This is a genomic window from Arthrobacter sp. zg-Y769 (genome assembly GCF_020907405.1).
Taxonomy (GTDB): domain Bacteria; phylum Actinomycetota; class Actinomycetes; order Actinomycetales; family Micrococcaceae; genus Arthrobacter_B.
Genome location: NZ_JAJJOE010000012.1, coordinates 57,433 through 151,687 on the forward strand (window position 1 = coordinate 57,433; position 94,255 = coordinate 151,687).

86 protein-coding genes and 1 tRNA gene (1 of these 87 cut by a window edge) are annotated in these 94,255 nt (G+C 65.7%); 38 read left to right on the forward strand and 49 right to left on the reverse strand.

Annotation, left to right across the window (positions count from 1 at the left end):
* From LOC60_RS12670 to LOC60_RS12680, 3 genes are all read right to left on the reverse strand, one after another.
* On the reverse strand, positions 1-1,144 hold the 5' portion of the coding sequence (locus tag LOC60_RS12670) for an FAD-dependent oxidoreductase (RefSeq protein ID WP_230025713.1). 551 nt of this gene lie to the left of the window's left edge; 1,144 of the gene's 1,695 nt are visible here — the first part of the coding sequence; its start codon is at positions 1,142-1,144; its stop codon lies beyond the left edge, outside the window.
* Positions 1,145-1,270: 126 nt separating this feature from the next.
* Entirely contained in the window at positions 1,271-2,746 is a 1,476-nt protein-coding gene (locus LOC60_RS12675) for an amino acid permease (RefSeq protein ID WP_230025715.1), read from the reverse strand.
* A gap of 295 nt (positions 2,747-3,041) precedes the next feature.
* Positions 3,042-4,115, reverse strand: a complete 1,074-nt coding sequence (locus tag LOC60_RS12680; RefSeq protein WP_442860416.1) for a DNA polymerase IV — start codon at positions 4,113-4,115, stop codon at positions 3,042-3,044.
* A gap of 137 nt (positions 4,116-4,252) precedes the next feature.
* On the opposite strand from LOC60_RS12680, the gene LOC60_RS12685 reads away from it, so the two are divergent.
* The 3 genes from LOC60_RS12685 (at position 4,253) to LOC60_RS12695 (ending at position 8,180) form a co-directional block, all read left to right on the forward strand.
* Positions 4,253-5,344 carry a helix-turn-helix domain-containing protein gene (locus LOC60_RS12685; protein ID WP_230025717.1) on the forward strand — a complete coding sequence of 364 codons (1,092 nt, stop codon included), beginning with the start codon at positions 4,253-4,255 and terminating at the stop codon, positions 5,342-5,344.
* A gap of 123 nt (positions 5,345-5,467) precedes the next feature.
* Positions 5,468-7,144 carry a flavin-containing monooxygenase gene (locus LOC60_RS12690; protein ID WP_230025719.1) on the forward strand — a complete coding sequence of 559 codons (1,677 nt, stop codon included), beginning with the start codon at positions 5,468-5,470 and terminating at the stop codon, positions 7,142-7,144.
* 52 nt (positions 7,145-7,196) lie between these two features.
* On the forward strand, positions 7,197-8,180 hold the full coding sequence (locus LOC60_RS12695) for an alpha/beta hydrolase (protein ID WP_230025721.1): 984 nt from the start codon (positions 7,197-7,199) through the stop codon (positions 8,178-8,180).
* A gap of 160 nt (positions 8,181-8,340) precedes the next feature.
* Here LOC60_RS12695 and LOC60_RS12700 read toward each other — a convergent pair whose 3' ends face one another.
* The 3 genes from LOC60_RS12700 to LOC60_RS16220 form a co-directional block, all read right to left on the reverse strand.
* The gene (locus LOC60_RS12700; RefSeq protein ID WP_230025723.1) at positions 8,341-9,885 is read right to left on the reverse strand and encodes a sulfatase-like hydrolase/transferase; all 1,545 of its coding nucleotides are present in this window, start codon (positions 9,883-9,885) and stop codon (positions 8,341-8,343) included.
* Between the two features lie 155 nt (positions 9,886-10,040).
* Positions 10,041-11,063, reverse strand: a complete 1,023-nt coding sequence (locus tag LOC60_RS12705) for an NADPH:quinone reductase (protein ID WP_230025725.1) — start codon at positions 11,061-11,063, stop codon at positions 10,041-10,043.
* Positions 11,064-11,258: 195 nt separating this feature from the next.
* Positions 11,259-11,384 carry a hypothetical protein gene (locus tag LOC60_RS16220; protein ID WP_255767342.1) on the reverse strand — a complete coding sequence of 42 codons (126 nt, stop codon included), beginning with the start codon at positions 11,382-11,384 and terminating at the stop codon, positions 11,259-11,261.
* 226 nt (positions 11,385-11,610) lie between these two features.
* On the opposite strand from LOC60_RS16220, the gene LOC60_RS12710 reads away from it, so the two are divergent.
* Complete coding sequence (locus tag LOC60_RS12710; RefSeq protein WP_230025727.1) at positions 11,611-12,174, forward strand: hypothetical protein; 564 nt, start codon at positions 11,611-11,613, stop codon at positions 12,172-12,174.
* A 39-nt stretch (positions 12,175-12,213) separates the two neighbouring features.
* A complete protein-coding gene (locus tag LOC60_RS12715; protein ID WP_230025729.1) occupies positions 12,214-12,819 on the forward strand; it encodes a class I SAM-dependent methyltransferase in 606 nt (201 codons plus the stop codon).
* Positions 12,820-12,832: 13 nt separating this feature from the next.
* Here LOC60_RS12715 and LOC60_RS12720 read toward each other — a convergent pair whose 3' ends face one another.
* Together LOC60_RS12720 and LOC60_RS12725 are read right to left on the reverse strand one after the other, a co-directional pair.
* On the reverse strand, positions 12,833-13,414 hold the full coding sequence (locus LOC60_RS12720; RefSeq protein ID WP_230025731.1) for a Clp protease N-terminal domain-containing protein: 582 nt from the start codon (positions 13,412-13,414) through the stop codon (positions 12,833-12,835).
* 4 nt (positions 13,415-13,418) lie between these two features.
* Positions 13,419-13,634 (reverse strand): helix-turn-helix domain-containing protein, encoded by a 216-nt coding sequence (locus LOC60_RS12725; protein WP_230025733.1) that lies wholly within the window; start codon positions 13,632-13,634, stop codon positions 13,419-13,421.
* Positions 13,635-13,853: 219 nt separating this feature from the next.
* Here LOC60_RS12725 and LOC60_RS12730 point away from each other — a divergent pair, with 219 nt between their 5' ends.
* Complete coding sequence (locus LOC60_RS12730) at positions 13,854-14,681, forward strand: alpha/beta hydrolase (RefSeq protein WP_230025735.1); 828 nt, start codon at positions 13,854-13,856, stop codon at positions 14,679-14,681.
* A gap of 142 nt (positions 14,682-14,823) precedes the next feature.
* On the opposite strand, the gene hxlA is transcribed toward LOC60_RS12730, so the two are convergent.
* The 4 genes from hxlA to LOC60_RS12750 form a co-directional block, all read right to left on the reverse strand.
* A complete protein-coding gene (hxlA, locus tag LOC60_RS12735) occupies positions 14,824-15,447 on the reverse strand; it encodes a 3-hexulose-6-phosphate synthase (protein WP_230025737.1) in 624 nt (207 codons plus the stop codon).
* Between the two features lie 45 nt (positions 15,448-15,492).
* On the reverse strand, positions 15,493-16,068 hold the full coding sequence (hxlB, locus tag LOC60_RS12740; RefSeq protein ID WP_442860417.1) for a 6-phospho-3-hexuloisomerase: 576 nt from the start codon (positions 16,066-16,068) through the stop codon (positions 15,493-15,495).
* A 3-nt stretch (positions 16,069-16,071) separates the two neighbouring features.
* Positions 16,072-16,737 (reverse strand): SDR family NAD(P)-dependent oxidoreductase, encoded by a 666-nt coding sequence (locus LOC60_RS12745; RefSeq protein ID WP_230025739.1) that lies wholly within the window; start codon positions 16,735-16,737, stop codon positions 16,072-16,074.
* Positions 16,738-16,857: 120 nt separating this feature from the next.
* Positions 16,858-18,345: an MFS transporter gene (locus LOC60_RS12750; RefSeq protein WP_230025741.1), complete on the reverse strand. Its 1,488-nt coding sequence runs from the start codon at positions 18,343-18,345 to the stop codon at positions 16,858-16,860.
* A gap of 55 nt (positions 18,346-18,400) precedes the next feature.
* On the opposite strand from LOC60_RS12750, the gene LOC60_RS12755 reads away from it, so the two are divergent.
* Positions 18,401-18,991, forward strand: a complete 591-nt coding sequence (locus LOC60_RS12755; protein ID WP_230025743.1) for a TetR/AcrR family transcriptional regulator — start codon at positions 18,401-18,403, stop codon at positions 18,989-18,991.
* Here the strand turns inward: LOC60_RS12755 and LOC60_RS12760 are convergent.
* The 3 genes from LOC60_RS12760 to LOC60_RS12770 all read right to left on the reverse strand — a co-directional run bounded on the left by LOC60_RS12760 (position 18,988) and on the right by LOC60_RS12770 (position 22,754).
* Positions 18,988-21,099 carry an FAD-dependent oxidoreductase gene (locus tag LOC60_RS12760; RefSeq protein WP_230025745.1) on the reverse strand — a complete coding sequence of 704 codons (2,112 nt, stop codon included), beginning with the start codon at positions 21,097-21,099 and terminating at the stop codon, positions 18,988-18,990. The genes LOC60_RS12755 and LOC60_RS12760 overlap by 4 nt on opposite strands.
* 72 nt (positions 21,100-21,171) lie before the next feature.
* Positions 21,172-22,428 carry a formamidase gene (fmdA, locus tag LOC60_RS12765; RefSeq protein WP_230025747.1) on the reverse strand — a complete coding sequence of 419 codons (1,257 nt, stop codon included), beginning with the start codon at positions 22,426-22,428 and terminating at the stop codon, positions 21,172-21,174.
* 32 nt (positions 22,429-22,460) lie between these two features.
* Entirely contained in the window at positions 22,461-22,754 is a 294-nt protein-coding gene (locus tag LOC60_RS12770) for an FmdB family zinc ribbon protein (RefSeq protein WP_230025748.1), read from the reverse strand.
* Positions 22,755-23,154: 400 nt separating this feature from the next.
* Between LOC60_RS12770 and LOC60_RS12775 the strand changes: the two genes are divergently transcribed.
* The gene (locus tag LOC60_RS12775) at positions 23,155-25,089 is read left to right on the forward strand and encodes a BCCT family transporter (protein ID WP_442860418.1); all 1,935 of its coding nucleotides are present in this window, start codon (positions 23,155-23,157) and stop codon (positions 25,087-25,089) included.
* A gap of 201 nt (positions 25,090-25,290) precedes the next feature.
* Here LOC60_RS12775 and LOC60_RS12780 read toward each other — a convergent pair whose 3' ends face one another.
* Positions 25,291-26,319 carry an isopenicillin N synthase family dioxygenase gene (locus tag LOC60_RS12780; protein WP_230025750.1) on the reverse strand — a complete coding sequence of 343 codons (1,029 nt, stop codon included), beginning with the start codon at positions 26,317-26,319 and terminating at the stop codon, positions 25,291-25,293.
* Between the two features lie 160 nt (positions 26,320-26,479).
* On the opposite strand from LOC60_RS12780, the gene LOC60_RS12785 reads away from it, so the two are divergent.
* Positions 26,480-27,004, forward strand: a complete 525-nt coding sequence (locus LOC60_RS12785; protein WP_331460816.1) for a glutathione peroxidase — start codon at positions 26,480-26,482, stop codon at positions 27,002-27,004.
* A gap of 23 nt (positions 27,005-27,027) precedes the next feature.
* Here the strand turns inward: LOC60_RS12785 and LOC60_RS12790 are convergent, their stop codons facing one another.
* Positions 27,028-27,963, reverse strand: a complete 936-nt coding sequence (locus LOC60_RS12790) for a hypothetical protein (protein ID WP_230025752.1) — start codon at positions 27,961-27,963, stop codon at positions 27,028-27,030.
* Positions 27,964-28,067: 104 nt separating this feature from the next.
* Between LOC60_RS12790 and LOC60_RS12795 the strand changes: the two genes are divergently transcribed.
* The 3 genes from LOC60_RS12795 to LOC60_RS16225 are packed head-to-tail and all read left to right on the forward strand — an operon-like array spanning position 28,068 to position 29,771.
* Complete coding sequence (locus LOC60_RS12795; RefSeq protein ID WP_230025753.1) at positions 28,068-28,367, forward strand: type II toxin-antitoxin system VapB family antitoxin; 300 nt, start codon at positions 28,068-28,070, stop codon at positions 28,365-28,367.
* Complete coding sequence (locus LOC60_RS12800) at positions 28,360-29,037, forward strand: LytR C-terminal domain-containing protein (protein ID WP_230025754.1); 678 nt, start codon at positions 28,360-28,362, stop codon at positions 29,035-29,037. The genes LOC60_RS12795 and LOC60_RS12800 overlap by 8 nt, the downstream gene beginning before the upstream one ends.
* A 5-nt stretch (positions 29,038-29,042) precedes the next feature.
* On the forward strand, positions 29,043-29,771 hold the full coding sequence (locus LOC60_RS16225; RefSeq protein ID WP_331460817.1) for a 4'-phosphopantetheinyl transferase family protein: 729 nt from the start codon (positions 29,043-29,045) through the stop codon (positions 29,769-29,771).
* 7 nt (positions 29,772-29,778) lie between these two features.
* Here LOC60_RS16225 and LOC60_RS12810 read toward each other — a convergent pair whose 3' ends face one another.
* A complete protein-coding gene (locus LOC60_RS12810; RefSeq protein WP_230025755.1) occupies positions 29,779-30,963 on the reverse strand; it encodes a heparan-alpha-glucosaminide N-acetyltransferase domain-containing protein in 1,185 nt (394 codons plus the stop codon).
* A 421-nt stretch (positions 30,964-31,384) separates the two neighbouring features.
* On the opposite strand from LOC60_RS12810, the gene LOC60_RS12815 reads away from it, so the two are divergent.
* The 6 genes from LOC60_RS12815 (at position 31,385) to LOC60_RS12840 (ending at position 40,418) form a co-directional block, all read left to right on the forward strand.
* Positions 31,385-35,353, forward strand: coding sequence for a Pls/PosA family non-ribosomal peptide synthetase (locus LOC60_RS12815; RefSeq protein WP_230025861.1), 3,969 nt, complete (start codon positions 31,385-31,387; stop codon positions 35,351-35,353).
* Positions 35,350-36,321: a 4-hydroxy-tetrahydrodipicolinate synthase gene (dapA, locus tag LOC60_RS12820; protein WP_230025756.1), complete on the forward strand. Its 972-nt coding sequence runs from the start codon at positions 35,350-35,352 to the stop codon at positions 36,319-36,321. The genes LOC60_RS12815 and dapA overlap by 4 nt, the downstream gene beginning before the upstream one ends.
* 16 nt (positions 36,322-36,337) lie before the next feature.
* Positions 36,338-37,687 carry a heparan-alpha-glucosaminide N-acetyltransferase domain-containing protein gene (locus LOC60_RS12825; protein ID WP_230025757.1) on the forward strand — a complete coding sequence of 450 codons (1,350 nt, stop codon included), beginning with the start codon at positions 36,338-36,340 and terminating at the stop codon, positions 37,685-37,687.
* 164 nt (positions 37,688-37,851) lie between these two features.
* Positions 37,852-38,778: a hypothetical protein gene (locus tag LOC60_RS12830; protein WP_230025759.1), complete on the forward strand. Its 927-nt coding sequence runs from the start codon at positions 37,852-37,854 to the stop codon at positions 38,776-38,778.
* Between the two features lie 30 nt (positions 38,779-38,808).
* Positions 38,809-39,006, forward strand: a complete 198-nt coding sequence (locus LOC60_RS12835; protein ID WP_230025760.1) for a hypothetical protein — start codon at positions 38,809-38,811, stop codon at positions 39,004-39,006.
* A 56-nt stretch (positions 39,007-39,062) separates the two neighbouring features.
* Positions 39,063-40,418 (forward strand): M1 family metallopeptidase, encoded by a 1,356-nt coding sequence (locus LOC60_RS12840; RefSeq protein WP_230025761.1) that lies wholly within the window; start codon positions 39,063-39,065, stop codon positions 40,416-40,418.
* Here the strand turns inward: LOC60_RS12840 and LOC60_RS12845 are convergent.
* The 3 genes from LOC60_RS12845 to aceA all read right to left on the reverse strand — a co-directional run bounded on the left by LOC60_RS12845 (position 40,415) and on the right by aceA (position 44,258).
* On the reverse strand, positions 40,415-41,122 hold the full coding sequence (locus LOC60_RS12845) for a DsbA family oxidoreductase (protein ID WP_230025762.1): 708 nt from the start codon (positions 41,120-41,122) through the stop codon (positions 40,415-40,417). The genes LOC60_RS12840 and LOC60_RS12845 overlap by 4 nt on opposite strands.
* 115 nt (positions 41,123-41,237) lie before the next feature.
* Positions 41,238-42,869, reverse strand: a complete 1,632-nt coding sequence (gene aceB, locus LOC60_RS12850; RefSeq protein ID WP_230025763.1) for a malate synthase A — start codon at positions 42,867-42,869, stop codon at positions 41,238-41,240.
* Positions 42,870-42,959: 90 nt separating this feature from the next.
* Complete coding sequence (gene aceA / locus LOC60_RS12855; protein WP_230025764.1) at positions 42,960-44,258, reverse strand: isocitrate lyase; 1,299 nt, start codon at positions 44,256-44,258, stop codon at positions 42,960-42,962.
* A 146-nt stretch (positions 44,259-44,404) separates the two neighbouring features.
* Here aceA and LOC60_RS12860 point away from each other — a divergent pair, with 146 nt between their 5' ends.
* Together LOC60_RS12860 and LOC60_RS12865 are read left to right on the forward strand one after the other, a co-directional pair.
* A complete protein-coding gene (locus LOC60_RS12860) occupies positions 44,405-45,904 on the forward strand; it encodes a helix-turn-helix domain-containing protein (protein WP_331460819.1) in 1,500 nt (499 codons plus the stop codon).
* Between the two features lie 32 nt (positions 45,905-45,936).
* Positions 45,937-46,824, forward strand: a complete 888-nt coding sequence (locus tag LOC60_RS12865; RefSeq protein ID WP_230025768.1) for a DNA-formamidopyrimidine glycosylase family protein — start codon at positions 45,937-45,939, stop codon at positions 46,822-46,824.
* 90 nt (positions 46,825-46,914) lie between these two features.
* On the opposite strand, the gene LOC60_RS12870 is transcribed toward LOC60_RS12865, so the two are convergent.
* From LOC60_RS12870 to LOC60_RS12880, 3 genes are all read right to left on the reverse strand, one after another.
* The gene (locus tag LOC60_RS12870; RefSeq protein WP_230025770.1) at positions 46,915-50,766 is read right to left on the reverse strand and encodes a S8 family peptidase; all 3,852 of its coding nucleotides are present in this window, start codon (positions 50,764-50,766) and stop codon (positions 46,915-46,917) included.
* A 355-nt stretch (positions 50,767-51,121) separates the two neighbouring features.
* Positions 51,122-51,967, reverse strand: a complete 846-nt coding sequence (thiD, locus tag LOC60_RS12875) for a bifunctional hydroxymethylpyrimidine kinase/phosphomethylpyrimidine kinase (protein ID WP_230025772.1) — start codon at positions 51,965-51,967, stop codon at positions 51,122-51,124.
* 105 nt (positions 51,968-52,072) lie between these two features.
* Entirely contained in the window at positions 52,073-52,726 is a 654-nt protein-coding gene (locus LOC60_RS12880; protein ID WP_230025774.1) for a TetR/AcrR family transcriptional regulator, read from the reverse strand.
* Positions 52,727-52,919: 193 nt separating this feature from the next.
* Between LOC60_RS12880 and LOC60_RS12885 the strand changes: the two genes are divergently transcribed.
* On the forward strand, positions 52,920-53,654 hold the full coding sequence (locus tag LOC60_RS12885; protein ID WP_230025776.1) for a queuosine precursor transporter: 735 nt from the start codon (positions 52,920-52,922) through the stop codon (positions 53,652-53,654).
* 117 nt (positions 53,655-53,771) lie between these two features.
* On the forward strand, positions 53,772-53,978 hold the full coding sequence (locus LOC60_RS12890; RefSeq protein WP_230025778.1) for a hypothetical protein: 207 nt from the start codon (positions 53,772-53,774) through the stop codon (positions 53,976-53,978).
* A gap of 76 nt (positions 53,979-54,054) precedes the next feature.
* On the opposite strand, the gene tgt is transcribed toward LOC60_RS12890, so the two are convergent.
* Complete coding sequence (tgt, locus tag LOC60_RS12895; protein ID WP_231713447.1) at positions 54,055-55,395, reverse strand: tRNA guanosine(34) transglycosylase Tgt; 1,341 nt, start codon at positions 55,393-55,395, stop codon at positions 54,055-54,057.
* 122 nt (positions 55,396-55,517) lie between these two features.
* Here tgt and LOC60_RS12900 point away from each other — a divergent pair, with 122 nt between their 5' ends.
* Entirely contained in the window at positions 55,518-56,534 is a 1,017-nt protein-coding gene (locus LOC60_RS12900; protein WP_230025782.1) for an FUSC family protein, read from the forward strand.
* Between the two features lie 22 nt (positions 56,535-56,556).
* On the opposite strand, the gene LOC60_RS12905 is transcribed toward LOC60_RS12900, so the two are convergent.
* Both LOC60_RS12905 and LOC60_RS12910 read right to left on the reverse strand, forming a co-directional pair.
* Positions 56,557-57,423 carry a DUF6707 family protein gene (locus LOC60_RS12905; RefSeq protein WP_230025784.1) on the reverse strand — a complete coding sequence of 289 codons (867 nt, stop codon included), beginning with the start codon at positions 57,421-57,423 and terminating at the stop codon, positions 56,557-56,559.
* Between the two features lie 71 nt (positions 57,424-57,494).
* Positions 57,495-58,034, reverse strand: a complete 540-nt coding sequence (locus LOC60_RS12910; protein WP_227924051.1) for an NUDIX hydrolase family protein — start codon at positions 58,032-58,034, stop codon at positions 57,495-57,497.
* 136 nt (positions 58,035-58,170) lie between these two features.
* Here LOC60_RS12910 and LOC60_RS12915 point away from each other — a divergent pair, with 136 nt between their 5' ends.
* Positions 58,171-58,812, forward strand: a complete 642-nt coding sequence (locus LOC60_RS12915) for a YdeI/OmpD-associated family protein (protein ID WP_230025786.1) — start codon at positions 58,171-58,173, stop codon at positions 58,810-58,812.
* 45 nt (positions 58,813-58,857) lie between these two features.
* Complete coding sequence (locus LOC60_RS12920) at positions 58,858-59,733, forward strand: class II glutamine amidotransferase (protein WP_230025789.1); 876 nt, start codon at positions 58,858-58,860, stop codon at positions 59,731-59,733.
* A 13-nt stretch (positions 59,734-59,746) separates the two neighbouring features.
* On the opposite strand, the gene LOC60_RS12925 is transcribed toward LOC60_RS12920, so the two are convergent.
* Positions 59,747-60,871: a glycoside hydrolase family 76 protein gene (locus LOC60_RS12925; RefSeq protein WP_230025791.1), complete on the reverse strand. Its 1,125-nt coding sequence runs from the start codon at positions 60,869-60,871 to the stop codon at positions 59,747-59,749.
* Positions 60,872-60,987: 116 nt separating this feature from the next.
* Here LOC60_RS12925 and LOC60_RS12930 point away from each other — a divergent pair, with 116 nt between their 5' ends.
* The 4 genes from LOC60_RS12930 (at position 60,988) to LOC60_RS12945 (ending at position 64,837) form a co-directional block, all read left to right on the forward strand.
* Positions 60,988-61,761, forward strand: a complete 774-nt coding sequence (locus LOC60_RS12930; protein ID WP_230025793.1) for an SDR family NAD(P)-dependent oxidoreductase — start codon at positions 60,988-60,990, stop codon at positions 61,759-61,761.
* A 2-nt stretch (positions 61,762-61,763) separates the two neighbouring features.
* On the forward strand, positions 61,764-63,038 hold the full coding sequence (locus LOC60_RS12935) for an acyl-CoA dehydrogenase family protein (RefSeq protein ID WP_230025795.1): 1,275 nt from the start codon (positions 61,764-61,766) through the stop codon (positions 63,036-63,038).
* Positions 63,039-63,890: 852 nt separating this feature from the next.
* Complete coding sequence (locus tag LOC60_RS12940; protein ID WP_230025797.1) at positions 63,891-64,340, forward strand: hypothetical protein; 450 nt, start codon at positions 63,891-63,893, stop codon at positions 64,338-64,340.
* 191 nt (positions 64,341-64,531) lie between these two features.
* Complete coding sequence (locus LOC60_RS12945; RefSeq protein WP_230025799.1) at positions 64,532-64,837, forward strand: hypothetical protein; 306 nt, start codon at positions 64,532-64,534, stop codon at positions 64,835-64,837.
* Positions 64,838-64,884: 47 nt separating this feature from the next.
* Here LOC60_RS12945 and LOC60_RS12950 read toward each other — a convergent pair whose 3' ends face one another.
* Entirely contained in the window at positions 64,885-65,787 is a 903-nt protein-coding gene (locus tag LOC60_RS12950) for an RluA family pseudouridine synthase (protein ID WP_230025863.1), read from the reverse strand.
* A 209-nt stretch (positions 65,788-65,996) separates the two neighbouring features.
* Between LOC60_RS12950 and LOC60_RS12955 the strand changes: the two genes are divergently transcribed.
* Entirely contained in the window at positions 65,997-67,478 is a 1,482-nt protein-coding gene (locus tag LOC60_RS12955) for a SulP family inorganic anion transporter (protein ID WP_230025865.1), read from the forward strand.
* A 16-nt stretch (positions 67,479-67,494) separates the two neighbouring features.
* On the opposite strand, the gene LOC60_RS12960 is transcribed toward LOC60_RS12955, so the two are convergent.
* Both LOC60_RS12960 and LOC60_RS12965 read right to left on the reverse strand, forming a co-directional pair.
* On the reverse strand, positions 67,495-68,379 hold the full coding sequence (locus LOC60_RS12960) for a serine/threonine-protein kinase (protein WP_230025801.1): 885 nt from the start codon (positions 68,377-68,379) through the stop codon (positions 67,495-67,497).
* 95 nt (positions 68,380-68,474) lie between these two features.
* Positions 68,475-68,996 carry a MarR family winged helix-turn-helix transcriptional regulator gene (locus LOC60_RS12965; RefSeq protein WP_230025803.1) on the reverse strand — a complete coding sequence of 174 codons (522 nt, stop codon included), beginning with the start codon at positions 68,994-68,996 and terminating at the stop codon, positions 68,475-68,477.
* Positions 68,997-69,162: 166 nt separating this feature from the next.
* On the opposite strand from LOC60_RS12965, the gene LOC60_RS12970 reads away from it, so the two are divergent.
* The 4 genes from LOC60_RS12970 to LOC60_RS12985 are packed head-to-tail and all read left to right on the forward strand — an operon-like array spanning position 69,163 to position 73,616.
* Positions 69,163-70,308 (forward strand): ABC transporter substrate-binding protein, encoded by a 1,146-nt coding sequence (locus LOC60_RS12970; protein ID WP_230025805.1) that lies wholly within the window; start codon positions 69,163-69,165, stop codon positions 70,306-70,308.
* Positions 70,283-71,401 (forward strand): FecCD family ABC transporter permease, encoded by a 1,119-nt coding sequence (locus tag LOC60_RS12975; protein ID WP_230025807.1) that lies wholly within the window; start codon positions 70,283-70,285, stop codon positions 71,399-71,401. The genes LOC60_RS12970 and LOC60_RS12975 overlap by 26 nt, the downstream gene beginning before the upstream one ends.
* Positions 71,398-72,222 carry an ABC transporter ATP-binding protein gene (locus tag LOC60_RS12980; RefSeq protein WP_230025809.1) on the forward strand — a complete coding sequence of 275 codons (825 nt, stop codon included), beginning with the start codon at positions 71,398-71,400 and terminating at the stop codon, positions 72,220-72,222. The genes LOC60_RS12975 and LOC60_RS12980 overlap by 4 nt, the downstream gene beginning before the upstream one ends.
* The gene (locus LOC60_RS12985; RefSeq protein ID WP_230025811.1) at positions 72,219-73,616 is read left to right on the forward strand and encodes a hypothetical protein; all 1,398 of its coding nucleotides are present in this window, start codon (positions 72,219-72,221) and stop codon (positions 73,614-73,616) included. Before LOC60_RS12980 ends, LOC60_RS12985 begins: the two co-directional genes overlap by 4 nt.
* Before the next feature lie 164 nt (positions 73,617-73,780).
* Here the strand turns inward: LOC60_RS12985 and LOC60_RS12990 are convergent, their stop codons facing one another.
* Complete coding sequence (locus LOC60_RS12990) at positions 73,781-74,377, reverse strand: LysE/ArgO family amino acid transporter (protein WP_230025813.1); 597 nt, start codon at positions 74,375-74,377, stop codon at positions 73,781-73,783.
* 69 nt (positions 74,378-74,446) lie between these two features.
* Between LOC60_RS12990 and LOC60_RS12995 the strand changes: the two genes are divergently transcribed.
* Positions 74,447-75,313 (forward strand): LysR family transcriptional regulator ArgP, encoded by an 867-nt coding sequence (locus LOC60_RS12995; protein ID WP_230025815.1) that lies wholly within the window; start codon positions 74,447-74,449, stop codon positions 75,311-75,313.
* A 19-nt stretch (positions 75,314-75,332) separates the two neighbouring features.
* On the opposite strand, the gene LOC60_RS13000 is transcribed toward LOC60_RS12995, so the two are convergent.
* From LOC60_RS13000 to LOC60_RS13025, 6 genes are all read right to left on the reverse strand, one after another.
* On the reverse strand, positions 75,333-76,148 hold the full coding sequence (locus LOC60_RS13000; protein WP_230025817.1) for an Fpg/Nei family DNA glycosylase: 816 nt from the start codon (positions 76,146-76,148) through the stop codon (positions 75,333-75,335).
* 38 nt (positions 76,149-76,186) lie between these two features.
* Complete coding sequence (locus LOC60_RS13005) at positions 76,187-81,073, reverse strand: ATP-dependent helicase (RefSeq protein ID WP_230025819.1); 4,887 nt, start codon at positions 81,071-81,073, stop codon at positions 76,187-76,189.
* Between the two features lie 69 nt (positions 81,074-81,142).
* On the reverse strand, positions 81,143-81,844 hold the full coding sequence (locus LOC60_RS13010) for a DUF4232 domain-containing protein (RefSeq protein ID WP_230025821.1): 702 nt from the start codon (positions 81,842-81,844) through the stop codon (positions 81,143-81,145).
* A gap of 117 nt (positions 81,845-81,961) precedes the next feature.
* Positions 81,962-82,696 carry a YcnI family copper-binding membrane protein gene (locus LOC60_RS13015; RefSeq protein WP_230025823.1) on the reverse strand — a complete coding sequence of 245 codons (735 nt, stop codon included), beginning with the start codon at positions 82,694-82,696 and terminating at the stop codon, positions 81,962-81,964.
* Between the two features lie 73 nt (positions 82,697-82,769).
* Positions 82,770-83,402 (reverse strand): hypothetical protein, encoded by a 633-nt coding sequence (locus tag LOC60_RS13020; RefSeq protein ID WP_230025825.1) that lies wholly within the window; start codon positions 83,400-83,402, stop codon positions 82,770-82,772.
* A 129-nt stretch (positions 83,403-83,531) separates the two neighbouring features.
* Positions 83,532-83,987, reverse strand: coding sequence for a 23S rRNA (pseudouridine(1915)-N(3))-methyltransferase RlmH (locus LOC60_RS13025; protein WP_230025827.1), 456 nt, complete (start codon positions 83,985-83,987; stop codon positions 83,532-83,534).
* 111 nt (positions 83,988-84,098) lie between these two features.
* Between LOC60_RS13025 and LOC60_RS13030 the strand changes: the two genes are divergently transcribed.
* On the forward strand, positions 84,099-84,965 hold the full coding sequence (locus LOC60_RS13030) for a patatin-like phospholipase family protein (protein WP_230025829.1): 867 nt from the start codon (positions 84,099-84,101) through the stop codon (positions 84,963-84,965).
* A gap of 18 nt (positions 84,966-84,983) precedes the next feature.
* Here LOC60_RS13030 and LOC60_RS13035 read toward each other — a convergent pair whose 3' ends face one another.
* The 5 genes from LOC60_RS13035 to LOC60_RS13055 form a co-directional block, all read right to left on the reverse strand.
* Positions 84,984-85,313: a hypothetical protein gene (locus tag LOC60_RS13035; protein WP_230025831.1), complete on the reverse strand. Its 330-nt coding sequence runs from the start codon at positions 85,311-85,313 to the stop codon at positions 84,984-84,986.
* 62 nt (positions 85,314-85,375) lie between these two features.
* Positions 85,376-85,639, reverse strand: coding sequence for a hypothetical protein (locus tag LOC60_RS13040; RefSeq protein ID WP_230025832.1), 264 nt, complete (start codon positions 85,637-85,639; stop codon positions 85,376-85,378).
* Between the two features lie 96 nt (positions 85,640-85,735).
* Positions 85,736-86,458, reverse strand: coding sequence for a GAF and ANTAR domain-containing protein (locus tag LOC60_RS13045; protein ID WP_230025834.1), 723 nt, complete (start codon positions 86,456-86,458; stop codon positions 85,736-85,738).
* Positions 86,459-86,468: 10 nt separating this feature from the next.
* On the reverse strand, positions 86,469-86,741 hold the full coding sequence (locus tag LOC60_RS13050; protein ID WP_230025836.1) for a hypothetical protein: 273 nt from the start codon (positions 86,739-86,741) through the stop codon (positions 86,469-86,471).
* Entirely contained in the window at positions 86,738-86,947 is a 210-nt protein-coding gene (locus tag LOC60_RS13055; protein ID WP_230025838.1) for a hypothetical protein, read from the reverse strand. Before LOC60_RS13055 ends, LOC60_RS13050 begins: the two co-directional genes overlap by 4 nt.
* 333 nt (positions 86,948-87,280) lie before the next feature.
* Between LOC60_RS13055 and LOC60_RS13060 the strand changes: the two genes are divergently transcribed.
* The gene (locus LOC60_RS13060) at positions 87,281-88,162 is read left to right on the forward strand and encodes a manganese catalase family protein (protein ID WP_230025840.1); all 882 of its coding nucleotides are present in this window, start codon (positions 87,281-87,283) and stop codon (positions 88,160-88,162) included.
* 276 nt (positions 88,163-88,438) lie between these two features.
* Here the strand turns inward: LOC60_RS13060 and LOC60_RS13065 are convergent, their stop codons facing one another.
* The 6 genes from LOC60_RS13065 to tadA all read right to left on the reverse strand — a co-directional run bounded on the left by LOC60_RS13065 (position 88,439) and on the right by tadA (position 93,443).
* Positions 88,439-89,155 (reverse strand): EcsC family protein, encoded by a 717-nt coding sequence (locus LOC60_RS13065; protein ID WP_230025842.1) that lies wholly within the window; start codon positions 89,153-89,155, stop codon positions 88,439-88,441.
* Positions 89,156-89,544: 389 nt separating this feature from the next.
* Positions 89,545-90,546: a hypothetical protein gene (locus LOC60_RS13070; RefSeq protein WP_230025844.1), complete on the reverse strand. Its 1,002-nt coding sequence runs from the start codon at positions 90,544-90,546 to the stop codon at positions 89,545-89,547.
* A gap of 172 nt (positions 90,547-90,718) precedes the next feature.
* Positions 90,719-91,870 (reverse strand): hypothetical protein, encoded by a 1,152-nt coding sequence (locus LOC60_RS13075; protein ID WP_230025846.1) that lies wholly within the window; start codon positions 91,868-91,870, stop codon positions 90,719-90,721.
* A gap of 380 nt (positions 91,871-92,250) precedes the next feature.
* A tRNA-Ser gene (locus tag LOC60_RS13080) sits at positions 92,251-92,340 on the reverse strand.
* 76 nt (positions 92,341-92,416) lie between these two features.
* Positions 92,417-92,902 carry a pyridoxamine 5'-phosphate oxidase family protein gene (locus tag LOC60_RS13085; RefSeq protein WP_230025848.1) on the reverse strand — a complete coding sequence of 162 codons (486 nt, stop codon included), beginning with the start codon at positions 92,900-92,902 and terminating at the stop codon, positions 92,417-92,419.
* Positions 92,903-92,972: 70 nt separating this feature from the next.
* A complete protein-coding gene (gene tadA, locus LOC60_RS13090; RefSeq protein ID WP_230025850.1) occupies positions 92,973-93,443 on the reverse strand; it encodes a tRNA adenosine(34) deaminase TadA in 471 nt (156 codons plus the stop codon).
* A 75-nt stretch (positions 93,444-93,518) separates the two neighbouring features.
* Between tadA and upp the strand changes: the two genes are divergently transcribed.
* On the forward strand, positions 93,519-94,151 hold the full coding sequence (gene upp, locus LOC60_RS13095) for a uracil phosphoribosyltransferase (protein WP_230025852.1): 633 nt from the start codon (positions 93,519-93,521) through the stop codon (positions 94,149-94,151).
* The last annotated feature ends 104 nt before the right edge of the window (positions 94,152-94,255 follow it).

A 94,255-nucleotide genomic window follows, 5' to 3' on the forward strand; every position in this document is an offset into this window, starting at 1 on the left:
TCGCCCCGCCGACGACAACCACGGGGTGCCCTGCGACCTGGCGCGCCTCCAAGCTGGTAGCGGCGTAATAGATTCCGCGTCCCTCGAAGTCCTCCCATCCCTGAACTCCGAGGCTTCGGTAGGCGGCCCCGGACGTAATCAATGCGGTGCGGGTATGGAGGGTAGCGCCGTCACCCAGCGTGAGTTTGAGGCCATCATTCATCGTCTCGAGGGACACCGCATCGCAGGGCGCCCAGATCCTTACCCCGAACTTAATCGCCTGCAGCGTCGCCTGGCGGATGAGGTCTCCGCCGGCAACTCCAAAGGGAAAACCAAGAAAGTTTTCGATACGGGACGTCGACGCCGCCTGGCCTCCCGGCGCGACGGCGTCGAGCACCACCGTGCTCAGCCCTTCGGAGGCTGCGTAGATGGCTGCGGCGAGCCCGGCGGGTCCGCCGCCAACAACGAGCAGGTCCGTCGCGCCCTCCTGGTGGGGCTGGTAACTCAACCCGAGGCGCTCGGCGATAGTCCCCGGCGTCGCACGCCTTATCAGCTTGCCCTGGATCAGCGCTGCCGGCAGATCATTGGCTGCGATGCCGTGGCCGTCGAGGGCGCCCATGCCGTCCGGCGGAACGACGAAGACGGTATGGATCAAATCCAGACGTTCAGCGAAGCGCCGTAGAGCCAGCAATTCACTCGACGCTTCCGTCCCGATGAACTTGAGCGTCATGGCTGCCGGCCCCCGCCGAAGCGCTTCGCGGCGCTCCCACAGAGTATGGAGAACAATCCCGCCGAGATCGTCGTCTTGGTTCATAACCAGCCGCAGGTCCTCGCGGGCCAAGCGTCGGATACGCCCGGACTCCTTCATCCGCGCCGACAGGAGTGCGGACTGTCCGTTGAGCAACCCGAGCTCACCGGCGAACGAGCGTGGCCCCAGAGTGCTGAGAACGGTTTCTTCATCCCACCACAACGGGTCGCGCACCATTTCAAGGGCCCCTGATTCCACCAGGATCATGGGATAGTTCAGGTCCCCTGCCCGGAAGACATAGTCGCCGGCGTTGACGTCGGTTGGCGCGGCCAGAGCGAGGAGTCTCTCCCACTGGGAATCGGAAAGGCTCGGCACATCGCTGGTTCGATTGGCGGGGTGCTCACTGACATCCGTCATATTGATCCTTCCGCAGGGATGATGCTCATCCGGAGAAACGCGGAGCTGGGAGGTGGATTGAGGATGCAGCGAGATTACACGATTACACCTGGGAATGGACGGCCCGCCGGAACATCGGGCGGGACGCTACCGGCCGGCGTCGCCGTCGCGGGCTGCCGCGAGTTCCAGGACGCGGTCGCGGCAGAGCCGCCAGCCGAGCATCAGCGCGGGAATGATGACCACCAGCGAGGCGACGGTCCAGGTGCCCACCGGCGAGTCGAAGGCCATCAGGACCAGCACCGCGAGCAGGAACGCGAGCGTGATCCAGCCGCTCACGGGGGCGCCGGGCATCCGGAAGGACGGACGCGCCAGGTCGCCGCGCTTGGCCCGCCGCGTCAGCTCCATCTGGCACAGCACGATTATGCCCCAGGTGCTGATGATGCCCAGCGACGCGACGTTCAGGACGATCTCGAAGGCCTGCGCGGGCACGACGGCGTTGAGGACGACGCCGAGCAGGGCAACAAAGGCGGTCAGGGCGATCCCGCCGTAGGGGACGCCCGCCTTGTTCATCCGCCCGGCGAACTTCGGTGCGGAGCCTGCCAGCGACATGGAGCGCATGGTGCGGCCGGTGGAATACAGGCCGGCATTGAGCGAGGACAGCGCGGCGGTGAGGACCACCAGGTTCATGATTGCGTCCACGCCGTCCACCCCGATGGAGCCGAAGAACGTCACGAACGGGCTTTCGCCGGCCTTGTAGGAGCTGTAGGGCAGCAGCAGTGAGAGCAGGACGAGCGTGCCGACGTAGAACACCGCGATACGCACGATCACGGTATTGATCGCCCTGGGCATGATCTTTTCGGGGTGCTCGGTCTCGCCGGCGGCGGTGCCGATGAGCTCGATGGAGGCGTAGGCGAACACCACGCCCTGCATCACGACGACGGCGGGCAGCAGGCCGTTGGGGAACAGGCCGCCGTTGTCGGAGATGAGGCTGATGCCGACCTGCTGGCCGTCCACGGGGGTGCCGAAGATGACGAAGCAGATGCCCACAATCAGGAAGGCGACCAGGGCCACCACCTTGATCAGCGCGAACCAGAACTCGAGTTCCCCGAACACCTTGACGCTGATGAGGTTCAGCCCCAGCACCAGGAGGAGGGCGGCCAGGGCCCAGGTCCACTGCGGGACGTCCGCGATGGGCGGCCAGTACTTCCGGAAGAAGTTCATGTAAAGCGCGACGGCGGTGATGTCCACGATCGCGGTCATGGCCCAGTTCAGCCAGTACAGCCAGCCGGTGACGAAGGCGGCCTTCTCGCCGAAGAATTCGCGGGCGTAGGAGACGAACGATCCGGAGGAGGGGCGGTGCATAATCAGTTCGCCCAGGGCCCGGAGAATCATGAAGGCAAAGAAACCGCAGACGGCGTAGCTGAGAACCAGCGACGGCCCGGCCGTGGCCAGGCGGCCGCCGGCACCCATAAAGAGCCCGGTGCCGATGGCGCCGCCGATGGCGATCATCTGGACCTGGCGCGGCTTGAGACCTTTGTGGTAGCCCTCCTCCTCGTGGTGGAAGGTGGGTACTGAGGTGCGCCCCGGACTCGTGGAGTCAGCGATGGTCTGTTGTTGTGTCATGGGTGGTCCTTTACGTGCTCAGCCTGGCGGGGCGGCGCAGGCTGAGGAGTGCGGTGGGCAGCTCGCCGGTGAGCAGCCCGTGTCAGGGTCGGGTTCGGCGTGCCGGGATCAGGGCGCGGCGGCGTAGGGCAGGGGGTTCATGGATGTGTTCTGTCGGGTGCCTACTCAGCCTCTAAGTCGCCGCGGAGCGCTCGCGGGAGCTAACTCATGCTGTCCGATTATTCGGCTCCCTGACAAGTTCACCCGTCGACTATGGCAGCAGCCACACGTGAGCGTCAAAACCGAGGAGACCGGTTCACCACCCGCCACGCGTAGGCGTATGTCCCTTCCGGGCGTCGTCGGGCATGGCCATTTCGGCGCGAAGGCCGAGCAGCCGGATCGGGCGGCCGGGTTCGATTGCGCCGGCGAGATCCAGGGCCCTGACGAGGACGTCCTCCCGGTCGAAGGTCTCGGGGATCTTCCTCGCATGCGTTTTGGTGGTGAACGGCGCGTACCGGACCTTGAGGGTCAGCCCGATCACCGGCCGCCCCTCGGCCGCCACGTCTTTCAGGACCTGCGCGGTCAGCCCGCGCACGGCGTCGTGTACCTGGTCCGGCTCGGTGAGGTCCTGCTGGAAGGTGGTTTCACGGCTGTGTCCGCGGGCCACCCACGGGGTGTCGTCCACAACGCTGGTGCCGTCGCCGCGTCCCAGTTCGTTGTACCAGGGGCCCATCTTCGGTCCGAACTCCGGAACCAGGGTCTGCGGGTCGGCCGCGGCGAGCTCGGCAACAGTATTAATCCCCAGCTTCGCGAGCCGGCCCGAGATCTTGCTGCCGACGCCCCACAGCTCCTTGGTGGGCCGGTCGCCCATGAAGTCGAGCCAGTTCGCGGTAGTGAGGCGGAAGACGCCGGCGGGCTTGCCGAAATCCGTGGCGTTCTTGGCGCGGATCAGGGTGTCGCCGATGCCCACGCTGCAGTGCAGCTGCGTGCGCTCCAGAACGTCGGCCTGGAGCTGCCGGGCGTAAGCTTCCGGATCTTCGGCCTCTACACCGACGAAGGCTTCATCCCAACCGAGGACCTGCACGACGGCGCCGGGCTGGGCGCGCAGGGTGGCCATCACCGCGTCCGAGGCCTCGAGGTAGGCCTCGGCGTCGACCGGCAGGATGACGGCGTCGGGCACCTTCCGGGCCGCAATCCGCAGCGGCATGCCCGAGCCCACGCCGAACACCCGGGCTTCGTAGGACGCGGTGGAGACCACGGCCCGCTCCGTGGGGTCGCCGCGGCCGCCGACAATGATCGGCTTTCCGGCAAGTTCCGGGCGCCGGAGGACTTCGACGGCGGCGATGAACTGGTCGAGATCGACATGCAGCACCCAGGGGATAGAGCTCACGCGACCAGTGTGCCGTATGCGTGACCCGAAGGCACCGGTCCCAGGCTCTCTGGGACATGGCTTCGGGGATTCTACAAGTATTCCGGCCTGGTGGAAACCCGTCGCGGAAACACTCCTGAGGGGCTAGCCTGACGCGTATGTTGACCGGTTCGGACAGCCCGCGCGAGGAAGCGCCACCGCATCAAGGTGCCGGAGCGCCTGAACCGGATGAAATCTGGAATCTCTTTGACGACCTGATGGAACGGGATGCTGATCCATCGACGGTCCTGGAGAGTGTTGCCAAGGTGCTTGGCCGCGGCGTCGGTTTGTGTACGCCGGACGGGGTGAGGCTAGCCGTCCATCCGGGTGGGGTGGTCCGATGGGAATCGGTGACCGTCCCTGCCGGCGCTCGCTGCCTCTGGGACGGACTGCGGGTCTGGCTGGAAGGGCAGCCCGGTCCGGAGGAGGACCTGCTTCTGAGGCGACTGGGGGTGACCCTGAAGGTAGCGCTGCGTCAGCCTGCCGGCGCCGTCCTGTCAGCCATCGAGACGGTTTTCGATCAGGGCCGGCGCCCGGATGCCCGGCTCAATGCCGCCAGACAACTGGGGCTGTCCGGGGCCACCCTGCTCACCGTTGCTGCTGTCAAAGGTCCGGACGGCGGGGTGAAGGAACTGGTTTCGCGGATTGGGACAGTCACCTCAGTGCTGGGTACATACGACGACGGGAAGGCACTGATCCTCGTCACAGTGGGACTGCCGGACGTCTTGTCCGGCCTTGCCGTGCCGCTGGGTGTTCGAATGGCATTCGCGAGCGGTGTCCATGCCGTGGACCTGCCGGCAGCGCACCGGCGGGTACTTCTCGGGCTGCGCTATGCGCTTCCTGCCACCCATGACAGTGCCCCGTATTCGAAGAGTGAAGCGGTACTCGTTGATACAGCCTCCTTGGGCGGGTACGCCTTACTACCGGCTTACCTGACGCGGGAACAGATCGACACGGTTGAAGACGTTCATGTCCTGGATAGGTTGTGCGTGGCGCACGGCGCGGACATGTTGCGAATCCTCGAGGCGGTCGCGGCGACGGAATCGGTACGGCAGGCAGCCCGTTTGGTCTATCTGCACCACAATTCAGTGTCCTACCGGGTCGAACGCGCCGAGCAGGCATTGGGGTTCACCATTACCGAACCCTACGGCCGTACCCGACTGTTCATCGCCCTGTGCCTGCGGCGCGTACGCGACTCTGCCGACGGGTAACTCGCCAGATGGCACACATTGTTGCGCCACTTGGCCCATGACGCCTAACCGGGCACGGTACAGACTGAGGTGCACCAGAAAACCTGGGCCGGCAACGACGCCGGAAAAGGACGGAGTGTCTCGATGAATGTATCGGGCGGGCAGGCAACCGATTTTGACGCCATGATCGTCGGCGCAGGGTTCGCCGGCATGTATATGTTGAAGCGACTACGTGACGACCTAGGGTTGAGGGTTCGCGTAGTTGAACGGGGGGACGGAGTCGGCGGAACCTGGTACTGGAACCGCTACCCGGGGGCCCGCTGTGACGTTGAGTCCCTGTTTTATTCCTATTCGTTTTCGCCGGAACTGGAGCAGGAATGGGAGTGGACTGAGCGTTATCCCACCCAGCCGGAGATCCTGCGGTACGCAAACCACGTAGCCGACCGGTTCGACCTCCGAGCTGATATCGCCTTCTCCACCTCAGTCGATAGCGCACGGTATGACGAGGCCCAGGAGTGCTGGGTCGTGAGCACCGACGACGGCGCCGTCAGTACCGCGCGGTACCTGATCACCGCCGTTGGCTGCCTTTCAGCCTCACGGGTACCGGACTTTGAGGGCATGGATACCTTCCGCGGGCCTACCTACCACACCGGTCAGTGGCCGCACGAAGGGGTCGACTTCACCGGTCGCAGGGTGGGAGTCATCGGCACCGGGTCCTCCGGAATCCAGTCCATCCCGCAGATTGCAGCCCAGGCAGCCCATCTCACGGTGTTCCAGCGGACGCCCAATTTTTCGGTGCCGGCGGTGAACCATCCGCTGAGTGCGGCCGAGATTGAACAGACCAAGAGCGAGTATGACCAGCTTCGCCAGGCAGCACGGATGTCTCCCAGCGGAACGAACCCCGCAGACCCCATCGGCCAGGTGCTCGAGTTGCCGGAAGAGGTCCGCACCCGCGAGATGAACCAGCGGTGGGAGTACGGCGGGGCGGGATTCATGTCCGCGTTCCTCGATACGGCGGTGAACCCCGAAGCCAATGAGGTCGTGGCGGAATACGTGCGCGACCGGATCCGCGAAATCGTTGTACGCCCCGAAGTCGCCGAACTGTTGATCCCCCGGGACCATCCGATCGGGACGAAACGGATCTGCGTGGATACCGACTACTACGCGACCTACAACCGGGACAACGTCACCCTCATCAGTGTCCGGGAGACACCGATCGACCGGATCACCGAGCGCGGTGTTGTGGTGGCGGGGGAACTCTACGAGGTGGATGACATCGTCTTCGCCACCGGCTTCGACGCGATGACCGGTCCCCTCAACGCGATTGCCCTCGAAGGGGTGGACGGGGTGATGCTGCGGGACAAGTGGATAGCCGGTCCCCGCACCTATCTGGGGATCGCCAGTGCGGGGTTCCCCAACCTTTTTATGATCACCGCCCCCGGGAGTCCTTCGGTGCTGAGCAACATGATGGTCTCGATCGAACAGCACGTGGACTGGATTGCCGACCACATTGCCTATGCCCGTGAGCACGGCATTATCCGGACCGAGGCGGAGCCGTCCGCGGAGGAGGCCTGGGGGGACCACGTCAACGAGGTGGCCAACCTGACGCTGTATCCCAGGGCAGCCTCCTGGTACATGGGTGCCAACATCCCGGGCAAGCCCAGGGTCTTCATGCCCTATGTCGGAGGCGTCGGCGCCTACAGGGCGTTGTGTGACGAGATTGCGGGCGATGGCTACCGCGGCTTCATCCTCACAAGGCGGAATGACGTCAGTGCAGGTGCAGACATTGACGCCAAAACCCCTGTTTCGGCCGAATCCTGACATCCGCAACAGCACTAAAAACTTCCCGATAACCTCACGAATGAAGGACACCATGACCCTGAAACCCACTACCACCAGTTCCCGGCACCTGATCGACCCCGAGATCGTCGACCTGCTCGATGTCTTTCCAACCCTGAACCTCTCGGCGGAGACACTCCCGACTGTCCGCGCGATGATGGGAGCCCCGGTCGAGGGGGCGCCGGACCCCGTCGAACTCTTCCCCGACGTGACCACTACCGAGTACCGGGTCCCGGGAGCCGAAGGTGACCCCGATGTACGGGTCCTCTACTACGAACCGAAAAACAAGGTGACCACCCCGTCTGCGGCCCTGGTCTGGATCCACGGCGGGGGATACGTCATCGGGTCAGCAGACGCAGACGAGATTCTTTGCCGTCGGATTGTTACCGAGACCGGCGCCGCAGTGGCATCGGTCGACTACCGGCTCGCTCCGGAGACTACTGCGCCGGGCTTGGTGGAGGATTGCTACGCAGCACTCCGATGGATTCACGGCAAGGCTGACGAGTTCGGGATCGACGCAGCCCGCATCGCGGTGGGCGGTGCCAGTGCCGGCGGGGGCCTTGCCGCCTGTCTGGCGATCCTGGCCCGGGACCGCGGCGAATTTCCCATTGCCTACCAGTTGCTCATTTACCCCATGCTGGACGACCGGACTGCCAGCACCCGGGATCCGCACCCGTACGCCGGTGAGTTCCTCTGGACACCGGGAGATAACCGGTTCGGCTGGGCCTCGATTCTCGGGAACGAGCCCGGGGGTGAGGGTGTGTCACCGTATACGGCCGCCGCGCGGGTCGAGAGCGTCGAGGGGTTGCCGGCGACATTCATCAGCGTCGGTGCCCTGGATCTGTTCCTCGAGGAAGACCTTGACTACGCCCGGCGGCTGATCGCGGCCGGCGTGCCCACGGAGCTGCACGTATATCCGGGGGCCTACCACGCTTATGACATGAACCCCGAGGCTCAGGTCACCGGGTGCTACTTCCGGGACTTCCTGGGCGGACTCACCAGATCACTGAAGGGTTAGGCAAGCAGCCCGAACTGCGGCGGTCCGGTACGGCTGGACCGCCGCAGTTCCATGCCGGGCTCATCCGTGGAACAGCCGGATCAGGGAGGACAAGGTTGCGCGCGAGGTCAAACGGCTACCCGGATCAAGCTAGTGCCGCATGGTCTCCCGCCCGCCAGGCCTACCGACCGGCCCAGGCCTCCGCGTAGAACTGCGGGGAAAGCGATTCCAGCAGCTCGGTGTAGGCCTCGCGCTCCATGGCCTGCGCTGATTTGGCAGGGATCTCCGAGGTGAAAGTGGATACGCCCAGCCCGGCCTCTTGGTTCTTCAGGGTCAGGCCGGCAGCTTCGAGGATGGTCGGGTACATGTTCAGCTGGTCGGCACCGGGACGCAGCGTGGTGCCGGTGTCCCGGCCCGGAACCCAGATCCGGTTAAAAACGGTGCGGTTGTTGTGGTGGTCCAGCTGCTCGTGGAAAGCATCGCCGGCGCTCATGTGCTTGAGGTGGTCGCCCATGATCACCACGGCGGTGTCTTCCAGGTAGCCCTTTTCCTTCATGTAGTCCACGAATCCGGCCACCTGGGTCATGGAGCAGGAGAACACGGAGGTGACGGTGTTCTCCGTATCCACGTCGCAGTAGTCGTAGACGTGCACCGGTTCGTGGGTGTCCAGCGTCAGCATGGAGAGGTTGAACGGCTGGCCGGTCTGTTCCGCCTCGGCGTGCAGCCTGTCGATCTCCTCCTTGGCGTGGGCCATGAGGCGTTCATCGCTCAGGCCCCAGTCCTTGCGGAAGCTCTCCTCCGGTTCGCCGGCAGCGCGCCAGTCGGAGAGGTCCTTGACCTCGGAGTAGCCGTGGGTGTTCAGGAAGGTGTCCTTCGCGGCGAACGCGGCATTGGCGCCGCCGAGGAAGACGTTGGTGTAACCGTGCTGGTCCAGGACGTCGCCCAGGCAGGTTGCCCCGGCAAGGTAGGTGTCGCCGTCGTCGTCAAGGTTGCTGGCGTCCTTGCTCTCCTCGGCAGAGCCCACGCCCTTCAGCGGAACGCCGCACTGCGTTGACACGAGGCCGGCCATGGTCCAGCCGCCGCCCTTGTACTGCTGGAAATCCTCCACGCTCTGCCAGCCGTCGGCGGGCTCGGTGGCCTCTTTGAGGGGAACGAAGGCGTCCTTTTCGAAGAGCTGGTCATCGGCCAGGGTGGCTTCGCCCGACTCGAGGTAGATCAGCACCAGGTTGCGCTTCTGCTCATCATTGGTGACGGTCGGCTCCACGTAGTAGTCGCCGATGTTGTATTTGGAGTTCGCGGCCTTGATGTAATCGGCCATGCCCACTGTGCTGGCGAAGGCCGTGGTGCCGCCGATGACCACTGCGCCTACAAGGACGGTGGAGACGGCGCGCATGATCCACGGCGAGCGGTTGGAGCGTAACTCGTCGCCGTTGAGGCGGCGCTTGCGGCGCCTGAAGTACTGCCACAGGGCGATTCCGCCGGTGATGAGCAGGGGCAGGACGCCGACCCCCAGGATGCCGAGCCAGACAATGCCGCCGCCGCCGCCGTCGGTCTCCACCGAGACGAGGTTCAGGAGCATCTGGCCCACGGAGATTTCGCCCCAGAAGAACCGGATGCCCGCGGCGGCGATGAGTAGCGCGAGCCCAAGCCAGATCAGGACGTAGACCAGGACACGCCCCACGACGACGCCGACCCGTCGGGTCACGTCAAGAATCTGGCCAGACATGGAAATACCTCGCGTTCCAGATGCCCGCGGTTTCGCCGAACACCCTTGACATCCAACCCGCTCACGGGGCCAAAGAAGAATAGTACCGTCATGCTACCTGTTCAACCTTGGTTCATCCCGGAGAAACGAGGTGTATACCGCAGGTCAATTGGAGCTTAGGCGGTCTCGTCAGCAACGCGGATGAGGATCTTGCCGGTGGTTCCGTTCTCGACGGCGTCATGCGCGGCAGCGGTCTGCTCGAGGGGGAACCAGGTGAGGGGGAGCCCGGCGGACTCGCCGACAGGCAGCGCCCCGTCCCGCAGTGCGGCAGTGATGTCCTCCGCGGCGGCGTGCTGGGCCTCGGTCCCGACCGTGTAAATCAGCACGCCCTGCCAGCGGACGTTCTTTGCGAAGCTCGCAACGATCGGCGCCGTGAATTCCTCGCCGTTGTTGTTGGCGTAGTAGGCGATGCTGCCGTGGTTGGCGATGACGTCCACATCGAGCGCCGCGTTCTGCGCGGGGGACACCTCGACGATCTGGTCGACGCCGTCGGGGGCAAGCTCGCGGATGCGGTCGGCAAGTGCGTCGTCGGGGTAGCGGACAACGTGGTGCGCACCGGCGGACCGGGCGAGCTCCTCCTTCGCGTCGCTGCTGACCGTCGCGATGACGGTGGCGCCGGCCCAGACCGCGAACTGGATGGCCGCGTGGCCCACGGCTCCGGCGCCGCCCTGGACGAGGACCATACGCCCCGCGAGGGAGCCCGGGGTGAGCCGGGACGGGCCGTGCTCGTGGACGGTCAGGGCACGGTGCGCGGTCATTGCGGGGACGCCGAGGCTGGCGGCGACATCAAAACCAATGCCTTCCGGGAGCCGTACGGCCCGGTCGGCGGGGAGGATGGTGAATTCCTGGGCGGTACCGGTCGGACGGCCGTGGGCGGCGAGGTAGATCCATACCCGATCGCCCACCTGAACATCGTTCACACCCTCGCCGACGGCGTCGACGATCCCGGCGCCGTCCTGGTTCGGCACCACCTCGGGGAAGGCGAGGCTGCTGCCGGCGCGGGCCTTCCAATCGGTGGGGTTCACGCCGGACGCGATGATGCGGACCCGTACTTCGCCCGCCCCCGGAGCGGCGATCTCACGGTCGACGAGGGAGAGGACGGACGAGGGGCCTGTGGCCGAGTACACGATTGCTTTCATGGGCGGTACAAGAAACCCGGGCGGTGTTCTATTCCCCGATGCGGACGATCAGGGTCAGGTGCTCGCCTGCGGCAGCTGCTCAGCGACATTTCTTCCCCCGTTTCCCTGACCCCGGGTATTGACCCGGTTCTGCAAAAAGTTCCGCAAAGAGCCGGACCGTCCCCGCAGGGACGGTCCGGCTCTGTCTGACGGTTACTACTTCTTGTCGTCCTTGTTTCCGTCGACGGCGTCCTTCGCCTTGTCTTTAGCCTGGTCAACCTTCTCCGGGTTGTCCTTGGCTGCGTCCTTCGCCTTGTCTGCCATGCCGCCTAGATCTGCCATTGGGTAATGCCTTCCCTCTGTGCGGTCCGGGACCAGTACGTCCCGGCTGGGTACACCCATCCTGCACCACCTCGGCAGTTTGGAACCCGGGTGTTGGTGTCTTTTTCCGCAAGGGGTGGAGGTGTTGCGCCGCTTGGTGCCGGTCGCACGGCGCTCCGGCGGTCGGATAGGCTACCTACCGCCGCGGCTAACCTGCCGCGGAATCAGCCAGGTTTATGGGGGAAGCATGTCCGAGCAAATGCCACAGCAGATCGACTACAACTATGCCGGGGGACAGCCGGCAACAGCGCCGGCACCGGCAGCAGCTCCGGCCCGGCCGAAAACAGTGGACCTGGCGTTTTGGCTGCTGATCGCTTCAGTCGCGTTCCTGATCATCCGTATTCCGGTGGGGCTCGCGATACTGAACTCCGCCGGATATGCGGCCGCCCTTGAGGCCAATCACGAGGGGACGTATTTCATCGTCGACGTGCCCGGCACCATCGAGATGCGGACTCCCTCCATGATCTATCCGCCGCTCCTCATGGCGGCCATCACGCTGCTGTCAGCAATCTTCATCCGCAAGGGCCATAACTGGGCCCGGATCCTGCTGGCTGTTTTCGCGGCGCTGTCGCTGCTCGTCGCCGTGGTCATGATGCTCGTCGAGGTCCCGGTCATGGCAGCGGTGCTGATGTCACTTGCAGCGGCCGTACTGACGCTGGCGGCGACGGTGCTGGTGTTCCTGACCCCGTCCGGTGCCTACTTCAGGTTGATGGGGCAGTACCGCAGGGGTAAGAATCTCGGACAGGCCTAGGCCGACGCGTCCCCGCCCGGCGCGACGTAGGCTGGAAGAATGCGAAACGAAACTCTCTGGGAAGCGAAAAAGCGGCAGAATCCGGGGCATTCCGCCTGGTACATCTCGCGGTTCGAAGCAATGCGGGAGCAGGGCCAGGATCTGGACGGCGAAGCCCGGTTGATCGATGCAATGCTGCCCCGGGGAGCCCGGATTCTCGACGCCGGCTGCGGTCCCGGCCGGGTGGGCGGAGAACTCGCGCGGCGCGGCCACGCGGTTGTCGGCGTCGACGTTGATCCCGAACTGATCGACGCCGCCCGGCGGGACTTCCCGGACCTGCAGTGGTTCGTGGGTGATCTCGCGGAACTGGACCTGCCCGCCGCAGGGGTTCCCGAACCGTTCGACCTGATTGTCTGCGCCGGCAACGTGATGACCTTCCTGGCGCCGGGCACCGCCGTCGACGTCCTGACCAGGATGCGCGAGCACCTGGCAGCCGACGGACGGGTGGTAATCGGGTTCGGCGGAAACCGCGGGTATGCCTTCGAGTCCTTCTTTGACGACGCCGCCGCGGCGGGCCTCGAGGTCCAGCAGCGGTTCTCCACGTGGGACCTGCGGCCGTTCACGCCGGAGTCGGACTTCCTCGTGGCCGTGCTGGGCCGAGCCTAATATCTAGGCATATCTAGGCCGCGGCGTCCATCGTGCCGAGGATCCGCGCCCGCAGTTCCTCCGGTCCGACATGCCGGCTGATCAGGGACAGGGCGGCAGGGTCGGCGCCGCGCAGGATCCCGAGCAGGAGATGTTCCGTGCCGATATAGCCGTCCTTCCGGGCGGTTGATTCGCGCAGGCTGTTCGTCAGGATGGCCTTCGCTCCGGTGCTGAAGGGCATGTGCCCGCCCTTGAGCGAGCCGAAGAGGCCGCGTCGCCGCGGGGCGGCACCGGCCGCCGCTTCCAATGCGCCCTCGCCGAACTGGGCGTCGACAGCGCGGCGCACCTCGTCCAGATCGATACCGATGGATTCCAAGGCGGCGGCGTCGTCGTATCCGGAGTCCGGCCCCATGGCGCGAAGGTGCGCGCGCAGGCGCGCTGAAGTCAGCCCGGAGCCGGCCAGCACGGAGGCCAGCCGGGAATCAGAGGATTCCGCCGCGGCTACCGCGCCGAGCAGTACATGCACCGGAAGGATCTGTGTCGCCTCCAAGGTGCGGGCTTCTTCCTGGGCGGAAATGACGCTTTGACGGGCTTGCTGAGTAAACCGTTCAAACATGGCGCTACTTCGCTTTCCGGTTGTATTTCTGGTGCACTGCCTGCTTGCTGATGCCGAGCTGCTCGGCGATCGCCTGCCAGGACCAGCCCTGCGCCCGGGCGTTGGCAACCTGCACGGCCTCGAGCTGGTCGCGCAGCCTGCCGAGGGCGACGACGGCGCGCAGCCCGGTGGCCGGATCGGGACTGGCCGCCGCGGCGGCCAAGGGGGAATGATCTTCCATGCCGTCAACTTAGATTGACGGGGAGCCTGCGTCAAGAGTTATTGACAAACTTTTTGTCCGCCAACGAACCCCGGCATCTCCTCGCCGGGTGCCGTCACAGAAGTATCCGGCCGTAGGCAACCAAAACCGGCTTCCAGGATTGTTCCGTCCCGCAGGACTACGTACCCTGCGGCGTACATTCATTTCCGCCTGATCCAGCGGAGCACCGAAGGGAACATCATGAATGGTTCCAACACCCCGGACACGATCGTGCTGGTCCACGGGCTCTGGGTGACACCCCGCAGCTGGGAAGGATGGAAAGCCCATTATGAGGCGAAGGGCTTTACCGTCCTGACGCCCGCGTACCCGGGCTTCGAAATAGAGGTCGAGGCGCTGCGTGACAACCCGGACGTGATCGCCGCGCTTACCGTCCCGGAGACCCTGGATCACCTCGCGGGCGTCATCGGGGACCTGCCCCGTCCGCCCATCATCATGGGCCACTCCTTCGGAGGACTCCTGACCCAGATGCTTCTCGCCCGCGGTCTGGGGGCTGCCGGAGCTGCCATCAATTCGGCACCGACCGAAGGGGTGAGGGTGGCCCCGCTGTCACAGGCCCGCGCACTGTTTCCCGCACTGAAGAACCCTGCCAACTTCCATAAAGCGGTCGGATTCACCCCGGAGGAATGGCACTATGCCTTCACCAATACGCTGAGCCGGGAGGACTCCGATGCTGCCTACGAACGGTATGCCATCGCCGCTCCCGGGAAGTGGGTGTGGGCCTACGGATTGCTCGCAAATTTCCAGCCGGGGCATCAGGAAACCTGGGTGGATTTCTCCACCGACAGGGCACCGCTGCTGTTTATCGGAGGCAGTGAAGACCACATCATGCCCCCGGCGGTGAATAAATCCAACGCCAGGCACTGGGCCAAATCGCCCGCACTCACGGAGTACCACGAGTTTGACGGCAGGGCGCATTGGACCTGCGCCGAACCGGGGTGGGAAGAGGTGGCCGATTATGCCCTGGACTGGAGCCTCGGCCACGCGCAACCGGAGCCGTCAGTTCTCTAACCCGACGCCTTCCCGGCGCCACTCCTTACGCACGCTTCGGGCGCCCCGGCCCGGCCTGTGAGTCACGAAAAGAGGCCCGGTTGCCCGGGCCTCTTTTCAAGGTGCTGCTGGAGTTAGCTGACAGGGTTAGCTAACAAGGGCGTTAGCTGATTGCCGCGCGCAGTTCCTTGGCAGCCAGAGCGGGGTCGTCGGCGCTGTAGATGCCGCCGCCGACGACGGCAACGTCCGCACCCGAGGCCTGTACGTCAGCGACGGTAGCCAGCTTCACGCCGCCGGCGACGGAGAAGGCGGCGCCGGACTCCTTGCCCGCGGTCAGCAGGGTGTTGAGGTCATAGCCGTCCTGGGCCTGCTCATCGAGTCCGGCATGGAATTCAACAAACTCGGCGCCGAGGTCGGTGACTTCCTTGGCGCGGGTTGCCTTGTCATCTACGCCGATGAGGTCCACTACAACGCCCTTGCCGTGGGCCTTGCCGGCCTTGATGGCTCCGGCGATGGTGGAATCATCTGCGACGCCGAGTACCGTCACGAGGTCGGCGCCGGCTTTGAAGGCAATGTCGGCTTCGAGTTCGCCGGCATCCATGGTCTTGAGGTCGGCGAAGACAATCTTGTCCGGGTGGGCTTCCTTGATGGCAGTGACGGCGGAAAGTCCGGCGTTCTTGACCAGCGGGGTGCCGAGTTCAATGATGTCGACGTATTCGGCGACCTTCCCGGAGAGCTCGAGGGCGTCTTCGAGGGTCAGTACGTCCATGGCGAGTTGCAGTTTCATGGTGTTTCCTTTGGTAGCTGGGAATGAAGTTTCAGGGGGCACGCGCTATTCGAGGTTCGCGTGACGGGGCCAGAGGGCCTCGGCGGGGGTGCCGTCGGCCTTCCAGAGAGTGTGGAAGACGGCGTCGAGCACCAGAAGCAGTGCCTGCTCGAAGAGGCTGCCGGAATACTGGCGCGATGCGGTGCCGCGGTGGTCGGTCTTTTGTGCCGCGGGGATGAGCACCACACGGTGGGCTATCCCGGCCAGCTTCGATTCGCCGTCCGTGGTCAGCGCCGCCACGCGGGCGTGTGCAGAGACGGCTGTCTCCGCAGCAGTGACTGCACCGGCTGTGGTTCCGGACCCCGATGCGACGATCAGCAGGTCACCGGCGCCGATGGCCGGCGTCGTTGTCTCGCCCACTACATGCACCGTCAGTCCGAGGTGCATAAGGCGCATGGCGTGCATGCGCAGCGCGAGCCCGCTGCGCCCTCCGCCGGTGACGAAGACGCGCCGGGCCTGCTGGATTTCGTTCGCCAGCCCGGCGAGCTGGTCTTCCTGCAGGCCGTCCGCCGCCGCGGCGAGCTCGTCCTGGATCAGGCGCAGGCTGGCCGGAACGGAGGGATGCTTCGATGGTTCACTCACGGATCAGTCCGTGCTGATCTGGCGGCGGAAAGTGTCCCGGCGGGTGTGGAGGTCCCAGAGGACGCCGGCGAGAACATCGGGATCCTTTTCCGGATCGCCCTCGATGATGCGTCCGCCGATGATGAGCTGGGACACGTGGATGCCCTCCTCGCCGAGGACCTCGTTGAGGAGCTGGGCGTAGGCGGCCTGGCCGGCGAACGCCACCGAGGTTCCGGTGACACCGCGTCCGGGCTTCACGGCCGATCCGCCGTTGACGAAGAGGATGGTGCCCCGGTTTTCACCAAGGAACCGCATTCCGGGCAGTACCTGATGGACTGCGGCGACCGGCCCGTAGATGGAGAACTCAACAGGACCCCTGAGGTCCGCGGCCGTCGTCTCAAGGACGGGCCGCATGAAGTCCTTCTGCGGTAGGGGGCTGTACTGCAGCACCTCGACGGGGCCGAGGGTTTCGGCCGCAGCCTCGAGGGCCGCGGCGATCGATTCCGGGTTGCGGACGTCCGCGGCGAAGCCCCGGGCCGGGATGCCGGCCTTGCCGAGGTCTTCGGCGAGGGCGTCCACCTTCGCCTGGCTTCGGGAGATCAGCGCAACGGAGAATCCCTCCGCGCCGAATCGTCGAGCGACGGCGGCACCGAGGCCGCGTCCTGCACCAATGATCGCGATTGTAGTCATGGGGGAGGTAACCGGTTAGGGTGCCGAATAATTCCGGAGTTTCCTATCTCGGCGATGTCTTCCGGCACACAAAAAGGAACCGGTCCCGCTTCCGCGGGAGCCGGTTCCTTTCCGTCCGATTTAGCCGACGGGTGCCACGGTGGGAACCTTCAGCAGGTCCTCCTTGGCCGGGCGGATCATGAAGTAGCCGATCGGGGCGGCAAGGAAGAGCGCGACGCCGGCCCAGATGAACGCGGTGGAGTAGCCGCTGACCAGCGCTTCGAGCTGCGCGGCAGGCTGCCCGCCGTTGCTGCTCATGTAGGAAGTGATGCCCGCCGTGTAGACGGCCGTGAACAGAGCGGTGCCGATGGACCCGCCGATCTGCTGGGTGGCCGATACCGCGGCGCTGGCCACGCCGGCGTCGTGCTCATCGATGCCTGCCAGCGCCACGTTCTGCAGCGGGACGAAGATCATGGCGAGGCCGAAGCCCAGCAGTGCCAGTCCGGGCAGGACTTCCAGGGCGTAATTCCCCTCCACCGTGATGAACGAGAGCCAGATCAGGCCGGCGGCGCCGACCACCGGCCCCACGGTCATGGGCAGGCGCACGCCGGTGCGGGGCAGGAACTGGGACAGGACGCCCGCGCCGACGGTGATGGCGATGGTCATGGGCAGCGACGCGAGGCCGGACTTCAGGGGCGAGTAGCCCAGGACAATCTGGAAGTAGAAGATCAGGAACAGGATGCCGCCCAGCAGTGCGGCGCCGGTCAGTGTGGAGGTCAGGAACGCGCCGCCGCGGACCCGGTTGGTCAGCACGCGCAGGGGCAGCAGCGGGTTGGAGACGCGGCTTTCCACGAACACGAACAGCGCCAGGATCAGCACGCCGGCGACGAGGAAGGCAATGGTCTCAAAGCGTGCCCAGCCGTTTTCGGCCTGCGAGAAGCCGTAAACGAGGGATGCGAGGCCGGCTACCACCAGGATGGCGCCGGGCAGGTCGTAACGGGTGTTGCCGTGGGCCTTGCTCTCGCGGATCAGCGGCAGGCCGGCAGCCATGGCGACGATCGCGATGGGGACGTTGACCAGCAGGCACCAGTTCCAGCTGGCGTACTGCGTGAGGATGCCGCCGAGCAGCAGGCCGATTGCGGCGCCGCCGCCGCCGATGGCGCCGTACACGGCGAAGGCCTTGATGCGGTCCTTGCCCGAGGGGAAGGTGATGGTCAGGATAGCCAGCGACGCCGGCGCCAGCAGTGCGGCGAAGGCACCCTGCAGGCCGCGGGCCGCCAGGAGCATTTCGGTGCTTTCCGCGAAACCGCCGATGGCGGAGGCCACGGCAAAGCCGGCCATGCCCACCATGAACGTGCGCTTGCGGCCCCAGTAATCGGCAATGCGCCCGCCGAGCAGCAGCAGGGAGCCGAAGGCCAGTGCGTAGATCGTCACCACCCAGGTGCGGTCGCCGTCGGACATACCCAGTTCGTGCTGCGCGTCCGGCAGGGCAATGTTCACGATGGTCCCGTCCAGGACCACCATCAGCTGGGCCAGTGCCAGGACGGCCAGCAGCAGCCAGCGGTGCGGATGTGCGGAGTGGTCGACGGCGGCGGCCTGCGGCAGGCCGGTGGGGGTGGTGCGGTCCATAAAGGGGAAATCCTAATCAAACGAACTGGTTGGTTGGCTTAGATAGACTACAGGTATGAGAACCGACGGCGAAGCCACGCGGGCCAGGATCCTGGCCGCAGCACGAGAAGAGTTTGCCCGATACGGACTGGCGGGTGCCCGCGTTGACCGGATTGCCGAAGAGGCACGGGCCAGCAAGGAACGCCTTTACGCGTACTTCGGCGGCAAGAGTGCGCTGTTCGCCGCAGTGCTGGCCATGAACCTGCAGGAGACCACGGACCAGGTTCCCCGGGATGCGCTGGATCTTCCCGGGTTTGTGGGCGCACTGTTTGACCATGCGGCGGAGCATCCCGAGCATCTGCGCATGCTGGACTGGGCCCGGCTCGAGGGTGCGCCGGAAGTGCTGGCCCCCTCCAGCCGCCCGGGGCCGGCGTCCGAGGACATTGCCGCCGCCCAGGCGAAAGGGATCATCGATGCTGCCTGGGACCCGGATGACCTGATGACCCTGCTCTTTTCGCTGGCCACCGCCTGGGCGCAGTCCCCGGAACTGCTCTACACCGGCAGGACCGAGGATTCAGACGCCGCCCGCGAACGACGCCGGCAGGCCGCTATTGCTGCGGCCTGCCGGCTTCTCGCACCCGAGAAGGGCGAAGCACTGCCTACCTAGAGATCGGTGCTCACCTTCCAGGATGAGTGGATGGCGCCGTGGATGTAGTTGACCTCGCCGGCGTCGCCGACGACGTCGCAGGTGATGTCCGCGGCGCGCAGCTCGTCCGCCAGCGGTGAGGCCGACGTCGTGCCGTCCGCGTAGACCACCATGTCCGCGGGGGCGGAGAAGCTTTCCCCGCCCACGGTCCATTCGACGCTCTTCTCGGTGATGCGCGTGATCGAGGCGTTGCGGTGGATCTTCACGCCGTGCTTTTCGGATTCCTTGACGGCGGTCCAACGGCGCGGCATGGCCAGCGGCAGGCCGAGCTGCTGCTTCTCATGCAGCAGCGTGACCCGGCGGCCGCGCTCGGCGAGGAACTCGGAGAGCTCCAGGCCCACGAGCGAGCCGCCGATCACCACTACGTCCTTGCCCATCGGCAGCCAGACCTTGGTGAACTGGCGGACAAACTCCGGGCTCTTGGTCACGCCGGAGAGGCGGCCGAGCTTGCCCAGGGTGCTGAGCACCGCGCCGGCTTCCTCAGCGGTGGCGGTGCCGAGCATCATGGCCCGCAGCGTGTCGCCGGTCTGCACAATCGGCAGGTCGCCGCCCGGGAAGTCCGGCTTGGGCCGGACCGCGCCGGTGGCCACGATGACGTGGTCCGGGTGCAGGGCGCGGATGGATTCCACCGTGGCCTTGGTGTTCAGCTTCACCGCGATGTTCAGGCGCTTGATTTCGGCCTTGAACCACTTCAGCAGCCGTTCGTTGTCCGGAGTCGTCATGGTGGAGAACCACATGGTGCCGCCGAGGCGGTCCGACTTGTCCACCACGGTGACCCGGTGGCCGCGTTCGGTGAGCACGCGGGCGCTCTCCAGGCCGGCGGGTCCGGCTCCGACAACCACTACGTGCTTGGTGGCTGAGGCCGGCTTCAGCGGCAGCAGCGCCTCGTTGCCCAGTGCAGGGTTGACGGCGCAGAAGGGGGTGTCGTCGAAGAAGTTCTCGGCAACGCAGAGGTAGCAGTTGATGCAGGGGCGGACCTGGTCGAACTTGCCATCGCGGAGCTTGTTCGGCAGTTCCGGATCGGCCAGCAGCTGGCGTCCCATGGCGGCGAAGTCGATCTGTCCGGCGGCCAGCGCCTTCTCGGACACCTCCGGCAGCATCCGGCCGACGGCGATCACCGGGACGGACACGTGCTTCTTGATCTCTGCGGCGTTCTGCAGGTAGGCGCCCACTTTGTTGGGCAGCGGGCCGTCGGTGAAGTTGTCGAACGGGTTGCGGCCCCAGCCGGTGACGTGGATGGCGTCTGCGCCAGCCTGCTCGAACAGCTTGGACGCTTCGATGGCTTCGTCGAGGGTGAGGCCGCCTTCCTGCCCGTATTCCTCGCCGGCCACGCGGACCAGGACGGCCAGGCGGTCACCCACCCGCTCCCGCACGGCGCTGATGACTTCGCAGGCGAGCCGGGCCCGGTTTTCCAGGGAGCCGCCGTATTCATCCGTACGCAGGTTGTCCCGCTGGTTGAGGAAGACGCCGAGGATGTAGCCGTGCGCCACGTGGATCTCGATGGCGTCGGCGTCGGCTTTGGCAACGCGTTCGGCCGCATCGGCCCAGGTGGAGACCAGCCAGGAAATATCCTCGGCCGTCATCTCGTGGTAGGCGGTCTGCTTGCCGGCGGTGGCGGCGCCCATCTTGCCGAGCTCTTCCGGGGTGCTGTCCGCCAGGGCGGACATGTTGTAGGCGTAGTCCGGCTGGTTGGGTGCAAGTACGGGCCGGTCATTGGCGACATCCACCCGGGCTACCTTGCCGTGATGCGTGGACTGGATGCAGAGCTTGCTGCCGGCGGCGTGGACCGCGTCGGCCAGCGCCTTGAGGCCGGGAATGTACTTGTCATCCGACAGCCCCGGTTCCTTCATGGACGCCGCTCCGTGCGGGAACGCGATGGCGCAGGCGCCGGTGATGATCAGGCCGGCGCCTCCGGCGGCACGGGCCACGTAGTGGTCGATTTCGGGCTGTTCAATCTCGCCGTGCTCGGAGACATTCATGTCCATTGCAGGCAGGACGATACGGTTGTGGGTTTCCATGGGGCCCATGCGTCCCGGGGCCATCAGGAGTGGGAAAGTGTTGTTATTCACTGCCATATTTTATCCCGCCCCGGGAGACAGGCTGACCCGGCCCCGCCTGGTCAGCGCCGGGTCAGCGTTCGGTCAGCGGCGGCTGGCCCGCGGCGCTCCAATGCCCCGATCAATGTGGAACGGTCCGGACGCCGACGGGCGGACATCGAAGTCGAAAATGGACGTCGGGATGTACACGGTGGAACACGAATTGGGGATGTCCACCACTCCGGACAGCCGGCCTTCGATCGGCGCGGCGCCAAGCAGCAGGTAAGCCTGTTCGGGGCTGTACCCGAACTTCGTCAGGTAGTCGATCGCGTGCAGGCAGGCCCGCTGGTAGGACAGGTGCGAGTCAAGGTAGCGCTGCTCGCCGTCGAGCGTCACCGAGGTGCCCGAGAACGCGATCCACTCGCTGAACTGCGGATCCACGGTGCCCGGCATAAAGACCGCGTTCTCGGAGACACCGTAGGTCTCCATGCCGCCCTTAATAAGGTCCACCTTCAGATCGATGAACCCGCCCATTTCAATGGCGCCGCAGAAAGTGATTTCGCCGTCGCCCTGGGAGAAGTGCAGGTCACCCACCGAAAGGTTCGCGCCGTCCACAAACACCGGATAGAAAATCCGGCTCCCCTTGGACAGGTTCTTGATGTCCTGGTTGCCACCGTTCTCCCGCGGCGGCGCGGTACGGGCGGCTTCCGCGCCCACCCGCTCCCACTGGTCCCGGGGCAGGCCCCCGAGGATGGCGTGCTCGGCCTCCGGCGGCAGCGCCAGCGGCGGTACCCGCTGCGGGTCGGTGGCGATCAGGTCACCTTCCCGCCGGTTCCACGTGGCGAGCAGGTCCGGCGACGGCGCGGTCCCCATCAGTCCGGGATGGATCAGGCCCGTAAAGGAGACGCCGGGAACGTGCCGGGAGGTGGCGGTCTGGCCGGTGAAATCCCAGACGGCCTTGTAGGCGTCGGGGAACTGTTCGGTGAGGAAGCCGCCCCCGTTCTCCCGGGCGAAAATCCCGGTGTAACCCCAGCCCTGTCCCGCCAGCGGGCCGGAGTCCTCCTGCGGTATGGGGCCGACGTCGAGGATGTCCACCACGAGCAGGTCGCCGGGACGTGCGCCTTCCACGGCAAACGGGCCGCTGAGTTTATGCACGGTCAGCAGCGGGGCGTTCAGGATGTCCTCGGCGGAATCGTCGTTGACTATGGCACCGTCAAACCACTCGCGGCAGTCCACCCGGAAGGCCTCACCGGGCTTGAGCACCGCAACCGGAGGTATTTCCGGATGCCACCGGTTGTGTCCCAGCTTTTCCTGGTCTTCGAACTTCCTGGCGGAATCAAGTGGAAAGACGGCCTTGGGCATGACTTCTCCTTGGGGGTGGGAACAGCCGGGGACTAGTCGGGGCGGGGCAGCTTTCGGTGGAGCGGATTGGTGCTGATGTTGCCGGCCGGACGGGTGCCCGGCTGCGGGCCGGGGGAGTGGACCACGGCGGGCTCCGAGGCCGAGCGCTGCGTGGACTCGATCAACCGGTACGCGCTGGAGGAAGCGCGCGAGAGGTTGGGTGCGGTGAAGCGTCGCCGGGCGGGCGCCCCGCAGGCGGGGCAGGGAAGGGAAGCGGGTGCGGAGCCCATGGCGAACTGGACCTCGAAGTCGAGGCAGTCCGCACAGCGGTAGGCGTAGAGCGGCATATCGAAAGCCTTTCGATCACCGCGGGAGCGTTATGGACTGGAAATAGCGGTGCCGCTCCGGCTTGCCCGACAGCCTAGGGACGGGGCCGGAGCGAGTCAACGGTAGGTGCGCGATAATGATATTCGGGCGGCTGCAATTGTTTCTGGCAACTATAAGAATAAAATTATAAAGGGATGTCAGTATCTGGACTTTCGCTATTTCCTCCGATTGCATCGGTGGATAAAGTGCCATACTTTCGCGGCGCGCAGGGCTACCGTGAAACCTGGTTCGAGCGTTTTCGTTCGATTGGTCCTGCCGCGGTATTGCTGCTATGTGGGCGCTTCTGCGATTGATCGAGAGGGCACCGTTGCAATCCACGATTTACTGGAATTGGCGCTTTATGCACTAAAGTTTAGCGTTATGAATTCCGAGTCTTCACCTCCAGAGCACGTCTCAGGCAGTACCGACGGTTCAAGCGTGTCCGGGTCTCCGGTGCGCAGGGCTGCCGACCGCCCTGTCGAGCGTGTCAAAAAAGCGCTGCGTACTGCTGCTTCCGCCCCAGCGCTTAGCCTCCACCCCGGGCTGGTCCCGGGCATCAGCGTTGAGGACACCGGGGTCAGCTATCCGACCCGGCGCAGTGTGTTCATTTTTGCCATGGCCATCTCTCTCGCCGTTTTGGCGTGGGCGATTTTTGCGCCCAGCAACCTCAGTTCCGTGGGCACCGGCATGCAGGGCTGGGTGGTTGTGCATTTCGGCTGGCTGTTTAACGCCACCATGGTTGCAGCCGCGATCTTCATGCTGGTGGTCGGCTTCGGGCCGACCGGCAAGATCCGGCTAGGGGCCGACGACAGCACGCCGGAGTACTCCACGACGTCCTGGATCTCCATGCTGTTCGCAGCTGGTCTGGGCATCGCGCTGATCTTCTACGGTCCGATGGAACCGCTCAGCCATTTCCTCTCCCCGCCGCCCTCGACTGACGCCGAGGCCGGCACCTCCGCCGCCATCCTGCCGGCCATGTCGACCACCTTCCTGCACCAGGCCAGTCTCGCCTGGATCATCTACGCCCTGGTGGGCGGCGCCCTGGCCTACGCCTCGTTCCGGCGCGGCCGGCTGCCGCTGATTTCGTCGCTGTTCGAACCGGTCTTCCCTGACGGCAACAACCGGGTGCTGGGAAAGATCATCGACGTGTCCGCGGTGCTGGTGACACTGTTCGGCACCGCGACCTCGCTGGGCATCGGAGCGCTCCAGATCCGCACCGGAGTCTCGATCATCACGGGCCGGGAGCTGGGCAACGGCTTCGTCGTCGTCGCCATCAGCCTCCTGACGGTTGTCTTCACCATCTCCGCGGTCGCCGGCATCAAGAAGGGCATCCGGCTGCTCTCCAACCTCAACATGACCCTGGTCATTCTGCTGACGCTCTTTGTCCTGCTGACCGGGCCGACGTTCTTCCTGCTCGATCTGCTGCCGGCCTCGCTCATCGCGTTTGTCGGCAACATGCCGGACATGCTGACCGTCTTCGCCGGCCAGGGCGCGGAGCAGGAAGCCTTCCTGACCGGCTGGACCACCCTGTACTGGGCCTGGTGGATCTCCTGGTCGCCGTTCGTGGGAATGTTCATCGCCAAAATCTCCAAGGGCCGCACCCTGCGCCAGTTCGTCACCGTCGTCGTCTTCGTTCCCCTGACCATCTCCGTCTGCTGGTACACGGTCTTCGGCGGAACCGCCATCTGGATGAACCAGAACGGGCTGGACCTGACCATGAAGGGCTCCGGAGAGAACGTCATGTTCGATCTGCTGGCCAACCTGCCGTTCAGCTCCGTGACACCTATCGTGTGCATGCTCGCGATTCTGGTCTTCTTCGTCACCGCCGCGGACTCGGCCGCCAACGTCATGGGCTCGATGTCCCAGTCGGGCCGGCCCGTGCCCTCGAAATCGGTGACCATCATCTGGTCGGCGGCACTCGGGCTGATCGCCATGTTCCTGCTGCTGGCCGGGGGCCAGAACGCCCTTTCGGGACTCCAGGCCATCATGGTGACCTGCGCCCTGCCGTTCACCATCATCCTCGTCGGCGTGATGGTGTCCTGGGCCAAGGACCTGCGCAACGACCCACTGATGATCCGGCGCCGGTATGCGCTGGAGGCCATCAGCGGCGGCGTGCGCCGCGGCATCGACGAGCACGGAGACGACTTCGTCTTCGGCACCGCGCACGTGCCGGAGGCTGAAGGCGCCGGTGCCGACTTTGAGAGCGACGACCCCGCCCTCACCGAGTGGTACACGGACAGCGTGCAGGACCCGGACGTCTTGGAAGGCCCGGAGGAGGAGCATTCGGGCAAGGTGAAAGCCGGCTCCGTCGACTAGCGCTCTTGCCGAACTGAAAGCGGAAGCGGGAACCACAGGGTTCCCGCTTCCGCAGCCGTCTACCCTGCAGGTTTCCTGCCTACCTGGACCAGAGCGATGAAGAGTGGTCGCGAACGGCGTTGATCCGTGACCCGCAGGGCGCGGAATTCACCGCCAGCCAGTTCACGCCGCCGTCGGGCTGAGCTGGCTTCGTTCGAGGCTTTATTTCCCCACAAGCTCCGGATGATGCAGCTTGGCCACCTGCGGGTGCGCCCGCAGCCAGCCCTTCAGGACGTTCGCGCCGTAGGAGGCCAGCATGGGGTTGTCCGGATCGTCGGAGATGCCGCGTGACTGCGCGGCCAGCTCGGCCGGAAGCTGCACCGGATCGATCACCGAATCGAGCCGCGGTGACCAGAAGAACGGAATGGCATAGCGGTCCACGCCCGGGGCCGGTGCCAGGACACGGTGGATGGTGGCGGAGAGGTAGCCCTGGGTGGCCACCTCAAGCATTTCGCCCAGGTTCACCACCAGTGCACCGGGGATGGGTTCCACCGGAAGCCAGGTGTCGGACTCGTGCGGCTTCACTTCCAGGCCGCCCACCGAATCCTGCAGCAGCAGGGTGATGAAGCCATAGTCGGCATGTGCCCCGACGCCCTGAGTGCCGGCTTCCTTGACGACGCCGCCCACATAGTGGATGAGCTTGGCCATCCAGGCCGGGGTGTCCTCGAAGGGTTCCGTGAAGTGGTCCTCGGGCAGTTCCAGGGACACCGCGATGGCGCTGAGCAGTTCCGCGCCGACCCAGCTCATGGCCTCGGCCCAGTCCATGGCGGTGGAACGCAGCTCGGGCAATACGTCGTCCGGGAACTGGTTGGGGCCCTGGACCAGCCAGTAGGGCTGGTCTGCCGGGTACTCTGCCACGGGCGCGCGTTCGGGGCCGAAGTCCACCTGTTCGCGGGCGTCGGGGCGGCCCTTGGTGATTTCGGTGCCGAGCCGGGTGTAGCCGCGGAAGTGCGGGGAATTCCGGTTATCCAGGGCCAGCCGGTCCTCGAGCGGCAGGTCGAAGAACCGCTTGGTGACGTCGAACAGTTCGTCCACCCGTGCCTGGGCGGCGCCGTAGCCAACCAGCTGGAAGAAGCCGATCCGGTGCGTGGCATCGCGCAGCTGATCGATGAAGCCGGAGTTGAAGGAGCCGTCGGCATTGCGTGCCGTGCTCAGGTCCAGGACGGGAATTGACGCGGGAATAGCACTCATATCGGCAAGCTATCACCGCGTCTGTCAAGTCGAAACCAAATGTTACGAAGTGCTATGAATCACGTCGCGGTGTTTCATTCGGGTAGGCGCAGAAGCCGGAATTGGGTGTTCAGCCATGGATGGGATGCAATGGAAACAGACCAAATCGAAAGGGAGCTCCGTGGAGAACGACGCTTTGCGCGACAATACGAACGAGAACTTGTACGACATTCCCCTGACCATGCTCGACGGCACCGAAACCACCTTCGGAGAGCTGTTCCGCGGCAAGGCCGTGCTGGTGGTGAACGTTGCCTCGCGCTGCGGTTTTACCTCCCAGTACGAGGGACTGCAGGCCCTCTACGAAACCTACGAGCGACGGAACTTCACCATCCTCGGCGTGCCCAGCAACTCCTTCGCCGGCCAGGAGCCGGGCACCAATGAAGAGATTGCCGAGTTCTGCTCCCGGAACTTCGGCGTCACCTTCCCGCTGACCGCCAAGACCGATGTCAACGGCCCGAACCGGCACCCGCTCTACGCCGCCCTGACCCGGTTCCATGACGGAGAGCTGGGCGATGACATCGGCTGGAACTTCGAGAAGTTCCTGATCACCGACAGTGGAGAAATTGTGGGCCGTTTCGCGTCCGCCGTCGCTCCCGGGGCGCCGGAAATCCAGGAATCCGTCGAAGCGGTACTGCGCCTGGAGTAGGTCCGGAGGCCGCCGGGGGAGGACTAGACGACGACGGCGTCGTCTTCCGCTTCCCCGGCAGCCATGGCCACCCAGCGCTCGAAGTAGGCAGCGCCGGCGTCGTCGTGGATCAGGGACCCGGCCGTCAGCACGGGATACGGCACGGACGGGACACCGTCGGCCGGCCGCACGTCCACATGCGCGACGTCGTACCCCAGCGCGTGCAGCTCGTCCGCCATGGCGTAATCGGTGCGGGAGTCGCCGACTGTCCGCCAGAGGTGCGGAACCGGCGTGCCGTCCGCTTCGAGCAGGGACAGTGCGCGGCGGGCGCCCAGGTCCTTGCCCACTCCCATGGCTTCAATGTCGGTGGAGATGATGGTGGGATCAATGCGGAAGGCGACGGCACCGCGGGCGTCCGGAATGGCGTGCTCCAAACGGCGGCCGCCCATTCCGGCCAGGGACATCTGCTCCAGCGCATCGGCGTCGAACCGGCGCTGGTCGGTGAGGTAGTCGGAGTTGTCCACCTGCACGTGCTGCTCCACGGAGACCATGGCCAGCTTGGTTTCGTCGAAGAACATGGTCTCGGAGTACTTGGCGGCCACCAGGTCGCGGATGGCCTCGGCATAGTCTCCGGGGACCTTCAATTCCGGGTCCACCTGGGACTGCTCCGGTCCGGTCCCGTCGAAGGAGAACCAGACGGCACCCTTTTCACACACGGCATGCAGCCGCACTCCTTCCGGCAGCCCGGCGGCCATCATCGGCTGCATGACCTGCTCGCGGATGAAGGCATCGGAGCGGCCCGTGTTGAAAATGACCGGCCAGCCAGCGGTTGCCAAGGCAACCAGGTCCCGGATGATGGAGGGGCGGACGCTCCGGGAGACGGGGCTGGCCACGGGGCCGTCGACGTCGAGCAGGAGGCCGATTCGGGGAGCAGAGGTATTCACCTCCCCAGTATCCCGTGTCTGTTGCCCGGACCGCATTTTCGGGGAATCGAAGCCGGTGGAGTGTCCAATCAGGTGTTTTGCGGGCGGCGCGCCCGAGCGTCGCTGTTTCTTTGGATGCGGATGTTCTCTACTCTGTACTAGTGATCTTCAAAGCTGTTGGCGATGTGCGCCCCTACCCCGACCATGGATATGTAACACCTAAGGACTGGGCAGCGGTACCTCCCCGGCAGGTTCGCCTGGATGATCTGGTGACCACGAAGGCCACGCTGGACCTCGGCGCGCTGCTGGCCGAGGATTCCACCTTTTTCGGAGACCTGTTCCCGCACGTCGTCCAATGGAAGGGCACCATGTACCTTGAAGACGGACTGCACCGGGCCGTAAGGACGGCACTGCACCAGCGGACCATACTGCACGCACGCGTGCTGGTCCTCGATGACTAAGGAGCCCCCCGAGGGGCGGCACCGCGGCAATCCCGCGAAGAACGATCCGAGGGAATGGCACGGGCACCGGATTATCACCGGCGGTGATCTCGGCGCGGTGTTCGCACCCACCGACGAGCCGGAGCTGGTCCGGCGCGCGAAACGGCGCCGGCGGCTGCATAATTCGGTGGTCGGGTTTCTGGCTCTGTTCCTGGTCCTGGCGGCGATCCTGGCGCAGGGACTGATTTCGGGGTGGGTGCGGTTGCCAAGCGCAGCACCCAGTACCTCTGCGGGTCCGGTGGACAAATGTCCGGCCGGGCCTTTTCCGTATCTGGACCCCGGTACCGTGACGGTGAATGTGTACAACGCGACGGCGTCGCCGGGCCTGGGTGCCACCGTCGGCAACGCCCTGAACGAGCGCGGCTTCCGGGTGGACCGGGTGGGCAACAGCAGCGTGAACCGCTCCGGCATGACGGCGCTGGTGCTTTCCGGGGCCTCCGGCTTCGCCGCTGCCTACACTTTGCAGCAGCACATTCCCGGCACGGACTACGTCCTGGATGAGCGGACGGACGCCTCCGTTGACGTGGTGATCGGCTCCGGATTCCAGGAACTGCTTCCAGCGGAGCAGGCAGTGGCCGCCGGCCCGGGTGCACTGAGCTGCCCGGGAACTTCGACGCCGGACGGACAATAACCGGGGTGGACCTGCCGCACATCGAAACGCGCGGGCCCCGGCAGACGCCCGGATCTGTCCGGCTGGCAGCGCGGCAGCTGGATTTAGTGGACCTCAGCGCAGCGGACAGCCTGGGAACGGCGGTCCTGGCACGGGCGCAGGGGCTCCACCGCGAGGAGGACCGTCGTCGTTTCCTGGCCGGCAGGCTGGCGGCCCGGTCCCTGGTGGCCGCACACCTGGAGGTGCCGGAGGTGGACGTTACCGCAGTTGCGCACTGTCCGGACTGCGCCCGCGGCAATGACGGAAGCCATGGTGAGCCGCGCTATTTCCTTGCCGGCCAGCTCATCCCGCTGCGGGTCAGTTTCAGCCGTTGCGGGAACTGGCTCGCGGCAGCGCTCGCCGAGACGCGTGTGGGCGTGGACCTGGAGGATGCCGCCGCGCAGGCTTTCTCCGACTCGGCTGTTGAGGACGTGATGGCCACGGGCCCGGAAAAGGCGGCCGTTGCCTCCGTCGCGGTTCCTGATCGCCCCCGGCTGAGGGCGCAGCTGTGGGTTCGCAAGGAAGCACTGCTGAAGGCTTCCGGGCGGGGGCTGCGGGTTGATCCCCGCAGCGTGGAAACGCATTACAGTAGCGAGCTGCCGGAAACGGATGCCGGGGTCACCGGGCTGTGCGCGTACGACGTCGGGCCGGAGCAGTTGGGATTGCCAGCCGCCTTTGTGCTCTCCTATGCCGTGGATGCACGCGAGGTTCAGTAACGCCGCTTCAGTCGCCCCGCTCGGCGGAGGTAGGATCCGAGTGCCGCCGCAGAACGGAGTTGCGGGCGGCCGCGGCACCGTTGGAGACGAAGTTCTCCAGCGGCCCCTGCTTCCCGGCCCGCTGCCACAGGACGGCGAAGACCACAAAGGCGGAGATTTGAAGCCAAAGGGAAACCTGCGGCAGGTCTGCCAGCATTCCGGTGCCGAGGAAAAGCAGATGCGCGCAGTACAGGGTCAGCGTCATCCGCCCCGGAGCGGACAGGACGAACAACGCCTTACCCGCGTAGCGGGCTACGAGCAGCATGGCTCCGAGCACAGCGGCGGCGACCCCGATGGTGTGGAGCAGATCGAACGGCGTGGTGCTGTGCGGAGCCATGATCGACAGCCACCACCAGGACGAGGTGGGAAGGTAGCCCTCTGTGCCCCAGACGAGGATGTCCTGCAGATCACGGGAACCCAGCTCCGGTTCGGAGACAAGCAACCGATCGAATCCGGGGCCGCTGAGCAGCAGCTGTGAGCCGAACCAGGCTGCCGCTGCCAGTGCTGCGCCTGCCCCCAGCAGTCCGAACTGGACACCGGGCCGGTCCAGTTTCATCCTTCCAACGGCCAGTCCTGCGCAGATGTAAGCCAACCAGGGAATGGCGGGATAGGTTCCCGTAAGCAGGAGCTGGCTGATGAAAACGCCGGGTTCCGTCAGCAACGTAGTGAACGTGGGATCGAAACCCGGTGCGGGCAGGGAATCCCGCAGCGCCTGCATCAACACCGGCCCCAGCAGCGCGAATCCTGCCGCGGCCAGGAGCAGGGTCCGGGTCGTTACCCCCAGCAGCGGGACGGCCAGCAGGAACATGGCGCCGTAATAGGCCAGGATGATGAAGACGTCCATTTCCACATAGGCAATGGCCAGGCCAAGGCCCGTAACCAGCCCGGCCCGTGCAGCCACGCTCCAGCGGGCCGCGGTGAGGAAATTTCCCCGCTCCGCCCGCGCCGTCCGGGTGGTGAAGGCCAGCGACACCCCTGCCAGCAGGGCAAAGAGTGCTGCAGCCTTCCCGGCGAACAGCAGCCACGTCAGCGTCGGCTCACTATCTTCGTTTGCCGCCGGCAGGAGATGGATCGCCATCATTCCGAAAAGCGCCAGGCCGCGCGCCGCATCCACTCCGGACAGCCGGGGCCGCGTTGTTGTTGCAGAGGACATGCTGTAGGTCCCGTCGGCAGAATATCTGTTATTCCCCTGTCGAGCGCGGGGTGCACCACACAACCAACGGCTTCTGTTCGTAACCTGTTGGAAACCTAGGTACAGGCTGTGAACCACGTGGGCGTAGTTCTACCTGTGCCCTGGATGCCTGCGGTGACGCGGTTCGCTACGCGTAGCGAACTCAGATCGGGTAGCCGCCCGAGTATCTGCAGGGGAGGGGGAAGTGGTTAAGGCCGTATCGAACGGCCTCCTGCGCGCCTGAGGTACTCGTGTGAATCTGCTGTCATTTTCCTATTGTTCCCTGCATTGATCAGGCCAACGCCTGTCTCAGGTTGTGGTCCCTCGACCACGTCATGCATCAGCAGGGGAGCTGCAGTATATGAACACGCCCGAAAACCCGCAGGATACGGCCGCTGGACCAATGACGCTCCGGCATCCGGCCGCTAGCGGCAGCACAACCGGACCGCCCCTCCCCGGAGAATTGGCGGTACTGAACGGCGGCCCCGCACCGGAGCAGCGGACCCTGGTGGATATCCTCGCCGAAACGGTCTCAGCCTATCCAGGGGCCCCCGCCATCGATGACGGAACCGTGTCCCTGAGCTATGCCGAACTCGAGCTCCAGGTACAAGCGCTCGCAAGGCGGCTGTGGGCGGGCGGCATTGGTGCCGGGGACCGGGTGGGAATCTATGTTCCCTCCGGATCGGTGGACCTGTATGTAGCAATTCTCGGCGTGCTGTACTCCGGAGCCGCTTATGTCCCGGTGGACACGGACGAACCGGCCGGCCGGGCCGAGACGGTGTGGGCCGAAGGCGGAGTCTGCGCGGTTATTGAAGCCGGACTGGAGATGAACCTGCTTCAAGGGGTCCCGAGCGGCGGACACAGCCCGCAGCCGCACCCCGAAGACGATGCATGGATCATCTTCACCTCCGGCTCCACCGGAAAGCCCAAGGGCGTGGCCGTAACCCACCGATCCGCCGCTGCCCTGGTGGATGCCGAATCCTCGCTCTACTGCGTCAGTGCCCCGCTTTCCCCGGGGGACCGGGTCCTGGCCGGGCTCTCCGTGAGCTTTGATGCCTCCTGCGAAGAGATGTGGCTGGCGTGGGCCCATGGTGCCTGTCTGGTCCCGGCACCCCGTTCCGTGGTACGGTCCGGCGCAGATCTGGGTCCCTGGCTGGTGGAACGGAGAATCACTGCCGTTTCCACTGTGCCCACCCTCGCCGCGCACTGGTCCACCGAAACCCTGGACCGTGTCCGGCTGCTGATTTTCGGCGGTGAAGCCTGTCCGGAGGACCTGGTCCGGCGGCTGGCGGCACCCGGGCGGGAGCTCTGGAATACGTATGGTCCAACCGAAACCACGGTTATTGCCTGCGGTGCCATCCTGGACGGAAGGTCTCCGGTTCGGATCGGCCTGCCGCTGAACGGGTGGAAGCTCGCCGTCCTCAACGAAGAAGGGAACCCCGTGCGCTGGGGGGAAGTAGGCGAGCTGGTCATTGGCGGCGTCGGGGTTTCGCGTTACCTGGATCCGACAAAGGACGCCGAGAAATTCACTCCACTGCCGGCTCTCGGATGGGAACGGGCCTACTACAGCGGAGACCACGTCCGCGCCGACCAGGAAGGCCTCGTTTTTGTGGGCCGGGTGGATGAACAGATCAAACTGGGCGGCCGCCGGGTTGAGCTCGGCGAGATTGATGACGCCTTGAGCCGGCTGCCGGGAGTGGCTGCCGCATCGGCCGCAGTCCATTCCACCCTGTCGGGGAACCAGGTGCTGGCGGGATATCTCGTCCCGACTGCCGGGACAACCCTGGACCTTGGCGCCGCGCGGGCACAGCTGGCACAGAACCTGCCGGCATCCATTGTCCCTTCGCTGGGGATAGTTGATGAACTGCCCATGAAGGCCTCGGGAAAGGTGGACCGCAAGGCGCTGCCCTGGCCGTTACCGGCAACGGAAACGCCAACTGACGTCCGGGTGGAACTCAATGCCGACCTGCGTTGGCTTGGTCAGCGGTGGACGGACCTGCTGGGCCCGCTGCCGCTGACGGAGGAGAGCGATTTCTTTGCCCTGGGTGGAGCCAGCCTGGCCGCCGCCCAACTGGTATCGGCACTGCGGGAACGCTACCCGAAGGTTTCGGTGGCCGATATCTATGAGCATCCGACGCTGGGCACGATGTCCGACCATCTCGCTTCCCTGCGCGATTCAACCCTGGATGTCCGTGAAACCCCCGAATCGCCCTGGTGGCTGGGACTGGTCCAGGCACCGCTGATTGCCGCCCTCTACGGAATCACTGGCCTGCGGTACGTTACGGGCATCGCCATCGTCTGCATGGTGATGTTCCATGTGGTGGGCAGCCCCTGGACGCCGGATCCACCGGTGGCCCCCACCCTTGCCGCCTGGTTTGCTTTGTACAGCCTGCCGGCACGGATGGTGGCGGCGGTGGCCTCGTGCAGGCTGCTGCTGCTGGGAATCGGCCCGGGTATCTACCGGCGCGGCGGCAGCACCCACCTGAGGCTGTGGGCAGCTGAACGGATCGTGACGTACTGCAAGCTCGAGCCCATCATGGGATCCCCCCTGGGCACGTGGTACGCCCGCAAGCTGGGCTGCCGGATCGGGGAAGGCGTCCACCTTGATGCCATGCCGCCCGTCACCGGTTTCGCCTCGATAGGGGATCGTTCCTCGATCGAATACGAAGCAGACCTGGCCGGTCACTGGATAGAAGGCGGCCAACTCCACATCGGCACCGTGCAGGTAGGCGAAGACGCACGGATCGGCGCCCGGTCCACCCTGATGGGAGGGGCGAAAGTCGGCCGCGGGGCGGAAACGGAACCGGGAACCCTGGTCTCCGGCGAGATCCCCGCAAACGAGCTCTGGGCAGGATCCCAGATGCGGAAGGTCGGTATTGCGGGGACCGGATGGCCGACGGAAGCGGCACCGGCGACGGAATCCCGCGGAGTACGGCTGCTCTACCCGGCATCCCTCGCCGGCATTGCGGTGCTGAACCTCCTTTCCATAGCGCCGGGATCCGCACTGATGCTGTGGTTGCTGAACGGGGTTACTTCCTTCACCGACGCACTGTGGATCCTGGCGATCTGGGCACCGGTGTTTGTCGTGATGTCCATGGCGACGTTCCTCGCGCTCACTGCAGCCGTAGTCCGCGCGGCTGCCCGCCGCATGCCGGCGGGTATGCACCCTGCGTCCGGCATGGCAGGCTGGGCGTCCTGGCTGAGCAACCTGATGCTCAGCCGGTCCCTGGTCACGATGTATCCGATCTACGCCAGCGTGTTGACGCCGGTATGGATGCGGCTCCTGGGTGCAAAGGTCGGCCGCCACGTGGAAATCTCCACCATGGAAACCGTTCCGCACCTGACGCGGCTGCAGGACCGGACCTTCCTTGCGGACCACTCCATGGTGTCGGCACGGCGCGTGCGCCAGGGGTGGTTGCACCTCGGCCCGTCGAGTGTCGCGGAACAGTCCTTCGTCGGGAACTCGGCGATAGTGGGTCCGGACATCCACGTACGGGAGAATTCCCTGATCGCAGTGCTTTCCTCGGCCCCCAGGGACATGCCGGCGGGTACGTCCTGGTTCGGACGCCCGGCGGTAGAGCTGCCGCGGCCGGTACAGGTGGGGGACACCGCCCGGACCTACGATCCTCCCCGGCGCCTACTCGTTGCCCGCAGCGCCGTCGAAGCCTGCCGGATACTGCCGGCGGTAATCACCGCATGGCTGGCCCTGCTGACGGTCTGGGCACTGGCCGCCCTGTACGACGCGTTCGGCTTCCTCACTGCCCTCCTGTGGTCCGGTCCCGTACTGCTGGTGAGCGGAATCGCGGCGGCGCTCATTGCCGTTGTGGCGAAATGGCTGCTGGTGGGCCGCTTTGAGGCGTCCGAGCATCCGCTGTGGAGTTCGTTTGTCTGGCGGAACGAGCTGGCGGACGTGTTTTCGGAATCCCTGGCCGTTCCCGGACTGGTGCGTATGAGTCTGGGGACCCCCATGCTCAATGCCTGGCTGCGCTGGATGGGTGCACGGATCGGCCGCGGCGTCTGGTGCGAGACCTGGTGGTTGCCGGAGTTCGACCTCATCCGGGTGGGCGACGGCGCGAGCATCAACCGCGGAACGGTCCTGCAGACCCACCTTTTCCATGACCGCATCATGCGGATGGACGAAGTGATGCTGGGCGACGGTTCAACGCTGGGACCCAACAGCATCGTGCTGCCCGGCAGTGCCATTGAAGCGGGCGGCACCGTCGGAGGCTGCTCATTGTTGATGCGCGGGGAGAGCGTCCCCGCCAATAGCGCCTGGTGCGGGAATCCACTGGCCCATTGGGGCCAGAGCCGTCCAACACAGCGGCGTGCACGGCACCGCAAGTCGATTGAGTATGTAGGAGCAGGGTTATGAGTACATCTGCGGGAAATACAAGGACAACCGACGTCTCCCGGCGGTTCGGCACAGTGCTTACCGCCATGGTCACGCCCATGGATGAGCGCGGCCAACTGGACCAGTCCGGCGCCGAAGAACTGGCCCGGTGGCTGCTTCGGACCGGCTGGAACGACTCAGTGGTGGTCAACGGCACCACCGGTGAGTCCTTCGCTACCTCGGATTGGGAAAAAGCGTCCATGATCCATTCGGTCAAGCGGGTCACCGCGGGGACCCAGCGGCGGGTCATCGCGGGGGTGGGCTCCACGGATACCCGGCACAGCATCGAGCTGGCCCGTGCTGCAGCTGAGCAGAAGGCAGACGGCCTGCTGGTGGTTGCCCCCTACTATTCACGCCCCACGCAGAAGGGCCTGCTGCGCCACTTCGAAGCCATTGCCGACAGCACCGACCTGCCGGTGATGCTGTACGACATCCCGGCCCGCACCGGCGTCGCAATCGCACCCGAAACCCTGGTGGCGGCCAGCCGTCATCCAAATATCGTTGCGGTAAAAGACGCCAAGGGCGATCTCGTATCTTCTTCCTGGGTTATGAAGCACAGCGAGCTGGTCTACTACTCGGGGGACGACGCCTTGAACCTACCGCTGCTGTCCATAGGCGCCGTCGGCGTCGTTTCCGTGGTCGGCCATGTTGCCGCAAACCAGCTGCGTGCCTTGACCCTCGCGTACCGGCAGGGCCGGGTCGACGATGCACTGCGGATTCACCGGGACCTGCTGCCGGTCTACACCGGGATGTTCAGGTGCCCAGGTGCAGCCTCGGCGAAGGCCGCGCTTCGGACGCTGGGGCTGCCCTCCGGCCCCGTCCGGGGACCGCTTACCGACCTGAGCGAAGAAGAGACCGCACTGCTCGTGGCTGACCTCATTGCAGCGGGATTGCAGACTACGCTTGCGCACCGGCCTCAAGTCCCTGAAGCTCTGGCACGGGCGTACTGAGCAAAAAGGGGAAATCATGAGCGGGTTGGGTCAGGCAGACCTGGGTAAACGGCGGGTCACGGGCATCGACGCTGCCCGGGGAGCGGCGCTGATTGCCATGATGGCAATTCACATCCTGCCCGCCTGGAACGAGGACTTCGAACCCACGCTCACGTGGCTATTGTTCGCCGGCAAGGGGGCAGCGCTATTTGCAGTGCTTGCCGGGATATCCCTGGCCTTTATGTCAGGGGGGATGTACCCGCCGCGGGGGCGGACGATGACTGCGGTCCGTTATGGACTTGCCGTGCGTGCCGGCCTCATCACCATCATCGGGTTGTTTCTCGGCTACCTTGCGATCAATGCCCAGGTGATCCTCGTCTATTACGGCGTGATGTTCCTGCTCGCGCTCCCACTGCTTCGGCTTCGTGTGCGGACCCTGTTGATTCTTGCGGCCGGTATCGCTGCCGCCGCGCCCGTCCTGATGCAGGCCACCAGGGACTCGCTGCCGGATATGAACGGGGTGGAACCCAACTTCTCCACCCTCCTTGAAACACCCGGCGCCGTCATTGGCCAGGTACTTCTCTCCGGTACGTATCCGGCACTGCCCTGGATGGCGTACGTCTGCGTGGGATTGGCTGTCGGCCGGCTGGATCTGGCCGAGCGAAAGGTGCAGATCCGGCTGCTGGTTACCGGCGTTGGCCTGGTCATTGCAACTGCAGTCCTTTCCGCCCTCCTCCTTGGCCCCTTCGGCGGGAGGCAACAGCTGGTGGACGCTACGTCGGTGTGGTCTTCCACCCCTGAGGTGACGGTTGAGGAAATCATCGTCTGGGGTCCGGACCCTGTCCTGCCTTCGGATTCATGGTGGTGGCTGGCGTCCTTGAGCCCCTACTCCAGTACGCCGCTGGTACTGGTCAACACCATCGGGACCTCGGTGGCGTTCCTGGCGATACTTCTGCTGATAGGCGGTGCCGGTGCTGGGCTCCTGCGGCCCTTTGCCCTGCTGGGAAAGATGACGCTGACGCTGTACTCGCTGCACCTGATCCTCCTGGCCGCCGGACTGCTGGCGGACCGTCCGCCGCTGGAAATGATTCTCCAATTGATCGTCATTGGGATCTTCGCTTCTGTCTGGCAGCGGTACAAGACGCAGGGGCCACTGGAAAAGGGAGTTGCGGAAGCCTCCAAATGGGTGCGCAGCAAATACCTCAAGAGCACCGGCGACATGCGTAACACCCCGCAGTCCCCAGCGACGGCTGACCCCCCTCCCCCTCCCGCGCCGCCGGATAGAGGGCATAGCGAGCGGCCCTCGGATACGCCGTCGCCCCGGCGCCAGGCAGCGCAGGCCGAAGGCCGGCACCGTGGCCGGCACCGTTCCCGTCAGCGCAGTTGATGTTGTTGACTCTTGCACGCCGCCTCGGTCTTGCGGCAACTACGGCGCTGCTCACCGCCCTTTTGCTGCCTCCGGTGTCCGCCGCCGGCGCGCAGCAGGAGCATGATCCATGTGCACGGCTCAACGCTGGGGAAGTCCGCTACTCCGTGCGCGAGGCTAAGCGCGTGACGTTCGCAACGGCCGAAAAATACGGGGCTGCGGAAACCCGACTCACCGGCTGCGTTTTTGAGGACGGCGCCTATGTGCAGGAATGGCAGTCCTGGGGATTCAGCGGGCGCAACGGGTTCGCACCCCCGGGCAGCATGTGGGAAAACACCTTGTATTCACCCACGGGATCCTTCAGCTTCACCGAGGCACTCGGACGCAGCAACCCGGGCACCCAGCTGGAATACCACGAGCTGAATCCCTCCTCCAGATGGGGCGGTGAGCATGGGGCGACCTACAACCAGTACTTCGAAGGGGAAGGCGCAGGAGCGGACGAGAACCTTTGGCGGTACATGGAGCAGGGACTCTATGAGCAGGCGGCAGTTATTAACTGGAACCGGCCGCCGGATATGCCAACCAGGCAGGGCGCTTCCTTCGCCATCTTTTTCCATGCCGGCTACGCACCCACCTGGGGTTGCATTTCCACCGATCTGGCCACGGTTACCCGGCTGCTGCGCAAGGCCGTGCCGGGCGACCGCATTGTTATGGGGACTGTGGAGGACGTCTTCACGGCGTCTGCCGCTGCTTCCGAGGCAACCGCCGCTGTGGCTCGGGCAGAGGAGAAAGCGGCGGCAGTCCAAAAGAGGCTGGACACGCTGACTACCGGGCTGTTGACCTTCGGGGTGCTGTCCGTCCTGGGGCTGCTGATCCGGCTGGCCTTTCGACGAGCAGGGAGCCCGGGAAAGCCGCGGGCCGCCCGGCGCCGCGCTGACTCGTCTCCTAAGCCGCCGGCTCCGGAACCGCAGGCTGCCGCGAGACCAAGAGCCCACACGGGCTGGTCCCCGGCGGAAATTACCTCGGCAGATCCTTCCCCTCCGTTCGAGAAGCAGCCGGACAGCGAACGGATAGGGACACCGCGGGAGGACGTTTCTTCACGCAACCGCTGATGCGTATGCGCTGTCGCATAGAATTTGAGCGTGAACCAAACACCTGCCGGCGACGGGACGGACCGGATGGCTCCCGACGCGACGGACGAGGGCAGGATGCTGTACGAGGAACGGCTGACCTTCCTGCCCGGGTTGTGGATGCCCCCGGCACCCGCCTGGGAGGATCTGTCTGAGGCGGACCGGAACCGGTGGCGGAAGTACGCCGGGAATCCCGAAAGCGGCGTCTAAGCCGGTTTCGGAAGCTACCCGTGGCGGAATCGCGCAGCCGTGTCAGGATGTCCGCCATGTGGCAGACCGGACATCAGCACCAACATCGGAACCAACCGCCCGACCCTTATACGCCCACCTCCGGTTCCCCGGACCTTAGCGTCAACGAGTATGACCTGACCCTGGATTACGACGTCGGGCCTAACCGGCTAAAGGGCCAGGCGAGCCTTACGGGCACTGTCCGAACCGGCGTCGAACAGCTCATCCTGGACCTGGACCGGCAGCTGCGGGTGGACGAAGTCCTGCTTTGGTCCGACGGAAGCCCTGCGGCCGTCCGCTCTTTCCGGCACCGCCGCGGCAAGCTGGAGGTGACACCAAACCGGGTGTTGGACGCCGGTGCCGCCTTTCGGCTGAGCATCCGGTACAGGGGCCGGCCGCGCGCCGGCAACGGTCTCTGGGGCGACATCGGCTGGGAAGAACTGACCGACGGGGTCCTCGTTGCCGGACAGCCCACCGGGGCGCCGTCGTGGTTTCCGTGTAATGACGTCCCGGCCGACAAGGCCAGTTACCGGCTCAGCGTGACGGTGGAATCCGGCTACCGGGTGACCTGCAACGGCCGGCTGGTCTCCCGGGAAGACCGCGGAGGCCGGGAGACCTGGGTATACGAACAGCCCGAGCCCATGTCCACGTACCTGGCGACGGTCCAGATCGGCCGCTACGAGTACCTCGACCTGCCCGGTGACACGGTACCGCAGTCCCTTGTTTCACCCCCGTCCCTGGTCAGCCGTGCCCAGTCTGCATTGACCAGGCAGGACGCCATGATGAACCTGTTTACCGACCGGTTCGGGCCCTATCCTTTCGGCCGGTACACCGTGGTGGTGGCCGATGACGGGCTGGAGATCCCTTTGGAGGCGCAGTCGCTGTCCGTTTTCGGACGCAACCACCTCGGGTCGGGAGCGGCATCGTTAGTAGCGCATGAACTCGCGCATCAGTGGTTCGGCAACTCGGTCACCGCGGCTAACTGGCGCGATATCTGGCTGCACGAGGGCTTCGCGACCTACGCGGAGTGGATTTGGGCCGAAGCGGCCGACGGTGCGGGCAGCGACGCGAGGGCGGAGGAGGACCTGGCGTGGCTTCAGCAGCAGCGGCAGGACCTGCAGCTGGCCGATCCCGGCCCGGAGTCCATGTTCGACGAGCGGGTCTACCGGCGCGGGGCGTTGGCGCTGCACGTCCTGCGGCGCAGCGCCGGAGACGGAGCCTTTTTCGGCCTGTTGCAGGAGTGGACGCAGAAGTACCGGCACAGTTGTGCCGGTACCCGCGACTTCCTGGACCTGGCCGACAAGGTCTATGCTGCCGCCGGCATCTCGGTCTCCGGGCTGTTGGAACCGTGGCTGTTTGAGTCCGCGGTTCCAGCCGTTCGTTTCAGTGCCTAGCAGCCATCGGGGCCGCAGGCGGGTCCGTCTGCTGACACCGGTGTCAGGTTCACCAGCGGATGGGACTCCTGCCAGGCCTGTTCCAGGGCCGAGGAGAACAGGTCGGCAGGCTGCGCGCCGGAAATGCCGTACTTGTCATCCAGCACAAAGAACGGAACTCCGCTGATCCCGAGCGACCGCGCCTGCGCAATGTCGGCGCGAACGGCGTCCGCGTATTCGTCAGTGGCCAGCATGTCCTTCACCCGGTCGGCATCCAGGCCGATCCGGGTACCGATCTCCACCAGATCATCCGCAGCACCGATATCCCTGCCCTTTTCGAAATGGGCCGAAAGCAGCGCTTCCTTGGCGGCGTCGGCACCTTGCAGCCCACCTTCGGCCTTGGCCAGGTGGATCAGGCGGTGGGCGGAGAAGCTGTTGGCCACCACCAGGGAATCGTAGTCGTAGGACAGTCCCTCGCCGGCGGCCTGGACGGTTACCTGGTCCAGCATGCCGGCGAGCTGTTCGGGGTCGATCCCCTTGCGCTCGCTCAGGTACTCAACCTCCGTGCCGTCAAAGTGTTCGGGCAGGGACGGGTCCAGCTGGAAGCTGTGCCAGTGGACCTCTACCTCGTCCCGGTGCGGAAAACGGGCCAGGGCGGTCTCGAAGCGGCGCTTTCCGATGTAGCACCACGGGCAGGCAATGTCGGACCAGATATCAATCTTCATACAGGGTGCAACGCAGAAAGGACCGGAAGCCATTCCCGCGGGGGATGCGGTAATGACTCCCGGTCCTTGCCCCGGCGGATACTGAAGCGGTATCCGCCCCGCCGCCCCCAAGCGGCTATGCCGTAGCCAGCTCCTGCGATTCATGCAGGAAGCGGGCGTAGGCAGGCACGGTGAGGAAGGTGGGGAAATGCTCCCCGCAGGCAACTTCCTCAAAGAGTTCACGGGCGTCGTGGAAGCGGTCGCCGTCGAAGCGCTGCAGGCGGGCGAACTCTTCGTCGAGCAGCTCCTCCACCCACTGGTGCGTCACAACGTCCCCCTCAATGGTCACGGCCGAGCAGTGGATCCACTGCCAGATCTGCGAGCGTGAGATTTCCGCCGTGGCGGCGTCTTCCATCAGGTTGTTGATGGCGGCCGCACCGTTGCCGCGCAGCCAGGACTCGATGTAGCGGATGCCCACCTCGATGTTGCTGCGGATTCCGGCCTCGGTGATGACCCCGGGTGTGGAGGCGATGTCCAGCAATGCCTTGTCACTGGGCACTACGTCCTCACGGGTCTTCTCCAGCTGGTTGGGACGGTCGCCGAGCACGCCGTCGAACACCTCCATGGCCACGGGCACCAGATCCGGGTGCGCCACCCAGGAACCGTCAAACCCGTCGGCGGCCTCGCGGGTCTTGTCGGCACGCACCTTCTCCATGGCGACGTCGTTGGCTGCGGCATCCTTGCGGTTCGGGATGAAGGCGGCCATGCCGCCGATGGCGTGGGCGCCGCGGCGGTGGCAGGCACGGACCAGCTGCTCGGTGTAGGCACGCATGAACGGCGCCGTCATGGTCACCAGGTTCCGGTCCGGCAGCACGAACCGAGGGCCGCGGGTGCGGAAGTTCTTGATGACCGAGAAGATGTAGTCCCAGCGGCCCGCGTTCAGGCCGGCGGCGTGGTCCCGCAGTTCGTAGAGGATTTCCTCCATCTCGAAGGCTGCGGTGATGGTTTCGATCAGGACCGTGGCGCGGATGGTTCCCTGCGGGATGCCGAGCAGGTCCTGGGCCAGGACAAAGATGTCGTTCCAGAGCCGGGCCTCGAGGTGGTTTTCAATCTTCGGCAGGTAGAAGTAGGGGCCGCGGCCCTGGGAGATCAGGCGCTGGGCGTTGTGGAAGAAGTACAGGCCGAAATCCACGAGTCCGCCGGCGATCGGGGTGTTGTCCACCAGCATGTGCTTTTCCGGCAGGTGCCAGCCGCGGGGACGGACCACGATGGTGGGCAGCTCGGTGAGCGAGGCACCCTGCACCCGGTACTCCTTGCCCTCCGGGGAGGTGAAGTCGATGCGGCGGTCCAGCGCGTCGCGCAGGTTCAGCTGACCGTTGATGACGTTGGCCCACGACGGCGTGGAGGAGTCCTCCATGTCTGCCAGCCAGACCTTGGCACCGGAGTTCAGCGCATTGATGGTCATCTTCCGGTCCACCGGGCCGGTGATTTCCACGCGCCGGTCTTCCAGCCCGGGAGCCGTGGGGGCCACCCGCCAGGAGTCGTCTTCGCGGATGTTCCGGGTTTCGGGCAGGAAGGCGGGGTCGGTGCCGTTGGAGATCTGCTGGCGGCGGGCCTGGCGTTGCTGAAGGAGTTCCTGCCGGCGGGAGGCCGTGGCCCGGTGCAGCGCCTTGACGAAGTCCAACGCCTGCGGGGTAAGGATTTCCTCCTGCCGCCGCACTGCGGGAGCGGTGAGGGAAATACCGTTCAGGGTGATCGGGTCATTCATGGCGTTCTCCTTGTGGTCTTTCAAAACTGTGGCGGTGTAGCCGCGGGGGCGCCGCTGCGGATGCAGCCGGCGCCCCCGCAGGACCGGGGTTTAGTGGAACTGTGAGGACTCCGTGGAGCCGGCCAGGGCCAGGGTGCTGCCTTCGGGGTTCAGTGCGGTGGCGATGGCGTCGAAGTATCCGGTGCCCACCTCGCGCTGGTGCTTGGTGGCGGTGTAGCCGCGGGACTCGGAGCCGAACTCCTTCTCCTGCAGTTCCACATAGGCGCTCATTCCGGAGCGGGCGTAGCCGTGGGCCAGATCGAACATGGAGTAGTTCAGGGCGTGGAAGCCGGCCAGGGTGATGAACTGGAACTTGAAGCCCATGGCACCGAGTTCACGCTGGAACTTGGCGATGGTCTCGTCATCCAGGTGCTTCTTCCAGTTGAAGGACGGCGAGCAGTTGTAGGCCAGCATCTGGTCGGGGAATTCGGACCGGACCGATTCGGCGAACTTGCGGGCCATTTCCAGGTCCGGCGTGCCGGTTTCCATCCAGATGAGGTCCGAGTACGGGGCGTAGGCCTTGGCCCGGGCAATGCAGGGCTCAATGCCGTTGCGGACCTTGTAGAAGCCTTCGGCGGTGCGCTCGCCCGTAATGAACTCCTGGTCCCGCTCGTCGACGTCGGAAGTGATCAGCGTGGCTGCCTCGGCATCGGTGCGGGCGATGACCACAGTGGGCGTGCCGGCGACGTCGGCCGCGAGGCGGGCGGCGTTCAGGGTGCGGATGTGCTGCCCGGTGGGGATGAGGACCTTGCCGCCGAGGTGGCCGCACTTCTTCTCCGAAGCGAGCTGGTCTTCCCAGTGAACGCCCGAGGCGCCGGAGGTGATCATGGCCTTCATGAGTTCGTAGGCGTTCAGCGGGCCGCCGAAGCCGGCCTCGGCGTCGGCCACGATCGGCACCAGGTAGTCCTCGACGCTCTGAATGCCTTCGGCGAACTCGATCTGGTCTGCGCGCAGCAGGGCGTTGTTGATGCGGCGGACCACTGTCGGAACCGAGTTGGCCGGGTACAGGGACTGGTCCGGGTAGGTGTGTCCGGAGTTGTTGGCGTCGGCGGCTACCTGCCAGCCGGAGAGGTAAATGGCCTTCAGGCCGGCCTTGACCTGCTGCACGGCCTGGTTGCCGGTGAGGGCGCCGAGGGCGTTGGTGTAGCCCTCATCGCCGGCGTTGCGCAGCTGGTCCCAGAGCTTTTCGGCACCACGACGGGCCAGCGTGTGCTCTTCCTGTACGCGGCCGCGCAACTTCACGACGTCGTCGGCGGTGTAGTCACGCTCGATGCCGTCCCAGCGCGGGTTGGTCTCCCAGTCGGACGTGAGCTGTTCTGCGGTGGGGGTGGTGTTCTGGTCCTGGCTCATTGCAAATCTCCTTGGAGTTCATCCGTGCGTTCCGGTCCGCTTCAAACCGGAATTTCGTGCTGTGAACTAAGCCTGCGCCAATAACAACCCCTCTTCTAGGGTTTATCTCTGGCAAGAAAGGCAGTTCTTCGCGTATCGTGAAAAATGTGACGCCTACTACATGGAATCGGCCCGCTCCGGACTCCCGCAAGGGCGGATCGGGGCCCGACGCCGACCGCACCTTGGACGTAATCAGCCTTGGCCGCCGGGTCCGGCATCTGCGCAAGGCCAAGGGCATGACGCTCGATGATCTGGGGGCCGCCGTCGGAACGGTGGCATCCCAGCTGTCCCTGATCGAGAACGGAAAGCGTGAACCGAAACTCGGCATGATGCAGGCACTGGCGGCTGCGCTGGATGTCAGCATTGACTCCCTGCTGGGCGCGGAGCCGCCGAGCCGGCGTGCGGCGCTGGAAATCGAACTCGAGCGGGCGCAGCGCGGACCCCTTTATGCCTCCCTTGGCCTGCCGAAGGTGCGGATCGGATCGCGGCTGCCGATCGACGTCCTCGAGTCCCTGGTGGGACTGCAGGCCGAACTGGAACGCCGGCTCAACGAGCAGGTAGCCACCCCGGAGGAAGCGCGCCGGGCCAACGGCGAGCTGCGGGCCATGATGCGGGAGCGCAACAACTATTTCCCCGAATACGAGGCCGAAGCACAGAAGGTGCTGGATTCGGTGGGGCACACGTCCGGTCCGTTGTCCCAGCATGTGATCGCCGATATTGCCGCACACCTGGGCTTCAGCCTGCATCATGTGAACGATCTTCCGCACTCCACCCGGTCCGTCACCGACCTGAAGAACCGGCGCATTTACCTGACCCAGTCACAGCGTTCGGACCACGATCCGCGTTCGGTGCTGCTGCAGGCGCTGGGCCACTTCGTGCTCCAGCACCAGACGCCGAGAAGCTACGGCGAGTTCCTGGGCCAGCGGGTGGCCACGAACTACTTTGCCGCTGCGCTGCTGCTGCCGGAAAAGGCCACCGTGGAGTTCCTGCAGGGGGCCAAGGCCGCCAAGGAGATTGCAGTAGAGGACATCCGCGACGCCTTTGCGGTCTCCTATGAAACGGCCGCGCACCGGTTCACCAACCTGGCCACTGAACATTTGGGCATTCCCACCCACTTCCAGAAGGTGCACGAGAGCGGCATTGTCTACAAGGCCTACGAGAACGACGGCGTGACGTTTCCTGCCGACCACACCGGCGCCATCGAGGGCCAGCCGATCTGCCGGTACTGGACGTCACGGGAAGTGTTTTCCGTGCCCGACCAGTTCAGTGCGTTCAACCAGTACACCGACACTCCGGCCGGCACCTACTGGTGCACGGCCCGGATTGAGCGCGGTTCGGCGGGCAAGTTCTCGCTCAGCATCGGCGTGCCGTACCAGCACGTGAAGTGGTTCCGGGGCCGGGACACCACCGAGCGGTCCAAATCCCGCTGCCCGGATCCGGACTGCTGCCGTACCCCTCCCGGCGAGCTGGCCTCCGAGTGGTCCGGGTATGCCTGGCCGAGTGCCCGGGCGCACTCGCACCTGCTGGCGGCCCTGCCGCCCGGTGCGTTCCCCGGGGTGGACGAGACCGAGGTGTACTCGTTCCTGCAGGCGCATTCGGGAACCTGACGCGAACCGGGTTCCGCAGCTAGGGTGAGGGCATGCCTGAGATGCCCGAAGTGCAGGGACTGGTTGATTACCTGCGGTTAAAGCTGCTCCCGCCCGATGCACCCGCCGCCGTCATAGCCGACGTCGAAGTGCTGTCTTTTCCCGTGCTGAAGACCGCGGCGGTGCCCTTGGAGGAGCTGTACGCGGGGCCGGTGTCCGACGTCGTACGCCGGGGGAAGTTCCTGGTGGTCACCGCCGGGGGAGTGCATTTGGTGATGCACTTGGCCAAGGCCGGCTGGCTGCGCTGGTCCGATGGACTGAAGCCGGGGCGGCTGCGTCCGGGCCGGGGACCGATGGCCCTGCGGGTGCGGCTTGCTGCCTCCGGTGACGCCGCGGCTGAGCCCGGCTTTGACCTCACCGAAGCCGGAACCCGGAAGTCGCTGGCGGTCTACGTTGTCCGGGACCTCGCCGACGTTCCGGGGGTTGCCCGGCTGGGTCCCGAAGCGCTCGACGTCGACGCGGCGGCTTTTGGCGAGCTGGTGGCCTCCCATCACGGCCAGATCAAGGGTTTGCTGCGGGACCAGTCGGTGATCGCGGGGATCGGCAATGCCTACAGCGACGAAATCCTGCATGCGGCACATCTGTCTCCGTTTGCCATCGGAGCCAGGCTCCGTCCGGATGAAGTGCAGCGGCTGTTCGACGCGATGGGCGCCGTCCTGGATTCGGCGATCGCCAATGCCTCCGGACGTCCGGCAGCGGAGCTGAAGGACTCCAAACGGCTGGCCATGCGGGTGCATGCGCGGAGCGGCGAGCCCTGCCCGGTGTGCGGGGACACGGTCCGCGAGGTGGCCTTCGCGGATTCCTCGCTGCAGTACTGCCCCACCTGCCAGACCGGCGGCAAGCTGCTGGCGGACCGGAGGATGTCCCGGCTGCTGAAGTAGGCACGGGAAGACTCCGAAACAAAGAGCAGCGGGCCCCGGATGGTCTCCGGAGCCCGCTGCTCTATTGGCTTGCTAGGTCAGCATGATTTCCTAGCCGCGACCATCGCCGTGACCGCCGCCGTGACCGCCGCCGTGGCCGCCGCCGTGGCCGCCGCCGTGGCCGTTGCCGCCCTTGCACTTCTGGGCTTCAAAGTGAGCCTTGTACGTGGCCTTTTCGACCTTGCCCTTACCCGTGGAGGTGGTGGTTACCGTGACGTCGCCTGCCTTGATGGAGGACTGGCGGGTCTTGATGACCACCGACTTGCTCTTGCCCGGATCCAGCTTGTTCACCGTAGCGGTTCCGTAGTTGGACTTCACCGCCACGTTGACCTGCTTGGTCCCGGTGTTCTTGACCGTTACCGCGATCTCCGCTCCCGAACCCGAGCACTTGCTGACCGCGCTGACCGGATTGACCGGCGTCGGCTTCACAGTGGGCCTGGGTGTCGCCGTCGGCTTCGGTGTTGCCGTCGGTTTGGGTGTGGCAGTGGGCTTCGGCGTCGCTGTCGGCTTGGGTGTTGCCGTGGGCGTCACCGTCGGCTTGGGCGTAGGTGTCGGAACCACCTTGGCCGGAACCTTGATCGGCAGCACTTCCGCCTTGCCGCCGTCACCGTTGGCGCCGCTCAGGTCGCCGGTGGCGTTGTGCAGGTGCAGGAACAGCGCCTTGGCGTCGGTGTTACCTGCGCTGCGGGTGACATCGATCTTGCCGCCGTTGACGTCCGCAAACAGGCTGGCAGGCGTGGCGCCCGCGAAGGTCAATGCGGGGTTGGCCGCATCGAACGGGATGTACTCGGTGGTGTCGACAGGAACGCTCTCGCCCTGCTCATCCACGCTGTACGGGTTCCAGGTGGTGACGCGGTACCGCAACGGTGCCGATGCCGCGTTGACATCCAGGCCCAGGGCCGCTGCCGAAACCGGCAGGGTAACCGCATTGGTATCGAACGTGTTGGTGTCAGTGCCGCCCTGGAGTCCGTTGGCACCGGTCTGGTCCACCATTACCGGAGTTGCGCCGGGGGTCAAACGGTAAGTCGCAGCCAGGACCAGGTCCACATCGGCCGCACGGGAGGTGAAGGTGACGAAGTCCGGGACCGAGTCACCATTGGTGTCGATCTCCACGTCAATCTCGAACGCGCCGCCCAGCATGGGCCAGTTGGCCCAGGTGCTGATGCCGAAGTTCACGACGGACGTCTGAAGATTGCCGCCGGCAGCCTTCAGTGTCGGAATCGTGGAAGATGCACCCACCGCCTGTACGTCCATGGCGTACATGGAATCCATTTTCACGGAGTCCAGCCGCGGGCTCTGCGCGCCGAGGACCAAAGGCGAAACCAGGGACAGGTAGCGCGAGGCACCCGTGCCTTGGTTGAGGTCACGGCCCTGCAGTGTGACGGTGCTCTTCAACGCCTCGGAGTCAGCGAAGGCGATTTCCTTGCCCGCACTCATGTCCGAGGTAGGTTTCGGTGCCGAATAAACGGGAACCCGCAGGGTGGGCGTGCCGTTGCCGGCAAACTGTACCCGGCCGGAAACGTCGGCCAGGAACTGCCGGGTAATGCCCAACTGCGCGGTCTCGGCAGCCGGATCAATGGTTTTGGCCAGTGCCGCCGGGTCGGAAATGCTCAGCGTTACGTCCACTGTGGCCTTGCCGTTGGCGGGAACACTCACCGAGGGGGTGGTGCTTATGACGACGCCGGGCATGGTGGACGCCTGCAGGTAGCTCACGTTGTAGGAGACAGGCCGGTCGGACTTGTTCTCCACAGTGACCTGGCGGGTCAGCACGAGGGCTTCCTTGCCGAGCTCCAGCACACCGAAGTTGACGCTGGTCAGAGCCGGGTCCTCCGTGGCGTACGCCAGGACCTTGTTATTCAGTGCGTCAAGGGCATCAACCCGGCCGGAACCGACCCGGTTGGGACCCTGCACGGCGCCGGACGCCGTGAGCAGGTCATGCGTGGCGGTGTTCATGATGGCCGTCTTGACCTCGTACGGGTTCAAATCCGTAGCCGCGTAGAGCAGGGCGGCAATGCCGGCCACATGCGGGGTGGCCATGGACGTGCCGCTGCTGACGGCGGCACCGGTGCCGGAGCCGACGGCGGCTGATCCGATAGCCGAACCCGGCGCCGCGACGTCGGGCTTCACGATGCCGTTGGAACCGTGCACCCCGCGGGAGGTGAACGGGCTGACGGTGTCACCGACGCCCGAGGGGGCGCTGGCGGTGGCCATGTAAGCCGGCGACAGGCGCAGGGTCAGGGTTCCCGCTGCTGCTGCCGGACGCAGCCGGTCCGAGGATTCGGCGTTGAGCTGGATGCCGGGGATGGTGGCGTTTCCGCCGATACCCGATTCAAAGACCGAACGCGGGGAATCGAGCACCACACCGGTGGCTCCGGCGGCCTGGGCGTTGTTGAACCGGACCCCCGAGCCACAGGGGAAGGCACCGTCTTCTTCCCACTGGATCCAGACCCATTTACCGGTCAGGGAACCGGCCGGGAAGGCGTTGCAGCCGAAGCGGTTGTCGGCCGGAGCCATCACCACACTGCCGGTGAGCCGTGCTTCGGTCACCGCCGGGTCCGAGTAATTGAAGCTGGAGGAGTACTGCCCGGCAACGGCTCCGGCCAGATCGGCCGGGGCGAGGACATCGGCGCGGTCGAGAGTGACCCGGGAACCGATGGTGCTGGCCACGGTCAGGGCCGACTTTGCGTTGCCCGGGGAACCGCCGATGTCATAGACGTCTCCGGCGTTGCCCGAAGCGACGACGGAAAGGATGCCCTGTTCGGTCAGCTTGTTGACGATATCGTTTTCGGGATCGTCAACCGGGCTGTAGTCGGAGCCGAGGGACATGTTCACTACCTGGGCGCGGTCCGAGAAGTCGCCGTCGCCGTTGGGGTCCAGAACGTAATCCAGCGCCTGGCCGACCACCTCGGAGGAGCCTGCGCAGCCAAAGACGCGGATGCTCACGAGCTGGGCCTCCGGGGCGGAGCCGGGGCCAATCCGCATGGAGTTGACCTGCTCCGCCGTGAGGGTGGAGTAGTCGCCGCGGAAGGTGGAGCCGTCGTTGTTGGTGCCGTACCCGGCGGCGGTGCCGGCCACGTGGCTGCCGTGTCCACCGCAGTCGAGCGGATTCAGGTCCGGCCGGGGGACCGGCTGGTAAGTGGCGGAGGTGGGATTGGCGTCGTAGTCATCGCCTACGAGGTCGTAGCCGCCAATGAACTTATTGGAATCAATCAGGCCGCTCTCGGCCGAGGGAATGGTGGCCGAAGCCTGTGCTGCCTGGTAGGCCTCGATGGTTCCGGGGCCGCCGAAGTCGCTGTGGGTGTAGTCGATGCCGGTATCCAGGACGGCGATGGTGATGCCTTCACCGGTCTGCTTGCGCTCCACCCACGTGTTCAGGGCCCGGGTGTCAATATCCGCGCCCTTGTTGTCCACGTGCTTCGGAACGATCTTGGTGATGCGGGCAACGTCCGAGCGGCCGGCCAGCTCGCGGATGGCCTCGGCGTCGCCCACGATGGCGGTGCCGGGCAGAGTGTTGGTGGTTGTGTAGAGAGTGCTCGCGGCAGCGTCCTGTGCCACTGACTCTGCCTGCGAAGTGATGTCGCTGCGGATCTCCTCGACCAGCGGCTTATTCACCACCGGCTCCGCTTTTCCGTCCTTGACCTCTTCCGGCTGTGTCTGTTCAAAGGCGCCTTCGCCCGTGAACTGCACATAAACCGAAACCTGGCCGGTGGCATCCCGCAGGCTGGGGGACACTTTCTGTTCGGCGAACCGCTGGAGGGAGATGCCCTCGGTGAGTTCATTGCCGTCGGCAGGTGCCTCGGTGGCCTGTGCCGGCAGGCTCAGGCCGAGGCCCGCCGTGAGTGCGATCCCGGCGACTGCGGCAGTGAAAACCGCGCCGGGTTTGTGATGGTTGGACGATCTCATTGGGCTCCTTGAACGTTCCGCCGAGCGCTACCGGCACGTCCAGGAGACAAATGCGCGGCTGCTGACACACTGCGGCAGGTTTTCCGTTGTGCCTCCAACCCCCGTCAGGAGTGTCAGCGTGCACGTAACGGCCCCCCAAACCAAGCAGCCGTAGGGTCACCATAGAGGAGCAATCGCCCGGTGCAAAGGTTGGCCTTCTTAATGGCGAATTACTTCTTTGGCCCTTGTTTTCCGGCAAATCAGGATGTAAATTTCCGCGCCCGCAGGTCAGATTAACGCCGGAAGGAGCCGTCCCGTTGCCGGGACGGCTCCTTCCGTGATTCTTGCGGCCTTGTTTTTGTGCGGGTTGACGCAGTTACAGGGCCGGGCCCTGTCCGGCGTTGCCCTGCCACAGGGCATCGAACGGTGCGTTGGAGGACACCCGGTTACGGATGCCTTCGGTCACGAACGCCTTCGCGGTCTTGGCCGCCTCCAGCGGGGTTGCCCCCTTGCCCAGTTCTGCGGTGATAGCCGCGGCGAGGGTGCAGCCGGCACCGCTGACGGCTACGTCGCCTACCTTGGGCGCCCGCAGGACCTCCATGGTTTCACCGTCGTAGAAGACGTCGACGGCGTCGTCGCCTTCCAGCCGGACTCCGCCCTTGGCCAGCACCACGGCTCCGCTGGCTTCATGGATGCGGCGTGCCGCTTCCTTCAGGTCTTCCACGGTTTCAATGGAGTCCATACCGGAGAGGGACATGGACTCGAAATGGTTGGGCGTAACGAAGGTGGCCAGGGGGAGGATCTGGGCCTTGAGCGCCTTGTCGGTGTCCAGCGCTGCACCGGGCTCCTGGCCCTTGCAGATGAGGACGGGGTCCAGCACGAGGTTCTTCCAGTCGTGATCCTGCAGGGCCTTGGCGACGACGTCGATGGTCGCCGGGGTGCCGAGCATACCGATCTTGACGGTGTCCAGGTCATAGGCCGTGAGGATGGCTTCGAGCTGGTCGGTGATGACCTGCGGGTCCACGGGGACGAAGCGGTGGTTCCACGAGTCCTTGGGGTCGAAGGACACGATGCAGGTCAGGGCGGTGATGCCGTAGACGCCCAGTTCCTGGAAGGTCTTCAGGTCGGCCTGGGCACCGGCGCCGCCGGTGGCTTCGGAACCGGCGATGGTCAGGGTGACGGCAGGTGCTGAAGCCGCAGAAGTGGTTGTGTTTGCAGACATGGCTCTATCTTCCACCCAAAACGGCAGAACCGGCCACCCTTGTAGACCTGCTGTTACGGCGGGTCCCGCCGTCGTGCCCGACCCGGTGAGGGAGGACCGGGCGGGCTAACCGTCCCGGCGGACGCCGCGGAGCAGGCGGACTACGTCTTCCAGGATGTTCCGGACCACCGGAAGCCGGGACAGGATCACGAGTTTGGCCACCAGCGGCGCCAGGTTGGCGGCCAGCTGATGGGATCGGCGTTGCCCTGGGGAACGGTCATACACCCAGAAGAAAGTGATCCCCATGTGCATCAGCCAGAGCAGTTCAGGCAGATCGCTGCGGATTGCCACGGGCGCCTGCGGCCGGGCGGTCGATACCGCCTGCCGGAACATCGCGATGGATTTTCCGCGGCCGACGGCGTCGTCGTCCCGGCGGTTCGGTGCCATTGCATCGCGCAGGAAATGAACGCCGAAGCCATGGTACGGGGCCAGTGTTGTCAGGCCGGTGGACAGGATGACAGCCAGGTTTTCGCCCAGGTTGTGGCCCTCGCGGATCTGCGGCAACGCGAGGGAACGGTGTTCGTCCTGGAGGGACCGGTAAAGCTCGTGGATCAGGTCATCCTTGGAGCGGAAATAGTAGTAGGCGTTGCCTACAGAGACATTTGCTGCCAAGGCGATGGCACGCATTGTGGTTTTTTCGTAGCCCTGTGCGGCGAAGAGGCGCAGCGCCGTCTCGATGAGGAGCCGGCGCGTCTGTTCGCTCTTGGCGGTGACGGCCAAATGATGCTCCCTTTGCAGTATTTCCAGCGTTCAGTAGACCACAGTTTTGAACGTGTTCAAAACGCTGTATGCGCCGCGTTCCGGCGGATCGTGGCAGAATGGATGCGGCCCTGCGGGGCTGCCCGGGGCAGCGGGCACAGTGCTAATACAGCCGGCGAAAGCCAGGCGAACCACTAACCGAACGGAAAATGCCATGGATGCACAGCCACGGGCAGCTGTGAAAACCGCTGCAGCTTATGCCTCCCGCGGGAGCTCCCAGTACGACCTGATCCTCACGCTGATGTGCGTGGTCATCGTCATTTCGAATATCGGCGCCACCAAAGGCGTGCAGATTTCCCTTCCCGGCGACTGGACCATAGTCACCGACGGGGGATTTTTCCTCTTTCCACTCGCGTACATCCTCGGTGACGTGGTCAGTGAGGTTTACGGCTTCAGGGCCGCCCGCCGGGCCATCTTTACCGGCTTTGCCATGGCGCTCCTCGCCGTCGTCAGTTTTGCCGTGATTATTGCGCTTCCGGGATTCAATGACTCCTACGGCGCCGAAAAGCAGGCTGCGCTGGAGATGGCCCTCGGGCCGGTCTGGCAGATTGTCGTTGCGAGCCTGCTGGGGTTCCTCGCCGGCCAGCTGCTCAATTCCATGGTGCTGACACGGATGAAGGACAGGTACCGGGAGAAAGCCCTGGCCGGACGGCTGATGGCCTCCACCGGTGCGGGGGAGTTCGCCGACACCCTGATTTTCTGCGCCATTGCGGCTCCGGTGATCGGGATTACCGACGCCGGCGGGTTCTTCAACTACGTCCTGTTCGGGTTCCTCTACAAGACGCTCATCGAGTACCTTTTCGTGCCGGTCACCGCCCTGGTCATCCGGGTCATCAAGAAGCGCGAACCGACGTATGCGGCGGCCGAGTGGGAGCCGGTGGCCGCGTAGGCCGGGCCCTCCCGGGATGGCCGCGGACTCTGGCTGGACGCGAAATCCCTACCCAGGTGTGCAAGGGTGGGGGAACGCACGAGCTTTTATTTCCCCAAGTACGGCAGGAGACAAATCATGAGCAATCAGGAACCAGTGTCGAACCCCGGTGCCAAGGCGGTAGACGAAAACCTGGCCGGAACCGCAGATGAATTCAACGACGCGGTCACACGGGCCATGGTCGAGGATGCGCAGGAGGACTCGAGCCCCGGAGACGACGAGCGGGACTCGCAGGCTGCCCTGGAAGTAGACGAAGAGGTCACGGCTAAGCCGGACAATTCCTAACCTGGACCGCTGCCGCGAACCTGGAACTAAGGCGTCAGCCTGGCAGCCGGCCTAAGGCGGCTGCCAGGCGATCCGGCTACTTGCCGCTGTAGTACTTGCCCAGGACCTCTGCTTTGAAGTCGAAGAACGTCCCGTCGTCGATGGACAGACGGGCATCGTCAACGAGCTTCACCGTAAAGCGTTCATTGTGGATGGAAATCAGCGTGTGGCTGACCATCTCGTTGGACTTGAACAGGTGCTGGATGTAGGCGCGGGTGTAGTTCGTGCAGGTGTAGCAGTCGCACCCGTCCACCAGCGGTCCGAAGTCCCGCTTGAACTTGGCATTGGAAAGGTTCTTCCGGCCGTACGGCGTGTAGAACGCCGAGTTGCGGGCCACCCGGGTGGGGGAAACGCAGTCGAAGGTATCCGCACCGTTTTCGATGGCCGTGAAAATGTCATCCGGCTCTGAAATCCCCAACAGGTGACGGGGCTTGTTTTCCGGAAGCTCCTCCGTGCACCACCGGACAATGGTGCCGAGGTTTTCCTTCTCGAAAGCTCCGCCCAGACCGAAACCGTCAAAGTCCATGGCACCCAGGTCCCGGGCTGCCTTGCGCCGCAGGTCCTCGTACTGGGCGCCCTGCAGCACGCCGAACAGTGCCTGGTAGGGCTTGTCAGCGCGTTCCCCGGTCAGCCGCTGGTGTTCCGCAAGGCACCGCAGGGCCCAAAGCCGGGTCCGTTCCAGGGACATTTCCTGATATCCGCGGGAATTCATGAGCGTGGTCAGCTCGTCGAAGGCAAACATGATGTCCGCACCGATTTTGTGCTGCACCTGCATCGAAATCTCCGGGCTGAAGCGGTGCTTGTCCCCGTTCAGGTGGGACTTGAACCACACGCCGTCGTCGTCAATGTGGGCCAGGCGTTCCTTGCCGGGTGCGACGTCGTCGTCCGCTCCCGTGGCATGGGTTGTCCCGTCGGCGTTCATGTTGATGACCTTCTTGAACCCCGCACCCAGGCTCATGACCTGGAAGCCGCCGGAATCAGTGAAGGTCGGACCGGACCAGTTCATGAACTTTCCCAGGCCCCCGGCTTCGTCGAGGATGTCGGGACCGGGCTGCAGGTACAGGTGGTAGGCGTTGGCCAGCACCGCCTGGGCGCCCAGCTCCGCGACGGACTCGGGCAGCACCGCCTTGACCGTGGCCTTGGTGCCTACCGCGATGAACGCCGGAGTGGCGATCTCGCCGTGAGGCGTGGAGATGGTGCCGGTACGGCCCTGAAAGCCGCCTCCGTTCGCCTCGACTCGCTGTTCGGCCGCTGCAGGGGCGGTTTCGCGCAGGCGCTTACCGAGGGTGAAGGAAAAGGCTGAGGAAGACACCCCTCCATTTTGCCTTACCCGGAGCCCGCCTTCCGCCGCGTCCGAATGCTGGGAGATGCACCACATTTCTTTCTGCTGGTGCTTTTCCGGGGATAGGTTGAATGGGCGGAATTGAAGCCGGCGGCGCAGCCGCACGAAACGACCCGCCCCCACCTATGCCTACGGCACGAAAGGCAGTGGCTGCCCCCTTGACGCACCTGCAAGAGATGTTCAGGATTGCTCCGGCACACAATGACCACCACGCGGCTATCCGCTGCGCGACCGGCCTGGGACTGCCGCTGCTCCTGCTGCTCTTCCTGGGGCGGATCGACCTGGCCATTTTCGCGACCTTCGGCGCGTTCACCGGAATCTACGGACGGAATGAACCGCACCGCCAGCGGCTGGGCCACCAGGGCCGCGCGGGTGCCCTGATGCTGGCCGTCATCCTGGCGGCCGCACTGTGCGCCCGGCTGGACCTGGACGACTGGGGAACCGTGGTCGGCACGACGGCGGTAGCCGGCCTGGGCACCATCGCCACGGGTTTCTGGCGGCTGCGTCCAGTGGGCTCCCTGTTCCACATTTTCGCCTTCGCAGCCATTTCTTCCGTTCCGAACCACCCGGCTCTCTGGCAGGGCATGCTCACCGCCGTCCTGACGGTGGCCTTTTCCATCCTGCTGGGCCTCTCCGGAATGCTCGTGCAGAGGTACCGCACCGAATGGAAAAGGCCCGAACGCCTGCGGTTCTCGGCAGCCCAGCGCCGCCTCATCTTCACCGACGGACTGCAGTACGCAGTGGCAGCTGCACTCGCCGGGTCCATTGCCACGCTGCTGGGACTCGGCCATAACTACTGGGCGATGGTCGCCGCAACTGTTCCGCTGATTGGCGCGACAGTACGCCACCGGCTCCACCGGGGCCTGCAGCGCATCCTGGGCACCTTCGGCGGCCTGCTGCTGACGGCGCTGATCCTGCTGCCGGGGCTGGAGCCCTGGCAGATGGTGCTGGTTATTGCCGCCTGCCAATTCGGTGCGGAGATGTTCATTGCCCGGCAGTATGCCCTGGCCCAGGTGGTGGTCACGCCGCTGGCGCTGGTCAGCACGGAACTGGCCCACCCGAGCAACCCGATGGAGCTGCTTCGGGACCGCGGCATCGAAACGCTGATCGGCGCCGTCGTCGGCATGGCCGTGGTGCTGGCCATGCATCTACGGCAGAAGCAGCTGCACCGGTAGACCGGAAGCAGAACCGGCAGGACTAGCCGCGCACGGCAATAAGCTCGGTGCGGATGCGCCGGTCCAGCTCGGCGTCGGACAGCGTCTGCGACCCGCCGTGGGAGCGCAGGTACAGCAGGGCGTTCAGGCGCAGGATCCGCCATTCCCGTTCGCTGGCGTCGTTTCCGGAGTCAGCGGCCCGGTGGATCTCGCGGTCGTACAGGTTGGGTTCGTTCAGCTGGCGCTGCAGCAGCTCGGCCGCCAGTTTCGCCTTCATCGGGTCCGTCTCGGAAGTGTCCGCAGCACGCACGGCGTGGCTGTAGGCAGCCGCGCTCTCGGCATCGCCGGCCTCGTGGGTAATGTGCGCAGCCAGGGCAAGGGTGCCCTGGATCCAGTTCCAGCGGCCGAAGTTCCCGTCAAAGGGCAGCCCGGTGATGACGTTGCAGACCTTCAAGGCATTCTCGGCGTCACCAAGATCGATAAAGAGAATGTGCGCCAAATCTCGGACATCCTGCAGGTGGCTGCCGGATTTCACGTTCAAACCGCGCTCCAGGCGCGCTGCAATCTCCTGCACGGCGGAGTTTTCCGGGTGGGCGGCAGCGGCGTCCGCAATGATTTCGGCCGCGTTGTCTTCCTCTGAAGGCACCTGCCGGACGGCGTCCGACGGCGCGCCCTCCGGGGCCGGGGCCGCCACCCGGACGGCCGAACCGTAGGCCAGCCGAAGCGAGGTTCCGTCATCCAGTTTGGCGATCACCAGCGCCGGAATGCCGAAGTCGTCGGCCTCAACGCTGGTTCCGGCTACCGGAGCCAGCGGTTCTGCGGCACCCTCACCCGGGACAAGCTTCTGTCCGGGGGCAAGCAGTTCCGCGTTGACCCGGAACGCGTACGTTTCCGGCTGGCTCTCAGACATGGGCATTCCTTCGTGGTTGGACCTCGGCTCCCCAGAACCTCCAGTATATAAAGCTTGGAGTCGCGCCTTTTTCAGCGTCCCCAGCCGGCCGAGGCAAGCGCCTGGCGCAGCAGGTCTCCGCGGCCACCGGAAAATTCGGCATAGATCGCAGGGCTGAGTGCTTCATCCGGGGTGAGCCAGGACAGTTCCAGCGCATCCTGGCGCGGATTGCATTCACCGGTCACGGGAATCAGATAGGCAAGTGCCACGGCATGCTGGCGTTCGTCTGTCAGCCCGCTCTGGGAGGGCGAGGGGAAGTACTCGGCGACGGCGAACGGCACCAGGGTGGGCGGCAGCTGCGGAAGCGCCATGGGCCCGAGGTCCTTTTCCAGGTTGCGCAGCAGGGCGCCGCGGATGGTCTCGCGGTACAGCACCCGGCCCGAAACGAAGGAACGCACCATCTGCCCTTCCGGAGTTGCCTGCAGCAGCAGCCCGACTTCGGTGACATAGCCCAGCGGGTCACACCGCACCGGCACCGCTTCGACGTAAACCATGGGTAGGCGCTGCCGGGCCTCGTAGAGATCTTCCTCGGAGAGCCAGCCTGGATACGGGTCAGGAGTACGAACGTTCATAGCAGTGTTCTACCGCATAGGTGCCGTGCCAGTCACACGGCACGCTGCGCTTCGGCCATTGGCTGAACCCGATGGAAACCCGGTCCGGCCGGTCCGGACCCTTTCAGCCCGGCAGCCGCCTCCCTAGACTGGGGCCATGACAAGAGAGCTCCCGGAGCTTCTCCTGCCGGATGCCGGGGCATGGCGGGAGTGGCTGGAGCACAATTACGGCTTGTCCTCCGGTGTTCGCCTGGTGCTGGGGAAGAAGGGCGGAAACGTCACCAAGTTGACGTACCGCCAGGCCCTCGATGAAGCGCTCTGCTTCGGCTGGATTGACGCGCAGGCGGATAAACGCGATGAAGAAAGCTACCTCCAGCGGTTCCAGCCGCGGGGCCCGCGCAGCATCTGGTCGCTGCGGAACGTTGGATATATCAGCCGGCTGGAAGCCGAAGGCAGGATGCATCCGGCGGGCCGGGACGCCGTACTAAGCGCCAAAGTGGACGGCCGCTGGGACGCTGCGTACGCCGGACAGGCGACGGCCGAAATCCCGGAGGACTTTCGGGCCGCCATCGCTGCCGTTCCCGCCGCACAGGAAATGTTCGATGTGCTGACTTCCCAGAACCGCTTCGCCATGTACTTCCGGCTTCAGGGCCTCAAAACCAAGGCGGTCCGCGAACGCTGGATCGCGGACTACGTGCAGATGCTGAGCGAACACCGCGCTCCCTATCCGCAGAAACGGAAGCCGGCGCCGGGGCCTGCCGCCGAAGATCCCCCGGGCCTAGAGCGGCGGGACGCCTAGCTCCGGCCGGTCTTTCAGCCATCCAGATCCATCCAGGAGGTCCACATGTGCCGGCTCTTTGGTATGCATGCCGGGAACACTCCGGTCCGGGCAACGTTCTGGCTTCTCACGGCCCCGGACAGCCTGGCCCGGCAGAGCCGAAAGGAAGCGGACGGTTTCGGGATCGGTACGTTTACCCCGGACGGCAGCCCGGTGGTGGATAAAGCGCCCATCGCTGCATATGAGGACATCGAGTACGCCAAAGAGGCCCGGGAGCTCGAGAGCACCACCTTTGTGGCGCACGTACGTTACGCCAGCACCGGCGGCGATACCGGCGTTAATACGCACCCCTTTGAGCAGGACAACCGCCTCCTGGCCCACAACGGGGTGGTGGAGGATCTGGACAAGCTCGACGACCGGCTGCGCCAGCTGGAGATGTACCACCTGGTCAAAGGCGAAACCGACAGCGAGCGGGTCTTCGCGCTCATCACCGGCGCAGCGAGGGTCAACGGCGGAGACGTCTCGGCTGCCATTGAGTCAACGCTGACCTGGATCGCGCAGAACCTGCGGCTGTACGCGTTGAACATCATCCTCACCACGGCCACCGACCTGTGGGCCGTACGCTATCCGGACACGCATCCGCTGTACGTCCTGCAGCAGGGGCCGCAGGGTCCGGTGGGGGAGAAGCGGAGCGATCGGATCAGCGTCCACAGTGACCAGATACGTCAGGAGAACCGGCCGGAAGTCCTGGTGGCCACCGAAAAAATGGACGCCAACCCCAATTGGCGTCTGCTGGACTCCGGCGAAATGCTGCATGTGGACAGCGACCTCAACGTGCAGCGCAGTTTCCCGCTTCCGCAGCACCCGCAGCACCTGATCACACTGGCGGATCTGGACCCGGTAGCCGCGGCGTCGCAGCACCCGATCAGGACCGGCGCCTAACGCGGAAACCTGCTCAGGCGGGGTCCGCCCCGGCCCGCCGCACTCGTGCCGAGGCTTCCAGGATCATCCATGCCTGCAGCTGGGTGGAAAGTTCGACGGCGGTGCCGCCCGGGTAGGACACAGCCGCCGGCTGCAGCGGCCGGGCGGAGAAGAGAACCCAGTCCGCTCGTTTACCGCGTCCCTCCCACAGGGCCTGCGCAGTGGATTCCACCAGGGCGGCAGCGGTCCGGCGGGACGGCTCCGGCAAGGCGGGGGAGACAGCGGCCTGGGCCAGGTACCGTGCCAGGATGCCGGTAAAAAGCCCGGCGTCGCCTGTGCCGTGGGTGCGCAGTACCCGGGAGGTGCCGCCGTCGTCGGTCAGGTGGGTGTTGACGGCGGTCACCAGTTCCGCCGCACGGGCGAGGTTTGCGCTTCCTCCGAGCTCGAGCAGGGTCCCCAGCGCCGGTCCCTGGTTGTAGGTGAAGACGGTGCTTTCCAGCTGCGGTCGTCCCCGGACCACTTTGACGCCGTCCAGATACAGCCCGGTTTCCGGATCCAGCACGGTGGCGTTCAGCCAGTCCACCAGCTCCTGCGCCCGGTCCCGCGACCCGGTGCGGACAAAATGCAGGGCAGCCGGCGCGGTGGCCGGAGTGTTCTTGAAGTTTCGGTCCTTGTTCCAGTAAATGCCGCCGCCCAGCTCGGGGGTGTGGGCGGATTCCAGTGCGGCGTTCAGGATGGAGAGGATTTTCCGGTAGGGCCGCTGCCGGTCCCGCGATCCCGACAGTGCGTTCAGCCGGCCGACGGCAAGGGCCAGCCACGCCATGTCGTCATAGAAGCGGTTGGTGTAGTGCATCCGGTTGCGCAGTCCGATGGTTCGGACGAGCGCCGGCGCCAGATCCATGGCCGAGGGATGCTCCGGCCCGCGGAACGGTGTGCCGGTGCGGCGTTCCCGCAGGCCGGCGTCGATCAAGGCATCCAGATAGTGCGCCTGCCACCAGTAATGCCAGGGCTGGCGCAGCTGCTGGAGCCGGGAAGCAGGACGGCTGGTGGCGGCCAGATGGGTTCCCGGCAATCCGGCCAGCTGGCGTCCATACGCGGCGCTCACCGTGCGGGCGGCAGTCTCGGCGCGGTCGTCGGCGTCGGAATCCTCGAAGAGCATGCGCTAACCCTATGACAGCCGTCGAAGATGCGGCACCGGCCGCGGCACAGTAGTCTCGGTTACTGCCGGTGTGACATAGACGACACTGCCGGCGGGTAACCAGCCAGGAGGAATGCATGGACATCGCAGGCGCATCGGCCATAGTCACAGGGGGAGCGTCCGGTCTCGGGCGGGCGACGGCACGGCGGTTGTACGACGCCGGTGCCTCCGTGGTCCTGGTCGACCTGCCGCAGTCCGAGGGTCTTGCCTATGCGGCGGAACTGGGCGGGAACGCCCGTTTCGTTCCGGGTGACGTGATGAACCCGGAGCAGATGCAGGCCGCAGTCGAAGCCGCGATGGCGGCGGGGCCGCTCCGGGTGGCGGTGAACTGCGCCGGTATTGCGACGCCGGGCAAGGTGCTGGGCCGCGACGGTGTCCTTCCGCTGGAAGACTTTGCCCGTGTGGTCAGCGTGAACCTCATCGGCACGTTCAACGTCACCCGCCTGGCCGCTGCCGCCATGGCCGAAACGGACCCGGTCACCGCGAACGGCACCGAGGAACGCGGCGTCGTCATCAATACCGCTTCGGTTGCCGCCTTCGACGGCCAGATCGGCCAGCCCGCCTACTCCGCGTCCAAGGGCGGCGTGGCTGCGATGACCCTGCCGCTGGCCCGCGAACTGGCCCGCCACCTGATCCGGGTGGTCACCATCGCACCGGGGATCTTCGAAACACCCATGATGGCCGGCCTGCCGCAGGCCGCCCAGGATTCCCTCGCCGCCCAGGTGCCGCACCCCTCGCGGCTGGGCCGGGCCACGGAATACGCCTCCCTGGCCGCCCACATCATTGAAAACCAGATGCTCAACGGGGAGACGATCCGCCTGGACGGCGCCATCCGGATGGGACCGCGCTGACCTTGACGAACTCCCCGGCACCACTGCACCAACTGCCCGACGCCGATTTTTACGGTTTCGAAGACCTGCTCAGCGACACCGAGAAAGACAAGCTTGCCGAACTGCGGCGCTTCCTCGCCGAGGAAGTGCTGCCGCACGCCGTGGACTGGTGGAACGAGGCACGGTTCCCCACCGACATCCTGCCGAAGCTGGCACAGCTGGAACTCTCCACCCCCGTCCAGCAGGGATACTCGCCGCTGTTCGCCGGCCTGGTGATCGCGGAAATGACCCGTGCGGATACCTCCCTTGCCACATTCTTTATGGTCCACCATGACCTGTTTGTCGAAGCCCTGCATGCCTTCGGGTCCCCGGAGCAGAAGGCCCGGCTGCTCGACGACGCCCGCGCGCTGCGGATTACCGGCGCCTTCGCCCTCACCGAGCCGGACCACGGATCCGACGTGGCCGGGGGTATGTCCACCACTGCGGTGCGCGACGGCGACACCTGGGTGCTGAACGGCGCCAAACGCTGGATCGGCAACGGCACCTTCTGCGATTACATGGTCCTGTGGGCGCGGGAGCCGGAGACCGGCCGCACCCGCGGTTTCCTGCTCGACGCGACCCTTCCCGGCGTCACCCGGACCAGGATCGAGAACAAGACGGCGCTGCGCACCGTGCAGAACGCGGATATTGTGCTGACCGATGTCCGGGTGCCGCAGGCGGACCTGCTCGCCGGGGTGGAAAGCTTCGACGACACCAAGCAGCTGCTGCGCGGCTCCCGGATCATGGTCGGCTGGCAGGCGGTGGGCGCACAGTTGGCCACGTTCGACGTCGCCCGCGCCTACGCCGTCGAGCGCACCCAGTTCGGCCAACCGCTGGCCGCGTTCCAGCTGGTCCAGCAGCAGCTGGTGCAGATCCTCGGGAACGCGGTAGCCAGTACGGGGATGCTGGCCCGGGTCACCGAACTCGAACACGGTGGCTATGCGGTGCCGTCCGGGGAAGATGCGGCAGGGGGAGATGCGGCGCCTGCCGGGGCCGCGTCCGGGGAAGATGCGGCGCCCGCAGGTGGCGCCCGCGGCGACATGGCACGGGCGGCGCTCGCGAAGTCCTACGCCAGCGCGAAAATGCGCGAAAGCGTGGCGATGGGCCGCAGCATCCTGGGCGGTAACGGGATTGTCACGGATTACCGCATGGCCAAGATCTTCGCCGATGCCGAGGCCATCTACACGTACGAAGGCACCTATGAGATCAACACCTTGATTGTGGGCCGGGACATCACCGGCGTCTCCGCGCTGCGCTAGGGGTGCAGGGCTGGTGGGCCCTGGCTCCCTGCGGGGCCTGGAACGGCGGGGTGGGCCCCTGGGTCCCTGCGGGGCCTGGAACGGCGGGGTGGGCCCCTGGCTCCCTGCGGGGCCTGGAACGGCGGCAACGAAATTTCCGCGCTCGCAGAGCTCGCGGGAAATATTAAAGCCGCCTTCCTCCAGGCCCCTCCGGGCGTCTTCCTGCGGTTTGTCCGGGTCCCTCCGGTTTGTCCGGGTCCCTCCGGTTTGTCGGGTTCCCTTCGGTTTGTCCGTGTCCCTCCGGGCGGTTCCGGGCGTTTTCCTGCGGTTTGTCCGGTTCCCTGCGGTTTGTGGCAATCCCTGCATGGGGCGGCGCAGGGATTGACACAAAGTGCAGGGTTTTCCCCAAACCGAGGGGATTGCCGACCCGACGTGGAACCACACGCCCTTTATCGCCCGGCGCGCCAGACCAGCCTCGGTTCCTCCGGGCCTGGGCGTTTGGCCCGAGAGGTCGCTCCGGGGTGAGCCGCTTTTGTTCCGGTACGGGAGAAATCGACCGGTTTGGGAAATTCCTGCCGCGGCAACGCGGAAGCGATTTCCCAAACCGGCAGCAAATTCACAAACCGGACCCTCAGCGCAGCGGTACAGCGGTGCAGCAGGCTCTCGGACCGGAACCGTTACAAAACTTGGTTTTCCGGCAGGCACAATGACGCGCAAGGAGGGGGCCTCCGGGACGCTGCATCCGCCGCCGACGGCTTCCAACAGTGGCTCCCCGGCGGTCACCGGGTGGCATGCCATCCCCAGGATCAGTAGGCTTACTAAATGGGCCGTAGAAACGGCGGCCCGGTTTACCGGACGTGAAAGGCATGGTTTATGACCGAGCAGAGCATTCCTGATCCCGAACTGGGCGACGATCCGGTTCTGGCCGACGACGTAGCCGCAGTTGCCACGCCGGACGAACTGACGGTGGTGTCCGAAGACGAGCTGCTGGAGCAGGATGAACTGGTGGACGCTGAAGACCTCACATACCCCGGCGCAGCAGAAGACAACCCGGACAACTGGCAGGAAGACCCGCTGATCCGCGAAGAAGCACCGCTGAACGAACCAGGTGAACTCTCGGATCAGACCCTCCGCGACGACACGGCCGAAGAGCGCTTCCTGAACGGTGACACGCAGATTCCGCCGGAAGCACCGACCATCGGCGAGGCAGCCAATGACGTCGACTTCGGCGATCCGATGGCAGGCGAAGAAGAAGACGCAAGCGACGATCCCGCGCACCGCGGCGGCGACCCGCTTGCCGGCTTCAACCCGGACGACGTCTAGTCCGGCAGCACATTTCGCACCCCGGGGTCCGGCAGTGCCGTCTACGGACGGCCGCCGGGCCCTTTGGCTTGTGGCCCAGCGGCTTGTGCCCGGTCGGCCGGCCCGGCCCGCTTGTGGCGTCGTAGGTTTGGACCCGGCGGGATCCTGGGCCCCGTCACCGGCACCGCATCCATCCGCACTAGGCTGGATCCATGCCTTCCTTCCGTGTCCAGCTGAACATCCTCGCGCTGTTGCCGGGCAACCCGCCCGAGGCGGTTATGGAAACGGCCGTCGCCGCGCTGGGGGCCGCCCACCACGTAGAGGCAAACCAACTCGATATCGTCTCCGGGGTTCCGCGGATCACCCTGCGCTTCACGGTCCCGGATGATGAATGGTCCGTGGAAAATTCCCGGGCACGGCGTGCTGCCATGAACATGCGGGCCGCGGTGGAAGAAGTAGCGAAGGGGCAGGACCTGCGCGTGCTCCGGCGGATGCGCGGACGGTGGACTGTGTTGTAAACCGTTGTAAACGACGGTCCGCAAAAGCCGGGAAACTAGCCGGGACGCTAGCCGGGAAAAGCGTCCAGCGACAGCCGGCTGCGGTACTCCACCGGCTCGCGTGTCAGCGGATCGGTAAACCGCACGGACCGGGCCAGCAGCTGCAGCGGCCGTGAATAATCGTCCGGCGCCTGCGGCAGCAGCTCCGGATAGAACGAATCGTTCAGGATCCCGATGCCCTGCGACGCCATATGCACCCGCAGCTGATGGGTCTTTCCGGTGTGCGGCAGCAGTCGATAGCGTCCGAGCCCGCTGCGGCTTTCCATCAGCTCGATCCGGGTCTCCGCGTTCGGCTCGCCCTCGACCTCCTGGGCCAACAGATACGTACGGGACTTGATCATGCGGCTGCGCACAATCCGCGGCAGCTCGAGGTCCTCCCGGACCGGAGCCACCGCCTCGTATTCCTTGCTGATCCGGCGCTTCTCGAACAGGGTCTGGTACTTGCCCCGGGTCTCGGGGTTCGTGGAGAACAGCAGCACGCCGGCGGTCATGCGGTCCAGCCGGTGCATGGGAATCAGGTCCGGGATCCCCAGCTGGACCCGCAGCCGCACCAGGGCGGACTCGGCTACATACATGCCGCCCGGCGTCGTCGGCAGGAAGTGCGGTTTGTCCACCACCAGCAGGTCGTCGTCCTGGTGCAGGATGCCGATTTCCACCGGGATCCGTTCTTCCGGCGGAAGTTCGCGGTAGTACCAGATGAAGGTGTGCTCGGTCAGGGGAGTGGCGGACGTCAGCGGAATACCGCCCAGGCCCACCACTTCGCCGCGTTCGAACCGCTCCACAATGCCGCCCGGATCCACATGGCCGAAGCGTTCGAGGACGTAGTCCATGGCGGTGTCCCACGGTCCTTCGCCGGGAAGGCGCAGGCGGGTGGCATTGACTCCGTTGCGCACGGGAAGAGGGGACTGCATCACGGTTTCAGGATATCCCGCCTACGGGCTTAAATTAGGCGGGGCTGTTTCGGGCGGAAACAGACCCGCGCGGACGCGAGCCCAAGCAACCCTGCCGCAGAAAACCTCATCCGAAACGGAGCCCGGTGGCCACCAAACCAGTTCTTCCTCCTTCTGAGCAGACGGAGCCGACAGCGAAAACAACAGCGAAAACGACGACGGCGCAGACACTGACGCCGGAGGAACGCCAGTCCGTCCTGCGAACCCTGCGTTCACCGAAACTGCTCAAGACCGAGGTCCTTGCCGGACTGGTGGTGGCACTGGCACTCATTCCCGAGGCCCTGGCGTTCTCCGTAATCGCCGGGGTGGACCCGCGGATCGGCCTGTTCTCGGCCTTCACCATGGCCGTCACCATCTCCTTCCTCGGCGGCCGTCCGGCGATGATCTCCGCCGCCACCGGCGCCGTCGCCCTGGTCATCGCCCCGCTGGTGGCATCCCACGGCGTGCAGTACATGATTGCCGCAGTGCTGCTCGCCGGCGTGTTCCAGGTGCTGCTCGCCCTGCTCGGCGTGGCGAAGCTGCTGCGGTTCATCCCGCGGCAGGTCATGGTCGGCTTCGTCAACGCGCTGGCCATCCTCATCTTCATTGCCCAGGTGCCCGAGCTGCTGGGGGTGCCCTGGCTGGTGTATCCGCTTACCGCCCTCGGACTGCTCATCGTCTTCGGACTTCCGCGGCTGACGACGGCAGTGCCGGCGTCGCTGGTGGCCATCGTGGTCATCACGGCGATCACCGTAGCTGCTTCGGTCACCGTCCCGACCGTTGGGGACAAGGGCGAACTGCCGGACAGCCTGCCGTCCCTGCTGCTGCCGGATGTCCCCTTCACCCTGGACACCCTGGAGGTGGTGTTCCCGTACGCGCTGGCCGTCGCCTTTGTGGGACTGCTGGAATCGCTCATGACCGCCAAACTGGTCGACGACGTCACGGACACCCGCTCCAACAAGACCCGGGAAGCGGCAGGCCAGGGCGCGGCCAACCTCGTCACGGGTTTCTTCGGCGGCATGGGCGGCTGCGCAATGATCGGCCAGACCATGATCAACGTGAAGGGTTCCGGCGCCCGGACCCGGATTTCCACCTTCCTCGCCGGGATTTTCCTACTCCTCCTCGTGGTGGTCCTCGGCGATGTCGTGGCGCTCATTCCCATGGCTGCCCTGGTGGCCGTGATGATCTTCGTCGCCGTGACCAGCTTCGACTGGCACAGCATCCGCCCGTCCACACTGAAGATGATGCCGAAAAGCGAAACCGCCGTCATGCTGTCCACCGTGGCCGTGACGGTCTGGACCAACAACCTGGCCAGCGGCGTCGGCGTCGGCGTGCTCGTCGCCATGGTGCTGTTCGCGCGCCGGGTGGCGCATTTCGTCACCGTCGACCGCACACTCAGCGGGGACGGCGCCGAGGCCACCGCCGTCTACACGGTGAATGGTGAGCTGTTCTTCGCGTCCTCGAATGACCTGTACTCGCAGTTCGAGTACGTCCTGGATCCGGCGAACGTGGTCATTGACCTCAGCGGCTCGCACGTTTGGGACGCCTCCACCGTGGCGGCGCTCGACGCCGTGACGGAGAAGTACCGTCGCCGCGGCACCGAGGCGAGAATCATCGGGCTCAATGACGCCAGCGTGCAGATACGGGAGCGGATGGCAGGAAAGCTGTCCTAGGCCACCGTCGCCGTGATCAGGCAGCCACTGCGGAAGGGCGGCGGCACAGGGAAGCCAATGCGAGCCGGCACTGTTCCGCGGTCGGACGTTCCTCCGGAAGCACGGAGGTCATGGCCGCCAGCAGCGACCGCCAGCCGGTGGGCATGGCCGCCGGGAGCTCCGGACCGCGGACCGTCCGGGCCGCCATGGTTTCGGTCTGCGGCAGGTCGAAGGCCCGGACGCCGGACAGGCATTCGAGCAGGACGAGTCCCAATGAGTAAATGTCAGTCGCGGAGGTTAGGGGCGTGCGCCGTATCTGCTCGGGGCTCATGTAGGAAAGGCTCCCGTAGGACGGTTGCCCGTCCCGCTGTCCCTGTTTGTTGACGGCAATACCCAGATCGGCAATTTTGGCCTCGCCGGTCGAGGAATCCAGCAGGATATTCGAGGGTTTCACGTCCCGGTGGATGTACCCGGCGGCGTGCATGCCCGCAAGCCCCGCGGCCAGCCCGATGCCGAGCCGTGCCGCGGCATCCGGCGGCAGAACGCCGCAGATGCTCCGCCGAAGATCGGCGCCCCGCACAAGTTCGAGAACCAGGTACGGCGTCTGCACCCCGGTGGCCGGGTGGCTGATGGTGCCGTCGGCGATCATCCGAACCACGTTCGGATTCTCGACAGCCCGCAGCGCGGCCGCTTCCCGTACAGCCTCATGCCCTTCCGGTGCGTGGCCGAGCGGGGCGGAAAAGATCTTTACGGCCACCTTTTCAAGGGAGGACAGGTCGGTGGCACGCCATACATAGGCAGCGGTTCCATGGCCGATGGGTTCGTCCAGGCAGAACCGGCCGTCGAGGAGGACGTGGGCGCTGAACCCGGAGGTGTCAGGGGCCGGAGGTGCAGGGGGTGTTAATCGGAAATGCCGGTCCACCGCGCCCCCTTGGCCCAGTTAGCTAGTTTTACTAGTTAGTAGTTGGGCTAACCATAGGGTGGGCAGAACGAACCTGTCCAGCATCCGGACGGGGTTTACTGCGGCGGTGCCTGATCCGGGTTCGTCCCGTTCAGCGCGGAGCTCAGCCGGGCCATAAAACGGATCACGGTCTCGGCTTCCTGGGGGGAGAGCTCCGCGGCCGCCTGCAGCATCCGCCGGTGCATATCCCCGACGGTTCGGCGCACGTCACTGTCCGATGCGTCGGTGGGAACAATTTCCCAGGCGCGGCGGTCGTTGGGGCGGGCGCGGCGTCGGACGTATCCGCCGCGTTCCAGCCGGTCGATAAGTGCTGTGGTGGATGCGGTGGAGATGCCAAGCAGCCTGCTCAGGTCCTTCGGCCCGAGGCTGCCTCCGGTCTGGCGGGCCTGCATCAGGCAGCGCATGGCCAGGAGGTCGTTTTCATTCATCCCCATGGCGTCCTGGGTGTGCCTGCGGACCTGGGTCTCGGCCGCCCGGTAGCTGCGCACTGCATGCAGGACGTCACGGGCCTTGGGGTGCTCCGGATCGCGGCCGTACCAGTAGCCGTCCTGCCCTGAGGGCTCCTTCGGAGTGTCCATTCGGCCAATCCTAGCCGCACGGAAAGGTAGTCAGGCAAGGAATCCAATGCGACGCATTTCACACGGTAATTACGGCATAAAAATATGACCTAATGGGTTCGGCCGTGGTCAGATGTTAGGTGTCCGCTTAGGTACTCCTTACCTGCCGCCTGCGATAGGAACGTCCTTGACTACACCCAAAACCCCCCTGCCCGGCCTCGGGACCTCCCGCCGAACCCTCTTGGGCGGAGCCAGCCTCGGCTTTCTGGCGCTGGCCCTCGGCGCCTGCTCAAGTCGAGAGACGGTGGCGGACGCAGCCGGCAGTGCAGCGGGGGCCGGTGGCTTCACTGTGACGGACATGCGCGGCGTCGAGGTTTCCTTCGACGGCCCGGTACGGCGGATCGCCACCACTGTCATCCCCTCCCCGTCCATGCTGGCGGCGGTCGACGGCGGCTACGGAAAGATCGTGGGCATCAACGAATCCACGCTGCAGGCCAACAAGCAGGGCCTGTTCGGCGAGATGTTCCCCGAATCGAAAAGCACCACCACCATCTCGCCGTCGAGCTTCACCCCCAACATCGAAACCATCACCAGACTGGAACCCGACGTCGTGTTCCAGTGGGCGGACCAGGGCGAAGGTCTCGTGGAGCCGCTGGAAAACGCCGGTTTCAAGACCGTCTGCCTGCTCTACGGCACGCAGGAATACCTGGAAACCTGGATGTCCCTGTTCTCCACGATTCTCGGAAAGCCCGAACGCGGCACGGAGATCGTGGCCTGGATGCACAGCGAGATCGCCCGGCTGCAGGACGAACTCTCGGCGGTGACCCCGCCTGTCCGCGTGGTCCACCTGGGCCAGTCCGGCGACGGCTACTCGGCTTCCAACAAGACCTCGTACATGCACTACTGGATGGAACTGGCCGGCGGGCAGAACATGGCGGCGGAGAACCTTTCGGCCGAGAACGTGGTCAGTGCAGAGCAGCTGATCGACTGGGACCCCGAAGTCATCACGCTGGGCGGCTTCGACGCGCGCACCCCGGCGCAGGTCTACGCGGATCCGTCCCTGGCGTCCGTGTCAGCGGTACGGAACCGCCGCGTCTACAAGGCGCCCCTGGGCGGGTACCGCTGGGAGGTTCCCTGCGCCGAATCACCGCTGATGTGGCAGTGGGCCGCCCAGGTGTTCCATCCCGGCCGCACCAGGAACACGCTGCGTGCTGACATGAGGGAAAAGATCGCCTACCTCTACGGGTACGACGTGACCGACGCCCAGATTGATGCCGCACTGCGGCTGGACCTGAACGGGGCCAGCGTTGGCTACGACGTCTTCCGCGGCTGAGGCGTCCGCCGCGTCTGCCGCCTCGGCCGGCGCCCCGCCGTCGTCGACCCGGCAGTCCACCCGCCGCCGGCTGATCCTGCCGCTCTGTGTCCTGATCCTGCTTGCGGTGGCCCTGGTCTCCATGGCCGCCGGCCGGTACTGGGTGCCGCCGAACGAAATCCTGCGCATCCTGTTCAACGAAGTCACCGCCGTCTTTGGCGGCGAAGGGATGCTGCGCCGGACCTGGACCGAGCAGGAGGCCACCGTGGTCCTGGACGTCCGGCTGCCGCGCGTGCTGCTGGCCTTCCTGGTGGGCGGCGCCCTCTCGCTCGGCGGCGCGTGCCTGCAGGCCCTGTTCCGCAACCCGTTGGTCAGCCCGGACATCATCGGCGTCACGGCCGGTGCGTCCTTCGGCGGCGTGCTGGTGCTGACCCTCGGGCTATCCGGCGGCTGGATGGTCGGCGGTGCCTTCGGCTTCGGGCTGGCCGCACTCGCCGGCGTCCTGCTGCTTGGCCGGCTGGGCGGACGGGACAACGCGATGCTGATGATTGTCCTGGGCGGCATTGTGGTGGCGGCGTTCTTCAATGCCCTGGTCTCCTTTATGACCTACCTTGCCGATCCCTATTCCGAACTGCCCTCGATTGTGCACTGGCTTCTGGGCTCCATTGCCGCCGCCAGCTATGACAAGGTGCTCACCGCCCTGGTCCCGGTGGCAGCGGGCACGGCGGTAGTCCTGGCCCTGCGCTGGCGGCTGAACGTGCTCTCGCTGGGGGACGACGACGCCGCCGCGCTGGGTGTGAATCCGCAGCGTTCCCGGGTGGTGTTGCTGTGCGCGGTTGCCCTGATGACGGCCGGCACGGTGGCTGTGGCCGGGGCCGTCGGCTGGGTTGGCCTGGTGGTTCCGCACCTGGCCCGGCTCTGGGTGGGACCGGACCACCGGATCCTCCTGCCGGCGTCGTTGCTGCTCGGAGGCACCTACCTGATGCTCATCGACACGCTCAGCCGCTCCATCAGCACCAGTGAACTGCCGTTGGGCATCCTCACCGCCATCATCGGCGCACCCGTGTTCGTGGTGCTGCTGGCCCGTTCGCAGAAGAAAGCCGAGCTCTCATGACCGTTGCTTCCCTGATGCAGGCCACCGACCTCGGGTTCCGCTATTCCCGGCTGCGCCCGTGGCTCTTCCGGAACCTCGCCTTTACCCTGGAACGCGGGGAAATCCTGTCCATCCTGGGTCCCAACGCCCGCGGTAAAACCACGCTGCTCAAGTGCCTCTCGGGACTGCTTGCCCCGCGTGAGGGTACGGTTCACGGTGCGCCGGGCATCGGATATGTTCCCCAGGACCACGGCGCCGGCCCGTCCTTCACTGTCGCCGACATGGTGCTGATGGGCTGCACCCGGCACCTGCGCGCCTATCAGACTCCGCGCCCTGAGGACCACGCCGCCACCGATGCTGCGATGGAACGGGTGGGTGTGGCCGAGTGGGCCGGACGCGACTATTCCACCCTCTCCGGCGGGCAGCGGCAGCTGGTGCTGATTGCCCGGGCCGTTGCCTCCGGCTGCGAACTGCTCGTCCTGGACGAACCGGCCTCGGCACTGGACCTGAACAACCAGTCCCGCGTGCTGAGCGTGCTCACCGGACTGGCCGAGGAGGGCATGGGCGTCATCATGACCACTCATCATCCGGACCACGCGCTCCACGTGTCCCGCAACGCCCTGCTGTTCGTCGGCAGCCACGACGTCCGCTGGGGCCCCACCGAGGACCTGCTCACCGGTCCCGCCCTCTCCGAGGTCTATGGCCTGCCGATCTGTACCCCCACCGTCGGCACGGTATCCGGCGAGCGCGTGATCGCTGTGCCGGATTTCGGCCCGTCCTGCCGTGCCGACTGCGCGGTGCGGACTCCCCTGCAAACTCCCCGAACCAAGGACCAGCCATGATCATTCGTCTGATCGGCGGCACCCCCATGCGCGGGGCCGCCGACACCACCTGGCGCGGCGCCTTCGAGGATGTAGACGCCTACGACCTCGACGACGACGCAGCACGCGCCCGGATCCTTTCCGCCGACGGACTGGTGATCGGCGGCGGCGTCGACCATCTCCTGCTGGCCAGGCACCGCGACGCACTGACCGGCTTTGTCCGCGCCGGCGGCCGGGTGTTGGTTAACGGGCAGGTGGTTCGGCCGTTCATCGACGGGCTGGCGGTGTGGCGCAAGCTGGAATTCCGGGGCGCGCAGGATGTCCGTCCGCATCCGGTCCAGCCGCACCCGGTCTGGGGTGGCATCGACTACCGGGACCTGCACTACCGCACGGGTGTGCCCGGAACCCATTCGTATGAGCGGCTGGAGGAGATCGGCGTCGCCGGTTTCTACGGCCGCGGCTATCACCTGGACCTGCCCGGGGGCGCAGCAGTGGTGACCGGCATTGGCCAGTACCGGCTGCCGCTGGACTACAGCTATCCGCTGGGGGACGGGGAAGTGCTGGTCCACGGCGGCAACGACCTGGAGAGCTTCAGCGACGACGGGTATTCCACCCGGGTGCTGGGCCCGAACCTGGTGGAGTGGCTGGCGGGGGGAACGAAGGCCGGGGCTGCGTCGGCGACGGCATCAACTCCCGAGGCGGCCGCCCTCGGCCCGGCCGCCGTTGGCACCCGCCCGGCCGCCCTCGGCACCCGCCCGGCCGCCGTCGCTCGCAGGGAGGGACCGGCGGCCCCGCGGATCGGGCTGCTGCACTGCGGTGCCTTCCAGCCCCTGCGGACCCTGGCCGATCCGGCCCTGGCGCCGTACCGGCTCGAATCCGTCTACCTGCCCGATGCCGATCCTGCCGCGCTCGCAGATCTGGACGTGGTGATTGTCAGCGACCGGCTGCATCAGGGCCAGCTTGCCCGCTTTGTGCCGGCGATCCTGGTCGCGCTGCAGGACCCGGGAAAAACCGTGATCGTGCTCGGGGAGAACCAGGTGGAGCAGTGGCTGCCCGGCGTCGGCTACAGCTTCCGCCCCACGGTGTTCTGGATGTGGCGTACCGGGGAGGACAACGGGACACGGCTGCGGCTGCCCGAAGACCCGATGTGGGAGTTCTTTACCCCGTGGTCCGTGTCCTGGCATCACCACGGTCTGCTGCATCCGCGCACCGGCGCCCGTTCGCTGGTCGTGATGGAAGAGGGCGGTGCCGAGTCCGGCTCGCTGCTGTACGTGGATGAGGTGAACCAGCCCGCCCGCCTGCTGGTGACCACTATGGATCCGGTCTACCACCACGGCTCCGGCTTTATGCCCGGCGCTTCCCAGCTGCTGTACTCGCTGCTGCGCTGGGTCACCGCCACGCACACGGGGGAATAGCCCGGGCATAGGGGGGAGCATTCCCGGGTGCTGCGCCCCCTTGCTTCCGTTTGCCGCACGCCGTCCCAGACATTGTTGCTGGTGGTGCCGCTGTGACAACAGGAGGCAACAGCAGCACCACCCGGTGGGATGCTGTGTCCGGAACCCGGGCCGCCGTCGTTCGGTCAGCCCAGGATCAGCCGGACGGCGAGGAACAGCATCACGACGCCGATCAGCAGGTCGACAATCTGCCAGGTACGAGGCCGGTTCAGCACACCGGACAGTGCGCGCGCCCCGTAGCCCAGCGCGGTAAACCAGGCCAGGCTCCCGACGACGGCGCCGGCCGCGAAAATCCACCGCGTGTCAGGACCGTACTGGTTCGCCAGGCTGCCCAGCAGCACCACCGTATCCAGGTAGACATGCGGGTTCAGGAAGGTCAGGGCGAGCGTGGTCAGAACGACTGTGCCCTTGGCGCGGGGTGCCTGCGCCTCCAGTACCGAGGGCTTCGCGGCGGAGATCAACGAACGGATACCCCACCAGGTGAGATAGGCGGCGCCGCCCCAGCGGAGGATTTCCAGCACCACCGGAAAGCTGGACACCAACACACCGATCCCGGCGGTGCCGCCGAAGATCAGCAGCGCGTCGCTGATGATGCAGATGGCCACCACCACGCCGATGTGTTCCCGCCGCAGCCCCTGCCGCAGGACAAACGCATTCTGCGCCCCGATGGCCACAATCAATCCCAGCCCAGTGACCATCCCGGTCGCCCAAATACTCCACATGCTTTGACCGTAACCACGGATACCCATTCAGGCCAACGAATGATTCGAAGGATGCATTAGGTTTACTTCATGAACTTCGAGCATCTCCGTGCGCTGTCCGCCGTTGTGGATGAAGGAACGTTCGAGGCCGCGGCAGACAGGCTGCACATCAGCCCGTCCGCCGTGAGCCAGCGCATCAAGGCGCTGGAGACTTCCGTGGGCCAGATTGTGGTGCGCCGCGCGGTGCCCTGCACCCCGACGGACGCGGGGGCGGTCCTGCTGCGGATGGCACGACAGGTGCAGCTGCTCGAGTCCGAGGCCCGGCACGCATTGTCCTTGGATACCTCAACGAGGACATCGACGCCGGTGGCCGTCAACGCCGACTCGCTCGCCACCTGGTTCCGGCCCATGCTCTCCGAGGCTGCCGGCTGGACGGACAGCACCCTGGACCTGCACGTGGATGACCAGGACCACAGTGCAAGGCTGTTGCGCCAGGGGGACGTCGTCGGTGCCGTCACCGCCGATCCGGCGCCGGTCAACGGCTGCAGGGTGGAGGCCTTAGGCGCCATGCGCTACCTTCCGGTGGCGACGCCGGCCCTGCAGCGGCGCTTCGCCGGGAAGGCGGGGGCCGATTGGGAAGCCATGCCGGTGGTGCAGTTCAATGCCAAGGACGATCTGCAGCGCAGGTTCCTGCAGGAGCGCGGCGTTGACGGCCTTCCGCCCCGGCACACCATCCCGTCCTCCGAAGCGTTTCTGGCGGCAGTCCGCGCGGGTCTCGGCTGGGGCATGCTGCCGGAACTGCAGCTTGGCACGGAGCTCGACGACGGGACGCTGGCAGTGCTCGACGCCGGGGCCTACCGCGACGTCGTGCTTTACTGGCAGGTCTGGAAGCTGGAGTCGGAGCGTTTGCACCGCATCAGCGACGCCGTCCGGAGGGCCGGCCGGCTGCTGCGGTAAGACCTCGGTGAACTGCCGGCTAACCCGAACGGGTGGCCGAATCCGGAAACGGCTGGCAGTGCGGGCAGTAGTACAGGTCCCGCAGTTCCATCTCATTGTCGCCGAGCAGTTCATGCGCCACTTTGGTGCCGCAGCGCAGGCAGCCCCGCCGTTCCCGGCGATAGACCCAGAGCTGGTCCCGTCCCATGGCACCCGTGGTGATTCGGCGGGCGCGGGCCTTGTTAACTTCCAGGAGCCGTTTGGACAGGTCCACCAGCCGTGGCAGGTCCGGCACATCGGCGACCGGGGTCAGTGGGTGGATGCCGGCCAGGAAGCACAGCTCGCACCGGTAGATGTTGCCGATCCCGGCGAGGTTCCGCTGGTCCAGCAGCGCCAGACCGATCGGGCGGTCCGGCTGGGCCGAGATCCGGCGCAGTGCCTCGTCCGCATCCCAGTCGGGTCCCAGCAGGTCCGGACCGAGGTAGCCGACGGCGTCGTCCTCGTCTTTGCGGCCCAGCACGCGCAGGAAACCCAGATCGAATCCGACCACCTGGTGGGTTGCCGTCTCGAGGATGCAGCGGGCCTTGAACGCCGGACGCCGCCACTTCTCTCCCCGCGCGTAAACGTGCCAGAGTCCTTCCATTTTGAGGTGGGAGTGGAGGATCCAGCCGTCCACGGGGTCACCGCCGCGGATCAGCAGGTGCTTGCCGCGGGACACCACGTCCTGCACGGTGGAGCCGGTGAAATCCGTGGTGGCGAACTTCGGCACGCGGATATCGCACCGGGTCAGCTCCTGGCCGGCCAGCACGGCATTGAGGTCCCGGGCCGCCCGCCAGATGGTATCGCCCTCAGGCACGGTTCCTCCCCGGCTGGACTACGCACGGGGACAACAGGTCAGACACGGTAACGCAGTCCCTTCGGCGTGGTGTAGAAACCGGCAGCGGTCAGTGCCCGTGCGGCCTCGGTATCGAGGATATCCGTCCCGTTGACCTTCTCGATGGCCATCTTCTCGGCGGCACCGCGTTGGATGATCCGCACCAATGCGGCGGCGGAAAGCTCCAAAGCGGCCGGTTCCTCGGTGAAGGTCAGCAGGGTCTTGCCGCCGCGTTCGGCATACAGCGCCAACTCGCCGTCGACCAGCACCACCAGTGCACCTGCCTTGCGCCCGGGCCGGTGTCCGCCCTCCAGCGTGGGCCAGGGCAGCGCGGCGCCGTAGGGGTTGGCCGGATCGGTGGCGGCCAGGGCGACGGCGGACGATTCGGGCTGCTTCAGCTGTGCGTCTTCGGAGAAGGAGCGGAGCCGGTCCACCGTGGCAGGCACGGCAAACTGGGCCGCACCGAGCTGCTCAATGAAGTAGCCGCGCCGGCATCTGCCCATCTCCTCCAGCCGGGCCAGCACCCGGTACAGCAGGGCGAACCCGCCCGGGGTGCCTTCGCTGGCGACGGAACCGCGGGTGACCACGCCGTAGCGGTCCAACATCAGCTCGGCGGTGGCGTGGGCGTGCAGCGTGGTATCGGTTTCCACCTCCGGGAGCAGGCTCCACCGCCCGGCGACCAGGGGCGGAGCATTGCGGAGCGCGGGAGCGGACGTGCCGCCGGCCGCGAGTCGCATGGAATTGCCCGTGAGCGACGCCCCGGGCGCCCGGCCAAGACGTCCCATCCGGGCGGTGCGGGCACGAGGGGTGGCGGCCCGCTGCTTATGGGCCGTTTTCCCGCCGGACAGCAGGGACCGCACCGGTGTGAAGGTGTCATTGCTGATCCGCCCGGCCCAGACGAGTTCCCAGAGGGCGGAGATGATGTTCGCATCCGTTTCGGCAATGCCGTCCGCGGCCAGGCCGTCGCCGAGCTGGCGGAAGAAGTACGCACCGCCGTTGCCCAGCAGATCCAGTAGCCGCTGGTGCAGGCCGCCTGGCTCGAAGTCCGGGGAGGGGTTGAGCGTGAGCGGCGCGTTTTCCGCCAGGTGCAGGGCAATCCAGCCGTCATTGCCCGGCAGGGAGCCGCTGCCGGACCACACCACTTCGCCCGTAGCGGTCAGCTCATCCAGCATGGCCGGGGCATAGTCGCGCACCCGGGAACCCAGGATCAGCGGTTCCCAGGCCGAAGCAGGAATCGGCACGCCGGAAAGCTGATCGATCACGGTGGCCACGCCGTCGAGCCCGCGCAGGGACGATCCCACGTTCTGCCAGGCCGGCAGGAACCGGCCGTAGGTGGCCGGGTCCACCGGCTCCACCTCGGAACGCAGGGCCGCCAGCGAACTGCGCCGCAGCCGCCGCAGCACCTCGACGTCGCACCATTCGGTTCCGCCGGGAGCGGTGGGGATGGTGGCGGTGGCGGTGGCCGGGGACGTGGAGTCGTCGCCGTCGGCCGCGTCCGGCAGCAGCGTTTCGACGGGCCGGAATTCGCCCTCGACAACGCGCCCCTCGCCGGCCAGCCGCTGCAGCGTACCGGTAACGACGGCGACGCCGAGGCCCAGCCGGGCGGCAGCCTCCGCCGCGGTGAAGGGACCGTGGGTGCGGGCATACCGGCCGACCAGGTCGCCGAGCGGATCCGTAACGGGTTCGATGAAGGCCAGCGGAACGCCCATCGGCAACGGAACGCCGAGGGCGTCCCGCAGCCGGGCGGCGTCTTCGATGGCGGCATATCGGGTGCTGCCGGCCATGCCGATCTTCAGGGCGCGGTTGGCCCGGACCAGCTGTTCCAGCAGCTCTTCGGCATCCTCCGGGGTGGCGGTGGCCCAAGTCTGTTCCACCGCCGTTCCGGTCCCGTCAACGTCAGGCTCCACCGGCTGCAGCCGGGCGGCGACCTCCGGTACTGACAACGGGCCGAGCAGCCGCAGCAGATCCGCCACGCCTTCCAGTCCGCGGGCATGGCGGTCCGGCGCCAGGCGCTGGAGCTCACTCTCGATTCGGGCAATGATCCGCGCGTCCAGCAGTTCGCGCAGTTCCGCCCGGCCCAGCAGTTCATTGAGCAGCGTGGGATCCAGGGACAGGGCAGCGGCCTTGCGTTCGGCCAGCGGTGAATCGCCCTCGTACAGGAACGCGCCCACGTAGCCGAACAGCATGGAGCGGGCGAACGGCGACGGCGAAGGCGTGGTGGTCTCCACCAGCCGGATCTCACGCCGCTCGATACCGGACGCAATGTCTTTCAGGGCCGGCAAATCGTAGACATCCTGCAGGCATTCCCGCACCGTTTCCAGCAGAATCGGGAACGTCGGGTACTTCTTGGCGACATCCAGCAACTGCGCGGACCGCTGCCGCTGCTGCCAGAGCGGCGTGCGTTTGGACGGATTCTGCCGCGGCAGCAGCAGCGCCCGTGCCGCACACTCGCGGAATCGCGAGGCGAACAGCGCCGAGCCGCCCACCTCGGCGGTAACGATGGAGTCGAGTTCCTCCGGGTCGAACAGGAACAGCTCGGCGCCGGGCGGTTCGTCCTCCATCAGCGGTACGCGCAGCACAATGCCGTCATCCGAGGCCATGGCCGAACCGTCCAGGCCGTACCGGGCATGCAGCCGCGCGCCGACGGCAAGGGCCCAGGGCGCATGCACCGGCATACCGTACGGGCTGTGCAGGACCACGCGCCAGTCACCGAGTTCGTCGTGGAAGCGTTCCACCACCAGCGACCGGTCGTTGGGCACCACATCGGTGGCCTGCTGCTGCTCGCGCAGGTAGGTGATCAGGTTGCCCGCGGCCCATTCGTCGAGTCCGACGGCGGTTAGTCGTTCCCGTGCCGCAGTGTCATCGGCGGCGGCCATCTCGCGGACGAAGGCACCCAGCGCACGGCCCAGCTCCACCGGCCGGCCGAGGGTGTCCCCGCGCCAAAACGGCAGTTTGCCCGGCTGCCCGTAGGCGGGGGAGACCAGCACCCGGTCATGGGTGATGTCTTCGATCCGCCAGCTCGTGGCGCCCAGGGCGAAAATGTCCCCGACCCGGGATTCGTACACCATCTCCTCGTCGAGCTCACCCACCCGGCGGCTGTTCTTCCCCTCGGAATCGCCCACCAGATACACCCCGAACAGGCCGCGGTCCGGGATGGTGCCGCCGGAGGTGACGGCCAGCCGCTGGGCACCCGGACGCCCGGTGATGGTGCCTTCGGTGCGGTCCCAGACAATCCGGGGCCGCAGTTCCGCGAACTCGTCCGACGGATAGCGGCCGGAGAGCAGATCCAGGGTGGCGTCGAACGCGGAGCGCGGCAGGCCGGCAAAGGGCGCGGATTGGCGGACGACGTCGAACCATTCCTCCACATCGATGGAACCCAGCGCGGCGGCGGCCACGGTCTGCTGCGCGAGGATGTCCAGCGGATTGGCCGGAATGGCCAGCGGTTCGATCTGCCCGGCCAGCATCCGTTCGGCGGTGACGGCCGAGTTGAGCAGGTCCCCGCGGTGCTTCGGGAACATCACGCCCTGCGAAATCTCGCCGACCTGGTGCCCGGCCCGGCCCACCCGCTGCAGGCCGCTGGCCACCGACGGCGGCGATTCGACCTGCACCACCAGGTCCACCGCACCCATGTCGATACCGAGCTCCAGCGAACTCGTGGCCACAACGCAGCGCAGCCGCCCGGACTTCAGGTCATCTTCGATCATGGCCCGCTGGTCCCGGGACACCGAGCCGTGGTGTGCACGGGCCAGCACGGGAGTGTCGTCCTCGACCGCCAGGTCCTGGCGCCGCAGCACGGAAACCCCGGCCTGCGCCATGATCTGGGCGGGCGGATGCGCGGGTGCGGCGGGCGGTGCGATTCCGTCCGTTCCCGTCGCCGCCTGGGCGGCCTCCAGCCGGAAAGCGTGGATCTCGTTCAGCCGGGCGGTGATGCGTTCGGCCAGGCGGCGGGAGTTGGCAAACACGATGGTGGAGCGGTTGGCCTCGATGAGGTCGACAATCTTCTCCTCCACATGCGGCCAGATGCTTGCCTGCGGGGCGTAGCCGCCCTCGGCGGTGTCCTCGGTGCCGGGCGCATTGCCCAGGTCCGTCATGTCCTCGACGGGGACCGTGACCGTGAGGTTCCAGTTCTTCCGGGATTGCGGTGCAACGATCCGCACCGGCGCGTTGCCGCCGAGGAAGCGCGCCACCGTTTCGTGCGGCTCCACCGTGGCGGAGAGGCCGATCCGCTGCACCGGCTTTTCCAGCATGGCGTCCAGCCGGGCCAGCGTCACGGCCAGGTGCGCGCCGCGTTTGGTACCGGCCACGGCGTGGACCTCGTCCACAATCACGGTTTCCACTTCGGCCAGGGTTTCCCGGGCCTGGGACGTGAGCATCAGGAACAGGGATTCCGGCGTGGTGATGAGGATGTCCGGGGGACGCGTCAGCAGGGCACGCCGCTCATTCTGCGGGGTGTCTCCGGAGCGGACACCCACGGTGATGGACGGCGCCGGCAGGCCCAGCCGTTTGGCCGTCTGGGTAATGCCGATCAGCGGTGACCGGAGGTTGCGTTCCACGTCGACGCCGAGGGCCTTCAACGGGGAGATGTACAGGACCTTGGTTTTGCGTTTGGGTTCCCGGCTGCGCTTTCCGGCCCCCGGTTTGGAAGCGGACACCGGCAGGTCCGCCAGCGGCAGCTGGGCAGGAGCGGCAGGCCCGGAGGCTGCAGAGGCAATAAAGCTGTCCAGAGCCCAAAGGAACGCGGCCAGGGTCTTGCCCGAACCGGTGGGGGCGACCACCAGGGCGTTGGCCCGCTCGGAGATGGCGTCCCAGGCACCGACCTGCGCCGGGGTGGGCGCGGCAAAGGCACCCTCGAACCATTCCCGGGTCGCGGGGGTGAACTTTGCCAGCACCGAAGACGCCGATGTCATGGCACTATTCTTCCCCACCCCGGTGACAGTTTCCCCGCTGCCGCCGGGGGTTCGGCTGCGGGCCGAAAATCAGCGGGCCTGCAGGGTCCCCACATGCAGCAGTTCAATGTCCGCGTTTGCGCACCCGGTCGAGGGGTACGCAATGGTCAGGGAGGCGGTGTCCTCCGGCGGGTACACCAGCAGGGAGGCCGTCTCCTGCACCTGGCAGTCCCCGTATTTCTGCGCGACGGTTTCCTGCAGTTCGGCGGCTGCGGACTGGCCCGGTGCCAGCGTCACGGGGACGGCCTCGCCGCCTTCGGCACGTGCGGCGGGTGCGCCCACCTGCTGGCCGGCCGCGTCAAGGTAGGAAACTCCGGGGTAGCCGGCCACGGTGCAGGTGCCGTCAGCGGAGGTGTTGGTCAGCACCAGGGCACGGTAGACGCCGCCCGGAGCAGCGCCGCCGGGAAGGTCTTCGACGGAACCGGCCAGCATGCCGGCCGTGCAGGGAAGCGGTCCCTGGGCTGCCCCGCCCGTGGCTGCCGGTGACGACGCGGGAGCAGGTTCCGCGGAGGGGGACGCGGACGGGGACGGCGCCGCGCTCGCACCGGCGGAGGCGCCTTCGGTGGCGGACGCCGACGGCGAAGCGTCCGCATCGTCCCGGGAACCGCATCCGGCAAGTGCCGAACCGGAAAGGGCCAGCAAAGCGACGAGCGTGAGTGCCCTGCGGGAGGGGGAGAGCCGATGACGGGTGGAGAGCTTGCGGGGGGCGGAGACTGGTGCCGAGGTGATCATGCTCTCACCATTCCCGCCCGGCGGCGGGTGCGTCAATCCGCCCCGCCCGGCGGGACGGATCGACGCATAACCGTTACGGGCGCGGGCGGGATCCCGCAGTCCGAACAGCCCGGCAGGCTAGGCCTTGCTGCGGCCCCGGGTGCGGATCAGCGCGGTAACACCGGCGGCCAGGCCCAGCAGACCGGCGCCGAGTCCGACATAGCCGGCAACTTCAGCGGCGTCGTCGTCATCATCGTTCCGGTCCTCCGCGGAGGCACGTTCCGGTGCCGTGCCGTGGTCACTGCCGTGGCCGGCGCTGTCGGTGTGATCATCGTCGTCGTCCGCTTCGGTGATGGTGACGGCGGGGGCCGGGGAATCGAGGTCGTGGTCGGTCTGGCCGTCGGCGGGGATCTGGGACCAGTCCGCCTCGCCCTTTTCGCAGCTCTGCAGCACGGGGAAGGCCAGGGTGGTGTCTTCGGCGTCGGGCAGGTCGACGCTGAGGACGATGGTGTCCCGCACGCCGTCGGCGAGCGGTTCCTTGGCGGTGTAGACGATCTTGCTTGTGCGGGAGCTGACCTGCGTGCCGTTGGGCAGGGTTCGCGGTTCGGCAAGTTCCTCGGTGACCTTCTTGATGTCCCAGCCGGCGTGCGCCGTGGGGGTGGCGTCCGTCAGTTCGTCGGGGAGGGTGAAGGTCAGGGCCGTGGTGGGGGAGCCCTCGCAGCCGTGCGAGAGGTCGAAGGTCAGCAGGGCGGATTCGCCGGCTCCGGTGGTGTCCGGGGTGACATGTACGTGGGCGGCTGCCGGGCCCAGGCCGAGCGCCATCAGGGCGGCGGTGCCGCCGGCGGCAAGGAGGACGGAGGAGGAAGTACGCATGGAAAATGCCTTTCGGTGGCGCATGGCCAGGGAACCGCACTGACGGCGGTTGGAAGTGGTGCTGGAAAAGGGATTAGGGCACTGCGTACGACGGCGGTCCGCGCTGCGGGCGAGCGGAGCAGTACCGGGTGCGGGGGGTTCCGGCGGCCGGGCCGGAAATCACGGCCGGGCGGGCGGTCCGGAACGGAACCGGAGCCGGAGCCGGAGGGGTGAACAGCGGCCGCAGCCAGGCGGCGGTGGCGTGGAGGGCGTCCTCGCCGCGGGCCAGTGCCAGCGCCGAAAGCACCACGGCGGCCAGGTGCGCGAGGAACAGCGCGGGGCCGGCGTCGTGCTGGAGCGGGGAGAAGTCGGACAGGTGGTGTGCTGCGGCTGAGCCGGGCTGCGGGGCCGGCTCCGGACAGACCATCGCGGTGCCGTGATGCGTGGAAGTGTCGGGCAGGCACTGGACGCCGGAGGTCAGGACACGGAACGCCCCGTGGAGTCCCAGCTGCGCGGCACCGAGGACCAGGAAGACGCTGTCTGGACGGAACCGGCGTCCGGCGGTGATGCTGACGCCGGCAAGGGTGAAGGCCGCCAGCGCAATGAGGAGGACCGGTTCGGGCAGGACACCGCCGCCGGCCAGATGGGCACCGGAGGCCAGGGCGAAAATAACCGCTGTGGCGATGCCGGCGCGGAGCAGCCGGAAAGGGTCGGTGCGCTGGGGCATGCTTCCTTTCCGGTTCCGCCGGCCGCGGCGCAAAGCCGGCCGGGCTGCTGAAAAACTGCTCCTACTTTACCGTGCAGCCACCCTGCCGACGGCACGCCAACCTGAGCGGGAGGCCGCCGTCGTACCCCTCTATTCGTGGTGGTACGGGCGTCCGCCGGCGATCTCCTGGGCCCGGTAGACCTGTTCGGCAAGGATCAGGCGGACCAGTTGGTGCGGGAAGACCAGGGGGGAGAGGGACCAGACAAAGTCGGCCCGGTCGTGGACGCTCTGGTCCACGCCGTAGGCCCCGCCGATGATCAGCGTGACGTTGCGCGAGGAATCCAGCGACCGCTGCAGGGTCTGCGCCAGCGCCGGGGAGGTGATGGCCTTGCCGCGCTCGTCCAGCAGGATCACGTAATCGGATCCGACCTTCGCCAGCAGGCGCTCGGATTCCTCCCGCCGGGCGGCATCCCCCTCGCGTGCCGAATGCGGGATGGGTACCCAGCTCAGGTCGAAGGGCTTCTTCAACCGCTTTTCGTACCGGCGGATGCCGTCAACCACCCAGTCCTCATGCTTGCGGCCCACCATCAAAACTTTCAATGCCATGGAACCATTCAAGCCCGGAACCGCCCCGCTCCGGTAACCGGGCGGATTGCTGGCCTACACTGCGGGGAACAGGGAACAGCACTTCGACGGCGTCAGCCAGGGGGTTACAACGTGTCCGAATCGCGTGCAGTGGTGTTGGGCGGCGGCGGAGTTGCCGGAATCGCCTGGGAAATCGGTCTTTTGGGCGAGCTGCTGGATCAGGGTATTGACCTGAACGAGGCAGACCTGGTGGTGGGGACCTCAGCCGGATCGGTGGTGGGCGCGGCCCTGCGCTTCGGTCAGGTCCCGGCGGCGGTGGCCGCCCAGCAGGGGGCGGCGGACCGCACTGCCTCACCCGAGTACCAGGAGCCCGACAGCTTCGACGGGGAACGGTTCATGAACCTGATCGGCGCCGCAGGTGCCGGCGGCGGCGGGGAGAAAGCGGCGCGGGCACGGCTGGGGCAGGTGGCGCTCAAAGCCGACACCGCGCTCAGCGAAGACGCGTGGGTGGGCAGCATCCGGTCGCTGGTGCCGAACCCGGTGTGGCCGGAGCGGGCCTTCGGGATCACGGCCGTGGACGCCGAAGACGGCAGCTTCCGGGTGTTCGACGCCGCCGCGGGGGTGGATCTGGCGCTCGCCGTGACGGCCAGCTGTACGGTGCCCACGGTGTGGCCGCCCGTGCACATCAACGGCCGTGCCTACATGGACGGCGGAATGCGATCGGGGACCAACGCCGACGTCGCCGAGGGACACCACAAGGTAGTGGTTATTTCCTGCGGCATCGAGGCTCCGCAGAGTCCGTTTGGGCCAACGCTTCCGCAGGCCGTGAAGACACTGAAGAAGAACGGCCGGGTGTTCCTGATCGAAGCGGACGCCTACGCCCTGCAGGCCTTCGGCACCAACATGCTGCTGGATTCCACCCGCCGGCCCTCGCTGGAGGCCGGCCGGCGGCAGGCCAAGGAGATTGCCGAGGCCCTGCGGAGGTTCTGGGAGGGCTGAGCGCGGGGTGGTGCCGGGCTAGCGGTCGTCGCGGTCGACGTCGGCCTCCAGATCGGAACCCGGCTCAATCACCACGCCGTCTTCACGCTGCTCGACGCCGTCTGCCTGGGGAACGGTGTCGCCGGCCTGGGGTGTGCCGGCCTGGGGTGCGGCGGGAGCAGCAGCCGCTTCCGATGCGGCAGCTGCTTCGGCCTCTTCGCGCTCGTTGATGTATTTAACGAGGTACTCGAGTTCGTCGCTGTACTGCTGCAGGCGGTCCGAGCGGGACTCGGTCGCCAGGGCGAGCACGAGGTCGGTCTGGCGTGCACGCAGCTGGGCAATTGTGGGCTGTGATTCGTTGGTGTCCATGCTTCATCCTACAAAGGCCGCCCCGGCCCGGTCGCACTGCGGGTAAGGAAGCCGGGGTGAGGCTAGTCCTCGCCGGCGTTCCTGCGGTGCTGGCGCGAGGGATCATTTTCGCCGTCCCGGCCGTTTTGTTCACGCCCGCCGGACGCCCGGCGTTGGGTCACTTCGGCGCAGTACGGTGCACGCGGACGCGCGGGCAGTTGGTCGATGAGCTCGTTCGCGGCATGGGCGAGGATGTCCCGCTGGAGGGGAGGGAGAGACAGGGAGCCGTTGATATAGGCGTCAACCTCGTATTCACCGGCTGCACCTCCGATGCTGAAGTACCTCATCCACACCTCGGGCACAGTTAACCGGGCGTCCTCTAGCGCTTTCTGAAGCAACTGCCGTTGCTCCGGCTCAACCGCCTCGAAACCCATCGTCTGCCCCTAGTAGCGCTGTCGGTTGCTGACGCTCATCATGACCTGCTCAGCGACGCTGCGCAGGGAATGCCCGTTGCTGCGCGAGAGGATGATCAGCTCACGCATGGCTTCGTCTGAATTCAGCCCCCTTCGCTCCATGAGGATACCGCGGGCCAACGCGATGCTGTCCCGGCTTGCGATAGCGTCTTTCAGCTCCCTGCTGACCCGGTGCGGGACTTCAGCCGACTGAATGTTCGCCAGCAGCGTGGCCGTGGGGCCGGCAAAGAGCGTCAGCAGGTGTTCAGTGCGCTCGTCGAAGGCCTCGGTCTCCATGGAGTAAATCTTGATTGCACCGAGGATTTCCGTCTTATGGAGCAGCGGCACGCTCAGCACGGAGCGCAACCCCATCTCAGCCGCCGGGCCACTGAATCCCGGCCAGCGGATGTCCGCCGCGAGGTCGTCCGACCGTACCGGGGCCGCACCTGCCCAGGCTTCCAGGCAAGGCCCGCTTCCCAACTTGTACTGCAGCTCATCGGCGGCCACTACCAACTCATCGGTGGACCCGGTGCTGGTCCTGCGGCCCTGTCGGTCCATCAACGAAACCCCGGCCCCAACGGCACCGGGAATGGTTTCCTTAATCGCCTGAGCAAGCAGATCAACGGCGTGGGCCACGGTTTCCTCGGTGAGGAGCATTCCCTGGATCCGGGCGAAAAGAGTGGAAAGTTCATCCAAGGGAAGATCACCGGGCAAGGCTGGCTCACTATTCCTCATGACTCACCGTTCCGCCGTAATGGGACCGCTTCTCCGGGTGGCTGTCGGCACTGATCCGTCTCGCCCATTCGCCGGTTAAGGCGCTGTACCACTCCAAGGCGTAGGCGGAAGGATGCTCGGAATCCAGTTGCCGGTAGACGCGGTCCGTCAGGCTTTGCAGGGTCTTCCGGGGCAGCTCGGCCAGCGCTTGAACGTCCAGGGGGTCTGCCGGCAAATCCACCAGCGACAACGCCGAGCGGTGCCGGGTGCGGAAGACTGTCATCGGTTCGCCACTCCGCCGGCCGGGACCAGGGCGGGGCACTCCGGGAGGGGATCCGGACATTCGATCCGGAGGTCAAGCTCGCGGCCGTGCGCGCTGTCCTGCAGGGACGAGACGGCAACAAGTTCGATGTGCTGGGCGGCGGTCAGGTCCACGGTAATCCGGTGTCCGCGCACAAGAGCCGCAGTCTTCCGGATCAGGGGCGCCAAGGAGCTCCAACTGTCGGCCGTGAGGCAGCCGGTCACTTCAAGGACAGGGGAGGAAGGGTCGACATCAAGCCGAACGAGTACACGCAGTTTATGGTCCACAGGATTCCCAAAAGAGGAGTTCCGCGGCGCACTGCTGGGCCTCGGGTTTCAGCGTAAACGGCGGATCCCGCTGAAGGCAAGTCCGGCAGGACACGCAGGAAAACCGTCCTGCGGCCGTCCGATTACTAAGTTTGCTTATTACTTAGTTGCTGCGATAGGTTTCACTAACTGGCCCCCGGGGTTGCCATAAGAGGCGGCCCAACTAATGTCGGGCCTGATATGCGGAGGTGCATAGTGTTTTTTCATAAGCAGGAACTCCAGTTCTCAGCCACACCCGATAAGCCGGATGCTGTTTTCGCCCGCAAGCTGCAGGAAGTCCTCGGCGGACAGTACGGTGAAATCACCGTAGCAATGCAGTACGGATTCCAGTCGTGGAATTCCCACCTGCCCGGTAAGTACCGTGACCTGCTCTACGGCATCGCCGCCGAAGAGATGGGCCACGTGGAAATGCTGGCCATCATGATTGCCCAGCTGCTGGAAAAGGCTCCCCTGGGTATTACCGACGACGCCGTGCAGTCCGATCCGACGATCGCAGCAGTGGTCGGCGGCATGGACGTTCAGCACGCCATTGTTGCCGGCGCCGGCGCCCGTCCGGTGGACAGCAACGGCAACCCGTGGACCGGTGGCTACGTCACTGCCAGCGGCAACCTGCTGGCTGACTTCACGTCCAACGCCAACATCGAAATGCAGGGACGCCTCGCCGTCGCCCGCCTGTACCACATGACCGACGACAAGGGCGTCCGCGATATGCTCGCGTTCCTCCTGGCCCGCGACACGATGCACCAGAACATGTGGACGGCCGCTGCGAAGGAACTGCAGGAAGAGGGCCACGAGCTGCTTCCGGTTCCGAGCAACTTCCCGATCAAGAAGGAACACCGGGAGCTCTCCTACCAGTACCTGAACTTCTCCGACGGCAAGCACGCGTCCGAGGGTTCGTGGGCCTCCGGTCCCACGCCGGACGGCAAGGGCGAGTTCAGCTACCACGAGGGGCCGACGACGACGGCTCTCATGCCAGACGTCACCCGTCCGGATGCCCGTTACTACGGCACCACCGACATCCCCAATGTCGTGGAAAAGGTTGCCGGCACGGTTCAGGACAAGCTGAACCGCGAGTAACTGCGCACCTGCGGATAATCTGCGGAATTGAAAATGCCCGGACGCAAGAGCGTCCGGGCATTTCTTGTGTCCGTCCGCGGCGGAACCAAACCGGTGTTGGGCGAATTACTTCGGCGTTGCACGCAGCGACACTTCAGGTCCGGCTAGCTAAGTTCTCCACCCCGGGGCCGTGAGGCAAGACAGGGGTAGGGATTCATGGCCTCGGTCCACGCGGTCGTCACAGGTACCCAGCTGCACCAGGACATGGTCTCGCCCCAGCCGTTGAACGCAGATCGGTCACTCGACGGGGAACATCGCTCTCGCCGTACGGCCGACTACGTTGGTCATGGTCGCGTCCACGGCGCCGCCGACTACCCCGCCGACGAGTGGGACGCCCTTCGCCAAGGTAACGACCGAACGTTTTGTGCCGAACTTGGCCACCAGCATGAAACCGGCCTTTTTGTTGATCTCACGAATCACCGCGATTGGGACCTTTTTGATCGCCTCCATCGCAACTTTCTCGCTGACCTTGATGCCGATTGTTTTAGCGATCTGTTGGGTGTTAGAGCCCACCGCAACGAGCGTGGCAACCGTGCGGACATGCGGATCCGTTGGGTCATATCCGCGAAGGTAAGCGATTGCGGCCGCCAAACGTGCATTAATCACGAGTGCCCCGGCCATGTTTGCAGGAATGGTCACCGGCATCGCGATGAACCCGCCGAGGCCGGTCACGAATCCGCCCACGCCAGCCGCTTCAACCGACTCGACGATCAGCCTCCTGATCGCCTTCTCGATATCGTCACGATCGTCCGGCTTCACCTTCCGTGTCGGATCAGTATTGGGTTCATAGCGAGCACCCTGGATACGCTTCAGGCGATCTTCCGCCCACGTGATCGACCCAGTCAGCGGACCGATACCAGTGTCGATCACTTTGCCGACCATTTTTTGGAGTTGCTGGGATGCCTTTTCTGCGTTTCCCGTCGGCATTTCTTCGGGGGTGGTCGTGTTGTCCATCGCGATCTCTCTGTCTTTTTCGTGCGAGCACCGAAGGCAGGAGGTGCGCCGCCGGGAAAGGGGCTACCAAATTAGCATCGGTGAAATTGGCAGCCTCACTGCACTGTAACGGACAAGATGATCCAGTGCAGTGACTAGGGAGTTCCTAGTTTTATGTGAACTAGGTGAATGGTTTGCTCCGGACTGGGTCCTAAGGACTACCAAGCCCACAACATAATGTCGGTTATGTTGTGGTCGAGAGCCTCCGATAGATTTGCATCCGCCGGGAGGGCCCTTGAGTTCGGACGGCGCGATTCATATGTTCGGTCGGATCCGGAACGTCGGCGTCTCTGGAAAACGACATTGCTGGTCGTCGGGTACTGTGTGCTCAATGACGTTGAGGCGCTGCGTCAGCTCTCCGGGGAACGGTCCGTTTCTTCCATGCACTCTGAACCGGGCGAGGGAGCGAAGAAGGTAGTGCTGCTGGGTGGACGTCGAGGGACTGGAGCTGGAAGTAGGTATTCGATCTTCAGTCCTTTGGCCTCTGTCTCAGCCTGCATCTTCGCCCAGGGCTTGGAAACGAGTCTTGCTTCGGTATCGTCAGTGATAAAGGTTCGGCCGGCTCCGAAAGTGCCACGGAGTTCTTCGATTGCACCTTGCCCCCATTGCAGCATGGCTAGTGCCCGGTCCTCAGTCATAGTGCTGATGGTCACTGTTCCGCCGCCTTCCATTGTGTGCATGCCCACCGCTGTGTGAAACAAAGAGGGTGCCCACGCCAAACCATGGGCGAATCCTGAGCAGAGCTGCCAACGGGAGAAGAACTGAGTCTCCCTATCCTTATCAACTTCCTTTAGCGCCTCCGTCCGGTTTAGCGCTGCCGTTATTCTTGTCTTCCTTAGTCCGGCTTTGGCTGCCGTGTCTGCCAAGGCAGCAGCAGCATCTTTGGTCTTAGACACCTGCTCCCTAGCCTCGGTTCGCTGGTTTGGAGGCAACGCCATGTTTTGCGAGAGATGAGCATGAAACTTCATTGCATTGGCGTGGGAGTCATACGCGACCCGGAGCGCCCTTTCTTGCCGTCCAGATCGACCATGCCCAGTCAGTACCCACATACCCAGACCGGCAAGTTCGATAGTTCCGCGCACTAGGGTGGGGATCGCAACCGGGCTTAGGCGGCTGGCTGCAGTCACGAGTGCATAGGCGGATGCGATATCGTCAACTGCCGCATCGAGCAGCGTCCTGACGACGGCGGCTGTCCCGGGTAGTCCAGTGGCTCCCAGCTCATCACCGGCAAGGAGGGAGTTCTGGGCAAGGGGATACGCATGGCTGTCGGTGGATAAGGTCTGGACTTCGGTAATCCAGGGTCCAAGCTGGTCCCAGAAGTAATCGGTAGGAGCTGGGGCGTCGTCGTTCATACCAACAAGTTTGCCAGCAGCGTGCCTGCGGGTCTCCCGGGGCCGCAAATACAGGTCAGGCCCCGTGTCGTGTCGGCTGTCAAAGACCCCGGCCCAGCCCAGCCGCTAGAACTGCGCACCAAGACCTCGGACTCTCCCGATGTTCCCGTGGCTTCCTTTTGGGGTGCACGCACTACATCTCCGTCTCATTATCGACAAGCCGGATGTTATGCATTGCAGGCCCAGTGAACGTGAACGGGATGAACAAGTCCCGATAGGCGATTCCCGCTGGTCGTTGCACAGGCCCACCCCCTGGAGGTGTAGTGAGAGGGAATCTCATTCCGACCGGTGCCTTGGTAGATATGTCGTTAGGGCGAGGGCCACCTATCGGATAGCCCGGGTAAAGCGGCTCGTACAGGTCGTCTGGGAGGTCCAGTCGACCGTCGAAGTGTCGGGCAGCCGCGACATGGAACATCGCCCCGTGGACCCAGACGATCATGTACGTCTCAGCGAGAACCGCAGGGACATCCACCGTCAATTGCGTCAGCTCCAGCCCTTGCTTATGCCCGTCTATCTTTGGTGCCGTTGCTAGGACCTCGATAACCGGACGGTCGAAGACGTCGATCGCATCCGGACCTGTGAGTGCACTAATGGGGATGGTCCCATCTGCGCTGGGCGGTGTGGTGGAAAACGATACCTTGAGGTCATTGCGGGCACGGACAGACAGACCGTGCTTGACCTTGTTATGCGCGGCGTTGAGTTGAAGCTCGTGTCCTACAAGTAGGGCGATAGCGAAGTCGAGCCAGTCGGCGAAGACGCTAACCGCTGAGGCAAGTTGCTCGGTCATCCCTCCCTGCAGATCCTGCCTGCGGAGAACCAGGTCGGCGAACTTCTCCAACGCTTCCTCCGACGAAAAAGACCCGCGCAGTTGCTTCACGACATCTTCGAGTTGATTTTTCCCGGTCGACAGCGTCTCCCACACGCATGACTCGGCTTCCTCCATCTGCGACGAAAGCGCTGCAGTTAATCGCACAAGGGACTCCGCTGCATGGTGTCGCAAGGCATAGGCGTCCGTGGCGATCTGTGGGGTAATTGATCCCTGAGAGGTTTGAGGAAAGAACCCATCGGGTTGGCCGAGAAGGCGAGCGAATCCTCCGGCGGTGCGCTGCTCACCGCCCCTCTGCCCCATAGAATTCTCACGACTGTCCTCACCACAGTCCGCCCACTGAAGTAGCATGCCAATCCGAGCGCTGAAATACGCATGCGGATCAGAGGACAGGAACGTGTCATCAAGTTCTTGACGCTGCTCGGCCGTGAGTTCCGACCCGCTAGGTGGTGGATACATCCGACAATCATAGGGTTGGGCAGCTGGCTAGCCCGGTCGCCTCGCTGAAGCGACAGGCGGCCAAGGAGACTCTTACCTGGCGCGGCGGTGGTTCAGGCATCCGGACGCCGTTCAAGTCCGCGGTCGGACAAAATAGCCGGGACTACCGCGGACTCCTGGTAGCTCGCAAAATCCCTGATAGCGCCGCACTCTTACTCGAAAGCACTCCCAACCGAAGACTGCTCGGAGCCAGCGATATTGATGAAGTCGGGCTGCAGCAGCGCCACCTCAAGTCCCGCTCTGAGAATCCTGTTACTGCTGCGTTACTGCAGCACTCCCTCGGCGCAAAGCAAAAGACCCCGCTTCCCTTTGTTTACAAGGGAAACGGGGTCTTTTGCATCTGGCGGTGACGGTGGGATTTGAACCCACGTTGGCTTTTACACCAAACAACATTTCGAGTGTTGCACCTTCGGCCGCTCGGACACGTCACCAACGCGTCAACCTTACCGGGTAGAAGGCCCAACCCCCAAAAGCAGTCCCGTCACGGCCTCGGAGGCCCGCGGGGAACTAGAGGTCGACGACGTCGTTCTTGCCGATATCGGGAGTGCCGCCCGTGGCTGCAGCCTTGCCGATCTTGAACAGGCTGACGAGCTTCGGCTCATCCGTCGCCCAGTATTCGGCGGTGTCCGAGTCCACCTTGAGCAGCGCGACCGAGGGGTCTTCGCGGCCCTGCTCGAACCAGCCCTCCACCGAGGTCTTCCACAATGAGGAAATCTTGCCCTGGTCCTTCGTCAGCGTCGCGGTGCCGCTGATGGACAGGAAACCCTCGGAATCATTGATGGCCACGTTCACGTGCGGATTCGCCCGGACCTCGTCGGCCTTGGGGGAGGGGTCCGGCGTGAAGAACCACAGGTTTCCGTCCGAATCCGCCTCCTGCAGCTGCAGCGGCCGGCTCACCAGGTTTCCCTGCAGGTCCACGGTGGTCAGCGTGGCAATGCGGGCCTTTTCAAGAATCTTGACGACGGTGTCCCGTCCATCCTGCTCTGATCCCATGACGGAAACTCCTTTAGTCGTAGCGTTCCGGGATGAGTAAGCCTACGTACAAACCGAAGCGTGCGGAACGCTAGGAGTTGCGCTTTGAGCCGAAGAAATCCCGCAGCAGGCGCGCCGATTCCTCCTCGCGCACCCCGGGGAACACCTCCACCCAGTGATTCAGCCGCCGCTCCCGCAGGATGTCGAACACGGAACCGGAGGCCCCGGCCTTCTCATCCCACGCACCGAACACCACCTTCGGCACCCGGGCCAGGACAATCGCGCCGGCACACATGGCGCACGGTTCGAGGGTCACCACCAAGGTGCAGCCTTCCAGTCGCCATTCGCCGACGGCGGCTGCAGCCTCACGGATGGCCAGCACCTCGGCGTGGCCCGTCGGATCCCCGGTCGCCTCGCGTTCGTTGCGTCCGGTTCCCAGTACCTCGCCGTTGGGACCCAGTACGACGGCGCCGATCGGCACGTCGCCTGTGTCCAGTGCCTTGCGGGCCTCGGCCAGGGCAAGGCCCATCCAAGCCTCGTGTGTTCGGGAAAGGGACTCCATGCCTGCCATCGTCCCCCATCCGCACGTCCCCGGGCCAACGCGGAGAGAGGCAGGGGGCAGTGGTAGTTTTGAAGCATGCGCGTACTTGTAGTGGATCACCCCCTCGTTGCCCACAAACTCACCGTTCTCCGCGACAAGGACACCCCGTCACCGATCTTCCGTCAGCTGACGGAAGAGCTGGTCACCCTCCTGGCCTATGAAGCCACCCGGACCGTCCGCGTGGAGCCGGTTCCGATCGAGACTCCCGTCACCTCCGCCGTCGGCACGGGTCTGGTCAAGCCGACCCCGCTGGTGGTGCCCATCCTGCGCGCCGGCCTCGGCATGCTCGAAGGCATGACCCGCCTGGTTCCCACGGCAGAGGTTGGCTTCCTGGGCATGGCCCGGAACGAAGAAACCCTCGAAGCCATCACCTACGCCGAGCGCCTGCCGGACGATCTCACCGGCCGCCAGGTCTTCGTCCTGGATCCGATGCTGGCCACCGGCGGAACCCTGCGCGAAGCCATCAAGTTCATGTTCCAGCGCGGCGCCGCGGAAGTCATCTGCATCTGCCTGCTGGCCGCTCCGGAAGGCCTCTCGGTGCTCAAGGAGGAACTCCAGGACGCCAACGTCACCGTGGTGCTGGCCTCCATCGACGAGCGCCTGGACGAACACGCCTACATCGTTCCCGGCCTGGGCGACGCCGGCGACCGGCTTTACGGCGTCGTCTAACCACGGCACCCGCAGGGGTGCGTGGCCGGGGGGGGCGGGGGGGGGGGGGGGGGGGGGGGGGGCGGGGGGGGGGGGGGGGGGGGGGGGGGGGGGGGGGGGGGGGG

Coding starts and splice junctions, on each gene's coding strand:
- LOC60_RS12675 (WP_230025715.1), bottom strand. CDS start 2,746: ATGACACAACAACAGACCATCGCTGACTCCACGAGTCCGGGGCGCACC.
- LOC60_RS12685 (WP_230025717.1), top strand. CDS start 4,253: ATGTTGACCGGTTCGGACAGCCCGCGCGAGGAAGCGCCACCGCATCAA.
- LOC60_RS12690 (WP_230025719.1), top strand. CDS start 5,468: ATGAATGTATCGGGCGGGCAGGCAACCGATTTTGACGCCATGATCGTC.
- LOC60_RS12695 (WP_230025721.1), top strand. CDS start 7,197: ATGACCCTGAAACCCACTACCACCAGTTCCCGGCACCTGATCGACCCC.
- LOC60_RS12700 (WP_230025723.1), bottom strand. CDS start 9,885: ATGTCTGGCCAGATTCTTGACGTGACCCGACGGGTCGGCGTCGTCGTG.
- LOC60_RS12705 (WP_230025725.1), bottom strand. CDS start 11,063: ATGAAAGCAATCGTGTACTCGGCCACAGGCCCCTCGTCCGTCCTCTCC.
- LOC60_RS16220 (WP_255767342.1), bottom strand. CDS start 11,384: ATGGCAGATCTAGGCGGCATGGCAGACAAGGCGAAGGACGCAGCCAAG.
- LOC60_RS12710 (WP_230025727.1), top strand. CDS start 11,611: ATGTCCGAGCAAATGCCACAGCAGATCGACTACAACTATGCCGGGGGA.
- LOC60_RS12715 (WP_230025729.1), top strand. CDS start 12,214: ATGCGAAACGAAACTCTCTGGGAAGCGAAAAAGCGGCAGAATCCGGGG.
- LOC60_RS12720 (WP_230025731.1), bottom strand. CDS start 13,414: ATGTTTGAACGGTTTACTCAGCAAGCCCGTCAAAGCGTCATTTCCGCC.
- LOC60_RS12725 (WP_230025733.1), bottom strand. CDS start 13,634: ATGGAAGATCATTCCCCCTTGGCCGCCGCGGCGGCCAGTCCCGATCCG.
- LOC60_RS12730 (WP_230025735.1), top strand. CDS start 13,854: ATGAATGGTTCCAACACCCCGGACACGATCGTGCTGGTCCACGGGCTC.
- hxlA (WP_230025737.1), bottom strand. CDS start 15,447: ATGAAACTGCAACTCGCCATGGACGTACTGACCCTCGAAGACGCCCTC.
- LOC60_RS12745 (WP_230025739.1), bottom strand. CDS start 16,737: ATGACTACAATCGCGATCATTGGTGCAGGACGCGGCCTCGGTGCCGCC.
- LOC60_RS12750 (WP_230025741.1), bottom strand. CDS start 18,345: ATGGACCGCACCACCCCCACCGGCCTGCCGCAGGCCGCCGCCGTCGAC.
- LOC60_RS12755 (WP_230025743.1), top strand. CDS start 18,401: ATGAGAACCGACGGCGAAGCCACGCGGGCCAGGATCCTGGCCGCAGCA.
- fmdA (WP_230025747.1), bottom strand. CDS start 22,428: ATGCCCAAGGCCGTCTTTCCACTTGATTCCGCCAGGAAGTTCGAAGAC.
- LOC60_RS12770 (WP_230025748.1), bottom strand. CDS start 22,754: ATGCCGCTCTACGCCTACCGCTGTGCGGACTGCCTCGACTTCGAGGTC.
- LOC60_RS12775 (WP_442860418.1), top strand. CDS start 23,155: ATGAATTCCGAGTCTTCACCTCCAGAGCACGTCTCAGGCAGTACCGAC.
- LOC60_RS12780 (WP_230025750.1), bottom strand. CDS start 26,319: ATGAGTGCTATTCCCGCGTCAATTCCCGTCCTGGACCTGAGCACGGCA.
- LOC60_RS12790 (WP_230025752.1), bottom strand. CDS start 27,963: ATGCGGTCCGGGCAACAGACACGGGATACTGGGGAGGTGAATACCTCT.
- LOC60_RS12800 (WP_230025754.1), top strand. CDS start 28,360: ATGACTAAGGAGCCCCCCGAGGGGCGGCACCGCGGCAATCCCGCGAAG.
- LOC60_RS12810 (WP_230025755.1), bottom strand. CDS start 30,963: ATGTCCTCTGCAACAACAACGCGGCCCCGGCTGTCCGGAGTGGATGCG.
- LOC60_RS12815 (WP_230025861.1), top strand. CDS start 31,385: ATGACGCTCCGGCATCCGGCCGCTAGCGGCAGCACAACCGGACCGCCC.
- dapA (WP_230025756.1), top strand. CDS start 35,350: ATGAGTACATCTGCGGGAAATACAAGGACAACCGACGTCTCCCGGCGG.
- LOC60_RS12825 (WP_230025757.1), top strand. CDS start 36,338: ATGAGCGGGTTGGGTCAGGCAGACCTGGGTAAACGGCGGGTCACGGGC.
- LOC60_RS12840 (WP_230025761.1), top strand. CDS start 39,063: ATGTGGCAGACCGGACATCAGCACCAACATCGGAACCAACCGCCCGAC.
- LOC60_RS12845 (WP_230025762.1), bottom strand. CDS start 41,122: ATGAAGATTGATATCTGGTCCGACATTGCCTGCCCGTGGTGCTACATC.
- aceB (WP_230025763.1), bottom strand. CDS start 42,869: ATGAATGACCCGATCACCCTGAACGGTATTTCCCTCACCGCTCCCGCA.
- aceA (WP_230025764.1), bottom strand. CDS start 44,258: ATGAGCCAGGACCAGAACACCACCCCCACCGCAGAACAGCTCACGTCC.
- LOC60_RS12865 (WP_230025768.1), top strand. CDS start 45,937: ATGCCTGAGATGCCCGAAGTGCAGGGACTGGTTGATTACCTGCGGTTA.
- LOC60_RS12870 (WP_230025770.1), bottom strand. CDS start 50,766: ATGAGATCGTCCAACCATCACAAACCCGGCGCGGTTTTCACTGCCGCA.
- thiD (WP_230025772.1), bottom strand. CDS start 51,967: ATGTCTGCAAACACAACCACTTCTGCGGCTTCAGCACCTGCCGTCACC.
- LOC60_RS12885 (WP_230025776.1), top strand. CDS start 52,920: ATGGATGCACAGCCACGGGCAGCTGTGAAAACCGCTGCAGCTTATGCC.
- LOC60_RS12890 (WP_230025778.1), top strand. CDS start 53,772: ATGAGCAATCAGGAACCAGTGTCGAACCCCGGTGCCAAGGCGGTAGAC.
- tgt (WP_231713447.1), bottom strand. CDS start 55,395: ATGTGGTGCATCTCCCAGCATTCGGACGCGGCGGAAGGCGGGCTCCGG.
- LOC60_RS12905 (WP_230025784.1), bottom strand. CDS start 57,423: ATGTCTGAGAGCCAGCCGGAAACGTACGCGTTCCGGGTCAACGCGGAA.
- LOC60_RS12910 (WP_227924051.1), bottom strand. CDS start 58,034: ATGAACGTTCGTACTCCTGACCCGTATCCAGGCTGGCTCTCCGAGGAA.
- LOC60_RS12915 (WP_230025786.1), top strand. CDS start 58,171: ATGACAAGAGAGCTCCCGGAGCTTCTCCTGCCGGATGCCGGGGCATGG.
- LOC60_RS12920 (WP_230025789.1), top strand. CDS start 58,858: ATGTGCCGGCTCTTTGGTATGCATGCCGGGAACACTCCGGTCCGGGCA.
- LOC60_RS12925 (WP_230025791.1), bottom strand. CDS start 60,871: ATGCTCTTCGAGGATTCCGACGCCGACGACCGCGCCGAGACTGCCGCC.
- LOC60_RS12930 (WP_230025793.1), top strand. CDS start 60,988: ATGGACATCGCAGGCGCATCGGCCATAGTCACAGGGGGAGCGTCCGGT.
- LOC60_RS12940 (WP_230025797.1), top strand. CDS start 63,891: ATGACCGAGCAGAGCATTCCTGATCCCGAACTGGGCGACGATCCGGTT.
- LOC60_RS12945 (WP_230025799.1), top strand. CDS start 64,532: ATGCCTTCCTTCCGTGTCCAGCTGAACATCCTCGCGCTGTTGCCGGGC.
- LOC60_RS12950 (WP_230025863.1), bottom strand. CDS start 65,787: ATGCAGTCCCCTCTTCCCGTGCGCAACGGAGTCAATGCCACCCGCCTG.
- LOC60_RS12965 (WP_230025803.1), bottom strand. CDS start 68,996: ATGGACACTCCGAAGGAGCCCTCAGGGCAGGACGGCTACTGGTACGGC.
- LOC60_RS12980 (WP_230025809.1), top strand. CDS start 71,398: ATGACCGTTGCTTCCCTGATGCAGGCCACCGACCTCGGGTTCCGCTAT.
- LOC60_RS12985 (WP_230025811.1), top strand. CDS start 72,219: ATGATCATTCGTCTGATCGGCGGCACCCCCATGCGCGGGGCCGCCGAC.
- LOC60_RS12990 (WP_230025813.1), bottom strand. CDS start 74,377: ATGTGGAGTATTTGGGCGACCGGGATGGTCACTGGGCTGGGATTGATT.
- LOC60_RS12995 (WP_230025815.1), top strand. CDS start 74,447: ATGAACTTCGAGCATCTCCGTGCGCTGTCCGCCGTTGTGGATGAAGGA.
- LOC60_RS13005 (WP_230025819.1), bottom strand. CDS start 81,073: ATGACATCGGCGTCTTCGGTGCTGGCAAAGTTCACCCCCGCGACCCGG.
- LOC60_RS13010 (WP_230025821.1), bottom strand. CDS start 81,844: ATGATCACCTCGGCACCAGTCTCCGCCCCCCGCAAGCTCTCCACCCGT.
- LOC60_RS13015 (WP_230025823.1), bottom strand. CDS start 82,696: ATGCGTACTTCCTCCTCCGTCCTCCTTGCCGCCGGCGGCACCGCCGCC.
- LOC60_RS13020 (WP_230025825.1), bottom strand. CDS start 83,402: ATGCCCCAGCGCACCGACCCTTTCCGGCTGCTCCGCGCCGGCATCGCC.
- LOC60_RS13025 (WP_230025827.1), bottom strand. CDS start 83,987: ATGGCATTGAAAGTTTTGATGGTGGGCCGCAAGCATGAGGACTGGGTG.
- LOC60_RS13035 (WP_230025831.1), bottom strand. CDS start 85,313: ATGGACACCAACGAATCACAGCCCACAATTGCCCAGCTGCGTGCACGC.
- LOC60_RS13040 (WP_230025832.1), bottom strand. CDS start 85,639: ATGAGGTACTTCAGCATCGGAGGTGCAGCCGGTGAATACGAGGTTGAC.
- LOC60_RS13050 (WP_230025836.1), bottom strand. CDS start 86,741: ATGACAGTCTTCCGCACCCGGCACCGCTCGGCGTTGTCGCTGGTGGAT.
- LOC60_RS13065 (WP_230025842.1), bottom strand. CDS start 89,155: ATGGACAACACGACCACCCCCGAAGAAATGCCGACGGGAAACGCAGAA.
- LOC60_RS13070 (WP_230025844.1), bottom strand. CDS start 90,546: ATGAACGACGACGCCCCAGCTCCTACCGATTACTTCTGGGACCAGCTT.
- LOC60_RS13075 (WP_230025846.1), bottom strand. CDS start 91,870: ATGTATCCACCACCTAGCGGGTCGGAACTCACGGCCGAGCAGCGTCAA.
- LOC60_RS13085 (WP_230025848.1), bottom strand. CDS start 92,902: ATGGGATCAGAGCAGGATGGACGGGACACCGTCGTCAAGATTCTTGAA.
- tadA (WP_230025850.1), bottom strand. CDS start 93,443: ATGGAGTCCCTTTCCCGAACACACGAGGCTTGGATGGGCCTTGCCCTG.
- upp (WP_230025852.1), top strand. CDS start 93,519: ATGCGCGTACTTGTAGTGGATCACCCCCTCGTTGCCCACAAACTCACC.